Raw genomic sequence first — 115,343 nt, 5'->3', positions numbered from 1 at the left:
AATCCGTTATAAAGTAATTCGCCAGGCCCGTAAAGATGGAGATACATTAATTTTTGTTACCCACGATGTAAAAGATGCACTGTCCCTATCCGATAAAATTGCGGTTATGAGAGAAGGGAAGATTGTACAGATGGATAAACCGCAGACCGTCTATGAGAAACCTGTCGACGAATATGTAGCATATTTATTTGGTAATGTTAATATTTTGTCTCCGGATGACCTATTTAAAGTTTTTCCGGACCTGGGGAATGATCCGCGCTTCTCAGGAAGTCAAAAAACCTGCTTTCGTCCCGGAAGAGTTAGCATTTGTAAGCCGGAGAACAAGATGTGTATGGGGGTAGTCATGGACTGTGCTTATATGGGAGACAACTATGAACTCGAAGTAGAGGTTGAAGGGGTGACGGTGAAGCTAAATTCAAATGAACGCTATAGATCAGGTGACCGGCTTTGCCTCAAAATCCATCCGGATAGTATTCATTTTCTGGAAGTATAACCCCTTCAAATCCAGGGATAAATGCGTCTTTCTCATCAAACATCACTCATATGTATAGTTTTTTGCACTTCTTTCTGGCTTATTATGCATAAAATGCATTTAAGGATATGATTTTTTGTTAATGAGTTTTATGTTTACATGACGTAAACTAAACCTAATTAACCTTGTACCCTTATCAAATAAAATCTCTTGGGGATTTGCCGGGAGAGGAATGGAGACCCCTTAAAGAATTTGAGGACTATTATGCTGTTTCCAGCCTCGGCAGGATTAAATCCCTTGATCGCTATGTCAGGCATAAAAGCGGGAAGCCGTTGCTTGTGCCTTCAAAGGTGCTGAGCCAGACTATTTATAAATATTTTAATAAGTTCACTAAGGACCACACTTACGCCTTGCGTGCTGCTATTTCCAAAGAAAACAAGCGCTACGACGTGCAGGTGAGGAGGATAGTATACCAGGCTTTTGTTGGTGAGCTGGATCCTAAACAGTGTGTTATCAATATCGATCACGATGGCTTTAATAATTGTGTGGAGAACCTGATGATGGTCCCGATGTCTGTTAAGCAGAAACGTGTTACCGATTGTAACCGTACCCTCTCTTACCTTTCCTATGCGGATCGCAGTACATTTAAAAAAATAGGTGGAAACAGAAGAAAAGTTGGAAGATTTAACCGGAAAGGCAATCTGGTGAAGGCTTATGAAAGCCTTGCAGAGGCGGCCAGATCATCCGGTTTTCAATATGATCATATTCTGGATGTGGCAAAAGGAAGAAAGCCACACTATAAGGGAGTAGTGTGGAAGTACATGGATTGAGAAAACTGCTATTGCCGTTTTGGTCTGTAAGAAACTCTTGAAGTAGCTGTAAAATAAAACATCCGAAGTTTCGAAACTTCGGATGTTCAAAATCTTTTAGAAAGGGGCCTCTCTATGCGGCCTTTTTTACTTCAGCCAGACGTACCTCCTTGTTTCTGACCAACTTAATAATTCCCAGCTTGTCAAATAACCTGATCACCTGATAGGTAGGGTCAATTTCATGCCATCTTACGCCAAAGTTGGCCCTGTCACCATGCTTATGGTGGTTGTTATGGTAGCTTTCACCCATCATAAGAAAATCCACAGGCAGGAAATTTTTTGAGGTATCACCTACCTTAAAGTTGGTGTACCCATACTTATGGGCGAACCAATTGATGATAGCACCATGAACAGGAGACATCAGAAACTGAACAGGAAGTAGTAGCCACAGCCACCATACGGTGGCAAACTGCCAATAAATAAACACATACACTGCTCCCCACATAAGGCGCGATACCCATGAGCGGGCGAATTTATCAAAAGCTGTCCATTCCGGTATGTCACGTGTGAAGCGGTCATCAACTTTAATAGTTTTATTGGTGATGCCCGAATAGATGGTTTTGGTCTTCCACATCATTTTAAACAAGCTTTCGTCGTATTTTGGCGAATGCGGATCATTAGGGGTATCTGCGAAGGCATGGTGCATGCGATGCATAATACCATAACCATAGGCACTCAGGTAATTAGAGCCCTGAAATAGCCAGGTAAGAACAAAAAATACTTTTTCCCATGATTTACTCATGGTGAATGATTTATGTGCCGCATACCTGTGCAAAAAGAAGGTCTGAAAGAAAAGTGACAGATACCAGTGTGCTATAAAGAAGATAAGTATGACTTCCATTTGGGATTTTTCTAGTTATTAAGATTTTTAATTGTCAAGGAGCCATTTCACATTCCTGAGTTATCATTCTATCCCTAACCTTACAGATTCTCCCTTTTGATGTTACTGTCATTCGGAGAATTACAGATCAGGTTTGAAATAATGCCCGGATATTTGAAAATACCTCTCTCTTTACATAGACAAGTATGACTAAGGTTTGTGACAAAAAAAGTTACTTTTTTTTGTTAGTTGTTTTCTGCAGCTAAAAAATGAAATGAATTAGGCCGGTGAATTACCTAACTTTAAGTTTATTTCTCTTTTTACCTCTTTGATAAAATCAGATGGCGAGCCGAAATTGCAGGCTTTCTTAAAGTTATCTATAATGGAGTGGTTAGATGTGTCTGTTTTGATTTTTCCAGCTTCTTCCGACAACTTACCTTTTGCCCGGCTAAAAAGCTGTCTGCAATTTTCCTTTTTCTTGTCAAAGATGTGCTGAAGTTCGTCATAGTCAAAATCAAATAACTCTCTTAAGACGAAAATACCCTTTTCCAGCGGCTCCAGTTTTTTTTGAATAATATTAAGCGCTGCCGAAACCTCATTTTCCATGTCGAACCTGAAAAACTCCTTTTCCTTATACCAGTCGATCAATTCGGAAGGGTTAAGATTTTGCAGACACTCATCTTTTTTTCGTTTCAAAGCCTCCAGGTGGTTAATACAATTATTAGTGACTGCTTTGATAAGATAAGCTTTTGTATTTTCGATCTTTTCGGTATTGGCACTTAGCCATTTCAGGAAAGTATCCTGCACAATATCTTCCGCATCGGCGAGCGATCCTACCATTTTTAAGGCAATCTGTTGTAACAGCGGTTGATATAGTGCTATGGCCTGGCTTTGGTTCATTATCAACAAAGGTACAATGTATAACGGTACAAGATACTATACTTAACAGTATTAATTGAGTATTGTTAGCGGTTTATTGCGGGCTTTCTTTTTATACTTCCGGATAATCCCATTTATTGTTGTAAAAATATGCTGCAATAAAGCTGATCCCGGAAGATTATGATTTGATTATCTGTCCGGTTGCAGCCAGGCGCTTTGTGAGAAAATTGAATCTCCAGAACATAACAACGGCTACTATCGATAAGCCGATTAAAAGGCCATACCATACACCCTCAGCACCCATTTCCATTTTGAAGCCAAGGTAATATCCCAAAGGAAGCGCCAGCACCCAATAAGCAATGAAGGTAAGAGCAGTAGGTATTTTTACATCAGCAAGCCCGCGCAATGCACCCAGACTTACTACCTGCACACCATCTGAGATCTGGAAGAAACCTGCAATGATCAGCAGGGTGGAAGCTGTTTGTATTACATCAGCATCGTCAATGTACAACGAAGGAAGAAAGTATCTTCCGGTTATAAATACAGTAGCACAAGCAGCCATAAATACCACCACCATACCGTAGATGGTAAATGCTGCTGCACGCAGCGACGGAATATCTTTTTGCCCCAACTGGTTGCCTACCCGAACCGTAGCAGCAGCAGAGAGCCCGGAAGCCATCATATAGCTGATCGCAGCCAGGTTAATAGCAATTTGGTGGGCAGCAAGGGCTTCCGTACCGATCCAGCCGATCATGATCACAGCAAACCCGAATGCACCTACTTCAAATATAAACTGGAACCCCGCGGGCAGCCCCAGGCTTAGCAACTTTCTTAACATCATTTTGCTGTACCTGCCAATGGCAAACCCCGGACGATAAGGCTTGAAGTTGTGCCCCATATAGATGTAAACAGCGATCCAGATGGCGAGGATGATCCGGGCAATGAATGATGCCCACCCGGCACCATTTAAGCCCATGGGTTCCATGCCGAGTTTTCCATATATGAAAATATAGTTGAGCACAACATTGATCAGGTTTGATCCGATAACAATGATCATAGCCTGCTTGGTATAAGAGAGACCCTCTGCAAACTGCCTGAAAGTCTGAAAAAGCATAAGCGGGATCATAGACAAAGTGACGATGTTGAGGTAAGGTAAAGCCATGTCCACAACATCCTGAGGCTGATTTAGGTAGTAAAGTCCGCGACTCCCAAGCGAAATTATTATAAACAGTATGATACCGGTAATGGTATTGATCAGCAGGGCATGTTTTAATAACTCACCTGATTTTTTCTTGTCGTTGGCACCATCTGCAGCAGCTACCAGAGGGGTTACAGCATAAGACACACCTATACCAAACATCAGTAAAAGATGAAAAATAACATTGGCCAGTGAAGCTCCTGCCAAGGGTAAGGCACCCAACTGCCCTACCATTACACTATCCGCTACATTGACCATCATATGGCCCAGCTGGCTGAGCATAACCGGATATGCCAGGAAGAAATTCTTTTTGAGATGTTCTATGTAGTTTTGTTTCGTCATGGTATTGCCTTTGGCATGGTTGAGCACTTGCTCTTTAAAAAGTACCACCTGCCGTCTCCTAAAATAAGATCAGGTAAAAGATACTACTAACAGGTTTTGGCTGATTGTATAATTACTTTTGAGGCAATACAAATCACCTCCGGGAATTAAAAGGTTTACGAAGGCAAGTGTCTTTTGTTTGGAAAAATCAGTAACCTTTCATTCTGGCAACCTTCAATATACCTGCAACACTCATGCTATCGGTTATTTCCTGGTCCATCACCATGCGTAATACCTCTTTAAACGGAAGTTTTTTCAAGACAAGATCAGATTCGGATTCTTCCAGCTCCCGTTCTCCCGGAGTAAGATCAGTGGCCAGGTAAATCAGGCCTTCCTCATCTGTTACCGAATTTGAAGTATGAAATTTCATGATCATTTCCCAGTTGGCGGCTGCTAAGCCCGTTTCCTCTTTCAGCTCCCTTTGTGCAGCCACTATGGGGTCTTCATGCATAGGCCCCCCACCTTCGGGTATTTCCCATGAGTATTCATCCAAAGTATATCTGTACTGACCCACGATCCAGGTATTGCCTTCGTCATCAAGAGGTATTATACCGATGGCCTTATTCTTGAAATGTACCTTGCCATAGATGCCCCGGCCACCACCGGGATTTATGATCTGATGCTCTTCTACATTGATCCAGGGATTATCATACTTCTCTTCTGTGGACAGCGTCTGCCAGGGATTTTTGATTTCTTCCATGCTGCAAAACTATTAAATCCGAAGGTTGTATTCAGGTAGTGCTTGTTTTAATTTTCATAATGACAACTTTTACTCAGTGAGGTAATTACCGATTGTACTTGAGTAATTAAAAAGGAAAGTTATTTTTGTGTTTATGCTCCTTTCATTTTTTTCAGATAGTAAATTAGAAGCAGGGTGTGATGAAGCGGGACGAGGCTGTCTGGCAGGGCCTGTTGTAGCCGCAGCAGTTATTTTGCCGAGGGATTATAAGCACCCTGAATTAAATGATTCCAAACAGTTGCCTCGAAAAAAGCGCGATGCCATAAGGCTGGAAATAGAAAAGGAAGCTATTTGCTGGGCTGTATCTTTTGTGGATAACCATGAGATCGACAAGGTAAATATTCTCAATGCCTCATACCTGGCCATGAACCGTGCGGTTGATCAGTTAAAAAGTATTCCGGAACTGCTGCTCATAGATGGCAACCGGTATAAAGCTCATAACGAGATTCCGTTTGAATGTATTATCAAAGGAGATGGCAAGTACTACTCAATAGCTGCCGCCTCAATATTGGCCAAAACTTACCGCGACGAGTATATGTGTGAGCTAGCCAAGCAACATCCTGAATATCAATGGCAGAGTAATATGGGGTACCCTACAGTGGCACACCGCGAAGCCATAAAACTTCATGGGATTACTGATTTCCACAGGAGGTCGTTCAGGCAGCTACCGGAGCAACTGGAATTGTTTGAACTTTAATCAGGGAGGATCGATTCTTTTTTATGACTGATATAAGCATATGTGTCTGATATTATTTGCTTACAAAACGCATCCCGGGTATAAGCTCGTGGTTGCAGCTAACCGTGATGAATTTTATAGTCGTCCTACGGAACCCGCCGAGTTTTGGGAAGATAATCCTTCAATATTGGCAGGTAGAGACCTGACTGCCGGAGGTACCTGGATGGGGATAAATAAACGAGGCAAGATAAGTATGCTCACTAATTACCGCGATCTGAAGAATATCAGACAAAATGCTCCTTCGCGGGGGCATTTGGTATCCGATTTTCTGGAAAATGATGAAACCGCCGATAAGTATCTTCACCAGGTCTCTGAGAAAGGCAACTTGTACAATGGTTTTAACCTGGTATGCGGGACCGTCGATGAACTTTATTATTATGGTAATTACAGGGCAGGGGTTCACCCTGTTACAAGTGGATATCATGGATTGAGCAATGCTTTGCTAAATACCCAATGGCCTAAAGTAGACAAAGGACTAAATAAACTGAGGGCGATTCTAAAATCAGAGAGGATTGATCCTGAACAGTTATTTGATGCACTTTATGACGATATCAAAGCTCCTGATCATTTATTACCGGATACAGGCGTGGGCCTCGAAAGGGAAAGCATGCTGTCTCCCATGTTTATCAAAAGCGCGAATTACGGATCTCGGTGCTCGACTGTACTGTTGGTGGATCATGACAATCGTGTGCAATACCTGGAGCGCACTTATAACATTCCGGAGTTTACCTTTACTGACAGGGTTTTTGAGATGAAATTGTAGCAGAGTTCATTTACCAGCCTCTTCTCCGGGTTTGTTCCTGTAGCACGACAAAGGCAGCCTTATCCTGCCCGTCATAAGTTCTCAGGCCGAGTGTCCTTAAAAACTCTATGAATTTATCTTCTGTAAGTCCATATGGCCCTGCCAGTTGTTTGGCCCCGTCTGGCGAAGCATCGTGCAGCCGTACCCAGTTTACCAAAGGTATTTCAGCTGCATAAGTGTCCCAGGCTTTGAAAAACCGGCAAACAAACTGAGCCTGCACCTGTTCGGAGCTGGAGTTGGCACTGGCAGAAGGGTAGCCTACCTCCTGTAGGTATATAGGAGTGTTTTTATAAATTGATACAAGTGTGGCGAGGTCAGTAGCAGGTACTTCAGGGGCTTCTACTTCAAAGGCTGTATTTATGGGATAATATGTTACGCCAAGTACATCGACTACGGCAGCCAGAGCAGTAAAAACACCGGCATCACTTAATGAGCCATGGGTTAAGCCTTCATGAGTTGCCGTAAAACCTATCTTAAGGCCGGGGTAATTTACATCTGCATGATTGTTGAGCTCCGAAAGGAAAGCACCGTAATCACTCCAAAAGTCAGGATGTTCATTGCTTGCATCATAACCGTCAATTTCGTTGCCAAGCTGCAATGAGGTTAACCTTTTGTAATCGATCCTGGTAAACACGAAATCTATTAATGCTTTAAACCTTGCTATAAGATCAGGGTCATTGAACCTTGTGGTTTCCAGGTCTTCAGGTACCGTCTTGCCAGTCAGGTCGATGGGGCGAATGGTCAGAGAAAGCATCAGGTCATTAGCTTCTATAAAGTCATTAAATAGTGCCAGGGCATCTGAGGGGTCTTCGTAAGTCATAGGTTGTGGTTCAAGGGCAGTCCATTGCAGGTGGACAGCGATGAAGTCAATGCCTGCTTTCTGTGCGAGTGCAAGGTTGTTAGAGAAGTCGCTTGAAGGGGTCTCATCGAGCAGGTCCATGCCTATTAAACGATTTCCCTTTGGCGAAGCCATGTCAGTACATGCTGTTACTTGAGTATCTTCGTCGTCATCTGATGAGCAACCAATAACTAAAAAAGAAAATAAAAGGATATAAATTAATTTCTGCATGGCAAGTGTGTAATAATGCGATGTTTAAAATTATAAAGAAACGGTGCATTTATAAATTCAGGTAATTGCATTTTATTATTTCTTTTCTTAATTTTAAGACCAACCGGTCGGTTTTAGTTATGGAGTTAAAAGAAATATCAACGCGGGAAAGAATAATACAGCAATCTGCAGAGCTGTTTAATACCTATGGATATCATGGCTGCTCACTTAGCCATATCATGGAGGCCACAAAACTGAAGAAGGGTGGTATTTATAACCATTTTAGAAATAAAGATGAAATAGCAGTTGAGGCTTTCAACTATAATTATGGCCGTGTACTGAAAAGGTTTAGGGAAAGACTTGATAAGGACAAAAGCTCATTTGACAAGCTCAACTCTGTAATAGATGTATTTGTGTCTTTGATTGAAGATCCGATGGTGAAAGGTGGTGGTTGTCCGATATTTAACACTGCTATGGACTCTACCAACACTCATCCGGAATTAAAGGAAAAAGCCAGAGAGGGAATTAAGGGACTGACTAAATATGTAAAGATCAAACTGGCTGAGGGAATTGATGCCGGAGAATTCAGGCCCGACATCGATATTAACGTAGTGGCCACACTTTTGATCGCAACGTTGGAGGGGGCTATAATCATGTCCAGGGTAAATGATGATTATGCATGCATCGAGCTGGCTTCCGGTTACCTCAAAAATTATATACGAGAAAAAATTCTGATATCAGGTCAGGAACAGGTATTGGCTATGAACCAACACATGCATTGGACGCCTGCACAAGCTACGCTTTGGGGCTTTTTAAAAGAAAAACAACTGGCAGGGCGGGACTTCCGCATCAATTATACTATTGGAGATAACACTCTGGACTTTTATTGTGCAGAAGAGAGACTGGCTGTAAAGCTTATGGATGCCAGACAAATGCATACGGGTGTTGACGGTGATGATTTAATTCATCTCGGGATCAGGTTGTTGAGTTTTACCGAGATTGAGGTTTTTAAGAATACTGAAGTAGTACTTGATGAGATCAGGACTTGTTTTATGCACCCATAATCTTCTTTAAATAAAAAAATTTATCAACAAACAGACCGAACGGTCTTAAAAATATGAAAAAATATACAACCCAATTTGAAGTAAAATGGTCTGATGTAGATCCTAACATGCACATGAGACATACAGTATACCTTGATTATGCAGATCAGACACGGATAAGATTTTTTAATGATAATGGTGTGCCATTTAACAGGCTACAGCAGTTAGGCATCGGCCCGATAATATTTGGTACGCAGTCTGATTTTAGGAGAGAGGTTATCCTGGCTGAAAAAGTAACTTTTGATTGTCATTTGATTGAGCTTTCTCCGGATGGCAGAAAGTGGGTGATCAAGCATTATGTATATAAAGAAGACGGTGCTGTTGCGGCTGAACTGATATATAGAGGTGCATGGTTAGACCTCAAGGCCAGAAAAGTTGTAGCTCCACCAGAGGAGATTGCTGCTGTAATGAGCAAAATGGAACGTACCGAACTGAAGGCGACCATCAACAGTTAAAGCTGGCCAGCCTCATATCACTACTCAACACTAAAATCTCACTACAAAAAAACGCCCCTATGAAAAAGAAAATAAAAACTCCGATTGCTTTAAGAGTCGTTGGCTGGCTATTTCCGAAAGTGGAAAAGATATCACCGTGGCTGGCCAAGAGATGGTTTGTGCGCATATTCTTCACTCCTGTAAGGTACAAGATGCCTTATGGCGAAGTAGAGATGATCCGGAAGGCGAGTACCTACAAGATCAGCTATGAAGGTAAGCAGGTTCAGGTGTATGAGTGGGGGAAAGGAACGCCCGTACTGTTTGTGCACGGCTGGATGGGACGCGGAACTCAGTTCAGGAAATTTGTTGATGAGTTTAATGTAGCTGGTTATCAGGTCGTTGCTTTCGATGCCACTGGCCATGGTAAATCTGATGGTAAAAGGTCGCATCTGATGGAGTTTGCAGGGATAATCAAAGCTTTACATGCCAGGTACGGAAGTTTTAAAATGATTGTAGGGCACTCTTTAGGAGGAGTGGCCTCTATGATGGCCATACATGATGGTATTCCTACCGACAGATTAATTATGATCAGTACACCAACACTTGCCCATAAAATAGTTGATGAGTTTATGAACAGATTAGGCGCATCAGGCAGGTGCAAAGATTATTTTGATGCATATGTGGTCAAAAAATTTGGCAAGCCTTTCGAACAATTTACAGCCACATATATAGCTCAGAAACTGAGGAAGATAGACCTGATGCTCATTTATGACAGGGATGACAGAGAAGTTGACCTGGAAAACCCTGAGGCCCTTTTAGACGTTTATTCTGATGCACGTTTAGTTACTACAAGTGGGCTTGGACATACCAGAATACTGAAAGATGAAGAAGTAGTTAAAACATGCCTACAGTTTCTTGAACAATCAGAACTTGAGCCGGCTACATGAAGAGTTTTCCGATCACCTACAATGAGCCTGTTATTGAGCAGGTACTGGAGCATTATACAGAACACCTGGGAGACGATTTCCAAAAATACAGAAATCATGTCTACAGAGTGTTTCACTATGCACTATACATTGTCAGGAAGTCGGAGCATATGAATTCACGGATAAGAGGGCAGATTGCCTATGCAGCTGCCTTTCATGCTATCGGGATATGGACGGATAAGACGTTTGATTACCTGAAGCCATCTATTTTTGCCATGCAGGAGTACCTTCAAAACTATCCCGATTCCAAAATCATAGCCGGTATGATATTCTGGCATCACAAAAGATCGGCTTATGTTGGCAAACACCAGTTATTAATAGAGAGCTTCCGGCGTGCAGACTGGATTGATGTGACCAAAGGCATCAAAACTTTTGGTGTACCCAGAGACCTGATGGAAGAAGTTACTGACGTTTTTCCATATCATAATTTCCATATGACATTAATGAAGAAGTCATTTCAGCATATTCTCAAACATCCGTTTACTCCCTTTCCTATGTTTAAAAGCTAATGGAGCGAAGGTACGGGGCCTCGTTCCTGCTTCTACGATTTTTTTACCTGTACTTAGGCTTGTACTGACCAAATGTCAGGGTTTGTTGAGTGGCCGGATTAATGTTTTCAGGAATATATACCGGGTAATTCTAAAACAACCTCTCTGTTTATTTCACTTAATCCCCTCATTGACCGTTTAAGTAATAATAATATCTTAAAGAACACCGCCTTGCGTAATTAGCGGTTGATATCATTATTTCCTATTTTTGACAAGACCACCAGTAGCGCAATGACAAAGATTATAGAAACCCACGAAATTTCGAAAATTTATCGAATGGGTAATCAGACGGTAGAGGCATTAAAATCAATCTCCATTGAAATTAACAAGGGAGAGTATGTGGCCTTTATGGGACCTTCCGGCTCAGGAAAATCTACGCTGATGAATATTATAGGCTGTCTGGATACGCCCACCAGCGGCAGTTATATACTTAACAACAACAATGTAAGTGACCTGACGGAAAATGAACTGGCTGAGATACGTAATAAAGAAATCGGATTCGTATTCCAGACATTTAACCTTTTGCCCCGGGCAAGTTCGCTGGAGAATGTGGCATTACCATTGGTCTATGCGGGCTACGGCCGGTACGATCGCGAAGATATGGCTATGGAAGCGCTGAATAATGTGGGGCTTGGTGATCGTGCAGATCATAAGCCTAATGAGCTTTCAGGCGGACAGCGACAACGGGTGGCTATAGCAAGGGCACTGGTAAATAGCCCGAGCATAATTCTGGCCGATGAACCCACGGGTAATCTTGATTCCAAAACATCCTATGATATCATGGATCTGTTCCAGCAGCTTCATGATCGTGGGAATACTATCATAATGGTAACTCATGAAGATGATATCGCTCATTATGCCCATAGGATTATCAGGCTGCGCGACGGTCTGGTGGAAACTGACGAAATCAACCCAAATGTGGTACGTCAGGAAGTGCGACAGTAAGTAATAAAATGGATGAAGGTATATACAAAAACAGGAGATAAAGGTACAACGGCATTATTCGGAGGTGCAAGAGTGTCAAAGTCACACGAAAGGATTGATGCCTATGGTACTATTGACGAACTAAATTCATATATTGGACTAGTAAGAGACCAGGAGGTCAATGAGAAGAGGAAGGACGTTCTTGTAGAAGTACAGGACAGGCTTTTCACTGTCGGTTCTATACTGGCTACAGAGCCCGGAAATACCAAAGTAAAGGTGCCGGAACTACAATATGCAGATATTGAGTCATTGGAAAGAGAGATTGACAAAATGGAAGAAGAACTACCTCCCATGAAGAATTTTGTGCTTCCCGGCGGACATGTTTCGGTTTCTTTTTGCCATGTAGCAAGGTGCGTTTGCCGCAGAGCAGAGCGCCTGGTGGTAGGCCTGAATGATCATGAGCCTGTGCATACTACTGTTATACAGTACCTCAACAGGCTTTCAGACTATCTTTTTGTACTTTCGAGGAAGATGTCAAAAGAACTGAACGCTGAGGAGACACCCTGGAAGCCAAGAATGTAAGCGGATATTGCGTTTTGAACTTGTAAAGATTTTACTACTTTTGCGAAAGCCTAACGAGTGTTAGTTACATAACAATACAATTATGATTGCCACAGAAAATATGGACATTAGAAAGATTGCCCAATCTAAAATCGGCCAGGTTGATTTTCAGAATATCCAGTTTGGAAAAACTTATTCAGATCACCAGTTTATGGCTGACTATGTAGATGGGCAATGGAAAAATTTCAAGGTCGAGCCTTATGAGCCGTTGAAAATCAGTCCCGCCAGCCCCGCGCTGCATTATGGGATTTCCATTTTTGAAGGATTGAAAGCTTATAAACATGATAACGGTGACGTATTTGTCTTTAGGCCTGATAAAAATATTGAAAGACTAAACAAGTCGGCTATCCGGATGTGCATGCCAGAGTTGCCTGAAAATATTTATTTTGATGCGCTGAATACATTATTAGACATTGACAGGGCCTGGGTGCCCGAAGTGGACGGCACCTCACTTTATATCCGTCCGTTTGTGTTTTCAAATGATGATTACATTGGAATCCGTCCTTCGCAAAACTTTAAGTTTATGATCATTACTTGCCCTGTGGGAGCATATTATGCCAAGCCGGTGAAGGTGAAGATTGAAAATCACTTTGTGAGGGCAGTTGAAGGTGGTAGCGGCTTCTGCAAGACAGGCTGTAACTACGGACCGGCCATATACCCGGCAAGGCTTGCCCAGGAAAAGGGTTATGACCAACTGGTGTGGACTGATGGTAAAGAGCATAAATACATTGAAGAGTCAGGCACTATGAATGTAATGTTCGTAATCGATGGCAAACTGATCACTCCTGCATTGGGCGATACCATTCTGGCGGGTATCACCAGGGACAGCGTACTTACACTGGCTCGTGACTGGGGCTATGAAGTGGAAGAAAGAAAAGTAGAAGTAGCTGAAGTGATAGCTGCGGCTAAAGAGGGGAGACTTCAGGAGGCTTTCGGTGCAGGTACGGCCGCTACTATAGCACACATTGAGCTTATTGGCTATGATGGTACAGACTACCAGCTGCCACCTGTTGAAAAGAGGGAGTTCTCAAACAAAGTTTTGAAAGCCCTTGATGATATAAAACTCGGTAAAGCAGAAGATAAATTTAACTGGCTGCATAAGATATAACTGGCTTGAAATTATAGAAAAGGCTGTTCTTTTGGGGCAGCCTTTTCTTATTTAATCCCGTCAGCTCTTAGCTTATTCTGCCTTCTGAAGGTAAACCTGTAGAGGGCGATGGTAAAAATGCCCTAGCTCAGTTATAGAAAAGACGTCCTCATAAGTGATGTACCCTGGTTTATTAATGCGGAGCCTGTATTGATTGTAGGCCCTTGAAAAGGTCACAAGGTTATTTTTTGCATACAGGTCGCGTTCCTTTATAAGTTCATAATGTGGTTCCTGCCAGTCTCGGGCGTATATTTCCAGGTCCGCGTTGGACAGAATGAACCTGTCATAATCGCCTCTGGTCAAAACGGCTATATAACCATGTACTATGTCAATTTCATTTAGCCCGAAAGAGGCATAACCAAAGTCTTTAGGATCACTACTCAAATCGATCGGAATCACCTCAGGTTTTACTTCGGTGATGTCATCTTTTGATACGGTAAATTCTACCGGCAGGGGATCTTCAACAAGGTAAGAAATATTCCTGTCCTCCCGTGGCGTTGCATAGACAAAATTGCGGGCGCTATCCATGATGGCATAGTTCGTAATGGTATAGTTACCTTCCTTTAACAAGAGAGGCTTAGTAATATAATGGGAGCCAAATTTGTGCAATTGTGCCGTATGCCATGCATACACCGCTTTACCGGTTTCATCTTTGATGGTAAGGTAAACGTACCTGATATTCTCTGTTTCTGAGGAGCCTGACCTTCCCACATCTGACCCTGAATTGACTACGGCGAAGCTAAACTGTACTTCCTGTTCCTTTAGCAGGTTTTCCTCTTCCTGGCACGAACTCAATAACATTGACAATAGGCAGTTTATGCCTACAACATAAAAGAATTTTAAATTTTTCATAAAGTTTAGATTATAGTTGAAAGGTTTATTCAGATCAACATGGAGGAGCAGGTGAGTGTTTTGAAAGAATGACATTGGAGCAAAACCCGAGATAATACTCATTTGCAAAAGGCACTGTTATCGCAATTATCAATAGTGCCGTTTAGTTGTGAGCGGCATTTGTGATGCATTAAGGAATGTGTAGATTTACTTTTTAAACTTCAAAAGCTTTTTTAAATGAGCGATGTAATTGATGAGAATTATCTGCCTGAAAGTACCATGCCTGAGGAAAGGTATTTGCAGGCATATTTTGGGAAACAGGCGAATTACTATATTGAGAGGTATAAAGCATATCTGAGTGGCAACAAATTTACCTTTAACATAGCGCCCTTTTTTATAGGTTTTATCTGGTTTTTCTACAGGAAGTTGTGGGTTGAAGGGGCGGTGATTTTTTTCATCATCATCGCTTCAGGCTTTCTAGAAGGGTTGATTTATGAGCGTTTTTCGGTAGGTGAGTCAGCTCAAACAATAGTTTTTTATGTATCATCGTTTGTATTTGGTATGTTATGGGCGTTTGCGGGTAATTACTTCTATTTGAAGAGGGCTGAGAAATCTATTCATGAAATTTTGTCGGCCACCAGCGATGAGGATAAACGTCTGGAATTGCTCGCAACGAAAGGCGGGGTTTCTTTGATACCCTTTATTATTATCCTGGTGCTTATTATTATTGCTTTGTTGATGTAGTTTTCATTTTATGCAATTGAAGCTTAGATGAGTCTCAAGCCATTTTTACTTTTTTTAATTGCATTTGTTTTACCCTCAGTAATTCTTGCTCAGGATAAGTTGCTCATAAGCAGGCCTGGCAGGCCGGTCACCTATGAGTTTCATGAGGGTGAAATGTTACGTTTCCGGCTCAAAGGTGAAAAATATTGGAATAAGGCCTATATTCAAGGTTTATACCCCGATCGCATTCGCTTTCATTATAATACAATTTTACTTGATGAAATCGAATATATAGATGTTCGTGACAGGGCTAAAGGAAGGTTTCTACATACCTTCTCATGGATTGGGACGCGCGGAGGAGCAGGTTTTGCTGTCATAGCCCAAATAAATAAAACGATTGTTCATGATGAACCCGGGCTCGAAGTAAAAGCTGTCAGTATCGGTGCAGCTATTGTAGCCGGAGGTATTCTTCTTTCATTATTGAAAAAACGAAAAGTAAGGCTCGGAAGGAAATACCGGATCAGGATAAGTGAGTTTTAACTTATTGTATATCACTCTTTACTATCGACTTTGTTAAAAGCTTCTAAAGTCGCGATTTTTCATTTAGCTTTGTGCCCTATCATTTATATAAATATTTTGACATGACCACAGACGAGTTGAAAGACTTGAAGGCTCGAGTAGAAGCCTTGAGGAGGTATCTTTGACTACGATAAGAAAGTAGAAGAAGTAAAAGAAGAAGAGCTGGTAACAGCCCAACCAGGTTTCTGGGATGATCCCAACGAAGCTGAAAAAGTACTTAAAGAGATCAGGAGCAAAAAAATGTGGACAGACAGCTTTGCAGAAGTAAAGCAACTGCTCGACGACCTGGACACCCTGAACGAATTTTATGAAGCCGACGAGGTAGCTGAGGAAGAGATGAACAGCGAGTATGAGAAAACCCTGAAAGCTGTAGAAGACCTCGAATTTAAGAAGATGCTGAGTGGTGAAGAAGACCAGCTCGGCGCCATGTTGGAGATTAATCCGGGTGCCGGTGGAACAGAAAGCCAGGACTGGGCTGACATTCTTAACCGGATGTACATCATGTGGGGCGAGTCCCATGGCTATAATGTGAAGCAGGTCAACTACCAGCCCGGGGATACAGCCGGTATAAAATCCGCCACCCTTGAGTTTGATGGCGAGTTTGCTTACGGCAACCTGAAAGCTGAAATAGGCGTACACCGTTTGGTACGAATCTCTCCGTTTGATTCGGGAGGCAGACGCCATACTTCATTTGCTTCTGTGTATGTATATCCCATCGTGGACGATGAGATCGAAATTGAGATCAACCCTGCCGATATTGAGTTTCATACATCAAGGTCTGGCGGTGCCGGTGGACAGAACGTAAACAAGGTGGAAACCAAGGTGCAGATAACGCATAAGCCTACGGGTATAGTTATTGTCTGCCAGGTGGAACGTTCGCAGTTGGCCAACCGGGAGCGAGCCATGAAGATGCTGAAATCGCGCTTGTACCAGATGGAGATAGAAAAGCGAAATGCTGAGCGTGATAAAATTGAAAGTTCAAAGATGAAGATCGATTTCGGTTCTCAGATCAGGAATTATGTACTTCATCCTTACAAGCTGATCAAAGATGCCCGTACAGGTGTGGAAAGAACAGATGTGCAGAACGTACTGGATGGAGACCTTGACGATTACATCAAAGCATTTTTGCTCGGACAGCAGAAGGAAAAGGCCAGGTAATATTCAATATCTTTGAAAGAACGCTCCAAGTTATTTGGGGCGTTTTTTTTATGTATTCACGATAGTGGGCAAACATTTTAAAGTCCCAGATGAAATCTTACTTCAACCAAAAGCAGATAGCGAAATAAGGTTATACTGAACTCCCCTGGATGTTTACTGAGTTCAGTTGCCCACGGAGGCAGTTTAAATAATAAATGATTTAGAAATCAGATTATTACCCTCTAATCCTGATTTTTAGGTTAGTTTTGCGGGCATCATGCAGGCACAAGCAGTTAACTCCCCAAAAGAACGCACCTATACCTTACAGTTCTGGCTTTTATGTGCCAGTTCCTATTTATTTTTTGCCAGTTTTAACATGATCATTCCGGAACTTCCGGATTATCTGACCAGCCTTGGCGGAGAGGATTACAAGGGATTGATCATATCCTTATTTACCCTTACTGCATTAATTTCCAGGCCATTTAGTGGGAAACTCACCGACAGGATAGGAAGGATACCTGTTATGATCATCGGAGCTGCTGTCTGTTTTGTCATCGGCTTTATTTATCCTATGATCACCACGGTTGCCGGCTTTTTTGCTTTGCGCTTTATACATGGGTTTTCTACGGGCTTTAAACCTACAGGCACTGTAGCTTATGTTGCGGATATTGTACCTTATCAGAGACGTGGTGAAGCACTGGGTATCTCAGGGGTATTTGGTACCATAGGTATGGCAAGTGGCCCTGCAATCGGGAGCCAGATTAAGCTATGGTACTCTATGGATGTAATGTTCTATACCTCCTCAGCACTGGCCATACTTTCCATTCTGGTACTCATAGGCATGAAGGAAACGCTGGCCAAGCCTGAGAAATTCAGGTTAGAGCACCTGAAAATAAACCGCAATGAAATTTATGATCCAAGTGTTATAGCCCCGTCCATTGTTATGTTCTTTACAGTATTTTCCTTCGGTATGGTGTTGACCGTTGTACCAGATCTAAGCAAACATCTGGGCATGGAAAACAAAGGAGTGTTTTTCACGGTTTTCACAGTATCATCCCTGTTGGTACGTATTTTGGCGGGCAAGGCATCAGACAGATATGGCCGTGAACGGGTGTTGCTGGTTGCTACCCTACTCTATGCTGCCGGAATGTTTGTAGTCGGTATCGCAGGCAGTGTTTTTATGTTGCTTACCGGTGCAGTACTCTTTGGCCTGGGCACAGGAATGAACTCTCCTACCATATTTGCCTGGACTGCGGACCTTTGTAAAGACGAGAACAGGGGGAAGGCTATGGCCACCGTTTTCATTGCCCTTGAGTTTGGCATTATGATGGGTGCACTGCTTTCGGGATGGATCTATGCCAATAAAGCAGAAAACTTTATGATCACCTTTTGGACCGGTGGCTTTTTTGCAATTATTGCGTTTCTGTTTCTAATGATTAAATTGGTGAGAAAACAGCAAACAACTAATTAAAGTGAGAAAAATTATCCTGATCCTGTTTGTCATAGTTGCTGCGATAAACCTTACTTCCCAAATTATTGAAAATGCCGATCTGGCATTCTATTCCAAGCCATTTTTGATGCCGCTTTTGATGATATATTTTGCGGTATCCAGCACTGAGAAGAGTTCACTACTTAATTTCGGGCTATTGGCCCTGTTATTTTCATGGATAGGAGATGTGGTATTGATGTTCCAGGATCGAGGTGAACTCTATTTTATGATGGGGCTGGGGTCTTTTCTTGTAGCTCATCTGGTCTATATTTATACCTACAAAAAGGCACGGTGGAAAAATGAGGAAAATAGTTTGCTCCCGACCCAAAGGATACGCTATGTATTTATTCTGGTTCTGGCCGGTTGCGGCCTGGTATATGTTTTGTTGCCCAAGCTTGGGGATTTGATGGTTCCTGTTATTATTTATGCCAGTGTGATTGTTGCTATGGCTATTTTTGCGCTTAACCGTTTTGGGTATACCTCTCAGTCTAGCTTCGGTTTTGTATTTTTCGGAGCCGTTCTGTTCATGATGTCAGACTCCATCCTTGCTATTAATAAATTTATGGAGCCGCTGCCCATTGCTGGGTTTTGGATTATGCTTACATATATCCTTGCGCAGTTTACCATAGTAAGGGGATTGTTATTACATAAAAAGAGGGTGCCGACCTTCTAGCACCCTCTCCACACTCTGAGTTATTGACCTGAAAAATTAGATTTTTCTTACTTTACCACTCCCTGATGAATGGCTGTTGATATTTGAAGGGCTTCCTTTGTAATAAACGCTACCACTTCCACTGATCGAAGCGTCAATAGATTTTTCAGCAAACACTTTACAGCTTCCTGAGCCTGATATTTTTATTTTATATGAATCTGACTTCAAATCTTCGGCACCTAAACTACCTGAACCGCTTATTGAGAGATCCACATACCTGGCGGTGCCTTCGAGGGAAATTTCACCCGACCCTGAAATGGAAAGATCCAGGTCGCTTACCGTAGCATTTAAATTGACACTGCCTGAGCCACTTACGCTGATTTCCATATCTCCGGCCTTTATTGTGTTTTTTCCATATATTTTACCGGAGCCGGAGATATTGATTTCTTCAATTTCGGGTATAGTAATATATACTTCCAGATCGCCGTCGTCAGACCAGCTAAACCATCCTGAGCTTTCTTTTTTTATGATCAGACGCCCACCACGCACTTCGGTTTCTATCTTTTCCAGCACTTCTTTTGATCCTTTCAGTTCTACTTTCTGATTAGAGCCTTGTGTCAGGTAGACTTTCCCTGCGGTGCTGAAAGATAATTGATTGAACGATGATAACTCCCGTATTTCAGATTGCTGAGCAAATAATGAAATGCATGAAAATGAGAGCAGAAGAAGTAACGTAGTTTTTGCCTGTGTCATTGCTATTAGATTTTTAGCTAAAGACCCACATTGCAGGGCCGGGTTGCATGAATTAGACTCAAATTTTAAAGCGAGGTTACAAGTACGTGAAAAAATATCTTATTTTGCGCCCCCAAACTTTAGAGTATGCTGGATATTTTACTTTGTGTCTTAATGAATGTGGGCATATTTATTTGCTTCAGGTTATTTTCTACATTTAAGATGGATACCTTTCAGGCTATTGTTTTTAACTATGTGGCGTGTGTTATTACCGGGGCAGTTTTCATGGGAGATAGTTCAGTGCTTGAAAGTATTACTATTGACGAGCCCTGGGTTCTCATTGCTATGGTACTTGGAGGTGTTTTTATAGGCACATTTTATTTGATGGCCATTACTACCCAAAAATTTAGTATGACGGTTTCATCTATCTCGGCAAAAATGTCGCTTATCATACCCGTACTTTTCAGTATTTTATTACTCGATATTCAGTCGAGGCCTTACACCTGGCTAAATTATGCTGGTATGGCGCTTGCACTGGCTGCAATTTTTATGAGCTCGTACAAGGAGAAAAAGATTGAGGCACATAAGTTAAGGGGCTTTGATTTATTTCTGCCGCTTTTGGTATTTATTTTTGGAGGCATTATAGACTCTTCGATTAACTATACCAGTTATTATTTTCTTACTGATCGGGAATCTGCTGTTTTCCCGATGTTTGTATTTGTGTCTGCGGGAGTTATTGGACTTTTCTTATTAATTAGTAATAGAAGGAAATTATCATTAATAAGTGTTGCTGGAGGTGCTGTACTGGGTGTGGTCAATTATTTTTCAATTTACTTTCTTATTACTTCACTTTCAGCATTCAGTAATGACGGGGCTATTGTATATCCCTTAATCAATGTGGGGATTATTGTTTTAGCGGCAGGATTATCAGTAGCGTTTTTTAAAGAAAGATTCTCCAGGCTTAACCAGGTAGGTTTGGTTTTGGCCGTTTTGGCCATTATTTTCATATCATACCAGGAAATATTAGCTCTGATATGAACATTAAAGCAGAAAGCTACCTTACTATTGCGGTACCTTCGGAAGGGCTTTACAAAGAGAAGGGGAGCAAATTTCTTGCGTTCGCCTACCCGGTAGCCTCTGAGGAAGATATAAAGGAGCGTTTGGACGAGCTTCGAAAAAGATATTATGATGCCCGGCATCACTGTTATGCCTATGTACTAGGTGCCGATAGAAACATTTACAGGGCTAATGATGACGGTGAGCCCAATCACTCTGCCGGAGATCCTATATTAGGGCAAATCAACTCTAAAAAACTAACTGATACACTGGTGGTTGTGGTGCGATATTTCGGAGGTACCAAATTAGGAGTAAGCGGATTGATCAATGCCTACAAAGTATCTGCGGAAGAAGCCCTCAATAGTGCACAAATCAAAAAAGTGGATATTACACGTACCATCAGTCTTAGGTACACTTATGATGCGACTAATGAAGTGATGCGCCTCATCAACGATTTTGAAATAAAAATTACTGATCAGGTTTTCGGAGCTGATTGCCAGCTGACAGGAGAAGTTAAAGTGGGCATGAACGATCTGCTTGACGAAAAGATACAATTTCTCATAGATACTGGCCATGAATTGACCATGGAGTACCCTGAAGATTAAGGAGGATGCAAAACAGAATATCCTTATGGTTTAATTCAGGAGTATAGTTTTTGGTCGGTGTTACAGATTAATTCTCATCTCTTTTCAATCTTGTCAGTTCTTCCATTTGAAGCTTCATTTGTACTTGCTGTTCTTTTTCCCTGGTGATATCGTAGGCGAACTTAACAACTTTTACAGGCTGTTGGGCTTTGTTTCTAATGGGACTGTACATCCCCTTTATCCAAATAGTTTTACCATCCCTGGTTAATCTTTTGAATTCACCGTTAAAAGATTTTCCTTCTGAGAGTGTAGCCCAGAATTTAGCATATGCATCGGATTCGCTTTCCTCTTTGTCAACAAATATTCTATGGTGGCGATCGATTATCTCATCTTTATTGTAGCCGACAAGAGCCAGGAAGTTATTGTTGGCCTCCAGAATTTTCCCGGAGAGATCAAATTCAACTGTGGCAATTGTGGAGTTGATCACTCTTAGCTGTTCTGACATTTCACCTGAAATCCTCTGCATCTCTTCCTGCGTAGCCGTTATTTCCTCGAGGGTTTTCTTCATTTTAGCCTGCTGCTCTTTTTCACTGGTTATATCATAGGCGAACTTCACTACTTTTACAGGATTACCTGCATTGTCCAATATTGGGCTGTACATCCCTTTGATCCATACGGCATTACCTTTTTTTGTTACCCTGCTGAATTCACCATCAAAGGAATGACCTGAGGATAGTTCCTTCCAGAATTTTACGTAGGCCTCAGAATTGGCCTCTTCTGCGGCAACGAATATTTTGTGGTGCCGGCCAATGATCTCTTCTTTGCCGTAGCCCATCAAAGCCAGGAAGTTTTCATTAGCATCTCTAATTATTCCCGATAGATCGAACTCTATGGTGGCTATGGTAGCATTGATCACGCGGAGTTGTTCAGACATCTCTGCCGAAACCCGCTGCATCTCTTCCTGTGTAGCCTGCAGTTCTTCCATGTTTTGCCTCATTTCTTCTTCCTGGGCTTTTAGCTCTTCGGCTTGTTGCTGAGTAGATGCTAAAAGAGCCTTGGTGGTCACATTGATCCTTGCATTTGATATGGTGGAGGCAATACTCTCGGCCAGTTTTTCTACAAAATCAATTTCATGTTCTTCAAATATTTTAAATGATGCCAGTTCTGCCACTCCATATGTTTCATCGTTTACCTTCAAAGGTATTATAAGGATGCATTTGGGGAGAGCTTCTCCCAAACCAGATGTTATATTCACATAAGACTCAGGAATGTCCGTCATCAATATTTTCTCCCCTTCCAACCAGCACTGCCCGGTAAGCCCCTGCCCTGGATTTATCCTTTTGCTTATGAATTTTTTTCTGTTGTAGGCATAAGCCGCTTTGAGTTCAAGGTATCGGTCATTGTTCTCTTCCTCAACCACAAACAACCCGCCTTGGTTGGCGTTCAGGTATTTCACCAAGTTACGGATAATAATATCGGAAAGGGTTTGTAAATCATTTTCACTACGAAGTATTTCCCCGAATTTAGCCAATCCGGTATTCATCCAGTTGCGCTTTAGGTCCTCGTCGGCTGTGGACCGTAGCTTTTCCTGCATTTTAAAAAGCTTTTGAAACAGTGCATCATTTTCAGTGCTTAAATGAAGGTCTGCGGTGTAACTACCAGATGAAATGGTTTCGACAAATGTTGTCATTTTATCCACACGCATATTTTCCGCTTCAAGTTTTGAGGCGTATCGCCTTTTGACTTCTTCACTGCGTTTTAGTATGCGGAAGGTGAGTATACTCAATAAAAGAATAATAACAGCTGTAGAAATTATGGTATAGTGAACAGGTTGATCAAGGTATATAATTACCGATATAATTATACCAGAACCGGCAATGAGGATGGGGAGTAGAGGAATTTGTTTGTACATAAAGTTGTTTAAAATTTCATTTTTTAATTTAAACAAATAATTATGCCAAACTATTTTTTACTTAAAAAGTTTAATAAAATCATATTTATTCATTATTCGAGGTTCATTTTGAGATTATTTTCCAAATAAAGGAAATTTTCTCATTAATGCAGTGCGTCAATATTTAAAGTATCCTTTTCTCTCCAGTTCTCGGTACATTTCAATACAAACCCAGGCATCTGTTGCCGCATAGTTAATCTGTTTATCGCTCAGCTTTTCACTTTCCCAATTTGAAATCTGAGCGCTTTTTGAAATCCTGAATCCTAGGACAATTGCAGCCAGTTTTCTGAGCCCGTTGCTTTCTATTCCTATTTCTTTTACCAGCTTATTGAGCTCGACAAAGCCTCCCGGCGTAAACTCTCTCAATTTTCTTAAGTCTTTAATATCGTCACGCAGGGCAACTCCGATCTTTAATAGTTTCTTATTTGACAGAAATGCAATAAGGTCGTTGGTAAGGCCTGTAAGGTTAGTTCTGATCAGGAAAACCTCTTTTGAGGTAGCTATTTGTATCAGAGACACATGGTTATATTCTCCTTTTTTAAACGCAGGTTTTGTTTCAGTGTCAAAGCCAACAACTTTTTCTCTGCTTACTTTGCTCATGACTTCGGTTATCTGATCTTCCTGAGTGATAATATGAACCCTGCCTTCATATCGCTGAAGCTCAAGTTCATTTATTTCTTCACTGGATATCGTGGCCGGATACATGCTTTAAATTCGTTTTTCGGTTTGATCCACCTTACGGATCTTAATATTAGCGTAAGCAAACAGGATGGTCATAAAAGGACTCATGATATTGAAAAAGCAGAAAGGCAAATAAGCTATAGTCGCAACGCCCAGAACGGAGGATTGATAAGCACCGCAGGTATTCCATGGTATGAGTACCGAGGTAACAGTTCCTGAATCTTCCAGCGTTCGGCTCAGGTTTTCGGGTGCCAGGCCCCTGTCCTCATATTCCTGTCTGAACATTCTGCCAGGCACCACTATGGCTATGTACTGGTCAGAAGCTGTAAGGTTAAAAGTAATGCATGTGCCTGCTGTAGAGGCAACAAGTGAACCTGTTGAGTGAGCAAGTTTGATGATAGACTGTGCCAGTCTTTTTAACATGCCATTGCGCTCCATAATGCCACCAAATATCATGGCACAAACGATCAGCCATACTGTGGGAAGCATTCCTTCCATTCCGCTTGATGACAATAAGGTGTCCACCATTTTATCACCAGTTTCTACATTTACCGTTGTGAACATTGATTTCACTACGCCTTCATACGCTGATACAAAGTTGAATTCTTTGGCATCAGTGATGGATTGTACAATATGAGGTTGAAATATAAGAGCAAATATTGCTGCCAGCAACGTACCTATTAACAGCGCTGGTAAGGCTGGTACTTTTTTGATGATCAGAAATATTACAGCCGCCGGCACTACAAAAAGAAACAGGTTGATCTCGAATTTGGAGGATATGGCAGCCTGAACTTTGCTAACTGTACCCAGTGCTGTGTTACCCTCAATGTTGAAACCCCAGATCAGGAAAATGATCAGCGTGATGATTATGGAAGGGCCTGTAGTTAGGGCCATATACCTGATATGAGTAAAAAGGTCAGTTCCGGCCATTGCAGGAGCCAGATTAGTGGTGTCGGATAGCGGAGACATTTTATCACCAAAGTAAGCCCCTGATATTACCGCACCGGCAATAACACCCTGATGGATACCTAATGCCTGGCCAATGCCCATAAGTGCGATACCGATGGTGGCAGAGGTAGACCATGAGCTGCCCGTAGCTAATGAAACCACAGCACTCACTATGCATGCTGCAAAAAGGAAGATCGTAGGATTAAGGATTTCCAGCCCATAGTAGATCATAGCGGGCACCACACCACTGATCAGCCAGGTGCCGGCCAGGGAACCTATCATCAATAAGATCAAAATAGCACCCATGGCGGAACTTATGCTGCTTACTATACCGTCAAGTATTTCGTCCCATGAGTAGTTAAGTTTAAGGGAAAGCACACCGGCGAGAGCAGCAGCGAAGATAAGCGCCATTTGATTTGGACCGTAAGAAGCATCGCCTTCAAACACGTAAACATTCGATGCCAGAAGTATAATAAGGAAGAAAATTGGTATTAAAGAAAGAATTAAAGAAGGCTGCTTGTATGTTTTGTCCATGTGCAAGTTTTAGGTTAAAGCATCGAAGATAGAAAAAGATTTTGATTTAGTGCATTCAGATCATCATTTCCGCAAGTTTTTCGCCCATACGGCTACCAATAGCTACTCCCATTCCTCCAAGCCTTGCACCCAGATAAATGCGGTCGGAGTGCTTTTTCATTATGGGTTGCTTGTTTTGGCCGAAAGCCATAATGCCAGCCCAGAAATAATCTACTTCGTAAGGGGTGTCAGGCAAAATTATCTCATCGAGCTGGCGGAGCAGCTCACTTTTAATGTTCTCATTTATATCAAAACTCGTAGTGGTTTCAGTTTCATAATCCAGGTTACGGCCTCCGCCGAAAATCACCCTGTTGCCATAGTTACGAAAGTAGTAGTAACCTTTTTCGCAATGGAAAACACCCTTAAATTTCAGCCTGTCAACAGGTTTTGTCACCAGTACAATACCACGGCCCGGGTTAATGTCAATATCTTCAAAAAACTTTTTCGTAAAAGCATTGGTACAGATGGCTACCGAACCGGCCTTGAAGTTTACATGGCCGTAGGTTTGATCTGCTACAACAAGATCAACATCTTTGCCATTGTCTTCAATTTTGCTGACACTCGCGCCGGATAAAATCCTGATTTCGAGCTTTTGAGCCATGTTGATCAGGTTCCTCATCATTTTACCTGTATCGATCTGTCCTTCGTACCTGGAGTAAATTATCGATTTGACTACCTGTTGATCAAAACCAAAATCCCTGATAAGGGATTTGTTCTCTTCAAACGGCTTTTTATCAAACACGTCTTTTAGCAGGTCGTTGATGGCTTCTATTTCGTCGATACAGTAAAGTTCTTGCTCACGAATAAGCTCATAGCCACCATAGTTATGGTAATCAAGATTTTCATCGCCAAGGCGCTCCCTGAGTTTTACCAGGCCGAGGTACCGCTCCATGACCAGCTCAAGGGCCTGTTCCTTCCCAAGTACCTTAATATCTTCAAGCAGCTCAGTAATGCTTCCAAAGCAGGCAAAGCCTGCATTTTTGGTGCTTGCCCCAGTAGGCAGGAGGCCACTTTCAAAAACCACAACAGAGGCATCGGGCAGTTTCTCTTTAATAGAAATAGCTGTAGAAAGCCCAACTATGCCACTCCCTACAACGGCGTAATCATAAGCAGTGAAAGTCTGCTTTTCCCAAAAACTTAGCATTCAGGTATTGGTTTAAGCTCGATTTAATGACCCTCAAATATATGTAGTTAGACAATAAATTGAGGTGTTTTTTGATTTTATTAAGTTTGAGATTGGAATTGATGTGTAGTGCCCATTTATAGCTGATTTTATATTTTGATATCCTAATCGTCAACAGGCCGACAATCGGCTCAAACATTTGAAATTGATCTAAAGTATGCCTTTAGTACCTTGGGACAAGTTGAGTTGGAGAGAATTTTTTATAGTTTTCCTTACCGGAATGATAATCACTTTTATAATAAAGATAATATCGGTGCTTTTTAGTTAATCGCAGCAAACAATTCAGTTTAAATAATTAATGGGACTTTAATTATGAACAAAAATAATAAGTGAAATTATTATAAGGGGAAGGGATTTAGGTGTTTTATTCTTCATATAGGAATCATCAGAATGGGCTTGTTGGGTGGGTTTTCATGTTTATTGTTTTATTATTTGTACCAAATTAAGTTTGATTTTCAGCTGTTTGACTTCTATCAATTTGCTATGGGTTATCTTATGTGGTGGCCTTTGGCTATGTTAATTGGCATAGTCAGTGCTTACTTTTTGTGGATTGAGAATGTTGATAGTTAGAAATCATATAATGGCAATTTAAGTGACTGATAAAACAGCAAGATGAAATATTGACTGTGGATAAAAATTAATAAGTCCATTAGCAGGAGGTTTGATTTTCTTTGACATTATATTTAGAAGTAAAATGTTATATTGGCTCCCTTTGATTTTAATGTAAATATCCATGGATACTAAAAAAATAGTAGAGCGGGCTAAAACCTCTAAATTTTACATGTGGCTGCTGAATGTGGGACTAAACAGAATGATTCCGTTCAATAAACCTCATGGCTTTAAAATAGAAGAAATAAAGGATGATTATATAAAAACATCACTGCCTTACAAAAGGCGAAATTTTAATCATATCCGGGGTCTGCATGCATGTGCTCTGGCTACCTTATCAGAGTTTACTACCGGTTTTTTGATGGTATCCAGGCTAGATCCGAAGAAATACCGGATAATATTGAAAACCCTTGAAATGGATTATCACTACCAGGGTAAAATGAAAGCCTACGGCACTTTTAATTTAACTGAAGATTGGCTTAATGGTCAGATTTACAAGCCCTTGGAGACGAGTGAGGCGGTGGTGGTGATCTGCGAAATAAAAATCCATGATGAAGAGGGTAACCATCTTACAACTGGTAAGGTGCACTGGCAGGTGAAATCGTGGAGCAAAGTAAGAACAAAGGCCTGAAGCAATTTTTTATAAAAAATTGTTAAATTGGAAGGTGATCTGTTTACAGTCAGGGATAGGAACTGTAAACGGGCAAACCAGTGAATTGTAAACTGAAACGCTATGCGAAAAATAGACCAACTACTTAGTGAATACGGCGAGAGCCATCAGAATGCAACGAACAAAACCATACATTGGATCTGTGTACCATTGATCTTTTTTAGTATTGTGGCATTGATCTGGTCTATTCCACATGGCCCGCTTGAGCAGTTTCTGGGTAATGCCGGGAATCCGTATGTTAACTGGGCCACGGTAACGCTTGTAGTGGTACTGGCCTATTATATTACACTTTCCATACCTTTGGCAGTAGGTATGATGCTGTTTTCAGTGCTTTGTCTATTTATAGCAAAAAGCCTCGATCAGCTCAGTTTTGCCCCTTTATGGCTTATTGCCATTGTTATTTTTGTGCTGGCCTGGATCGGTCAGTTTTATGGGCATAAGGTCGAGGGAAAGAAGCCTTCCTTCTTTAAGGATGTTCAGTTTCTGATGATTGGCCCTGCCTGGTTAATGCATTTTATTTTTAAAAAAATAGGGATTAGTTATTAAGAAGAGGGAATTGCCGGGTATTATACAATTGCCCGAAACAGCAGCGAAGGGAGGCAAATTAAGTTTTATTGAAGGAGACAACATTCCTTTTTGGGTGAAAAGGGTTTTCTGGATTTATGACGTCAGGGCAGAAACTGAAAGGGGAGGTCATGCCCATATCAATGCCGATCAGGTGTTGATCTGCCTGCAAGGTCATGTTCATATCGACCTTGAGAGTACCCGGGGAGACCGTTACACTTTTGATTTGAATGATCCTTCCAAAGCACTATACTTTCCCCGGCGGCATTGGCTCAAGATGCAATGTGCTCAGGGTACCATATTGATGGTTTTGGCCTCCAACGAGTATAATGAACAAGGCTATATCAAGGATTACAAAAATTTCAAAGCCCTGGATCATGAGGCATGATACACTTGGTCTGAATGTTTATCAGGAGCAAGGTGCTTTTAATCCTCTAAGAGACAATTCGTTTTTTTTTCATACCCACGCTTTTGTGAGTTATAATCAATCTCTGCGTAGTTACTGCTGGACTCTTGAAACTAGTGAAGGGGAGGCGATCGGCAGGATTTGCTTTACCTGGCAAGGGAAAGTAGCTGTTAGCCTTAGCAGGAGTTCATTCGGTAGCTTTGAACTGGGAGAGAATGTTCAGGAAGGGCAGTTGTCATTTTTTGTGGACCAGTTGTTACACCAGCTTGAAACATTGGGCTTTAAGCAGGTTCGGATCGTTTCTTTTCCAGGTGCATACCATGTATCACATTTCAACATTATCAACAAGGTGCTATGCGAGTTTGGTTTTAAAGTTATAGAAAGGCACCCTAACCATTATCTTCCTGTAAGTAATCAGGTATTCACCAGTCTTGTAAACGCAGATGAAAGGAGGTATTTAAACAGAGCCAAAAAACTAGGCTTTAATTTCAGACAGCTTGATATACAGTTTCTACCCCAGGTGTATAAGTTGATTTACTCAAGCCGGCAGAAGAAAGGTTATACAGTGAGTATGCCCTATGAAGACCTTGAGCAAACTATTTTAACATTTCCTGATCGCTATCTTATTTTCGGGCTTTTTCAACAGAGTCAAATGATTGGCTCCTCCGTATGCGTCAAAGTAAATCAGGGTATACTGTACGATTTTTACCATGGAGATGACTTGAATTTTCGAAAACACAGTCCTGTTGTTCCCTTACTTGAAGGTATATACAATTATGCACTGAGAGAAAATTATAAGCTACTGGATCTGGGCACCTCCATAGAAGAGGGGGTTTATGCATTCAAAAAGAATTTGGGGGCCAAGGCATCAGAAAAGATAATTTTTGAACGAAGTATTTAATTGCCCATGAACCTTCAAAAGCTTTTGCTTAAGCAATTTTTCAGTGTAGGCGCATATAAGTACCTCGGGGAATTGATCTTTTTTTTAAGCTCAGTAGTTATCTCACGACTATTGGCTCCAGAGGAGTTTGGAGTCATAGCAATGGCAACAATTTTTTATAGTTTTCTAATGCGATTTACGGATATGGGGGTTACAGAATCGGCAATACGTGAGGCTGGTGATAGATACTTTTACCAACGTCTGCAAAATCTTTTTCTATTAATTGGATTTGTTGTTGCTGTAATTATGGGGGTACTAGCGTATCCAATATCAGTTTTCTTCAATCAAAAAGAATTATTTCCCATAGGACTCACTTATGCGGTTATATTGTTTCTCTATGCTTTTCCAAAAGCAATGATTGCCTATCTGAAAAAAGAGGAAAAACTTGTGTTAGTAGCAAAAGTGGAGTTGGTAGTTGTAGTTTTTCAGGTGGTATGCACTATCATATTTGCTGGAGCAGGATTCTCCTATTGGTCTTTAGTTCTTCCTCATTTGTTCGCGCCTGTGCTTTATTATTCGCTTTATCAGAGATTTGTAAAATTGCCATTAATCGTGTTTTCAGTCTCTGATGTGAAAAATGCTTGGTTTAAGGTTAAAGCATTGGTATATACATTTGGCTTTTTAAACTTCATTCAGTATTGGGAGAAATCTGTAGACAAGTTATGGGTTGGAAAATTGTATGGAGAAACAGGATTGGGGTTGTACAATAGAGCTTATTCGTTAATGATTATGCCCGTTAGTTTGATTGAAGGTCTTGTTAATAATACTTTGCTTCCAATTTTAGCGAATAAAAAATTAAATAAAAAACAGGTTAAAAAAGAAATGATTAATTTCATTAAGCTGGCAAGCTCAATAATTGTACTTCCTATAATATTATTCAGTCTTTTTCCCTTTGAGTTATCCGTGGTTTTATGGGGAAGGGAATGGAGCAGTGTTGGTGCCTATTTGAGTTTATTGAGTATTGCACTTATCGTCATGGTGTTCAACAGGCTAGCTATTAATATATATATCATCCTTAGAAAAGAAAGGTTTTTACTTATTAGTGGAGGAGTTTCGGGCATTCTACTTGTTTCATTGATTACTGTAGGAGCGTTTTATTCTATAGAAACTATGATCTATCTATATCTGGCGAGTACCTTGTTTGTTAGCCTTCCTCTTACATGTTACTTGGGGTTTTTTAAATCCTTCAACTTTTCTATTGTCGAGATTTTAGATGTCATAGCTGTTCATTATTTTTCTGCTATACTACTTTATTTCTTTAGGTTATTTGGATTGAATGATCTAGTTGTATACCCTATTATCCTTCTTTTCATAGTGTCTGTTTATAGAATAGTTTGTTATATCAGAATGGTTGTTAATAATAATGGGTAGAGCAGAAAAGAGAAATATCATTCCTTCTAAGCGGATGTCCGAATTTAAAGAGGGTGGAGCTGTTTATGTGGTGAGGTGTATGATAAATAAATGTCCGTGTGGTAAGCCTCATTTGAACAATTGTGGGAGAGGCTTTTTTTCATTGTTTATTCAGGCAATATATGGGATAAGGTTTGCGGATTGGATACAAATACCATACAATATCAATTTTAGTAATGGAAGATACCTTTACTCTGACTTTAGATCAGATGGAAATGAAAATTTTTGGAATTATTACTTTGATCAACCTCTGAAAGCTTTACGAGAATATGATAGACCAGTTATTAACTTATATAATGAAGTTCATCCCCTGAGAATATGGAGTCGCACATTTTTTAATGATATCTATCAAAGTGTGATCCAAAAGCTAAAATATCAGCCAGAGGTTAAGGCTATTTTAGATGATACAAAAAAGCGCTTTGAAGGATATCATGTGCTGGGGGTACACTTTCGTGGTACCGATCATCCTGGAGAGATTCCTCCGGTAGGCCTGGAAAAATATCTGGCCGAGGTAGACAAAAGGATTAAGCACGTGGATAGACTTTTTCTAGCCACTGATGAACAGTATATTGTTGATCTTTTTAGTGACAAATATGGAGATAAACTGATCGTTAATGAGGTGGTTCGATCATTGAACAGTGAGGCGGTGCATGCTAACCTGCAAATAAGTGATAGATATCAATTAGGGCTGGATGCTTTAGTGGATTGCTATTCTTTATCGCTCTGTACATCGGCTATACTTACTCATTCCAACCTTTCTTATGCGGCGATGTTCTTTAACCCGGGGCTAAAATACAAGCTGATGGAGCGTTGGCAACCCAAGGTTAAACGCTTCAAAACCCTTATCTTATATTATCTTGATAAATGGGGTATTAGAAAATGGTAAAGACGGATCTGATAGAAATATTGCCTAAACCGGAAGCGTCCGTTCGTTGTGTGAACTGTCAATCTCAGACAGTTGATATTCATGGGTATTTATTTGAGGGAATCCATATACTTTTAGACTGCCTTTGCGAGAGCTGTAACACCACCTTTTATCAAACCTTGCCCATCTCTCATGATGCATTGTTTCCGATAGCTTTTTCTAAAAACGGACTCATGAGTAATTACAGTAAGAGGGCAGAGGTATGGCTGGCTAAGCCTTTAATACATGCTGTTACACGAAATATTACCATAAAACCTGTTATTGAAATAAAACAACATAAAAAATACGAAGAAGCTATTCTTCTGAATTGCCTGGATGACTGCTTTGGACATGTGTATGCCAAGCTTTGGAATGCGCAATTTCTCCTGGAGAAGTATCCGGAAAAATCTATAATAGTTCTAATCCCCCAAAAAATGGAATGGCTGATTCCGGAAGGAGTAGCAGAGGTATGGCTGGTTGATGTACGATTTAAGGATATGGAGAAATATATTGCCAACCTGGACGATCTGGTGAAGAAGGAAATAACCAGGTTTTCTCGTTTTTATGCGGCCGTGGCTCCGGTGTTTTTGGATACAGATAAAATAGACGACTATAAATTCCTGAGGATAGAGAAGTTTGATCTGAGGCAATTTAATGACCTGAAGCCCCGGGTAACCTTCGTACTTCGTGAAGACCGCTTTTGGCATGCTAACCGGGCTGAAGAGTTTTTGAACCACGTCCTTATCAAATTCAAATGGCAGCGATATTTTCGTAAGCTGTTGGTTTGGAGGCAGAATAAATTGGTGAAGCAAACAATACAAAGGATTAAGGCATATAATCCTGAGATCAGTGTTGTTATAACTGGGTTGGGTAGTAATGGTACTTTCGGTCGATTGGCAAAAGACCGAAGAACAGAGAGTATTTCATTAGCCGTTGAAAGGGAGTGGTGCGAGATCTATGCGCAGAGCCATGTTGTGGTTGGTGTACATGGGTCTAACATGTTAATCCCCACTTCTCTGGCGGCAGGGTTCATAGAGATACTTCCCGAGTATAAAATACCGCATATGGGTGAAGATACAGTGATGAGGTACTCAGGCAGGTATGCAATGCTTTTGGGCAGACATGTAGATGCTTTCATACGCCCTGCTTTGCTGGCACAGCATGTTTTGCATATGCTTACTTTTGGGGAACTCTACGAAGAGATAGAGAGTAATTCTTAGCTTTTGAAGGTTTGTTTGTACATGTTAGTAATGCCTTCAGTCAATCCAATTTGAGCATGATAACCCAGGGCCTCAATTTTGGAAATGTCCATGACTTTCCGTGGTGTGCCATCTGGCCTTGTATGGTCAAACTTTATTTCACCGTCGTACCCTACAATTTTCTTTATTAATAGTGCCAGCTCATAGATGGATATTTCTTTACCGGTACCTACATTAATAAATCCGCTTTCTGAATAATTGGTCATGAGGAAAACACAGGCCCTTGCCAAGTCATCTACATGCATGAATTCACGCATAGGCTTACCTGTGCCCCATAGCTCGACCGTGCGTGCTCCGGAAAGTTTGGCTTCGTGGAATTTTCGCATTAAAGCGGCCAGTACATGGGAGTTGTTCAAGTCAAAATTATCATTGGGGCCATATAGGTTAGGCGGCATTACTGAAATGAAATCGCGATCATACTGGTCTCTGTAAGCATCACACATTTTTATTCCGGCAATTTTGGCAATAGCATAAGGTTCATTGGTGGGTTCCAATGCACCTGTTAGCAGGTACTCCTCTTTCAGCGGCTGAGGTGCAAGTTTGGGATAGACGCAAGAAGACCCAAGAAAGAGTAGCTTTTTAACACCACTCTCATGGCTTTGATGGATTACGTTGGTCTGAATGGTCAGATTGTCATAGATGAAATCCGCCTTGTAGGTATCATTGACCAATATTCCTCCTACCTTGGCAGCGGTCAGAAAAACATAGGCCGGGCGTTCTGAAGCGAAAAAATCATGCACGTCGCTCTGATTGCGAAGATCTAATTCAGAAGATGACCTTTTGACTATGGAGGTAAAGCCTTCCGACTCCAGCCTTCTCACAATGGCCGATCCCACCATGCCGGTATGTCCGGCCACATATATTTTGTCTTGCTTGTTCAATGTTTATAGGGCGGTGTAGTGGTATTAAGGTCACTTTCCAGCATTTCTTTTATAATATCATTTAATGAATATTCCGGTTGCCACTTTAACTGCTCCCTGGCCTTACTGGCATTTCCCAAAAGCTCGTCAACCTCGGCTGGCCTGAAATACTCCGGATCGATCTTGATGACAACCTGGCCTTTTGTGAACTTATATTCAGGGTTCGTTACATTTTTTACAATACCTGTTTCATCAATGCCCGTACCTGAAAATTCCAGTTCCACACCCACAAGATCAAAAGCTTTAATTACAAACTCCCTGACGGTTGTAGTGATTCCCGTTGCTATCACAAAGTCATCGGGTTTCTCCTGTTGCATGATGAGCCACAGCGCCCTTATATAGTCTTTGGCATGGCCCCAGTCTCGCTTCGCTTCCAGGTTGCCGAGGTAAAGCGTTTCAGGGTGGCCCATAGCCATTTTACTTACGGCTTTTGTTATTTTCCTTGTTACAAAAGTTTCTCCACGATGCGGGGACTCATGATTGAACATAATGCCATTAGCAGCAAAGATATCATAAGCCTCTCTGTAGTTGACAGTTGTCCAATATGCAAAAAGTTTGGCTACTCCATATGGTGACCGAGGGTAGAAGCAAGTGCTCTCATTTTGAGGTACCTCCTGCACTTTCCCATAAAGCTCTGAAGTAGAGGCCTGGCAAAATCGCGTCTTTTTTTGTAATCCTAATAGCTTAATGGCTTCAAGTATCCTTAAGGCCCCAAGACCATTGACATTGGCGGTATATTCAGGTATCTCAAAACTTACCTTTACATGCGACATCGCGCCTAAATTATAGATCTCGTCGGGCTGTATCTTTTGAATTAGGGAAGTAATACTCATAGAGTCAGTCATATCGCCATAATGCAAAATAAGGTTCCTGTTAGGTTCATGTGGATCCTGGTAAAGGTGGTCAATGCGTTCTGTATTCAGCAATGAACTCCGCCTTTTAATACCATGCACCTCATAGCCCTTGTTAAGAAGAAACTCACTAAGGTAGGAGCCATCCTGACCCGTTATACCTGTTATTAAAGCTTTTTTCATTTAGGGATCTTGTATTAACAGGTAAATTTAAAAAATTGGTGTCCCATACTTACTATTTTTGTTCTTTATGCATACACCACTCGTTTCCATCATCTGCTTATGTTATAACCAGCAAAGATTTGTTAAAGAAGCAATTCTTTCTGCTCTCGAGCAAACCTATGAAAACATAGAGTTAATTGTGGTAGATGATGCAAGTGTTGATAATAGCCATCAAATCATCAATCAAATGGTGGAGAAGCATCCGAAAATAAAGTATTTCCCTTTGCCCGAAAATCTTGGGCATTGTGCTGCATTTAATGAGGGGCTTAAAAAGGCCGGTGGTGAATATATTATCGACCTTGCCGCTGATGATATTTTATGCTCGGAAAGGGTAGAGGAGGGGGTTAAGGCGTTTCAAAGAGGAGGTGATACCTGCGGCGTTAATTTCAGTAATGCAGAGCGTGTGGATAAATCCGGAAGGCATATCAGTTTTCACTATCCGATTGATGAACTTGGTCACTCAGTAGTGCCTGTCCCCGAAGGCGATGTCTTTGAGGAGGTGATCAGGCGCTATTTTATATGCTCCCCTACGGTTATGTTCAGGAAGGATATCATAGATGCAATGGGCGGTTACGATGCATCGCTGGCCTATGAAGACTTTGATTTATGGATCAGAACGTCCCGGGACTACAAGTATATCTATACCGATAAAGTGTTGATGAAAAAACGGGTTGTGTCAGGATCAGCAGGGCAGAAACAGTTTAAAATAAGAAGCACTTATCTACACTCAACCTTTAGGGTGTGCGAAAAGATCAGCAAAATGATCCGGAATAATAGTGAAAAGGAAGCGCTGAAAAAACGGATAAAATATGAGATCACCTTGTCTCTCAGGTTAATCAGTTTTGAGGTAGCGCTTAAATACTTCAGGCTGTTAAAATCTCTGAAATAGCCTATCGTCGGTTATCATCACCCTCAAGTATGCTTATGTAACTGATATACCGGCTTTCTGCAATCTCTCCGGTATCTACAGCATCTTTGATAGCACACTTCGGTTCATGGGTATGTGTGCAATTGTGAAACTTGCACTCTGAGCTGAGCTCCCTCATTTCAGGGAAATAGTCAGATAATTCATCAGGACTAATGTCAATAATGCCAAGCTCCTTGATGCCTGGTGTATCAATAATAAAAGTGTTGTCATCCAGCTTAAACATCTCAGCAAAAGTTGTAGTGTGCACACCTTTTTGTGCGAAGTCAGATACAGAACTGGTTTTTTGATCAATGTGAGGGGCTATTTTGTTCAGTATGGTAGATTTTCCCACACCACTATGTCCTGACAAAAGGCTCTTTTTGTTATGCAGTAGCTTTTTGAATTCATCTAGTCCGGTGTTTTTGGTGGCAGATATTTTTAAACACCTGATGCCTATTTTTTCATAGATGCTTATGATTTGCTCCAGCGCATTGTTTTGCTCTTTTTCAAGCAGGTCAATTTTGTTGAACACCAGTACCTGCGGAATACGGAATGACTCTGCAGTAACCAAAAAGCGATCAATAAAACCCAGCGATGTGCGAGGATAGACCAGTGTGGCAATGAGTATGGCCTGGTCAATATTGGAAGCTATGATATGACCCTGACTTTGGAGTTTTACTGATTTTCTGATGATGTAATTCTCCCGGGGCTTGATCTCGTCTATTAGTCCCTGCTCAGGGGCTTCTTCATCTATTGAAAAATTAACGTAATCGCCAACGGCAATAGGGTTAGTGGTTTTGAAACCTTTTAGCCTTAGTTTTCCCCGGGTGCGACAGGTATAGGTCACATTATTTTCTCCGAGTACATCATACCAGGAGCCTGTGGATTTCATCACTAATCCCTTCATGAATGAAGTATCGTTTTGCAGTAGTCAATTATTTTTCTGGTTGCACCAGTATTGTCTTTTACATAGCCAGTGTTGATCTGGCTTCCGATATTGTAGGTTGTTTCATCTGAGAAAGCCCTGAACTGGTTCCTTAATTCATCATATCCTGCCAGTGCAACCGCACCACCCAGATTGGTAAGGTCCAGCGCTTCCCTGAACTTGGTATAGTTTTTATTTCCGAAGAATACTGGTAACCCGAAGGTTGCAGGCTCTAAAATATTATGCAACCCCTGGCCATAAGCTCCACCTACATACGCATAATTGCCGTAGGCATACAAGCTGGACAACATGCCAATATTATCAATGACTAATACATCGAATTCAGAGGGATCTTTAAAGTCCTTAAGCTCCGAATAGCGAACTACTTTTTTAAGTAAATCTCTTTCTATTCGTTCAATAAATCTTTCTTCTATTTCATGAGGAGCTATTATGTACTTAAGATCAGTGTCATTGATAAATGGTATGAGTACATCGAGGTCTTCTGGCCAACAGCTACCAATGACCATTAACTTTCTGTTATTCTTAAAGCTGGCTACTTCGGGAAGCTCTTTTTTGTTCTTGCAGATCGTCATTACACGGTCAAAACGTGTATCGCCACTTACGGAGGCGTTTGTAATACCTATAGATTCAAGAAGTTTTAATGAACTGTTGTCCTGCACAAAAAAATAGGTGAAATTTTTCAGTATACATCTGTTGAAATTACCATACTTTTTGAAAAACAGTTGATTCTCTCTAAAAATGGATGATGTTGATAAAAGAGGGATTTTTCTGCAGCGAAGTTCTTTGGCATAGTAATGCCAGAACTCATATTTAACGAAAAAGGCAATTTGTGGATTTACCAGGTCCAGAAATTTCTTTGCGTGCTTTTTTGAGTCAACCGGCAAATAAAAAATGTAATCTGCACCTGAATAATTCTTTCTTACTTCATATCCTGACGGAGAGAAAAATGTGAGAAATATTTTATAATCAGGGTATTCCGTTTTAAAATCATCAATTAGAGGTCTTCCCTGTTCAAACTCACCAAGTGAGGCACAGTGAAACCAGGCTATAGATTCCTGATTTCCATCTACTGCTTTTTCGATCCTTTGGAACAGATTTTTGCGTCCTTCTACAAAAAGACGCGCTTTTTTGTTGAAAAGAGCCGCAATGCGGATAAAGACATTATAGAAAAATAGAGAAATATTGTAGATGAGTCCGCCCATATATATAATGGTACAAAATTAAAAACCCTCTGCAATACAGAGGGTTTTTTTCTCTATTTATTTTGTAGAGGAATTAATTCTTAGAAAGATACTGGGCTACACCGTCTCTTGTAGCTGACATAGCTTCTTTCCCTTCTTCCCAGTTTGCAGGGCAAACTTCGCCATGCTGCTGTACATGGTGCCATGCATCAACAATTCTTAGCATTTCATCGATGTTTCTTCCCAAAGGAAGGTCATTGATAGTTTCATGTCTTACAACACCATCTTTATCGATGAAGAAAGTTCCTCTGTATGATACAGGAGCCCCTTCGAATACAAGGTCTCCCTCTTCATTGTAGCTCCAGTCTCCGGCAAGTACACCATAGTTGCTTGCTACAGTTTTTGAGCTGTCAGCTACCAATGGGTAAGTTACACCTTCGATACCACCATTATCCTTGGCTGTCATTAACCAGGCCAGGTGTGTCTCTTCTGTATCGCAAGAGCAACCTACTACCTGTACGCCTCTTTTTTCAAACTCAGCCAGTTTAGACTGGAAAGCGTGGATTTCAGTTGGGCACACAAAAGTAAAGTCTTTGGGGTAGAAAAAGAAAATAACTTCTTTTTTGCCAATGTAATCAGCTAATGTGAAAGACTCAACGATTTCTTCTCCGTTTATTACGGCAGGAGCATTAAACACAGGAGCTTTTTTTCCTACTAGTGACATAGTTTTTAGATCAATTTTTATTTATTCTACATTTATTTAATTAAAACATCTTTCTCGGGATCAACCTTGTCTCCATTGATCTGGAGTGTTATATTCTTGATCTTAAGATTACTGACTCTTTTCTTTTTAAAGAAATTGAGAATCATATCATTCAGCTCATCGTCATAATAATCAATGATTTCACTGGTGTTGGTGCAGTAAATATGTCCATGATTATCGAGCTTTGGATCATATCGCATCTGCCCTTCATTCGTAGAAACCTTGGATAATAAGCCATTGTTTACAAATGTTTCTACGGTTTTGTAAACAGTTCCTAGCGATATACTGGGGTTGGCATCTTTAATATTTTCATAAATATGCTCAACTGTGGGATGATTATTCATCTGAAGTACAGCATCAAGTATTACAATACGCTGATGTGTTACCTTCAACCCTGATTCTGAGATCCGGTCTTTAATATGTGAATAATTTGTATTCAAAATAATTCTTAAATAAGAATAATTATTATCTAGGAATAACTTGCCGCAAACTTAGGAAGCGATTCGCTTACCTACAAGTTTTTAACAGACAAATTTGGTTACCACTTGTGGTACAAGGATATCTAAAGAAGACATATCAGGCAGGAATTTAATTTTTAAATATTTATATTAGTATTTCACCACAATTGATGTCTATGATGAAAAAAATTACGACAAAGCTAATGGTCGCAGTGGCCATCTTATTTTTTGGTTTTAATCAGGTGAAGGCACAGGATGACCTGGATAAATTGCTGGAAGCCGGGCTAAGTGATGCCAATCTTTTAATTGAGGGGTATGTTGAGCCGTTCATGAAGGGGTTTGGAACCAGTTTAGGAAGTGGCTGGTATAATACAGCAAAAGCTCATAAATCTGGGGGCTTTGACTTGACAGTAACGGTTAATGCTGCATATGTTCCTGATAAAGACTTGCTTTATGATCTTAATGCACTAAACCTCTCATCTAATTTCTCTTACGATAAGGATCAGGCTCCAACAATTTTTGGTACCAATGATGCGCAGCAATTGCCAACATACACGGTTACTGACCCCAATACCAATGAAAGTGTCTCATTTGATGCGCCTGAAGGGCTTAACCTGAAAGATGAAATAGGAATGCAGGCTGTTCCTGTACCCATGGCGCAATTAGGAATAGGGATTATCAAAAATACCGATATTAAGATCAGGTGGACTCCGGAAATAGAAATAGATGATAATGGTACATTCAAACTTATTGGATTTGGTATTATGCACGATGTTAAACAGCATATTCCTGGTATCAAAAACCTTCCGTTCGACTTGTCGGCATTTGTGGGATATACAAGTGTAAGTACAGATGTAGCTTTTGATGAAGAGGTGAACGCAGGTAGCGGAGGCGTGAGCACCACCAACGGATTGGGCGTATTTGATGTTAATACGCTCACTGTTCAGGGTATTATCTCTAAAAAATTCTCAGTGCTGACGCTGTATGGTGGCTTAGGCTTTAACCGTGTAAGATCTGAGCTTAAGCTGAAAGGAGACTATGTAGTTACTGATGATTTTGGTGTGGTGGATGAAGTATATACAGATCCTATTGACCTTTCCTTTAAAACGGGTGGCCCGCGTTTAACGGCAGGTATGCGTTTAAAACTTGCCATCTTTACACTCCATGCTGATTATACAGTACAGAAATATGATGTTTTAACGGTAGGTTTTGGTTTCAGTGTAAGGTAATACTTATATCAATATATAGAGAGGGCTGTTTTGATTCTAAACAGCCCTTTCTATATTCTTATTTTCCTTTATACTCAGGTTTTCTTTTCTCTATAAAAGCCTGCATGCCTTCACTCTGATCTTCAGAAGCAAAAGTCAGGTAAAAGTTCTTACGTTCAAAGGTCAGCCCTTCATCGAGGTGTGTTTCGAATGACCTGTTTACAGATTCTTTGGCAAGTTGAGCAGCTATAGGGGACATCTGCGCAATTTCCTCTGCCAGTTTTATGGCTTCATGCATATACATTTCAACTGGCACTACTTTATTTACCAGGCCATATTGCATAGCTTCTTCTCCTGAAATGAACCTGCCCGTCAATACCAGCTCCATTGCTTTTGCTTTTCCGATGGCCTTTGTTAATCTCTGGGTGCCACCGGCTCCAGGCATTACACCAATTTTGATTTCAGGTTGTCCGAACTTGGCAGTTTCCGAGGCAATGATCATATCGCAGGTCATAGCAAGCTCACAACCACCACCCAGCGCGAATCCGGATACTGCAGCGATCAATGGTTTTTTTGTTTTCCTTATCTGATCCCAGGTGCTAAACTGATCTATTTTGAGCATATCCACGGCAGATTTCCCTGCCATTTGCTTGATGTCAGCACCGGCAGCAAATGCTTTTTCATTGCCGGTAATAATTATAGTCCTTACGTTGTCGTCGTTGTCCAGTGCTTTTAACGCATCTCTGAGCTCTCCCATTAACTGCAGGTTTAGGGCATTGAGCTCCTTCGGCCTGTTTAGTTCTATGAGGGCAATGTAAGGTTTATAGTCAGGGGTAACTTTTATGAATTCCATTTTATTTGTTAGGCTTTTGTTCAAAGCCGCAATAAAATGAAAAGCCGCCTTTTTTCAAAAGGCGGCTCCAACTAACCATACTAAACAGGTGAGTAAAAAGTGCTATGTTACTGTTATATACTAGTGAGCTTTTGGAAGTAACCTTTCTTTTGTTTCTTTTGTTGAAATTATTATTATCAAATCATTGTATTACAGTTATTATTGATGTAGCTGTAAGTTAATGTAAATTAGTGCAGTCAATAGTTGAGCAACATTAATTTTAAAGTTATGATAAAAGTCCTTTTCGTGTGTCTGGGCAATATTTGCAGATCACCACTTGCTCAGGGGTTGATGGAAATGAAAATTGATGAGTTGGGCCTTAATGATCAGATAAAAGTGGATTCATGTGGTACCAGCCAATATCATATTGGTGAACAGCCTGATGAGCGCACATTGAAAAATGCCTTAAAGAACGGATTAAAGCTGGAGCATCAGGCCAGGCAATTTTCCAGAAAAGACTTTAGGACTTTCGACTATATCGTGACCATGGATAAGGCAAATATGGATTGTGTCAAAAGGCTCGATCAAACCAATGAATTTTCTGATAAGTTTATGTTGATCAGAGATTTTGACCCCGTAGATAAGGGAGCCGATGTGCCTGACCCATACTTCGGAGGAGAAGAGGGGTTTCAGCATGTTTACCTGATCTTGCAGCGCTCTGTAAGCGAGTTTTTAAATCAGATAATTAAAACACATGGGCTAAATGTTTCGATAAGCTAAGGAGCTATCAAAGCCCTGTAATTATTCCTTGAGATTTGCTCCAGCAGTATCCTTTGATCATTTCTGTATTTATTCAATATTTCCTGAGCATAGTTTTTGACCGTAATCAGTTTTAACCCTGTGTTATATCTGATATCAAAATGAGTCTTTAAAGACTCTAGCAGCTTTTCAAGTTTGTTAAATTCATAATCCACGACTATGGAAAAAGAAATAGCCGAATTCTGCATGATATTGATCTTCATATCAATTTCGGAAAGACTTTTAAAGATCATGCTCAGGTTCTCTTCATTAATGAACGTGTAATCTATAACTTTAAAAGATACCAGACACTGCTCATTTTTTATAATGATAGTAGGTGGGAGCGCTTTTATTTTACAATCATGTATGATGGTGCCTGGCTCATCAGGATGATCAAAACTCCTGACGTAAAGCGGAATCCCCTTGTTAGCCAGGGGCTTGATTGTTTTTGGGTGAATGACCGATGCTCCGTAATAGGTCATCTCAGCAGCCTCTTTATATGGCAGCTCGCTGAATAAAACTGCATCTGGAATTATCTTGGGATCAGCGTTAAGAATACCGGGTACGTCCTTCCAAACTGTAACTGACTCTGCATCAAGGCAATAAGCAAAAATTGCGGCTGTAAAATCTGATCCTTCACGTCCCAGCGTAGTAGTGAAGTTGTTTTCTGACCGGCCTATAAAACCCTGGGTGATCAGGATATTTTCAGCTGCCTTCTGGGCTATATCATGTCTTATCAGCTCCTCAGTCAACCTCCAATCTATCCGTCCCTCTCTGAAGCTATTGTCAGTTCTTACATATTCCCGTGCATCCAGCCATTCCGCATTACAGTCTTTTTTATTTAGATAGGCAGCGATAATTCTGGTAGATATAATCTCCCCTTTAGAAACAATCTGGTCATAAAGCTGGTTGTATTCATAGTTTTGAACCAGTTCGTGCCGAAGGTCATTGAAAATTTCAGAAATTTCAGTAAAGATCAGATCATTGGTATCAAAAAGTTCTGAGCATATATTATGATGGTAGTGGTAGATTAGCTCAATCTCTTCCTCGAAATTACGATTATTAAGCTTGGCGGCTATTACGGCTTCCAGTGCGTTGGTGGTTTTACCCATTGCAGAAATTACCACTACCAATTTTTCATTTGAATAGCTACTGATTATGTCACACATGTTTCTAATAGCATCAGCATTTTTTACCGATGCTCCGCCGAACTTAAATACTTTCATTTCGCAAACGATTGAATAATTATTTTATGCTAAATTTGCCCTCAAAATAGCAGTTAAAATTTCACATAATAAAGCCTTTACCAATTTATGGAGGATTCTCGCATAGCCCTGCCCATAGGGACAACCCTGGATAGATACATAAAGAAAAAACAAGATGAGTTTCAATATGCTACCGGTGAATTGTCACAATTGTTGCGTGACATCGCTCTTGCCGGGAAAGTAGTAAACAGGGAAATCAATAAAGCAGGACTGATCAACATTGTAGGCCCGATAGGGGCTCAGAATGTGCAGGGTGAAGATCAGCAAAAACTCGATGTGCTCGCTAATATCAGGTTTATCAGGGCACTTACCAAAGGAGGAGAGGCTTGTGCCATCATTTCTGAAGAAGATGAGGAGATAACAGACCTTAGCAATGATGGTAAATATGTAATAGCGATTGACCCGCTCGATGGTTCATCTAATATCGATGTAAATGTATCCATAGGAACTATATTTTCAATTTATCGACGGGTTACTCCTGTTGGTACGCCAATTACCAAAGAGGACGTAATGCAGAAGGGTAAAGAGCAGGCTGCTGCCGGATATCTGCTTTACGGCTCTTCGACTATGCTGGTATACACTACCGGTCATGGCGTTAATGGCTTTACATATGAACCTTCTCTGGGAGAATATTTCCTCTCTCACCCCAACATGAGTATCCCGGAAGATGGTAAAATATATTCGATCAATGAAGGGTCGTATAATAGCTTTTCGGCGCCTGTAAAGAATTATGTTAACTTTTGTAGAGAAAACAATTATTCAGGAAGGTATATAGGGTCTTTGGTTGCTGATTTTCATAGGAACCTTCTTAAAGGAGGTATTTATATGTACCCTCCCACGGCGGCTTCTCCAAACGGAAAACTTAGACTGTTATATGAGTGTAATGCGCTGGCCTTTATCGTTGAGCAGGCAGGCGGCACTGCATCTACAGGTACACAACGAATTCTTGATTTGCAACCGGAAGAATTGCATCAGCGGGCTCCGCTATTTATCGGGTCAAAAAATATGGTGAATAAGGTGGAGGAGTTTTACAAAGGCTAACTACTATATTTCCTCCTTGTAATAACTTTCTGAAGCTCTCGCTGCACAATTAGCTCAGCCAGTCTTGGAGCAATATCATTAGGATTTTCAACGGTTAGTACCTGCCTGACCTTATTTTCACTGATATCTATCCTGTACAGGGCATTAAGTAAGCGCGTCATATCACGATCAAGCAAATAGTTAATTACCGGGATCAACAACTCTTTTAAGTCATCTATAGAAGCTATTGATCCCGGTAGTGCATCATGATCCAGCGAAAGATCTTTTTTGATTAAACTGACGGTTTGCAGAACGTCGTTTGATGGCATTATTCAGGCTTTTCCTTTTTGCTTGCTTTTGCAGGCTTTTCCTTTTTCTCTTCTTTTTCAGAGGCCTTCTCTTCGAGAAGTTCAGGAGCATTTTGTTTCAGGGCGTTGTACCAGTTAACTACTTTCTTGATATCAGAAACATATACACGCTGAGGATCATAGTCAGGAATAACATGCTTGATGAATGCCTTCAATTCATCAGGCTCGGAAGTGGCAGTGACGCCCAAATCTCCGTCAAACTCTTTATTTATTTGTCTGAATACATCTTCAAGAGGTCTTGATCCCTCCTGATCAGTTGTGTAAATCGAGATATCACTCAGTACAGAAATTCTTTGGGTAGCACTGGCTACCAACTTTTGTTTTTTATCATCTAATGACTCCAGAATTACCCCTGTTCTTGTAGGCTTTACTATTTTGAAAAGCCCACCTTTACCGGCTACAGATGCGATGTCACTATAATCCATATACTAAATACTTTTTTAAATTTTGAACCTCAAAGCTACCTTAATATTTTATTATTTACTAGCAGATATCAGGCCATCTATATAATTCAACACATCCTCTTTTCCAGTGCCTGTCTGTGATGAAGTGGTGAGCATATCAGGTAGCTTTTCCCAGTATTTAAGCAGATGTTTTTTGTACTTTGCTACAGATGACTGTGTCTTGTTCTTTGATTGTTTATCAGCCTTTGTAAATATTATAGCCATAGGCAGGCCTACTTCTCCCAGCCAGTTAATAAACTCTACGTCAATTGGTTGTGGGGCGAGCCTTGAGTCCACCAGTACAAAGATGCAAATAAGAGTTTTTCGCGTGACCAGATAATCGTGGATCATGGCACCCCATTTTTCTTTTTCGGTCTTTGCTACCTTAGCCCAACCGTATCCGGGTAAATCCACCAGGTACCAGTTATCATTAATCAGAAAATGGTTTATTAATTGTGTTTTTCCGGGTTTCCCTGAAACCTTGGCTAACTTTTTATGATTAGTTAGCATGTTAATTAATGATGATTTGCCGACATTCGAGCGGCCAATGAATGCAAATTCTGGAAAATCTGCCTCAGGACACTGGTTATGGTTGCTACTGCTTGTAACAAAGTCTGCTTTGGTGATTTTCATTATATAAGGATATGGTTACGAAAAATAGAAACATTTAGCTATATTTAGTAGCTAATCAGTAACCTTGTATTTTTTTAGTGTTAAAGTAATACTTCAATTCAATTTTAAGTATTATAATTGTTAATTAATAACTGAATAAAGTTTTTACACATTAATACACTGCTATTTTTTTAACTTAAATATTTTTAAATTGAGCAGCAAATATCATCACAAAATGTATAAACGGCTTAGGTTTTTATTTTTTATTGTACTTTTTCTCTGTTTTGCATTAAAAGGTTTTTCGCAGGTAAGCCCGGAAAACAAGAAATTGGCCGAAGACCTCATTTTGACAGCAGAGGAAATTATGGCTGCAACTCAGGCCATGGATCAGGCAAGGGAGATGTATGTACAAGCTGTAGAGGCAGACCCTACCAATATAAAGGCTAACTATATGGCAGGTGATTTTCACTTGCGCACTGTAGGAAAAGACCGTGCAGTAAAATACTTTCTCAAAGTACTTGAGCTAAATCCCGAATATCGTTTCGATATCACATATTGGATTGGAAGAAGCTATCAGTACGGAATGAATTTCGACAAGGCCCTTGCATATTACAATCAATACAAAGCCAAACTTATACAGCATGATGGTTACCGTGGCAGGGACCGCACCGAACTCCCTGAAGTAGAGAGAAGGATATATGAGTGTGAAAATGCCATTGAATTTGTGGCCAATCCTGCGCACTATTCTATTGTGAATGTTGGGAACGCCATTAACTCTGAGTACGAAGAGTATGCTCCTGTACTTAATGAAGATGAAACGACCATGATCTTTACATCAAGAAGAAAAGATGGTAACCTGAACCAAAACGTGGACAGGGATAACAAACCTTTTGAAGATATATTTATTTCTAAAAAGACAGGTGGAAAATGGGGGGCGGCAAAAAACATCGGAGACGTTATTAACACTCCATACCATGGGTCAAGTTTAGCACTTTCTGCTGACGGTAATCAGCTGTTTCTTTACAAGGATGACAATAACGGAGATATCTATGTCTCTGAACGCAAAGAAGATGATACCTGGACTTTCCCTCATCCGCTAAGTGAAAATATTAACTCATCAGGTTTTAAAGAAAACGCAGTTTCCATATCTCCTGATCAAAGCATTTTGTTTTTTGCCAGCGACAGGCCCGGAGGTCAGGGCGGTATTGATATTTACTACAGCATCAAGGATCGCAACGGTGAGTGGACCAGGTCAAAAAATCTTGGGCCTGTAATCAACACTTCATATGACGACGACGGTCCTTTTATTGATTATGATGGAAAAACCTTATATTTCAGTAGCCAGGGCCGCAAGGGCATGGGTGGTTACGACCTCTTCAAGTCTGTATATGACAGTGCTGCCAATGAATGGAGCGAACCGGAAAACCTTGGATATCCTATCAATACGCCAGATGATGATATTTACTTTGTTAGTACCAAAGATGGAAAGCGCGGATATTATGCATCAGTCAGAGAAGACGGGCTTGGGTATACAGATATTTATATGGTTACAATCCTTAAAGATGGAGAGGTAGGAGAGACCATAGCTTCTAAGAAGGTGGATAAAGAAGAAGTAAAGGAGCCTGAAGACAATGGCAGAAAGATTGATAAGGTGAAGCAAGAGGAAACTGAACAGGAAGAAGTAAAACAAGAAGAGGTAAAACAGGAGGAAGTAAAGCAAGAGGTTAAACCTCAACTTCAACCGGTAACGGTAAATGTAACAGTTCTGGACGAAGATAAACAGCCGGTGGACGCCAAGGTGAGTCTTAAAGGTTTGTCGGATAATGTTGTGGCTGGCAAGAGTAATACAGGTACAGGATCTTATCAGTTCAAAATTACCACCCCCGATGCCAAAACATACCGCTTGTCTATTGAAAAAGATGGATATGTATTCCAGAATCTGGATATTGCGGTAAAGCCTACAACTGAACCGCAGATCATAAACAGAACTATCAATCTGCAAAAGCTCAGAATCGGAACCCGTTCTGTTCTGCGCAATATCTACTTTAACTTTGACAAGGCCACTTTCAAAGACGAATCTTACAACGAGCTTAATAAGCTCGAGACCATGATGGCTCAGAATCCGGGTATGGAGATTGAAATCTCGGGACATACTGATAATATTGGTTCAAAAGATTATAATAAAACCTTGTCTCAAAGACGAGCCAATGCTGTTAAGGATTATTTGGTTAAGAAGGGTATCGATGCCAGAAGAGTGACAGCGGTAGGATATGGTGAAGAAAGACCTCTGGCCAGCAATGATGATGAGAAGGAAGGAAGGGAGTTGAACAGAAGGGTAGAATTCAAAGTAATAGGCGGCAAATAATACCGTAATAAATTGTGAAAGTGGGCTGTTTCAAAAAGCCGGTTTGGCCAGAATATTGAAACAGCCCTTTTTAGCCGACAGTCCCGAGGTTTTGAGAGATAAGCGGCAACCCTGTACTACCTTTTGCAAAGCAGAACCTTTATTAGGAATTACTAACCGGATATAGGATATTTGCAACAGTTTTAACAAACCCTTTCCCAAAGGGTTATAATGCAAATAGATAATGGCGGTAGTACCTTACAAAGAGCAACGGTCGGGTAAAAAAGAGCAGGTAGCTGAAATGTTTAACAGTATCAGCAAGAAATATGATTTTCTGAATCATTTTCTTAGTCTGGGCATAGATATTCTTTGGAGAAAGAAAGCCATTAGCCTGCTTAAGGAAGATAATCCCAAACTTATACTTGATATTGCCACCGGCACCGGAGATTTTGCTATTGAAGCCCTTAAGCTGAATCCCGACAAAATAATTGGGGTGGATATCAGTGAAGGGATGCTTAATATGGGCAAGGAAAAGCTCAGAAAGAGGAAACTGGACAATAAAATAGAACTCCAGCTGGGGGATTCTGAAAAGCTATTGTTTGATGACAATAAGTTTGATGCAGTCATCGTTTCTTTTGGTGTAAGGAATTTTGAGGATCTGGAAAAGGGGCTTGCTGATATGTATCGGGTACTTAAACCCGGAGGTAAAACAGTAATACTTGAATTTTCAAGACCAGCGAGATTCCCATTTAAGAACATATATAACTTTTACTTTAAAGCAATTTTGCCTAAAATTGGTAGATTGGTTTCGAAAGACAGGGCCGCTTATACTTATTTACCAGAGTCAGTACAGGCGTTTCCTGATGGTGAAAGATTTTTAGAAATATTAAAAAAAGTAGGTTTTAAAAATACTCAATGCAAGCCCCTAACATTTGGCGTAAGTTCAATATACACTGGAGTAAAGTAATACTATCGGCACTAGTTGTGCTCACTTGCTCTTCTGCGGCGTGGTCGCAGCGCCAGGTGGGTATCAATAACCCAAATTATGACGACAGGTTCATAAGCTATGGTTTCTTAATAGGGCTTCATACCTCTGCATATCAATTAAAATATTCTGATGCTTTTGTAAGCAGGTCGTTAGACTCGTTATACTCTATTTCGCCCCGTTGGTCAGGAGGCTTTTCCCTCGGATTCATTGTGAATATGAGGGTAGCGGATTTTTTAGATGTGAGGGTACTTCCTACAGTGGCGTTTTATGAACACTCATTAGAATATCAGCGATTGGATCTGCCCACAATCAATGAGTTAGTAGAAACCACAGTAGTAGAGCTGCCAATTCTGCTAAAATACAAATCGGAACGCCGGGGTAATGTGAGAATGTATTTTGTCGGAGGCGTCAAGCCCGGACTGGAAGCATCAGGCAAAAACGATGTGGAGTCGGTTGGAGATGATAATCTTAATATCAGAGAATTCAATATGTCGGTAGATGTTGGCTTTGGAGTAGACTTGTATTATCCACTATTTAAGTTTTCTCCTGAAATCCGGTTCTCACGGGGGATCCAAAATATGCTGGGTACAGCCCAAAATGAATTCAGTGCCGGTATAGATCGGTTAAATACAAATACCATAACACTTTATTTTCTCTTTCAATAAATGTCAAAACGTACTGCGCTTATTACAGGAGCTACCTCTGGAATCGGTCTGTCAACGGCCAGAGTGCTGGCTCAAAATGATTTTAATCTGATAATATGTGGAAGAAGAGAGGAGCGCCTAAGAAAATTGGAACAGGAGCTGAGAGGTTATTGTGAAATTACCTCTTTATCATTTGATGTCAGAGATAAGGCCAGTGTAGAGGCTACTCTGGGTGCTCTTCCAATCTCCTGGAAGAATATTGATGTGCTGATCAATAATGCAGGAAATGCGCACGGGCTGTCCCCAATTGATCAGGGGGATATTGACGATTGGGATGCCATGATCGACATTAACGTTAAGGGTTTATTATATGTATCCAAAGCTATTATACCAGGTATGGTTGACCGTAATAGTGGACACATCGTTAATATTGGCTCTATAGCGGGCAAAGAGGTGTATCCGAATGGTAATGTCTATTGCGCATCGAAACATGCTGTAGACGCTATTAACAATGGTATGCGCCTGGATTTAAACCGATACGGTATTAAAGTGACTGCCATCAACCCCGGTCTGGTTGAAACGGAGTTTTCTATGGTACGATTTAAAGGGGATAAGGAAAGGGCTGATAATACCTATAAAGGTATGATACCACTAACACCGGAAGATATTGCAGAAACCATACTATTTGTAATAACAAGGCCGGCTCACGTAAATATTAGTGACCTGATCATTTTTCCAACAGACCAGGCCAGCTCAACTATTGTCAACAGATCATAGGAAAATCTCTTTGAGTGGAGAGTCTGCTATATCATGACCGCCTTTAAATGAGATTACTGAGGGTTTTACCTCCACCATTTTAGATAGTTCTTTCATCTCTTCCATTCTATCCTTGGTTAGAAAAGGATCTTCAGTGCCGTAAACATAGTATATTTTTTTACCAGAGAACTGATGGGAGGCCTTCTCAAAGTTCATGTCGGGTGGAAAAATCCCTGCCCAGAGAATGAGCTTTTCAAAGGATATGTGGCTCATGGCGGCCCATCGGGAGGCAGTGGCTGCTCCCTGCGAAAAGCCCACTATTGATGTTTTAAGGTCTTTCCTGCCTGCCGTGAGTTGCTGGTGTATTGCGGTAAGGTAATTAATGTAATTTTTAATATCGGTTAGCCTTTCCTCTTTCGTCATCCATGTAGCACCTACTCTGCCACTGAACCCCTCCAGGTAGAACCGTGAGAGCCCCTCGGGGGCTACTACGCAGATTTCATCATTATTAAGGGCATTAAATTTGCGTATAAAGTACTGGGCTTGCTGACCGTATCCGTGAATAACATAAATTAGCTGTTTTGTATTAGCAGTAATTTCTGCTGACTGGAAATATCTTGCCTCAAATCCAAAATTGATACTCTCCTGTCTCATATTGGGAAAATAAAAAAGCAGGCCCCTGAAAGGAACCTGCCCTGATAAAATTCTTATTGTAGCTATCTTTTAAAACCAAGCGCACTTCCACCACAGAACTGATTGCTATTATCAAAGGTGTATTGGATATAGTAGATGCCTGTAGTGTTGCAAGGATAGGCAATGGCTGAGATGAACTGACCATTTAATTTGCTACTTGCGACCTGGTTTCTGTTGCTGTCAAATAGAGATACAACGATGCCGTCGGTACTTTCCCCAGTAGCACATACATTGATCATATATTGAGTGCCTTTGGTAAATACGTAAGAGTATTCAACCTTGGTTTTAGAGCCTCCCTGACCGTCGATCTTATAGCTTTTCAGGAAGTTAAAACCCGAAGCTAGTTTAGGGATACAGGCATCTGTGTATTGTTCCGGATTGCACTGGCCCTTTGCAGAGCCACCCGATAACAGGAAAAATAAACCCACAACAAAAACTGAATAAATTGCCTTTTTCATATTACGCATGTTTTCCTCTTAACTAATTACTTTTTTTCTGATGGAGTTAACTACATCCTTTATATTATTGACATTCTCCTGAGTGATTTGTATTTCACTGGAACTATTGTCTTTGATTACCATTACTCCATCTACTATTTCAAATGTCGATTCTTTATAAGTCTTGATTATTTTAATAGACTCGTATTGCTCTTGCAATTTCTGCATGTCCTCCAAAAGTGATGCCATATTTTTATCAACTTCCTGATAGAAGGATAAAAGCAATACTATATTTTCTAAAATGATCTTTTGCTCTCCAATTGTTTCCTGTAATTCTTTATTGGAAGGGTCTTTTGCAGATACCTGACAGGTGATGTGCATAGCTTCTAGCCAACCTCCTGTAAGTAATAGCACACTCAGGTTTGCCCGGTTTTGTTCCTGCAAATAATGATTGATACTATTGAAGTTCTGGGTTGTAATAAGCAGCAGAGAGTCAAGGTTTTTACTGTTGGTCGCCAGGCGCCCAATGGTTTCTATATCAAAGAACTGTCCTATGCTTAGTCCGTCGGCAAGCTCCTTAATCGCTGTCATATAATCTAACCCATCCTGATTTTGCTCATAGATATTGGTATAGCCAAGGTCAGTTCCATAGATTCCTAGGTTTAGAGCTTTGCGATAGTTACTGTTGTATTTTGAAATGTTATCAGGAGAGTTAAGTAAATTCTTGTCGTACTTTGTTCCTGACTCTCGCAGCAACACGGAAATCTCCAAAGGAGATGGGATTTGCTGTATAATGCTGCTGATTACTTCTTCAGATATAGCAGGACCCTCTATTTTTGTGGAATCCAGACTTTCCAGAAATGCTTGTTCATCGGGTTTCTTACTTGAATCACAAGCAGATATTATTAAAATCAGCAATAAACTGAATGATAAGATCCTCATAGGTAAAACATTAAAAAGTGATAACAAAATTATAAATTCCTTTATCTATTACAAACCATAACTTGTTTTTAGGATAAGTTATTCTTCTCCTTTACGTCCAAATTTAATTTTGCCAAAAGCTTCAATGCCTTTCTTCAGCAATTCAAAGTAAAGCGTAAAATAGAGAATTAATGTCATTATCCAAATTACTATCATATTAAAATAATATGTATCGACATAACTTCCTAATAAGTACTTCTTTGGAGCAAAGAAATGTGTTCTGTAATCAAAGAAGTGGGCAGGATTTTCGGGGTCGTTATATATGGGGTTGATCTGCTGGATCAATTCACCTTCATATTCTATTATTCTGTCCTTTTCATTGATATTCATCACAAGGTCTGCCAGGCTTTCATTATAATACTTATTTTTATACTCATTCAGGTTGTAATCGTAGTCTTTATTGTTCTCAAAGAAGTAAACCATATTATCTCTTTTGGCTACTGTTTTATTATACACATCCTGATAATGCGTTTTGAAAGCACTAAAATACTGTTCTAGCTGACTAATTTTTTCTTTGCTAAAATTCTCAATTGTTAAGTCCTTGTTAATATCGATATTTTCCAGACCTTCCCTGAAAGGTTCGTCGGTAAGCTCCTGTCTTATGATAGACAGGTCTTTGGTTACTATTGCTTTCACGGAGTCATTATTATCTTCGAAATGATCAGCAATATAGCCGAGTCTCTTTTTCAGATCTTCAACAATATAAGATGACTTGAAGTCTGCGTCTGCTTCTATTTTTTCCAGTTCATAATATGGGTCTTCATATGGGTTGTTTTTAAACTGCCGTACAGCCAGAGCTTCATAAGCCCAACGCGATGCCATGAAATCTGCTACTACAGGTACCTTACCTTTTGTGCTGATGATATTATTCAGTTTATCAAAGCTGAATAATAGCCCGCTAAGGATCATCTGTGGTATTAGCAGAAGGGGTATTAGCACATATACAGTAACCGCCGAATTGAAGGCACTGGAAATGTTAAGTCCTAGTACATTGGCCATACACGATGTAGTAAATAAGACGAACCAGAACGCGAAGGTCATCTCCCTGATTTCGAGGATCAGGTTGCCAATGAGCACGAAGGTGAAGGTCTGAATAGCCGAAAGAAGGAAAAGAATAAACAATTTGGACATTAAGTAGCTGTTCCAGCTAAGGTTGAGGAACGACTCTCTTTTAAGAATTTTTCTATCTCGGATTATTTCTTCCGCACTCACCGTCAAGCCCATAAATAAAGCTACAATTATGCTCATAAGCATAAAAGCAGGTATGTTTTCATTAAACCTGAAAAGGTATTCATTCCCATAAGGTGAACTCTTGTATCTAATGATAAACGCCAGAATAAGTGCGAGTAGGGGAGCTTCCAGCAGATTAATAAGCAGATATTGCTTATTACTTATCTTACTCAGCAGATCTCTCGTTGTGAATATCACCGTCTGTTTAAATTTATTCGGGATATCCAGGGAATGTGGTGGCTCTTCGGTTACATCTTCGACCTTTTCAATGCTAAAATTTTCTTTGAAGCTATCGTTCCACTGCTGAGGGTTAATTTTCCTTTTATTGGTAAGCTGCCCGTATTCGTCAACTACTTTGGCTTCAATAATATTGAAAATCTGCTCTGGGTTTACATTTCCGCAGGTTTCACACTGCCCTCTCTGGCTGTCAACCTGATTGGTTGCTTTTTTGAAATATGTAACAGCCTCTACAGGATTGCCGTAGAATACAGGGTATCCTCCGGTATCCATCATATACATTTTGTCAAACATTTTATAGATGTCTGATGAAGGCTGATGTATAACTACAAATATGAGCTTTCCCTTAAGGGAAAGTTCTTTTAAAAGATCTATTACATTTTCAGAGTCCCGGGAGGAAAGGCCTGATGTAGGTTCGTCTACAAAGAGTATTGCAGGTTCCCGGATTAGTTCCAAGGCTATATTTAGCCTCTTTCGTTGTCCACCGCTTATGGTTTTATCAAGAACACTACCTACTTTAAGGTCTTTACGTTGATCCAGACCAAGGCTTTCAAGTACATCGAGTACCCTCTTGTTCAATTCTTCCTCGGAATAGGTTGCAAAGCACAGTTTTGCATTGTAATAAAGGTTTTCATATACCGTTAGCTCTTCAATTAGCAGGTCGTCCTGAGAGACATACCCGATTACTCCGTGTATGCGCTCTTCATCTTCATGAATATCAAAACCATTAATTCTTATACTGCCTTTTGTAGGGGTTTCTATGCCTGCCAGCACATTGAGGAGGGTTGTTTTTCCTGCGCCACTGGCCCCCATTATACCTATAAGCTTGCCAGGGCCTTCAGCTATCCGGACGTCTCTCAGGCCGAGTGCTCCATTGGGGAAACGAAATTCCTCAATCTCAGCATTGAATGACAGCTTGGTGGTATTAAACTCTTCATTGAAAAGGGAAATAAGATCGCTATAGTACAGTGCTGCTCCTTGCGGAGTTTTAATTGTACTGCCATGAGAGAACAGGTAGACCCTGTTCTTTAGCATAATGAAACCATTAAGTACGATCTCATCTTTGCCCAGATACTTAGTGAAATACATGTCAACGCTCTTCACTCTTAAGAAGATGAGGTTGCCATGTATTTCTGATTGTAAGTGCTTGGCTTCACCGTCCCCGTCGTTGCTTTCATTACTATTGATGAGCAACAGGTCGTTGAAGTTAAGCTCTTTTATATCTTGCTGAATAACAAAGCTTTCTATCAGCTTGTATTCATCTTTAACAATATTAAATACGGTACTGATCGTGTCAATGATCTCCATCCTTTGAGGGGTGAAGTTCTGGTCAGAACCTACCAACTCAAGAATTTTGATCAGTACAACAACCTTTTGTTTTTGAGTAAGGGTTTTGTTGATCTTTTTGCAAAGGCCGAGAGTTTTTACAGAGTCCCTTACCGATGTAAGCTTACGCTTTTTGGTGGTGTTTTCTTCTCCGGAATCTTCGTCTTTGGAATCCTGGTTATAACCTGAAAATTTATCATAAAGCTCAAGGTATTCCTTAACCGAATCCTGATCTAATTCCTGCTTAAAGAAACTGATAACAAACTGCCTTTCCTTCTCAGTAACGCCACCATCTTGCTTTGTAATAATAGCAAATAATTGTGTCAGTGCTTTAAGTATTTCCTCACTCATAGGTTAGTTCCCTATACTTAATTGTTAGTTTAAAAAATTAGGAACGGGATATTAATAGGTTTTGAATTCGAATGGAATTTCAACCAGTTCTGAAAATTCCTCTCCGGCTTCTTCCATATCCTCGTCATCTTCATGAAAGTACCAAAGAATATTTACACCATCTATATCTTCAAGCGCAGATAGTACATCCAGTATGAGCTTTGAAGAAGCAGTGTTAAAGTATTCCAGTTTAAACATGAAATCTGTACTAGGATTGGGGGCTTTAGAGTACTCGTCAATCCAGTCGAGAACCGGCTGATAAAATTCAGCAGAATCTTCCGGAAGGGATCTCCCTGAGATTTCAAAGATGCCGTTTCCTTTATCCAATATAATTTTTGGGGTATCTTCAGTGCCTTCTAAATTAAGTATTTCCATTTTATGTTAATTTAAAAAAATAGTGATTCAGAATGATTTTAAACTCTAGCTATTGAGGATTTTAGGCAAAAAAACGAATCTCCGTCTTCCATGTCAAGAAACTCATATTCCAGTTTTCTGCCGGACTTTCTGGCCATATCTACAAAACCTAGACCAGCTCCTCCTTTATCGGAGATCTCTGTGTTCTTAATAATATCCTTATATAAAGTTTTCAGGCCTTCCTTATCAAGGCTATTGATCTGATCCAGCTTGCTTTTCAGCCCGTCAACTTTATCTCTTTTGATCGGATTACCGGAAACAATGATATACTCGTTGTCCTGCTTACCTATCATGAACACCGCAGAGTGATTATTCTCAACATCATCAGCATGCTTAACTATATTTTGAAGGCACTCGACCATTACGTTGAATACCTTACGTTTAATGCTGGACTCTTCACCTGATGAATCCATATTTCTTTCAGCCATGGCTAATACTGATTTGGTAATTTCCTGGGTAAATTCACCTTCATAAACCAAGATGAGGTTTTGCTCCAACATGGTTTGGTGTAAATCGAAAATATACTTCATAAGTCGTTATATGTTTATTCTTATTGCCGATTAATTGTTTGTGTCATTTTTCAGTTAAGCCTATGGCCATAATTTTCTCCAAAATAGTACTTTTAATCTATAAGTTCTAAAATTTTATACCGATTAATAGCACATCATCTGTTTGTTTTTCATCTGCTTTCCAACCTTCCCACTCTTTATCAAACTCTTTAAAGGCCTCTTTCATTGGCTTATGATGAATTTTTGTTATTAATTCTCTCAAGCGCTTAGGGCCAAATTTCCTGTTGTTAGGGCCTCCAAACTGGTCGGGGAACCCATCAGAGCAGAAATAAATCGAATCTCCTTTGGAGAGTGTCATTTTATAATTGGTGAAATTAGTCTGATTCTTATAGATACCACCGCCAATGGCAAATTTATTACCTTTAATTTCCTCCATCTCACCTTGCTTCATAACATATAGCGGGCGGTGGGCACCTGCATATTCTACTTTCCTGGAGTCAGTATTTATTTTACAAAGTGCTATGTCCATACCATCTTTAGTCTTCGAGTCATCCTGATCTTGTCGTAAAGTAGTGGTAACACCCTCATCAAGCTGATCCAGAATAATCCCCGGATCTGAGATTTTTCTACTACGAACAATATCATTCAACAAGAAGTAGCCGATCAATGACAATAAAGCTCCCGGAACTCCATGGCCGGTACAGTCAACGGCAGCCATATATATGTCGTTGCCTACCTGTACATACCATGGGAAGTCGCCACTTACTACATCTTTGGGTTTGTATAAAATGAATGAGTCTGGTAACACCCTGTTTATTACAGCAGTATTGGGTAATATGGCATTCTGAATACGCTTAGCGTAATTAATACTGTCAGCGATCTTTTTGTTCTTATTCTGGATTTCCAGTTCGATCATTTTCCGCTCGGTAATGTCATGAGATACTACCAGTACAGACTCCAGATGGTCAGTTTCGTCAAATTCGGGAATGGCATTAACCTGCATCACTCTGTCTCCCATTTCTGATGGGAAATCCATTTCTGTGGCCACTTTTGCGTTAGAAGCATTTACCTGCTCTACAATAGTAAGCCACGATTCAAGGATTTTTTCATTCAGGTCAGTTTCACCTACTTTATGGTTAAGATAATCGACAGGTCTTTTGCCTGTATACTCTTCAATGACCGGGTTGATGTACGAGATGGTTTCATTTTCCAGTCGTGTGATAAGGTCAGGAGAGTTTTCGGAGAGCGCTTGCATTTTACTTCTCATCCTTTGCTCCTGTTCGGCTCTTCTTCTTTCTGTAATGTCCGTTGAGTTAACAATCAGGCCATGTATGGCCGGATTAGACATGAAGTTAGTACCGGTTGATTCCAGCCAGATGTAGTTACCTTCCTTGGTCTGGTATTCGTATTGGATTGTTACCTGATCATCCGGGTTGGCCTTCAGTTCTTTAAACATATTCTGGAAGGCTTCAACCGCATCCGGATGTACTTTATCTACATCCGCAGTACCCATCATTTCCTTTTGTGAGTAACCTAATATCGGTTCCACTGAAGGACTTATATAACGTATTGTTTCGTCTTCTTCGTAGATGGTGATTACCTCAGAAGCATTCTCAAGCAGCAACTGCATACGTTTTTGTGTACGGTTTACTTCTTCGATCTGTTCTTCCAGTTTTACGTTTGATTTTTGCAGCTCTTCCTGGGTTGCCTGCATTTCTTCCGCGTTCTGTCTGAGGATTTCCTGTTTTTCCTGTAGCTCAGAACTCATTGCCTGGGATTCTTCAAGAAGCTTTCTGGTGCGCTCGTTAACTTTGATGTTAAATACTGTTCTTGCCAGTATTAAACTCAGTTCTTCAACAAATTTAACCTTGCCCTGATCAAACTTACCAAAACCGGCAAACTCTAAAACTCCATATACCTTTTCGTCGGTGATCAATGGGACAATCAGTATACATCCGGGCCTCTGATCGCCCAAAATACCTGAAGTAATGGTTACGTAGTCTTTCGGGATTTCAGTCCTTAGTACAGTATCTTTTTCGGCGGCTGCCTGACCTACAAGGCCTTCAGCAAATCTGAAACTTACCTCAAGGTGTTTCTTGCGATTGTAAGCGTAGCTTGACATCATGGTAAGCACCATGTCGTCGGTTTCACTGTCATCATTGATTACATAGAATGCACCTTGAACTGCACCAATTTTATCAATAATGTATTTGATGGTTTCATCGCCAAGCTGCTCCAGGTTATCATGAGCACGAAGTATCTCTCCTATTTCAGCAACTCCGGTAACGATCCAGTTACGTTGTTTATCTCTTTTTTCAGCCTCAATAAGATTGTCACGCATATTAACCAGCGAAATACCCAGAGCATCTTCCTCACTGATGGGCTTATAGTCTGCATCGAAGTTACCTTCTCCGATTTGCTGCGCAAACTGAGCTGTTCCTTTCAGGGTATGTACCAGATAATCAAGGCTAACCGCCATCATACCAATTTCATCGTTTGATTTCTTTTCTATTTTTTCAGGAAGCACTCCATTACCTACCAGCTCCAGGTTCTTTTTAAGATAAAGCAGTGGGTTTATGAGGTATTTTGAAAAAATCAGAGACAACAGCGTGGCTAAAACGACTATTATGAAGCCAATAACAAGAAAATAATAAAGTTGGGTTTCTGATTCTGCAAATATTTCATCAGTGTTGACTTTGGCTACCAACCCCCAGTTAATGTTAGGGATGTAACGCCATGCAGTTACGACTTCATTACCTCTGTGGTCTGTCCTTACTCCATAACCGGAACCTCCCCGTGTGGCTTCCTGTACTGCTTTACCTCGTTCGTCACCATCTCTCATAGCGCCTACGGAGGTAATGGTGTCATTTCGTGAGGTGTGCAAAAAGTTGATCCTGCCTGCGAGTGTATCTATTCGGGCAAGAAGTATTTCACCTGTATTTAAAAGACCTGTGGTATCCTGTATTATTGAGTAAACCTCGCTCATTTCTATTTCTATAAATAGCAGTGACTTGTCACTAGCGTGGTTTACGGGTGCACCGGCATACATATAATGTTTGCCGTTTTCTTTGTTTTTAGAAACATTACTAAAGTATACTCCCTGACCCGACTGGTTCAGCATATGGCCGTCAACATCCTCCAGATTGGAGCCTTTGCCCAATTTTTGGTTGGTAGAGTAGGTTATTACACCATTGAGTTCAGTGATGTAAACGTTCTCATAACCATAACTTTGCTTTACTTCATTTAAAAAGCCGTTGACATCGTAACTTGCCTTAGGCTCTGTTTCAAGTGTCCCGCCCATGTCGAAGCCCCCTGACTCTTCTTCCATACCAAAGCCAAAATCCGCAGGTTCATCTTCAAAACCGAATCCTCCTGAAGTAGTATCTTCTTCAAAGGAAGGCTCAGGAACAGCATTAAAAGAAGGTGAGGCTCCTTCCTTAATGGTCTTGGTTTCTTGCAGAAGTTTTAAATTGGCAACAACATGGTTGAAGTAAGCACCGATTTTGTCCGCACGGTTCTCGGCTATTACACTTAAGCTTCTTTCATATCTTGCTACAATGGTATCTGTAGTGAGCTTGTACGATAATAAGCTTATAGCCGCAACAGCCAAAATGACCACTGTGGCTACAAGTGCCGTTATTTTAGTACTGATCGTTAAATTTTTGAACATAAATTTTAAATATGTTTACGCCTCGTTATTTTCCTTTTTTGGTCGACTTGCCTGGCTGATCTTCTGCTTTGTCAGGGCCGTTGTCTTTAATATCTTCCTTTTCCTTAGTGTCAGTCTTCTTTGTTGCTTTGGTTGTGCCAAACAACTTTTGCGTCAGCTGCCTAAAGGCGGCGCCAACCATTTCTGCATCAGCCTTGCCCAAATCGGTGAAGGAAGCAATTTCTACCACACCATATAATGTATCTCCATTTTTTACCGGCACCACCAGTAAATGGGTTGGTGTGGCACTTCCCAGGCCCGAAACTATTTTTATATAGCCTTCAGGAATATCATCTATAATTAATGTCTTTTCTTCTAATGCGGCCTGTCCTACAAGTCCTTCTCCATACTCAAATTTGATCGTTTCTGATTCACCAAGAATAAGTGCATATGAAGCCTTCATTTCAACCAATCTTTTATTGCCTTCGAGGGTAGTGGTATAAAAGGCCCCAATACCTGCTTCCAAATGTTTACAGATATGTGTCAGAATTGCTTTTGCCAGCTTTGCTTCATCGGATTCTTTGGCAACGATATCTTTTATGGCGCTTATATCGAGAGTGTGGCTGTTTTGTTCGTCGTCATCTTCCTGACCCGACTTAGTATCTGCAGACTTTTTCTTTTCCACATAAATAACCTCAGAGCTTTTTTTGTTAAGGGAGGTTACGAGGGCAGCCATGCCCACAATCATGGTCAGGCCAACTACCACATACAGTTTCACAAAGACTGAGCCTGCGGCTTTGAGATCACCTGCACTTAATACCTGACTAGTATAAACCAGATCATCTGGTAATTGGAATAGCTCATACGCGCTGAAAATCATACATGCTGAATATATAGCAATCAGAACAATGCTTAATTTTCTATATTCGAACTTCATCCTAATCTATTTATATTGTTTATTTAATTCAGTAAAAAACTCTACAATTTCATCCACTTTCAATACATGATCAATTGTAGTGGCATTCAGCGCTGCATTGGGCATAGTGTCTATCATACATTCCTGAGGGTCCTGCACAATAGTAAGGCCACCTCTGTCTTTAATGTATTTCATTCCCAGACCACCATCACGGTTGGCTCCTGACAGTAGAATCCCAATTAATTTATCCCTGTATACATAAGCGGCTGTACTCAATGTCAGGTCTATAGCCGGTCTTGAATTATTGATCATTTCCTCCGTTGAAAGGCTGAAGTAATGGCCTAGCTCAACACACAGATGATAATTGGCAGGGGCCAGATATACTTTACCCTTTTTTATGTTTTCTTTATCATATGGCTCAGTTACTTCCATTATACTTTTAATTGAAAGAGCTTCGACAAAGCCATTTCTCACATGTTTGAGTCTGTGCAAACACATGATTATCGGTAGAGGGAAGTCTGATGGCAAATGTGATAGTATTTTTACTATTCCCTGAAAACTCCCCGCCGATCCGCCTATTACTACGGCTTTATATTTATTATTTAATGTAAAACGGCTCATCCCCATTCAGCTACCTCAATCCTTAATTTTCTTATATACCTTTTCCTCGTTATTAACTACAATGAACTTACTGGCAATATCACACCAGATTAGTGATTCTTTGGAGCCAATTGCCAGGTATCCATATTTGAATAAGCTTTCATGGAATTTCTTCAGGACCTCATTTTGTAATGTCTGATTAAAATAGATCATAACATTGCGGCATAAAACGAGATCAAATTTGTTAAAGACCTCACCTTTAACCAGGTCATGTTTTCTGTAGGATACATTTTCAACCAGAGTTTTGTCCATCACCGCTTTTCCATTGGACTCCTTATAATATTTGCTTAGAGAAGATGTACCCTGGTAGCGTATGTAGTTCTTCTCATTAAGCTCCATATTCTTTAAGTTGTAAATGCCGGCTTTTGCGTTTTCAAGTATGTTGGAGTCCAGATCGGTGGCTATGAGCGAAACATTATCCAGGATGCCCATTTCGCGTAGCATGATAGCCATTGAAAATACTTCTTCCCCGGAAGAGCAACCGGCATGCCAGATCCTGATCTTTTGATGATTCAGCATAATAGCCGGAATGATGTCATCTCTCAACACTCTCCAAAAAGGAGGGTCCCGGAACATTTCCGTTACATTAACTGTAATCTCGTTTAAGAAGTCATCTAAAAATGGGGGCTCATATAACCTCTTTATCAGTTCGTCAACATTGAGATTGTGGAGCTCGAGTATTCGAAGGATCCGCCTCTTAAATGATGACATAGCATAATTGGTAAAATCATAGTTATACTTGGTCTTTACCAATTCTGTTATTCTTTTTAAATCTGCAATGTCGATTTCCTTCATTATCTATATGCCAGCTATTCTATGAAAATGTAAATTGTGTAATTTAATAATTTTCTCCTATAAAACTTAAAAACTATCAGTATCTAAAGCTTTTCTGCGAAAAAAATATTTATATCCATATGATAAAGCTTAGGTTACGGCTCTCGTCGTGATAAATCTCAGCCTTAACATTTATCTTATCAGATTTAGCTTTTAAAGCAAGTTCTTTTTTAGAAATAGTTTTGTCGCTCAAAAGATCGCTATCAACTAACATGCTGATACTTTGGCCTGTAATGGCAGAGTCTTCAATACCCAAAATCTCTTGAGCAGAACGATTTATATGGGTTATCGTTCTTTCAGCATTGAAGATAACAATTTTAACTACATTATCCAGTGTGTCCAAAGTAGCTTCTGATAATCTTAGTTTTTGGTCCAGTTGCTCCTGTGTTATTTCGAGTTCTTCGAGATTTTGACGGAGCTCTTCCTCTACTTCTTTCATCTGTTCCCATTCCTCACGGTCACCCTTTTCTGTTTCTCCTGGTCCGACGGAAAGTATTAGCTCTATTACCTTGTAAAAATCTCCGTTATTGTTCTTTACCGGGGTATAGGTGGTATTAACCAAAACTTCTTCACCGCCCTTTTTTAATTTGGTGTAGTTACCTGAATGGCCTACTCCACTCCGCAGGTCTCTCCACAGATCAGCAGTATTTCCCGCGCTTAACGTGTTAAAGGAAAGATCCTGAATTTCTTCAAGCTGATGATATCCCAACAGTTTAATATAATTGTTGTTCGCTGTGAGTAATGTACCCTCCATATTGTATTCTGCAGAGGAAAGGCTGTTGTTTATTGCTGTAAGCTGCGCTGTCATCTCCACCTCTTTTCTTGACATTTCTTCCTGGGTTGCAGAGAGTTCTTCCATGTTCTGGCGCATTTCCTCCTCTTGAGCCTGCATCTGTTCGGTTAGTGCCTGAGACTCTTCAAGTAAAAATTTGGTTTGCTGATTGTTTTTGACACCCGCTATGGTAGATGCTATACTTTCGGCTAGTTTTTCGACAAATTCAATCTGGTAGTCTTTGAATTCATGAAAGGATGCGAGTTCGATCACTCCATAAATATCTTCATTGACCATTAAAGGAACAAGCAGTATGGCCTTGGGATTGGCACCACCTAAACCTGAGGTTATGGTAATATACTCATCAGGCACTTCCAGCAGGTAAATGGTTTGCCTTTCCAGGTATGTTTGTCCCACCAGGCCTTCGCCGGCTCTGTATGAGCGCTTATCATATTTTTTGGTATCGAAGGCGTATAGAGATATTAGTTCCAGAAATTTATTTTCCTCATCCTGGTCATTCACTATATATATACCTCCCTGATTTGATTTTGTATAGGTTACTAGGTTAGATATAATAATGTCACCCAGGGCATGCACATTATCACTCGTGGAACGTAAGATATCGACAAATTTGGCAAGACCTTCGGTAGACCATTTTCTTTCACGTTCTTCTTCCTCTACACGCTTCATCTGATCACGCATGGTTAGTAATGCACCTTCCAGACCTCTGTTTCTCAAATCTTCACCTTCAGCACCCTTGAATTCAACATCCAGTTTGCCATTTTCAATTGCATTTACAAATGCTGTTGCATTTTGCAGGTTTTCACTGATCTGGTTAACAGACTTTGCAATTTTGCCTATTTCATTATTATGGGTATAGGAAGATCTTTTAGAAAGGTCACCATTACTGACATGAAATGCTACTGCATAAAGGTCTTTAAGCGGAGTATCAACTTTTTTGCGTACCCATACAATTGTACCAGCTACTGCGGCTATATAGAGCAGTAAGAATACCAGCGAGGCATAAGTAAGCCCATTGCTTTTTGAGTCCAGCGCTTGTGTTTTGGCAGATAAAACTCTTCTTGCAGTTTTTGAGAGGCCGGATATGGAGCTTTGTACATAATTATTCGCTCTTTCCAGTCGGGGGTTACGGATATTTAATACCTTCTGGGTAGTTTCGGTAGTTATAGTGTTGAGGGAATCGTATAAAGGTATTTCCTTAGATTCCTGAACCACGGTATCTATCATGAGAGGTTCGTACAACAGTTTATCAATATGATTTTTTGTTTTAAGCCATTCTTTTGAGAGGCCATTGGTAGTGTTGTTCACCACTAAAGAGTCTTCTGTTTCCTCAGGTTCGCCAGCTATAAGTTGTAAAGCCTCTTCAAAGCCCTCTACTGTGGTTTCCAGGTTTTTTCGGGCATCGGTATTTCCATTGGCAAACAGCTGGGCGTTTGATGCTATTTGTTGAGGAAGAAGGTAGAGTTCTTTTGCAGCATCAACCTCTTCGACGGCTTCTGTGATTCTGTTTTGAAAATAGGAGATCACAAAAAAGTTAATTACAGCTAAAATCACGAAGCCTGTAAATATTGTTAGAGCCTGATTACGAAGTGATAAGTTTTGTAAGTCCAAATTCATTCAGAAATATGTTTTGAAGAGAACCAACTAATTTACAATTTCTTTATTAAAATCAATTAAAAAGTAACTACAATGAATTTTTATTAAAACAAAAAGGTAATAATACCTCTGTTGACAGAGTTTTGATCCATTTGTTATCTGCGATCTGCATTATTACTTCTATGGGAGAGTTTTGCTTTACCTCATACTCCAGCATTACCTGCCGGCAGCTACCGCAGGGAGTTACAGGTATATAGTGGTTGCTCCCTTCTTTCTTTGCTGTGACAGCTATTTTTTTTATCGTTTGGTTACTATGTCCGGCCCCGGCGTGAAACAGCGCCACCCTTTCCGCACATAGTCCGGCCGGGTATGATGAATTTTCCTGATTGGAGCCTGATATAATTTCATTGTTTTCGAGTAACAGCGCAGCTCCAACCTGAAATTGTGAATAGGGCGAGTAGGAAGTTTCACAGGCTTTACGGGCACTTTTAATAAGCTTCAGATCCTCTTCATCCAGCTCAGACTCGTCACCATATGTCACGTATTTTAATTCGGTATATTGGTTTGTAAGCATAATAAATTGTCTAGCTATGCAATATAATACCTCGCGCCTAGTAGAAAAATTTTTATGCATAAGAATTGATAATAACCTTATGATTTCATTTACTTTGGACACCTAAATCGGAGTGGGACAGGTGGAAATTTACGCTGGCTTTATATTACTCTTCTAAACATTTTTAGTTTATAGGCAGGTTAAGGCGGGGATTGTATCTGTCAAATGTTAAAATAAAACAAATGAAAAATATTTTAGTGCTTGGTGCGGGCCGGTCGGCTTCGTCACTCATAGATTATTTATTGCTGCATGCGCAAGGCAATGACTGGCATGTCCGCGTAGGGGACTATAGCCTGGAACTTGCCCAGGAAAAATGCCCCGAGAGTAAAAATAGCAGTGCTTTTCAATTCGACATTCTCAACGAGTCTCAACGTGTAGACGAAATAGCCAAGTCAGATATAGTAATATCTATGCTGCCGGCTAAATTTCATCCGGTTGTAGCAGGTATATGTGTAGATAAGGGTATTGATATGATTACCGCATCTTATGTGTCAGATGAGATGAAGGCACTCAGCCAGGCTGCAGAAGAAAAAAATATTATTATTCTGAATGAGTGTGGCCTGGACCCGGGCATCGATCATATGTCTGCCATGAAGGTAATTGATCATATAAGGGACGCGGGACACAAGCTTACCGCCTTTGAGTCATTTACAGGAGGTTTGCTGGCTCCAAGTGCTGATGACGATAATCCCTGGGAGTATAAATTTACCTGGAACCCAAGGAATGTGGTACTTGCCGGACAAGGAATAGTAAAGTTTATCCAGGAAGGGAAATACAAGTACATTCCTTACCATAAGTTGTTTAGAAGAACCGAACAGGTTCACATCCCAGGTTACGGATATTTTGAGGGCTATGCTAATCGGGATTCGTTGAAGTATCTTGATGTTTATGGATTGCGTGGAATAAAAACGATATACCGGGGTACCTTTAGAAAACCGGGTTTTTGCCGAACATGGGATATTTTTGTTCAGCTTGGAGCCACTGACGACACGTACGAAATGGAGGGAGTTGAGGAAATGACTCACAGGCAGTTTATTAATTCCTTCTTATCGTACAATCCCTATGATACGGTAGAATTGAAGTTGGCTCATTACATGAATCTGGAGCTTGATGGACCTGAGATGCACCGCTTAAGGTGGTCTGGTGTATTCGATGATGTGAAAGTAGGGCTTGATAAGGGAACACCTGCCCAAATACTGGAGCATATTTTAAAGAAGAAATGGACGCTTAGCCCTGACGATAAGGATATGATCGTGATGTGGCATAAGTTTGAATATCTTGAAGCTGGTAAGCCACGCGAGATCCATAGTACCCTTGTGGCTACTGGTGATGATATGAAAAACACGGCCATGTCCAAAACCGTAGGACTGCCTGTGGGAATAGCTGCAAAACTAATACTGGAAGGGAAAATAAAATCAAAAGGGGTTAAGATCCCCATTGAAAAGGACGTTTATACACCAATTTTGAAAGAACTATCCGAACAAGGATTTGAGCTTTCAGAAAAACAAGTCAAGTAAACAGCTTTAATCAGTTAGTTAAGTAAGGCTTCTTCAGTAATGTTGAAGCCTTTTTAATATTTTGGAGCCACGGCTAATAAAGCCTGCCGATCCGTATGGCATTTGGTCTTCAATTATGATCTGTAATTCATTTTTCAGATCCGGCTCCCTTTTGCAGAGGTTGGCCAGTACGGTCATAGCAAATACCTTTATCGCAACAGGCTCCTCCCCTGAAGCTAATATGCTAAATCCTATGTCGGCCATCTCCCCGTGGAGGCTGTCCGGTAGTTCTATGTTTTGCAGTATCCTTAGAGAGTTTCTCTTTACAGCGTCATGAATATCATTCCTCAGGTTTAATATCAATTGCTTTAAGTATGGTGATATTAAATCAGGATAGTTATCTGTGCAAATGCTTACAACCTGAGCCGCCCTTTGAGTCACCCGATATTCATTACTCAGAAACAGTACCATAAGCAAACCAAAACGCCTGGCGTCATCAGAAATGTAACGGGCGATTTTATTGGCGTTTGATTTGGAGTGCTCTTTTAATAATTCTTCTCTTATATCCACTACTTTTATTTCTTTGGAGATCATGACAAAGCAAAAAATGAGGGGTGCTACTCTTTTCGCCTCCTTATACTAGTTGAGCGGTTGATCCAGCAATTCACGTTTATGGTCTGCCCTTCTTCGCGATTTTCGGTAAAAATATCGCTCATGGATGGAAACTGAGCCTCTGCGCTACTCATAGCTTCCTGATCTCCTGCTTTCTGATACATGTCGTAAGCCAGCCAGTAAACGGCGCGATCTTTTACCCAGCTTTCTTCCTTTTTACAATCATTGAAACTGCTGTAATACAGGTCGCCGATCAGCTTATATGCTTTTTTGAAATTAGCATCAATCTCCACTGCCTTTTCGGCATACCTCCTGGCTTCTGGTTTGTTGTTGGCCTTGTTTTGCTGAACAGCTATGTCATAATATACCTGTGCTTTCTTTGATTGATCGTTTGTAGCCTCAATAGCACGGTTGAAATACTGCATGGCTTCATCCATTTGTCCTTTTTCGGCTGCTTTAATGGCCAGAAATCTCAGAAGCGCGTAGTCCGGTTTGTCCTTCATGAGTATTTTGGCAGCTTCTTCAAAATAAGGCTCATTGGTACACCCTTGCGATAGCGAGAGTGATATAACTCTGGGTGCCATGTTAGGGTCTTTCTTCATTCGGGGGACAAGGTCATTTTTAATTACATTACAGTCAATGTTGATGATCTCCAGTAAAATTTTTGTGGCTACTGCCCTGATCTTCTCGAAAGTCTCACCTTCACCGGTTTGCTGTTCTTTATAATCTATTGCATCTATTACCCGGTAGTAGCGCTCCAGGATCTCTTCCTTAGTCAGAGGCTTAATCTTATGGTACTTGCGGGTTACATCCATATAAGTAGCGAGGTTATTGGTGCCTACATCTTTTTTATTAAGCTCATAGGTCCGCTCAAAGACATTGAACAAATCCATAGTTTTATTATCCCGGTTACGATAATATTTATAAGCGGCCGAAGCTTTTCTGTCAACAAGGTCCTTTTCGTTATTAAAATATTTTATCCGAAGATCATATAGTAACAAGACCGAATCCTGATAAATCCGGGCTTTTGGGTTATTCTCGTCATCCGCGAAATCCTGATATAGCTTAATGCCGTTAATATATATGCTTTCATGAATCTCGGGCGTGTTTGATAATAACCAGGCAAGGTGTATCCGTGCTTCTTTTGTTTTCTTGAATTTGAAGCTATCGGAGAACATGGCATGTTCATTCTGCGCTTTTTTACTTAATGCTTCATCTTCCGGCAAATTCAGTTGAGCAGTCGTAGCTTCGTTGATACCTGCTATAAGCAGACAAGTCAACACGGTTTGTTTAAGGAGTTTCATCATTAGATAGTTTACAAGACACTATGACATCAAAATAGCATTTTTTTATCAAAAAACTGACATAATTTCTGCTTTTTCTCTATTTCAGAGAATGGCTGGTTATTTGATCAGAGTAGTTTAAATGAAAAATTACCGGATATGAATTTCGATAAATATACAATCAAATCACAGGAAGTGCTTCAGAAGGCGGCTGAAATAGTTACCGGCAACCAGCAACAGGCTATTGAGCCCGGACATCTGATGAAGGCTATCCTGGCGTCAGATGAGAATGTAATTTCTTTTCTGGTTAAAAAGTTAAATGTTAATAGACAACATTTGGATGCGAGGCTTGATGAGCTCATTAACGGGTATCCAAAGGTGAGTGGGCAGCAGCCTTATTTGTCTAACGACTCGGCAGCAGCATTGCAAAGAGCAGAAAAAGAGCTGAAGGAGTTTAAGGATGAGTATATTGCCGTAGAACATATTATTCTTGGCCTACTGGAAGGCAGAGATAAAACAGCAACTTTGCTGAAGGATGTTGGGTTTGACCGAAAGGGACTGGTCGCAGGAATTAAAGAATTGAGAGGAGGGAGCAAAGTGACAGATCAAAACGCTGAATCAAAATACCGCTCGTTGGAGCGATATTCAATTAACCTTAATGATCAGGCCAAAAAGGGCAAAATTGATCCTGTGATCGGTCGTGATGATGAGATACGGAGGGTGCTGCAGATACTTTCGAGGCGAACGAAGAATAACCCGATTCTACTGGGCGAACCAGGTGTAGGTAAAACAGCCATTGTCGAAGGCATGGCTCAGCGGATTGTAGATGGTGATGTGCCGGAAAACCTCAAAGATAAGATACTCATATCCCTTGATATGGGCCTGCTGGTGGCAGGGGCTAAGTATAAGGGTGAATTTGAGGAAAGGTTGAAGGCTGTTATTAAAGAGGTGACGGACTCCGAAGGGCAGATCATACTCTTCATTGACGAGATTCACACACTGATAGGTGCCGGAGGTGGCGAAGGTGCCATGGATGCAGCAAACCTGCTCAAACCTGCGCTGGCACGAGGTGAGTTACATGCCATCGGAGCCACTACACTTAAAGAATACCAAAAGTATGTAGAGAAGGACAAAGCCCTTGAAAGAAGGTTTCAGTCGGTATCCGTTGATGAGCCATCGGCCCAGGATGCAATCTCTATCTTGAGAGGTATTAAAGACAAATATGAGATACACCACGGTGTGCGCATCAAAGACGATGCGGTAATTGCTTCGGTTGAGCTTTCGCAAAGATATATATCAGACAGATTTTTGCCCGACAAAGCTATAGACCTGATGGATGAGGCTGCTTCCAAGCTGAGGCTGGAAATGGACTCACTTCCTGAAGAACTCGATGAACTGAACAGGCGTGTAATGCAACTTGAAATTGAACGGGAGGCCATCAGAAGGGAAAAGGATAAGGAGAAAGAGCGGCAGCTTACCAAGGATATCGCCGACCTTACAGAAAAACGTAATGATCTCAAGGCCAAATGGGAGAATGAAAAGGCTGTAATTCAGGGTATAAGGCATCAGAAAGAGGAGATTGACAGGTTGAAATTTGAGGCTGAACAGGCTGAAAAAAGTGGCGATTTTGGCAAAGTAGCGGAGATCCGTTATGGTAAAATAGTAGAGGCTGAAAAACAGCTTGAAGAGCACCAGAAAAAAATATCGGAAATTCAGGAAGAAAGTTTGATGAAGGAAGAAGTTGATTCCGAGGATATTGCTGAGGTTGTGGCCAGGTGGACCGGAATTCCGGTGTCAAAAATGTTGCAAAGTGAACGAGAAAAACTGTTATCTTTGGAGCAGGAATTAAGAAAACGCATAGCAGGACAAGAGGAAGCCATACGGGCTCTTTCTGATGCTGTGCGCAGGAGTAGGGCAGGACTGCAGGATCCTAAAAGGCCGATTGGCTCGTTCATTTTTCTTGGGACAACAGGCGTTGGTAAGACAGAGCTATCAAAGGCCTTAGCTGAATATCTTTTTAATGATGAAAATGCTATGGTAAGGATAGATATGTCCGAATATCAGGAGAGGCATTCTGTGAGCAGACTGGTAGGAGCGCCTCCGGGATATGTAGGATATGATGAAGGAGGTCAGCTTACCGAAGCAGTGAGAAGAAAACCGTATTCTGTGATTTTACTTGATGAGATAGAGAAGGCTCATCCTGATGTATTCAATATTTTGTTACAGGTTTTGGATGATGGAAGACTAACTGATAATAAGGGTCGTGTAGCGAATTTTAAAAATACGATCATAATAATGACGACAAATATTGGTTCTTCCATAATTCAGGATAATTTTGCAGGCTTAAATGACGATAACCTGGAAGAAGTTATCGACAAAACGAAGGATGAGGTCTTTGAATTGCTGAAAAAATCGGTAAGGCCCGAGTTTCTGAACCGAGTGGATGAAGCAATAATGTTCAGGCCACTCTCAAGGCAGGATGTCCGTAAGATTGTGGATATTCAATTTAAGCAAATTCAGAAGAGGCTTGCAGAGACTGGTATTAAGCTGGAAATATCATCTGATGCATTGGATCACCTTGCAAAGAAGGGCTTTGATCCTCAGTTTGGGGCAAGGCCATTAAAAAGGGTGCTGCAACGAGAGATATTGAATGAATTATCTAAAGAAATATTGGCCGGTAAGATCAATAAAGACGCAATAGTAGGCGTTAGTCTTGGTGAAAGCGGTCAGATTGAATTTATAAATCTCGACGAGGTTGAAGTTTAGGTATGTGAAGTTGGTATTTGGGTTTAGGTTGAACGGTCCCGGGGGTGGTTCCCTGGGACTACCTTTTCTATATTTATTCCCCTTTAAAATACGCCCATTTTATTAAACCAGCGTTTTCCAAAGAGTAGCTAAAATTTTAGATATTTTTCTAACACAAGCCCCCCTCATGGTCAGTTAGCAGGTAATGCAGTTTCAGGCACCGGCTTCCCAGTCCAGCAGCCTGCCTTTGTAAACACCTTCTATGTTTTCACCATTGTCCAGTTTCAGGTGAAACTCAATTACATACTTATCCTTCCACTGCGACACTTTAACAGTGCCACTTGTAGCATATAAAGATTCACCCCTTTTATTATTGATATCATAATTTATAAGTACTTCTGCGCCCGTAAAAGTAAAAGGATCCCTGTCCTTGTCTTCTGATTCCTTGAAATTATAAGTTCCGGAACTAATAGCATCAGGATTATCGCCATGCAGGTCAAAGTATATGTAATTGAGGGCAGGTGTTTGTATAAACTCGGCTTTGGCAGCGGATCCCAGGTGAAGATCATAATCATACGATCTCTTATCAGGGTGTATTCCAAAAGCTTCCAGATATGCGTGGGGAATTTGGAAAGTATTTCCCTTGTAGTCAAACGTATTTGATTCCCTTGTTTTGTTATGAAAAGCTAAGATGCCCGTGAATAATGATACATAGAAAAGAGCTTTTATTGAAGTTTTCATAACCAGAGTATTTTTATACAAATATGGTTACGTATGAGCTCTGGATTGTAAGGGTAAACACCTAATTTGTACTAAGTAAAACTCTTAAATTTTAAAAGCCTGATATGTATCCTTCCTCTACGGCGAAAAATCCCTTCAATTTTTTAATGGCGGTTTTATTGGTCAGCATGATCAGGTAGTCTCCCGTAGCCACTTTAATAGTTTCGGAGGGGTTTTTGTGTAGTTTTCTTTTACCGTCGCCAACCTTGACAATTCCCAGAAGCACCACGTTGAATTCTTTTTTCAAGTCAAAAAATACCTTTTCATAAAAGTGGTCCTTAAACGGATTGTTATCCAGCACCATAAACTGCTTGATATCATAGTCTTCATCAGTTTGAGGGTAAGCGATAATTTCTTCACTATAAACAGCTACATCGGGCTCGAAGATATAGCTTGCCAGTAGTTTTGAGGCAATTTCATGTTTGGAAACGGCGTAGGTCACGCCTGCGCTGTGGAATGTGCTTTTAAGATTGGAATTGTCAAGCGTAACTACAAAGTTTAGATTTTCATAATGCTTTTTCATATTCAGTACATATACCAGCTTCTCGGTATCATCTTTAAGGTTGACAAATACGATAGAGCTTTCTCTTATATTTACCTTATGGAGGAGATCAAAATTATTGTAGTCGGAGAATAGCGTAAAAACTTGTTTGGTCGAGTAATATTCATGGATAATATCAATATTATCCTTCTCTTTAGTTACTATGGCTATGTTTCTATTGGCAGCAACCAGTTGATCAACCACAGCTTTGCCAAAATCAGACCAGCCGATCATGACTACATGGTTAGTGAAACTGGTACCATCAAGTCCAAGCTTTTTATTTTCTTTAACGGTATTCATAATGTTGGTGATTTGTCCGATAAGCACGCCATAGAAGCCGAGACTGAAGATAAGGAATATAGAACCGAAAAGGCGACCCTGATCAGTTACAGGGTGTAAATCTCCGTAGCCCACGGTGGTTAAAGTAACTATTGAGAACCATAGGGCGTCGTCAAAGCTTTTGATGTTGGCCTGAGGGTGAGCGGCCTCTATTTTTATTAAAATACTTAGCAATAGCACATAGATTATAATAAAACTAAATGCTATTGCCAGCAGCTTTATGTAGTTGGGTTTTTTCAACATATCTGGTATTTCATATGTTACCCGCTTCTGAATTTTTAAATTCGCATGCCCAGACGCACCTCGTCGGCGATTTTTTGATTATATTCAAAAGACATTTTCTGGTAATTGATAATGTCTATAATAGTGCCAATGTAGCACAAACCAGCAGTTAAGAAGAACAAGATTCCCATACCTACCTGATTAAGCACAAAGCGCTGTATACCTGCTATGCCCAGTAATCCAATTAACGAAAAAATGAGTATTTCCTGAGGGTTTTTTCTTCTTGCCCGATAGACCCCTATAAAGTTTCTTGCCTGTTCCTCGTCCATTTTCTCAACGATCGCCTGTATATAAATTAACTCTTCTCCCTGAAGCTCAGGCATTAAGTGCATTGCGTTTGCCATTTTTAGTTGTTGTTAAATTTTTGACTTGATTGAATAAAATGATAATGTAATTATCCTGTAAGATAATATTATTATTGCGAATAATCCTAGAGGGTGGCTGGCAAAAGAGGCCTTGAATTGTCCATGAAAAGCCTGGGAAACGGATCTCCCAAGGCCGCACCCCGGGCAAAATTCAAAACCAAGATTACTTAGAGGGCAAAAAGAGAAGTGTGTGTGAGTGCCGGCGGGAAGCAGTGCCAGAGCTATAAGGGCTGTCAGCCATATGAGAGCTTCTATTGATAGCCGAACCCTTATAGCCCTGATCTTTTTCACATTGTTATTTTTTTAACTCCAGTAACGCTATGTTTTCCACATGATGTGTGTGTGGAAACATGTCTACCGGTTGCACGGCTGTCACCTTATATTTCTGATCCAATATAGCAATATCTCTTGCTTGTGTAGCAGGGTTGCAGCTTACATACACAATACGTTCCGGGGCGGCATTGAGGATTACTTTGCAAACATCTTCGTGCATTCCTGCCCTCGGAGGATCAGTGATAATCACGTCTGGCTGACCATGAGTACGAATAAAATCATCATTGAGCAGATCCTTCATATCACCGGCGAAAAAATCGGCATTGCTGATGTTGTTAATTTCAGCATTCACCTTTGCGTCTTCAATGGCAGCTTCAACATACTCTATACCTATAACTTTCTTTGCATTATGTGCTACATAATTGGCAATGGTTCCTGTACCGGTATACAAGTCATAAACCAGCTCGTTTCCGGTTAATCCTGCCAACTCCCAGGTTTTTTTATAAAGTAAGTTTGCCTGATCCGTATTAGTTTGGAAAAATGATTTAGGGCCGATCCTGAATTTCACAACCTTGTCGGGGGCATCAGGAAGAGCCATTTCCTCCATTATGTAAGGCTTACCGTACCAGTTCACTACTTCCAGGTCATGAAAGGTTTCATTGCCTTTGGTATTTATCACATAGTTTAATGAGGTGATCTCCGGGAATGTGTTTTTCAGGTGATCTAGTATCAATTCAAGTTGTTCCCTATTGTCCCCGGCTACCTGGAGGATAACCATAACCTCACCAATGGAAGTATCCCTGATGATCAGGTTTCTGAGAAAGCCCTGTTGCGTGATCAGGTCAAAGAAGGAAATGTCGTGTTCAAGGGCCAGCCCCCTTACTGCGAGTCTGATGTCGTTTGAAGGTTCCGGCTGCAGGTAGCAATGGTCGATATCCAGAATTTTGTCGAATCTTTTGGGAATGTGGAAGCCCAGTGCATTTCTGTCCAGGTCTTCATCGCTGTTAATTTCTTCTTTTGTAAGCCACCTTTTGTTGGAAAAGGTAAATTCAAGCTTATTCCTGTAGTAACGGGTGTTGGCTGAGGGGAGTATCCGGCTCACATTTGAAAAAGGTACCTTGGCTATTCTTTCCAGGCTGTCAATCACCTGCTGGTGCTTGTATGCGAGCTGGGTATCGTAGTTAATGTGTTGCCATTTACACCCACCGCAGGTGCCAAAGTGGGTGCAGAAGGGCTCTTGCCGTTTTGTTGAGTATTTTGAAATATGTAAAGGGATAGCTTCAAGAAAGGACTTCTTTTTTCTTATTATTTTGATGTCAGCAACATCGCCAGGCGCCACACCCGTCACAAAGACCACCTTTCCGTCATAGTGAGTTATACACTTGCCTTCTGCTGCAATACCTTCAATTTCTATGTCTTTTAAAACTTTATTTTTTATCTTCATGTTTTAATTGCCCCAATCAATCAGGTCTTTTTACTATCGTTCCAAACTTACGTGTGTTCGCTATGAGAAAAATTTTACTCGTTTCCATTCTCATATTAATCTGCAAAGTTAGCTCATTTGCTTCTCATATTGTAGGGGGAGAGTTTGAATTAGTCTACCTCAATGGGAATAATTACAGATTAAACCTGATCATTTATTTTGATGAGATCAATGGGGCACCAGGCGCCAAATATACTCCTCTGCCGCTAGCCTGGATATACCGCAAAAGTGACAATGCAGCGATGATGCAGAATATTCAATTGTCACTGTTTTCTGAGGAACCCGTGGAATATACTGTACCATCATGTGCAAACGACGCTATTGTTAAAACCACCAAACTTGTTTTTAGCCGGGTTATTACACTTGATCCCAACAGCTATAATGACCCCGATGGCTATTATATTGTCTGGCAGCGCTGTTGCCGAAATTATAACATCATCAACGTGATAAGTGAAAACCCTGATGCGGGTGGTATAGGGTCAGGCCTTACGTTTTACCTGGAGATACCACCATTAATTAAGGATGGAGAGCGCTTTATTAATAACTCTCCGCAATTATTTCCACCGTTGAGTGATTATGCCTGCGTTGGTCGCGGTTATTATGCGGATTTCAAAGGTGTAGACGCCGATGGGGACTCATTGGTTTATACATTGGCGACCCCGTTGAATACACCATCTGCAGTACCTCATCCCCAACCACCTTCAACCGCCCCTTACCCTCATGTAATATGGGAAGCGTCTTACAACATTAATAATATAGTCCATGGTGATCCTGACCTGACTATAACAGATGATGGTCTGCTCAGGGTAACGCCCACGGAGCAGGGAATATTTGTGTTTGCCGTTAAGTGTGAAGAGTTCAGAAATGGAGAAAAAATAGGGGAGGTAAGGCGCGATTTTCAGATGGTGGTGGTCGAATGCCCACCCGGGGGGAGTGAACCGGATGTGAATATTGAGCTTGAGGATGGTACAACTTACAATGAAGGGGATGTTTTGCATTTCCCTGCTGATGATGAAACCAAATGTGTGAAGTTTTTTATAAAAGATGAGAAGGGCGGAGAAGTAAACGTAAAACTTGATCCCGAAGGGTATGATGAAGAGAATTTCTCTATAGATACACTAAAGTGGTCTCCCAATAGAGATGAGCTTGAAGTAACGGTTTGCTTCACTGATTGCCCTCCTGATAAAGACCTTCCTTTTGAAGTGAATTTTATAGGGTTGGATGGTACCTGTCCGCAGCCTTTGCAGGACACTGTAAAGTTGACAGTAAAAATCACTCCTCCGGATAATGATCTTCCAGTGCTTAGTCATAAGGAGGATAGCGATGGCAGTTATTCGGCAGCAATTCAGCGGTTGGTGACTGTTGATGAGATGGTCGGTGGTATGAAAATAATAGAACTGCTTGGGCAGGATGCTAATAATGATTTGATGGACTTTATGCTTGAGCCTGTTGATTTTGAATTGGTGGATTATGGCATGAGCATCGTTAATAAGTCGAATGGTCCGGGCGTTAGAGAAACCTGGCTGCAGTGGAACTATGATTGTCAACTGATAAGCTTTGACGGGAAAACGTCATTCGAAATAAAAATATATCTTGAGGACCAGGATGACTGCCTGTATGAAGAACCTGTGTTGGTTACCTTATTCCTGAATATTAAGTTGCCTGATAACAGTTTGCCAGATGTATATAGCAACAAACTGGGAAGTAGCAATCAGTATGCGAAAATTACAGCCCAGCTTGATGAGACCGTATCCTTTGATGTGCGCGGGACAGATCTGGATGGGGATTTGGCATTTATAGAGGCTGTTCCTGCGAATTTTTCATTTTCTGATTACAATGTAAATTATAATCGGGTGGAAGGGCAAGGCAAGCCTTCAGCCACTCAGTTGAACTCTACCTTTTCCTGGGCCTTGGAGTGCAAGAGGTTCAATCTTGCTGAGCAGGATTCTTTCAGGATCTATTTCATGATGGAAGATTTTGACAAATGTGAGATTACTAACAGAGATACTCTTACAGTTGATTTTCTGTTGTCTCCTCCACCCAATTCAGATCCGTTGTTGACTGTGGAAAGCACTAACAAAGAATCGATTGTTCAGGATACCATACATATCATCATGGATGAAGAGATCAATTTAAGAATTATCGGGCGTGATTTTGAGGGAGATTCAATAACGCTGTACCTGGTTGATGATCACTCTGAGCAATTGGGTTATAAGTTTGCGGGAAAAAGCGGTATGGGTACTGTTGTTTCTGATTTTACGTGGTCTCCGGAATGCTATGTGCTGGAAGGACGGCCCGAAACGTATGTGCCACTGACTTTTGCCGTTCAGGATAATCACTGTACCCAGCCCAGAGCTAATGAGTACGCTTTGATTGTCCATATTGAAGATATTGAAGATAAGAGCGATCAGTTTATTCCTCCTAATATCTTCACTCCAAATGGCGATGAGCTTAATACCTACTTTGGTATGTACAGGATCAACAAGCAAACCGGTATTGAAGAAAATATCCTTCCTATAGATAACTGCGCAGGTCAATTTGAGAAGGTTGTGGTGTATAACCGCTGGGGCAGGGAGGTTTACTCCAGCAACGACCGTCACTTTAAGTGGTATGGAGAAGGAGTAGCCTCCGGGGTATATTTCTACTATATAGAGTACACTAACCGAGGATACCGGGGTTCACTTACTGTCAGGTTTTAAGCCGGCACATTATAAGAACGAGATCTTTTTTAGCTTGTCTTCTTTAATGAAGACGGTCTGACCATCCCACTCTGTCTGGGTCCAGATGTCTTTTTGCCCTTTTATGGGTAAGCGATGACCCTTGCCGACAATAGCAACTACCTCAGCACCGGCAGACGGGCCGTCCATAATGTAAGTATTACTTTGGGTAATGATTGCCTTATGATAATCCCTGCCAAAGTTTAGGGTGTAGAATAGCAAGGTCAGGGTAAGGATAGCCATGATGCCGGCAACAATTGGTTTTTTGTTATATTTCTTTTTGTGGTATACCATTATAGCCACAAGCATCAGGGCCAGGGCCAGCAGTACCATTACAATGGTATCGAAGAATTTGAAAAAGACAGTTTTGAAGAAATCAAAATCACCATAGCCATAGCCTTGAAGGTCTCGTGCCTTGGCAAGTTCTTCCATTTTGTTCAATGCTTTCCTGTCTGCTGTCTGTAGGTAATACAAATTGATGTAGTAGAGAGCATTGGTATAGTCACCAAGACCTTCCTTGATGAAGGCCATCTTCAGGAGCATGGCCGGTGAAGTGAGGCGCTCTTTTTCCAGCAGGTGCTGATAGATGTCGAAAGACTCTGTATACTTTTTGGCCAGGAAGAGAGAGTCGGCTTGAAGCAGGGCTTCATCCGTCTGGTCTTGCGCCTGAGTGGCACCTGCGAAAGTAAGCAGTAAAAGTGTACAAAGTATTCGGAGCTTCATGGGCTGTGTTCTTAAGTTTCTTGGAAGGCCAAAGATAAATTATGAAAATTTATAAACGAAAAAAGTGCCTAGAAATTACAGGAGAGGCACATTTTGAATTTTAGTTCATATTTTTTTAGTTTTTTTTTAGCGAAGCTTTGCATTTTATCTCCGAGACATTACCTTTGCATCTCCATTACGAAACAGGGCAACAAAAAAGCCCTGATTTAACAAGGGAGGACGTTAAGATTCCGTAGCTCAGCTGGTAGAGCATCTCCCTTTTAAGGAGAGGGTCCTGGGTTCGAATCCCAGCGGGATCACTCTAAAAACCCGGTCTTCTGACCGGGTTTTTTGTTTATATCCAGATACAGTTTATTGCGGGATTTTTTTCTTTTAAAAAAATAATACCTTCCGAAAGTACTCACCATCCAAACGTTCTGTTCTTCAATCCGTATTAACTAAAGTTAGCCATAATTGAGTCGTCTAAAGAAGATCACTTGTCAACCCTTACATCGCCCGATATAAAACCTTTTAAAATGCTCAGGCATTTGTACAAGCCCCTGCAACCCACAGTACAGCACCTGGGGCATATTGGTTACCGGGAGGTGCTGCCTTCAGCGGTTTTACAGTCTTTTATTTATTGTTATTGGGAGTTGGTGTCCTCAAAGGAGCTGGATGCTCCATTTTCTTACCAAATAGTAGCGGATGGATGTATAGATATCTTCTTTGATGCTGCGAATCCTGAAGAAAGCTATGTGATGGGTTATTGCGACTCGCATACCTCATTTGCATTGACTGAAAACTTTCATTATATAGGCATACGTTTTTTTCCGGCTGTTTTCCCGCAACTCTACCGAATAAATGCTATAGAGTTAACCAATAGAGCGGAATTCCTGAATGCCATAAGCCCTTCAACGGCCAGGCTTCTGTCCGGTTTGGAAATGCCGGCTACTTTGGCCGGTATCAGGAATAAGCTGGACAAACATTTTATTCATCTGTTTTCCAGGGCAGGGTTTAAGGCTGATCCCAGGTTTTATCATGCTCTGGACCTGATATTTACAAATCAAGGAAGAGACCGGATAGAATCGGGTTTTGATGTAGGGGTTAGCTCCAGGCAGCTTCGGAGGCTTTTCGGTAATTATATAGGTGGTTCTGTGAAAGCATTTAGTAATGTGGTGAGATTTCAGCAGATTTTACACAGTGCTGCTTTAGGGATAAATCCACTAGAGCAAAGAGCTTTTCTGGACCATTATTATGATCAGGCCCACTTCATTAAAGAGTTTAAGCGTCTTTATGGAATTACACCAGGGCGGGTGCAGGGCTGGTAAGCATTATGTCCGATTTTTACAATAAATCTTTGACTTCCTTTCTCATTTTTGTGTCATAATCAACTTTGATACAACATCATTATGAGAACATTTGCAATATCAATCACCTTAGTGTGCTTTAGTACACTTGTTTTAGCTCAATCAGTCACCCAAAGTAAACAAACTATGAATATGAAATTGAATGCTGGAATAATTACCGAAAAACTAGAGGAAACCAGAAAGTTTTATACAGAAGTACTTGGTTTCGGTGTCACCTTTGAAAATGAGTTTTATCTGTTGATGCACACACCTAACAATCAGGCAGAACTCAGCTTTTTGATGCCAGACCACCCTTCTCAGCAACCACTGTTTCAACCAGCTTTTGGAGGGAAGGGTGTTTACCTTACGATAGAGGTTGAGGATGTGGATGCGGTTTATCGAGAGCTTAAGAAAAAAAACGTAAAGATCATTATCGATATCAGGGATGAAGACTGGGGAGACCGGCATTTTGCCATTCAGGATCCCAATGGTGTAGGTATTGATATTGTGACCTACTCAGGTCAGGGATAGAAGTGGGCGAGGTTTGATTTCGTCTTGTCTTACCTTCACTCTAAATCCGTTTCCTGTGCAGTACTACTCTTTGCACGCAGCCTTTTGTTTGGAATGGAAACTACAGAATTAAACTACGGCTTTGCTAAACTTCTAAAGACTTTGTAAAGCCCGGCTGTTCTGTAGTACAGGCAAGAGGTCATAGGCTCAGGCAGTATGAGTTCAACCTGCAAAAGGTGGTAAGATAACTTTGGACAGAATGCTTTCGTCATCACAAAGTAGGAGAGTTTTGACTCTCTGTAGCTGTGGTTTATTTTCAACCCAACTTAAAAAAAGCATGGAGGGACAGGCAAACTAGGTAACAATGCCTGTCCCTGATTATTGATTCCCACCTTTGCAGGAATTCTAAATCATCTGTAGTGTTCCTCCGTCAGCACGTAAAGTAGCGCCGTTGGTAGCAATTGAAACAGGACTGGAGAGGTAGGCTGCGAGTGTTGCTATTTCTGTCGGTTCTATGAAGCGCTGTATAAGGGAGTGTGGGTTTGTATTCTGCATGATAGCCTGCTTCATATGTGCAACAGGTATTTTCTGAGCCTGAGAGATTTGCTCCACTGCCTTGGCAACACCTTCTGAGTACGTTGGGCCACCGAGTATGGTGTTGACCGTTACGGTGGTGTTTTTCGTGAGTTTGGAGAGACCGTTGCTAATGGATAACATGGCCGTTTTGCTCATTCCGTAGTGGATCATGTTTTCGGGGATATTGATGCCTGACTCGCTGCTGATGAAAATGACTCTTCCCCAACCTCGGGACAACATTTTTGGGAGCAGTGCTCTTGACAGGCGAATGCTGCTCATCACGTTGATTTCAAAGAAGCGGTACCACTCTTCGTCTGTAAGCTCGGTAAAATCCTTAAGATCAAATATTCCGACATTGTTTATCAATATGTCAACTTCCGGGAGTTTAGTAAGAAGGTTATTAACCTCATCGGCTTTAGCGAAATCTGCGGCTATTCCTGAAACCCGGGCATTAGGAAAATCTTTTTGCAGCCTCGCAATTGCCTCATCTAGTTTCACCTGCGTTCTGCCATTTATGATAACGTGCGCACCTTCGGCTAATAATTGACTGGCTATGGCATAACCTATACCCTGGGTGGAACCACTGATAAACGCTGTTTTTGATTTGAGTTGTAAATCCATATTGTGTTGTTGGTGTATTTTTTTGTATTGATCAATACAAAAAATGATAAAAAAAATTAACTGAGTATATCGAGCTGCATGTCGATCTGTTTTCTAAGCAGGTCTTTATCCGGGTACATGCGTCTGGTAACGTTCAGGCCATTCCAAAGTGTGATCAGGTAGCGGCCCAAAACTTCAGGGTTGGTCTGATTTTTTAATTTACCCTGCTCTTGCTCACGGGCGATGGTATCTGTAAACATTTGCTCAACCTCTCTCAATATCTGTACGGCTTCGTGTTCCAGATCATCATCAATAAAGGTCATTTCTACAACGGTATTGACAATGATACAACCCTGCAAATGACTCTTTTCATCAGCCAGGGCAATGCTCCGGAAAAAATCCTTGATCAGACCCAGCGGATCGGCACTCAGGCTAAGCTCTTTTTTAAAATCGTCAAATGCCTCTCGACGTTGTTGGATCGCTTTGCGGAATAGTTCTTTTTTACCTCCCTTATAAGCATTGTAAAAACTCCCATAGCCGATTCCCATGGCCTTGAGCAGGTCATCCATAGAAGTAGCGGTGTATCCTTTTGACCAGAATAGTTGTTGTGCTTTGGCCTCTACCTCCTGATTATTGTATTTGCTTGGGCGACCTCTCATTTTGCAAGATTATATTTATGTATTAATCAATACAAAATTAGATAAGTTGATCAAATAAAAAAATACTTTCCGAATTTTAGTCATGGCTTTTGAGACTCAGGACTCTCCGTTTACTGCGTTCGGGCAAAATCTTTAACCACTGAAATATCAAGTCGGTCATTAAGTCTTTCTGCATAATGCACCTTTTTGATCATCAGTCCTTTGTCAATTAAAAATTCAGCGGGCATGGTTTTTATTGATTCACCCCCGGCCATCATGTGTACAGGTACCTTTGTTTTTATCGCATTATAGGCAGTTTGTACAAATGAGCTTAAGTGGCTTACAGCTGATTTATACCCTGAGCTTTCAAGTCCGTAGGCGTTATACCAAATTTTTTCCGGATCTGAAATGAGAGGAATGGGTGATACTTCCTGATGGAAAGTGCTCCTCAGAAGTACCCTTTCCGGGGATTCGAAGAAGAAAATCATTTCCATCCCCTGAGCTTTTAACTCTTCATAGATCCTGGTCAGTGTATGTACCCTCAGGTTACAAAAAGGGCATCCCGCATGCCTGAAAAAGCCTATAAATACTTTTTTGTCTTGATACTCATTTAGGTCTATTGTACGTTTGAAGATATCAGTAAGCCTGAATACCGGGGCTTTGAGGTTACTTTGAAGCATATGTTAAAAAAGGTTATGCCCAATATACGACAGGATCAGGCGCATAGCTGCACTATTGCCGATTATTTCAAAAATTAACTCTAAAGGTTGAGCCTTTGTCTACCTCGCTGTCTACGCAAATATGTCCCCCCATAGCTTCCACATGCGTTTTGGTTATGTAAAGACCGACACCTTTGGCTTCAGGATTGTCATGAAAGGTTTTGTTTAGCCGGAAAAGCTTACTCCCATGTTTGCTCAGGTCAATGCCAAGTCCATTATCAGTGATTGTTAATGTGATCCCATCAGGAGACGTTTCTGTTTTAACATGGATCTTAGGAGACCGGCAATGCGCTCTGTATTTGATAGCATTGGTGAGCAAATTAAGAAATATGCTTTCGAGATAATTTTTGTTGTAACTAATGACCGGAGCTGTTGAAAAATCGCAGGTTATAATGGCATCACTCTCAGTTATCTGTGCAGTGATAATCTCCAGAGTCTTATTATATACATGCTGAAATTCTATAATTTCTGTTTCCCGGCTGTTCACCTCATCATTTTTCAATGTTTCTATTAAGGTATTCAGCGTGGAGGAAAGGTGTTGGATCACCGTTTTAAATTTTTCAAATATCTGTTTCCTTTCCTCTTTGGATTCCGCCAAATTGTATAGGTGCAACAGTGAAGAAAGGTTGCCCACGGGAGACCGTAGGTTGTGAGAAGTAATATGGGCGAAGTTGGCCAGTTGGGCATTTTGTTCGGTCAGTCTTTCGGTGAGCACTTCCAGGTTAGCTTTAGCTTCAAGAAGCTTTTTCTGATTTTCCACGCGTTCTGTTATATCTGTGGCTATGCCCAGAAAACCTGTAATGACATTGTTATCATTTTTAATAGCTGTTACCACCAACTGAACTTTAATTTTCGATCCGTTTTGTCTAATGTAGGTCCATTCACGGGATTCTGATTGCCCTTGTTTGGCATACTCTACAAAAACATCGAAGCCTGTAACCTTCTTTTGCAGCAATGCGGAAAGTTCTTGTTCTCTTTTAGTTATCTCCTTTTTGTCGTGAAAGATAATCGGAGTTTCTTTTTTTATTATGTCTTCTGCACGATAACCCAACAGATTTTCGGCACCTTTATTGAAATGCATGATTTTTCCGTTGAGATCCGTGCTGATGATGGATACTTCTGTGGTAGCATCCATAATAGTTTTTAAATTGGCAAGAAGTGTTCTTACCTGGTTTTCGGCCACTTTCCGGGAGGTGATATCATAGCTTATACCAAGCAAACCATTAATTTTGCCTGTATTATCGCGGAGTGGAACTTTTGAAAACATAAACCAGGTAGTGGTATTATCATTTTTGACATGGCGACATTCCATATTTTTCAGAGATTCTCCGGTTCTAAACACATATTGATCTTCTTCTATGGACTGGCTGGCTGAGTCAGCGGAAAATAGATCAAAGTCATTTTTACCCAATATATCTTCTTCTTCAAGTCCCAGGTATTCACATTCACTTTTATTGACCAGCGTTTTTCTCGATTGCAGGTCTTTTGTGTAAACATTCAGCGGTATATTATCGATTATGGCTCTTAAAAGTTTCCTTTCTTCATGAATGATCTGCTCATTTTTTTTCTTTTCATTAATGTCCTGAAAAACACCATACAGTCGCTGGCATTTGTTGCGGATGAATTCAGGTTGCCCTATAACCCTTGCCCAGAGATTGTTGCCTCTTTCTGTAACCAGCTCCAGCTCCAGATCATATGAGGTACCATTGCTGATGGCTTCTGATACAGCTTTTTCTATTCTTGCTCTGTTTTCTCCTTTTTTGAAAAATTTAAAAATATAGACATAGTCCATTTTGAAGCTTTCAGACATTTCAAGAATCTCACCGGTCATCCTGTTCCACGCCATATGACCTGTATCAAGGTCAATCTCCCAGGTGCCTATTCGTGCCATTTCACTGGCTTTATCCAGTATGTTCTCTATTCTTCTTTTACCAAACTCCTTTTCCTTGATTTCTGTTATGTCAGATGTATACATAAGCAACCCTCCGATAGTGTTTTTTGAAGTGTACCAGGGGCGCACATCCCAGGTGATCCATTGTACGGAGCCATCGGCTCTTACGAAGCTGGCTTCTTCACAGGTATTTACTGCACCATGAAGGCATTCCCGATGTATTTTTTTCCATTCTTCGCCTATTTCAGGGAAAACGTCGTAGTGAGAAAGCCCGGTTAAGTCGGCGTATTTAATGTCGTAATCGTTTAACCATTGCCGCGATGCGGCAATATATCTCATATTACGATCAAACATGGCAATGGCATGGGGTGCTTCCTCAATGATAATCTTATACCTTTTTTCAAGGTTACGGAGATCTGCTGTCAGCTGCTCTGCAGTTTTGTAATCCCGCTCATTGTTTTGCAGGTCGTCTATAAATAATACTTTTAATACCAGCCAAAAAGCAATGAGCAATGCTATAGCCAAAACATAAATGACAGGTTCCGGAGTCTCTGAGCCGGTTGTGGCGTTTTGGTTATATGAAAGCACAATCAGTATTGCAGTAACTATCAATACAAACAATGCCAGGGTCGGGATGTTATTTTTTCGGGCCATTGCAATATTTTTATAAGCCTGAGTTGGTTATTGCATTCGGCTCTTATTTTTTAGGTTTAGGCGTTAATAGTGTGGTTCTAGCATCTAACAATATACAAATCTTAATCCGATAAGTAAATCCAACACTTCATTTATTTAACTACATTTTTATTACATAAATATTACGTCACTTGGTTATTTAACGCCGACTTGGTTAATATTAAGGTATGAGTCAGAAATTGAGTGCAGTTGCCGAGTTAGCCGTTAAATATGTAAATACTACCCAAAGGCATGTTTTTCTTACGGGTAAGGCCGGAAGCGGCAAGACTACTTTGCTGAGATACCTTGTGGAGAAAACTTATAAGGCCGCGGTGGTGGCTGCTCCTACGGGTATTGCTGCTATCAATGCAGGGGGAGTTACTTTGCACTCACTGCTTCAGCTACCGTTCGGTACATTTATGCCGGAGGAGTTTTCTCCGGGCGGACGGGAGCTAAGCGAAAAGCTGAACACACCCAAATCGGTTATTGCTCAACTTCAGATGGGGAGTACCAAACGTAAACTTTTACGTGAGATTGAGCTTCTGATCATAGATGAGGTGAGTATGCTTAGAGCGGACTTGCTTGATTGTATAGATTTGATCCTGAGGCACATAAGAAAAAGGAGAGAGGTGCCTTTCGGTGGTGTGCAGGTTCTTTTTATCGGCGACCTTAACCAATTGCCCCCTGTTGTCAAGAATTCAGAATGGCCACTTCTTTCAAAATATTATAAAAGCGCTTACTTCTTTGATTCCAGGGTATTGCAAACTTACCCTCCCGTTTATATTGAGTTGGACAAGATCTACAGACAATCCGATCCTGAGTTTCTGGATATACTCAATAGGCTAAGAGATAATAAGCTGCTGATTGATGATGTGAAAATTTTAAATACATATTACAGGAATGATGCAAGTGATCAGGCAGAAGGGTATATCCATATAACCACACACAACAGGAAGGCTGATCTCATCAATGAGCGTGAACTGGAAAAACTGGAAAGCAAGTCTGCTATATATAAGGCTAAAATAACAGGAGATTTTCCCGAAAATATGTACCCGCTGTCAGATAGTATTGAGCTAAAAGGGGGAGCCCAGGTGATGTTTGTTAAAAATGATCCAAGCGGAGAAGGGCAGTACTATAATGGAAAGATTGGGAAGGTAGTATCACTGGAACATAATGGCATCACTGTAGAACTTGATGGTGAACATAATCTCGTGGAGGTAAAAACATACCTATGGGAAAATAAAAGATACAAGCTTCGTGCGGACACAGGCCAGGTGGAGGAAAGTGTCATTGGTACTTATGAGCAATATCCAATCAAGCTGGCCTGGGCTATTACGGTGCATAAAAGCCAGGGACTTACATTTGAAAAAGCCATTCTGGATTTGTCTGAGTCCTTCGCTCCCGGGCAGATGTACGTGGCACTTTCAAGGCTGACTTCGTTGCAAGGGCTGGTGTTATCAGCACCTGTTCCCCATAGTGGCATTGATACCGATACGGCGCTTCGCGGTTTCGTAAGCCGCAAAAAGGCCGTGGATGATCTTCATAAAGAGTTGAAACAGGATCGGGAAAAATTCTTGCTGGATTATACCCAAACGTCTTTTGATTTCACAAATATTCTTACGGAATTAACCAATCACCTGAAAGGCTTTGACAAGGATGAGAGCAGGTCAGCGAAGCAAAAGTATAAGGAATGGACAACAGAGGTATTAGATGAGGTCAGGCGGCTTCAGGAGGTATCTGGAAAGTTTATCAGACAGCTGGCGAGGATCTTTAGTGAAGCCGGGGAAGATTATTTGCAAAGTATTTATGAGCGTGTGCAAAAGGCAAATAATTATTTCCGGCCTTTATTGCAGTCTCTTTCGCAGAAGGTGAAGGAGCATAAGAAAAAGGTGAGCATTCAAAAGCAGGTAAAGGGTTACTCCGGGGAGCTGAAGGAGATCGAGGCGTTGTTTGACAGGAAAGAACTGCAGATCAGGAAAGTAGAATTACTGATTTTTAATGCCCTTGAAAACAAAATACTTACCAAAGAAGACCTTAAGTCATCCGGGTTTTATAAACGCTCACCCGATAAAACGATCAAAGAGCAGAAAGTACCAACAAAGGAGATAACCTACAACCTCTACCAAGAAGGAAAGGGTGTGGAAGAGATAGCTGAGATCAGGGGTCTTACTCAAGGAACTATAGAAGGGCATTTGTGTACTTATGTGATCAGTGGAGAAATAAAAGCTGCCGATCTTATGGATAATGAAAAAATGGAGAATATACTTACCGTAATGAAAACACTGGGTACCACCTCGTCCGGAGAAATCAAAAGTAAGCTGGGTGATGAATATGAGTATAGTGAGATCCGAATAGCACTTGCCCATTATGAGGCTATGGAAAAGGCCGCCTCAGCAGGTAACAATGCCCAGGGTTAGTTTATTGTCATTACTACTTAACCGAGCGGAAATATTGTTCTGCTACGTTCAAATTGTTATTTTCGCATCCGTAATAATTTGTCAGCATTAATACACTTCCTGTAATGTCCTATACACCTGTTTTACTTGACGGAAAGGCTTTGTCTAAAGAGATTGAAGAAAGTCTGAAAAAACGTGTTGCCAATATCATCCGGCAGACCGGCGTAGTACCGGTACTGGCTACTGTACTTGTGGGCAACGACCCCTCTTCAGAAGTGTATGTAAAAATGAAAGGCAATGCCTGCGAAAGGGTAGGGATGAAGTCTTTAAGGATTCATTTGCCCGAAGAGACCACTACTGCGCAGTTATTGGCTACTATTGATCAGCTAAATAATGATAAAGCTGTTTGTGGTATTCTGCTACAGCATCCGGTGCCATCACACATCAATGAGCGTGCATGTTTTGACCGCATCACTGCAGATAAGGATGTAGATGGGGTCACCTGTAATGGTTTTGGCCGGATGGCCATGAATGAGCCGGCATTTGGTAGCGCCACTCCGGCGGGTATAATAAAGCTCATTAAACACTACAACCTGCCAGTAGAAGGAAAACATGCTGTAGTGGTAGGCAGAAGCCCGATACTGGGAAAGCCAGTGGCGATGATGCTGTTGAATGAAAATGCAACGGTAACTATATGCCATTCAAAAACTGAGTGTCTTGCTGAAATTGTAAAACGTGCCGATATCGTTGTAGGCGCTGTGGGCAAACCGGAGTTTATAAAAGCTGACTGGATTAAAGACAATGCCATTGTTATCGATGCAGGTTACCATGCGGGGGGTATTGGTGACATTGAGATCAACGAAGTTAAAGACAGGACATTGGCCTACACACCGGTACCAGGCGGAGTTGGTCCGATGACCATAGCCACATTGATCATGCAAAATGTGGAGTCTGCTGAGATGCAACTGTTGAGGAGAGCCATGTATCAGTCCGATACGGAAAAAGAAACAGAAGAAATTACTGAAGCACCTGCGCTACTTTAATGTAAATTAAGTCGATATTTTGTTGAACGTGCCACATCAGGAGGTCTACCTGTCATGAGAACACGTTAATTCAGCGCCAGGCTCAGCAATCCTTCACTGGCTGTAAGCTCCTTATCTTTTAACGCAGCCGGGTTGATTTTAAAACGCAGTTTATTGCCAATGACCAGGAAACTGATCATAGCCCCCTTTTTGATCAGATCGTTTTCAGTTACAATAAGTATGTTTTGTTGGCGGTAGTTATTGAGCACTTCAGTTAAGGTTCTGGAATGTTTGTTATTGAGGTAGATAAGCTGGTGGCCGTCAGCTTCTGTTACAGAATAGATAAGTTTGACATCGATAGGTTTTCCCTTGATGGTTTTATCAGCAAGTTTCTGGCTGATTACTTTATGCATTTCGGCATCGTCAAAAATGGCAATGGTAAAAGTGTCAAATTGTTGTGGCCAGGAAGTGTACTTGGCAAAATTGTAAATATATATGGCTTGCAGCTCGTTATAGGATGACTCCTGAGCCCTTACGTGATGTTGGGCTAAAAGCAATATTGTGAAGGCCAATACATATTTACAACGTCTGTTCATGCACTATGTCTATTTTAATCCTCTACCTCAGTTGTGTTGGGCAGCTCACATAACTGCCAGTAATGGTTTAGTATGGAAACAGCATTAACAAAACCTTCAAAAGACAATGGTTTAAGAACATATCCTGCCACATTGAGGTTATACGCAGCTATTTTGTCGCTATCTTCATTAGATGTTGTCATTACAAAAACAGTTGTAGGTTTTAACGCAGGGTCTTTTCTAAGTTCAGTCAGGAATTCTATTCCCCCCATGCGGGGCATATTTATATCGAGCAATACGATCCGTGGGGCCGGCACAAAGTTGTCAGGGTCTTTTCCTGATAGCATATGAAGGGCCTCCAAGCCATTTTTTGCCACATAAAGCGGGTTATTGATACTATTTTTTTTAAATGATCTCTTAACGTTCATGATATCAACCTCATCATCCTCAACCAACAATACATTTATTAAATTTCCCATGTGTTCTAATTTGATGTAGTGAACATTAGACCAGATCCTTTTTTAATTTCCCTAGGCCAGGTAAAAATGAATCTCGCTCCTTTATCCTCTTCAGATTCTACTTTAATATGGCCTCCTACTTCTTCAACACTCTTTTTAACGATCGATAAGCCTATTCCTGTCCCTTCTACCTGATCACGAGCTTCCAGGGTTTGAAAAATTGTGAAGATCTTGTCATGATAAGCAGGGCTTATACCCATACCGTTGTCCTCAACGATAAACCGGAAGTAATCACTGTTACCGTTTACACCTATACTAATCAATCCGGCTGCTTTATTGTTATATTTTATGGCGTTCCCGATCAAATTGCTAAAGACCTGCTGTAGCAATATTTTCTTTGTGTAGAAAACGGGCATGCCAGACTGTATGTTAATTTTTATTCGAGCGGGTGGTTGATGCAGGTCAATAATGTCGCTTATCAGTTTTTGGGTGTCAACATTTTCCTGTGAAACATCTTTTCGGCCGATTTTTGAATATTCCAAAAGGCCATTGATTAGGGCCTCCAACCTGAAAACACGGCCTCTTAATGTTTGCAGGTTAGTCTTGACATCCTCGGGAATGTTATTCCCCAGATCTTCTTCTATCCATTCGGATAATTTAAATATTGCACGTAATGGTGCTTTAAGGTCATGCGAAACCACATAAGAAAATTGATTAAGCTCCCGGTTCTGCTTTTTGAGCAAGTTGGAATGACTAATCAGTTCGTTTTGAGATTCTTCCAGAATATCCAACATATGGTTAAAAGCTTCACCTACTTTACCAATCTCATCATTGCTTTTCACACGAACCCGGGTATTTTTCAGACCGCTTGAAATTGAGTCAATGGCGAAGTCCAGTTTACGAATATTTTCCGTGATCAGGCTTCCGATAATTACAGCCAGGACGACACCCGCTGTAAATAGGGCAATACAGAAGTATAGCGTTGTGATCCGCAGCTGGTTGATACTGGTATAGACACCTTCCAGTGAATATCCGATGACCAATGTGCCCAGGTTTTGCCCTAGATAACTGATATGGGATTTTTGATATAAGAGATGATCCTTGTTTTCAATAGGTATGCCATATGGTCCCTGCAGGATGTTTTCAGGTAGGATCTTTTGCCCCGGGTTATATGAAGTGATTTCCATACCTTCCTGGTCTATGGCTGAAATATAGAATACAGCACTGTCATGCCGGGTCCACTCCATAGCCTCTGATACTGCAACCAGGTCCATTTCACCCATACCAATACCTACACCAATTGAAAAAAGGTTGGATATACTTTCAATTTTTGAGTGTGCAGCTTTAATAGCAATCTTTTTCTGCTGGTCAGGGTAATAGGAATAAATAAATATAGAAACAATGGCTATCAAGAGCACTTGTCCCATTATTATTTTTACCCTTATAGGTAAATCGTTTAGTTTGAAAAATCGGGTGGCCATCATGATCTGTTTAAAATAATCGTTTTGGGCTCCTCTTGTTCCTCCGAAGTCCTATCGACAGAAAACGGTGGAATCTGTTTAAAGTCATTTTAATTCAAACTACAAAGTAACGATCCTAACATGTATTTTTGTAGTTTATTTGGCTTTCTAAACTACATAGGAAAGTCTTTTCTCAATATTTTAAATACAGCGTAAAAACCATACGAGAATCTCTTGCAACTTCTCAGGAAAACTCGCACCGGACGTCTCGGGGAATACCCTGAGATTAATTAACTGAACCCAAGAAACGTTCTTTTCCTACTTGTAATATGAACAAAGTTTTATGATGTAAGTTTTCAATAAGTTTATGCGGATGTATCTATTATTTATGTGTCATCAGTCATAGCCTTACGGACTGGTGGTGCCTCAATGGACCGGAATGAATGGTTGGAATATCTTTCCGGTCACTGAGGTCTTTCATGGTGCTTTATTTAACCACGTGATCCAAACAAAAAATCCGGATCAAATTTTATGATAACTTAACGTTGAAGTGTACTGGTAAAGCCAGACGTTAATTGCACAATTCTTATTTATTGACGAGTTGAAGATATTCAAAAAAACATGGAATGTCAATTTTACTGTAATACAGGCTCAAAAATGAACGCTTAGTGCTGCAAAACTATGTAAAGTCTTTTGCATATTTCCAAGTGCTTTATTGATAAATCAAGAGAAGGCGGATATTCTTACATTTTGATTTTTGACATAAATGCCCCCAGGGAGGGTTGCTTCCGGCTATAGCATTGCTGAATGATTGACAAACCCGGATATTCGGATAAAAAAATTACACAAGGTAAAAAAACAGCTATTTGGACTATTTATGAACAAATGGTTTCATGCGCTGGATATGAACTTAACAACCAGCAAGAATATTTGGTTAAAAAATGATGGGTGATTTCAGTATAAGAGGCTGAATAAAAAAGGCCGGAAGGATAATAATATCCATTCCGGCCATGGGAAACTACACTATACACTTATTTTATTTACTTGCCAGCTCAATATCGCTGATGAGATAAGGCTGAATAGCCTTGCGAATAAGTTGTCTGGCATTTTCTGAATTGTATTCTTTACTGCTCAGCTCATCGCCAAGGGAGAATAGTCTTTGAAACAATAGTTTATCTTCTACCTTGGATTTGAAGGACAGCTCTTTCCTTGTGTTGAACAGCTCATCCCATACAGCTCTTACATCAGCCCAATATTGCTCATTCTCTTTCCACCATTTTTTGGCCACCTGGCATTGCTCATCGCTGACCTTTTTATACGTGTTAAGACCTTTTTCCTGGGCAAGGATCACATCCTTATCGCTTTCTCTGATAACCTTGTCGTTGTCCTGCTCGTGAATCCAGCCTTCGGCAGTAAGCTCATGCCTGTTCCTTCTTTTCATCACATTGTAGTCGCTACGTTTGGTGTGCTCTCTTCTTGGCAGGGGCGCATCGGCAGTATTTTCCCAATAGTGTCGCCCGTCTGTATGAATCCATGTAGCAGAGCCCTCATAACGGGGCTCGTCGTCTACCTGGTACACCTTTTGCGTCCATTGTCCTTTTACCTGCTCTTTAGGTAATGTTACAGGCTTCCATGTCTTATCCTTGTAGTAGGTATACAGCTCAGTATTTTCATAGAGCCAGTCCTGCCTCCAGTGTTTGATGATCATAGTATCGCCAACGATTAACAGGTGTTGAAGCACAATTTTGTCATTGCTCTCTTCAGCAGCAGTCACCCACTCCAGGCCTCCTGTTTTGTAGTTGTCATGAAATTCGTAATCCTTTTCAGAGGCAAAAGTTTCCGCAAAGTTGAATGTTACCTCATAGCAGCCACACATTGATTTAATAGCCTCAATATCCTGCTGTTTCTTCTTTTTCTGTGCATAGGTATTTGCTACGATAAATACCATGCTTAGTATTAATAATTTTCTCATGATTATATGGTTAGTTTAATAGGCAAATGATTTTGAAAGTGCTGTATTTTACAGCTCCGCCAGCCCCTGATATTCATTTATGCCTTACTGAACGAGCTCGAAGGTAAATTCAGGGTAACCTCTTTCACCAGTAGTACTTGTAAGTCGGTTAAATTTCAGTTTGAAAACGTTGCCCTCCGCGTCAGTAAGTACAAAGTACCTGTCTGTATATAGCGATGGCGCTGTGCCTGGCCCACCACCGTTGCGCCATGAAGAGCCCACTGCATTAATTGCAGTATCGAAATTTAGTCCACTCACATGACTGGCTGAGAACTCTTCAAATGATGTTTCAGTGTTCATTACCATAGCGACTGATACACTGTTACGGTTAATGATGAGATAATCTTTGAAGCCATAGGGTATTGCCGGGCCACCTGTAGAGTAGCGCACTGAGTAATAGCCATACATGATATCCCATTGTGCCTTTAACGGTTCCACAGTTGCAGCTCCATTATCAAGGTCAATGAAATTGAAATTGTAGTTATCATCCTTTACCACATCCAGAGTATTAAAATCAGTGGAAGAGATATCTGCATATTGCAATATATAGTTATCACCATTTCTCAATACACGAATCTTTTTCCAGTTACGTTGATCCCCATCTCTTTTGATTATATATACTTTATTGTCCGTATCCAGTGAAGAAACCTCGCCTATGGCTGTATTCTCAAGACTGCCGTCAGTAGCATCAATCCAGCTTGCAGCTCCAACGGATGGGTCATACTGAGGTACCGTCATCTCAGCTCCAAAGCCAAGAGTGTCTGCAGAAGTGACTGCCGTAAGGTCATTTTTATCAAGAGCGCGGGCCATAACAGTTGCACTGCTATTGAGGATAACATAGAATTCTCCGGCTTCAGTGTAAAAGCCTAGATCCCAGGTATATTTGTTTACAGTATTTTGAGTAAGCTTGCTGAGGTCCACAAAGGCCTGGTTGGGAAATTCTTCTCCGCCTCCATTCAGCTCTATTGTGCCACTTTTTGCTACAAAGTTTTCTGAAAACGTAACAGATAAGGTGTTATTGTTGCCAATTTGAAGTAAGGCATCATCAGAAGATTGAAGCTCAAAGGTGATGGTAATGTCCTGCTCTATGTTTAATCCCGTGCCTGCTGAAACACTAAAGGTAACGCTTTCGTCGCCAAGGCTGAAAGGTAGCACCAGCGTACCATTGCTCATTACCGGGGTAGTGTAGAAATCAGCTTCTGTACCATAAGTAAGACTGCCACTTTCTGTAAGTGCGAGGGTAAGGTTACCATCGGCACTGGCAGGGCGTGAGAAAGTCAGGCTTATCTCGCTGCTGGCATTGGTAGAACTTATACTGGCCTCAGTATTGGTGAAATTAACAGCTACCGGGGTAGTAGAGTCTTCATCGTCGCTGCACGCAGCAAACAGAAGAGCTATGATACCCAAAAAAAGAAACTTATTTAGTCTGAGTTTTATCATATTCATTTTATTTATCATTTGTTTTTATAGTATAATTTAACTGTAAGAAATACGATCGGCCGTAGGAGACAGGACTTTGCCCGTTGGCAGATGAGTTATGCGCATCAGTCGGATAGTTATTATTTACCGATGTGATATCTAGTGCATTGCGCACACCTGTGGTTGCTGTTAACCCCTTTCCAAAATCTTTGTTAACGGTGAAGTCGAGCCATTGAAAACCATCCATTTTCAGGAGCTCCGGCTTGGTAGTGCCATCGTCTTGTGTTGTAAGCGTATAGTTTTCGCGCTTGCCGGTATATTTATAAAAGCAGGCCAGCGTAATGCCGGGCTTTTCAAAGCTGTAACTAACATTCGCATTTAACTCGGGCGAGTATAGAAACTGAGGTACATCCGTATCGCTTAGCTCATTAAGGCTTTGGTAACGCCCGGTATGGTTATAGCCAAGGTTTACCAGCAGGCTCTTAGTCTTCCATTGACCTTGCCATTGTAGGCCTAGGGTTTTGTACCGCGAAATGTTGGTATAGGTAGTTGGTTGATTTATGCCCGATGGTGTAAAATAGGTTATGCGGTTGTCGATATCATTGAAAAAGGCCGACAGGCTCAGGTTAAAAAAGTTTTTGCCGGAAGTAAGTATATGGTTGATGTCCATATTTAAATTATTCGAGTGTTCGGCTTCCAGGTCTTCATTACCAAGTATGTTATGGTTGGCGTCTATAAACTCATGATACAACTCTCTCAGCGAAGGGGCACGAAAACCCCGGCCATAGCCGAGTCGCAGGGTTGTATTTGAAGAAATACCGTATCTGAGGTTTAAAGAAGGTGTTACCGGTGCCTCATATACACTATTATAGGCATACCTTATACCTGGTCTGATTTTTAGGGATTTACCCACTACCAGTTCCGCGGAAGCAAACAAACCAATATCTTTTAGTGATTTCTCTCCCTCGTTAAGTGTGGTGCCTCCGGCAAATTCGTAGTTCATGTCCATACCCAGTTGAGAGGTTCCCCATTGCCATTTCAATCCGTTGTTCCAGGTATTTCTTGTAAAAAATGTCTTATAGTAAATCTCATCCTGTTCATCCGCCGATGTCATGTCCTCATCGTCAGTGACCAGGTTTTTTATGAATTGATATGTACTACGTTTATAATCGGAATATGAGACCGCACTATTGAAAAGGCCCTTGCCCACTGCAAACTCGGCCTGTAGCTGATGTATCCAGCGATTGGCTTCGTACTCCTCATCTAAGGCAAAAGCGTCTTTTAGAGGATTATTGTCGTTGACAGGCCCTAGATTTTCAAGCAATTCATTTAAATAATCGACTTTATAAAAAATATCAAGATCATCATTGGAGAAACGGGCCAGTGCACCGGTAAAGTACTGGTTCTTGGGGTACCAACTCTTATCTCTTTCAGTACCATCACCTGTCCACCCGCCAAACTTGTTAATGCGGGCATAAAGCTGTGTATACCATGAAGAATTTATATTATAGCCCAGATCAATGGCGGGGGTATGGATTCCCTCGGAAAATAATGAATATTCGCTGCCTACGGTTTCTTCATGCAGTTGCAGGTTTGCTGTTAACTTATGTGGAGCATGCTTTTTTGTTATAATATTGATAACTCCGGCCAGCGCATCGGCTCCATAGTTAACAGACATAGGGCCTTCTACAATTTCAATTTTTTCAATGGTGCTGACGTTGATCTGGTTTATGTCGATCTCATTGGCTGTACCCGATCGGCCTGTAAGCGGGATGCCATCGAGAAGTACTTTTACATTCTGTCCTGATATACCCTGCAGAGACATACCGGAGGTGCCGGTGGCATTATCACGACTGAACCTGATATTCAATTCGTTATTAAGCACATGTTGTAAGTTAGTAGCGCCCTGCTTTTCTATCCGGCCTTTATTGATGGTTCTTACTTTGTATACCGTATTTCTGACGCTTTGGGGCTCGTATTGCCCCGTTACTACCAATTCGTTAAGCTGGACTACCGTTGGCTGCAGGGTTATGGTCTGGTTACTTTCAAGCTGGAGGGTATCAGCAAAGGGCTTATAATTAATGTGATTGATGCTGATAATGTAGGAGGATTTTGTTGTTTCACTGATTGAAACTACCCCTTTGCTATCGCTAATAAGCATGGATGATCTGGCGGGGGCGGAAGTCGTGGAAACCACAATGGTAGCGCCTTCAACAGGCATTGATGACTCACTGTCCAGGACTTTCAGTTTTTGTTGTGCAAAAACTGAAGAAATGTTTAAGCAGTTGATTGTCAGAAATGTGATTAAAGTTATGCGCATTTATTTTATTTAGATTAATTCTAAATAATGCAAAGATAGAGTATGACAAGCTATAAGCACAATACCTAATGCTAGTGAAAATGCTCACCACCCTGCTAGCGAGTGCAATCACTAGTAGTAGCTATTATTTGCCTGCTATGATGCCGTTTTCTATGGCGTATATGATCAACTGTGTTGGTGATTTCAGGTTTAGCTTCTGAAGGATATTCTTGCGATGAGAATTAATAGTATGAATGCTTAGGTTAAGCTTTTCTGCAATTCGATTGCTGCTATTGCCGTCAATAATGAGGTGCATGATCTCAATTTCACGAGGGCTCAAAGGCTCGAGGGCAGGGGAGGGCTGCTCAAGAATAACGTTAAGAATAGAAGAACAAAAAAAGCGTTGTCCGCGCGCCAGGCTTTGTATGGCGTTGACAACTTCGTCACGCTCGCACTCATAAGATATACAACCTTTTATACCCAACTTTATAATGAGATCAATATCCTGCTTGGTGTATTCTCTGGCGAGGATCAGAATAGATTCTTTAGGTACACTCTTTCCGGTTGGCTTATCTGGTTTGTTGAGGTAAGTGGTAAGGTCTACTATTGTAATTTTGGGTGTGGCGCTCACTTCCTGGTTGAAAAGGGAAAATTCCGGGTGCTCCTCAATGAGAGAAACCAATCCTGCCTTACCCAGATAGGGAATATCATTAAGCGCTATGGATACGGTAATCTGCAGTGTTTAGAATTTGTCTAAATAATTATGCAAATATAGAAGACATTTATTTATTTGGAATAATTCTAAACAGTATTAAAGAAAATATTTTATAACTCCCAGGCTTCTCGGCCTGGGAGTTATCGTGTTTTTAATAGCCCGTGCCTCCGCCAATTGTAAGGCCACCTGTGTCGAAAGTGGTGGTTGTACAACCCAGGGCACTACCGCAGCCATCATTCCAGGAGCATATTCTGGAATTTCCGATGGTAGTGGTACCGCAGCCCGCCAAGGTTTGGGGGTCACACTGAATGAGAGCAGATCGGCAACCGTCAATGTATGACGGATTAATAATGATTGCTCCGCCCTTTACGGTTTCAGCTTTTTCATTGAATTCTTCGGTGATGAAGCTTTTTACTTTAAGCTCATCAAGTTTCATCTTCTTCTTTTTCATAATAATTGGTTGGTTTAGGATTAATGGATACAAATAGACTGCCTTCGGGCCAGCCTTTCTACTGAGGTGCAAATAGATAATTTCATTATCAAACAGAAAAAGGCCCTGCCCATAAGGCAGCCGCTTATATCACAAAGCTAGTAATTGAATTAAATAAATAATTACTATAAACAAAGAAAGGGGAAAAATCCCCTGATGCAATTTGTGTTTTGCAAATACATACTTTTTTCCTGGCAGGTTATACAGTTGATGGTCAGCTTTCCCAATGAGGAGCAAACTCAGGGTCAATGAGTCTGAGTCCTTGGTTTAAACCGGATATCCGATTCATTTCTGCTTCTGACAGTTCAAAATCGAAGATATCAAAATTACTTTTCAGGTGCTCGGGATTAGCTGTTTTGGGTATGGCAACAACATTTTTTTGCTGTATTAACCATCTTAAAGTAATCTGGGTCGGCAATTTATCGTGTGTTTCAGCTATTTCTTTTATGGTTTCGCTATCTGATACCTTTCCCCGAGCAATCGGGCAGTAGGCCGTTATCATCAGTTCATTCTCAGTGGCCATTTCCAGGAGCCGGCTTTGTGCCAAAAAGGGGTGATACTCCACTTGGTTACAGAGAATATTAGCATGCTTTAGAGCCTCCGTTAAGAGTGTTGGGGTAAAGTTGCTCACCCCAATAGCTCTGATTTTGCCATCTGCCTTTAGCATTTGCATGGCTTCCAGCGTTTCCTTAACAGGTACCCCTTGTGTAGAGGGCCAGTGTATTAGCAACAGGTTAGTATATTGTGTTTGGAGTTTATCGAGGCTTTGTCTCATCGCTGCAATAACCTCGTTACCTCGTAGCTTTTCCCACGGAAGCTTGGTGGTCAAAAAGATATCATCTCTGGATATGCCTGATTGTGCGATTGCCCTGCCTATATCCTGTTCGTTGCCATAAGCATCTGCAGTATCAATATGTCTGTATCCAATGTTCAGTGCTTGTAAAACTATATTTTTGCATGTATTGCCATTGAGTCTCCAGGTACCAAGCCCGAGGGCAGGGATCTTCAGGTCTCCAAAAGTTTTTATAATCATAACATATATCCGTTTATCCAGCCGGTTTCAAGTTTTATACCACTACCGTAAAAGCACGTACCTGGGTGTTCTCTACATTTTATTTGCGATATATTGGGAACAAATCAAGTAGATTTCTCTACAGACCTATAGAACACAACAGTCTCTCAGTGCGAAGTGGTGTCTGCTTCGGGGTTTTTAGTCCCGGTGTCCAATACATACTTCCACTTCCCGCTTTTATTCTTTTTCCAGATCGTTACATAATGGCCACTCTCCGTGGTGCTTTGATGTTTTAAGGTGTACTTGCCAAAAGTATAGCCCAGGTCTCCGGAATCTGCTATTTCAGCTTTTTCAGGATACCATGTGAGCATCAGGTCGGCAGGTACTTTAGCATATACCTTGGCGATATCAGTTATACCCTTTAGCGGAAGCTGATCATTTTGCATGATAATGGCATTGCTATCCGCATAAGCAATAAATGCAGTACCTACGCCTTCTTGCCGGGCCATATTGGCAAATGCAATGTCTGCATCTGCCAACTGCTGTTTGTCTGTCTCCACACCCTCTGAACAACACACCCATAACAAAGCCATGAATGTGATGAGAACGTGTTTACTGAAGGTTTTCATAATTTTTTTCAATATGTGTGCTGTAGTACCCTATGGGATCGTTGGTGTTGGCAAATTCGTCCCAGACCTCCTGTGGTATAATTGTGTAAACTTCTCGGCTGCCATCTTTGAGGTCCACAATCATATATCCGGTCTTTCCGTCACAGGAGTAAAAGAATGCTGCTTTTGGACTATGATATCGGGAAATTTTTATGGATTGAGTAAACCTGAAAGTAGATTTCTCTATGGCATTTATTGCATTGGTGGGTGAGTCAAATTTTTCAGGCAGCTCATGGCAATTTGTATTGGAAGGTTCCATTTCAAAGTTGTGCTCTACTTGCGCCTGCATGCAGATACTAATGAGCAGTAAGAAAATAGTAATTGCAATGTACTTCATACTACTAATGTAAATATTTGAAAGCTTTTGCCGCCCACCCGCTTAACGTGATTTTATAACCATTTTAACCAATAAAGGTTTATTCTTTTTTGTCAAAAGCTTCTATTGAAATGGTAGATTTTACAATCTCCCTTATCATCAGGTCCAGGTTGTCGGTGGTAGTTTTTAGGTGTTTTAGTAGTTCTTTATTGAATGTGCTGTTCAGGTCTTTAAGATCAAGCATAGACATGATGCCCATGATACTAGCCACCGGGCCACGCATTTTATGGGATTGTTTCCAGGCAATTTCTTCCAGTAGCCGGTTGTGTTTTTCAATGGTAAATTGATGTAACTTTCTTTCAGTAATGTCACGGCCATAACATCCTACACCAAAAACTTCTGATTGCTGATTCTTAATAGGGTTGAAGCTTACTTCGAGGTATTTTGTAGGACTGTCAGGTATTCGGGCTTCATATTCCAGGCTATGAGCCACACCATTCAGGGCTTTTTGGTAGTAACTTATCCATTCAGCTTTAACGGATTCTTCAAGGCCGTCGATTATAATACTTCCACCTACTTTAATGCCACCCGGATTAAATTTTTTCATGATCGTTTTCATTGCATTGTTGGCAGTAAGTACTACCAGCTCCTTGTCAACGGACCATATCAGGTCATCGGTATTATTAATAAGTGCGTCCAGTTTCATTTGTTCGTTAAATATCTCCTCCTTCATTTTTTTTGCCCTGGTAATATCCTGTATATAAACGGAAAGACCTTCTTCAGAAGGATAAACCGAAACGGAAAACCACATGTTCATTTCTCCAAGAAACTCTTCAAATTTGAAGAGTTTCTTGGTTTTCATAGCTTCTTCATACCTGGGGGATATCTTATTGGCAAACTTGCCGGGTAAAACTGTCCATACATTTTTTCCAAGCAGCTGCTCTTTGGGTGTTCCAAATAATTGCTCAAATATCTTGTTGACATATATGAAGTTCCAGTTTTCATCAACAGCAAAAAAACCATCTGTAATGCTGTCCAATATGGTGTTTATACGGTCGGAATAAGCTTTCAATTGCCAGGTCAGTGCTTCGTTTTTTTGCTCATGTTTCATGCTACTGTCAACATCTACAGCTACCACGAGCCTGGTTTTTTTACCTTCAAATGATGTATCGTGTGAATAAATATGTACATAAAACTCTTGCCCCGAAGCTTTTTTATGTACCCATACACCACTGTCTATAACACCCTCTTCCTTTTGTTTACTGCGAACCATTTCCTGTAGTTTAACCAGGTCGCTTTCAGGCCGGATATCTTTTATGGTCATTGCTAGAAATTCTTCCTTGGAATAGCCATAATTGTCTATGGCTGCCTGGTTAACCTGAAGGAATTTATACGTAGCCGGGTCGTAGATCCACATAGGATTCGGATTATCCATAAAGATACCCTGATACTCATTTTTGGTTTTGTCAATTTGCTTAAGCATGGCACTACGCTCGATGGCGTAATAAATGGATTTTTTTAGCAGGGGTATGCTATATTCCCCTTTCACTAAATGATCCTGAGCTCCCATGCTTACCATTTTCAGGCCTGTTACAGGGGTATGGTCTGATATTACGATCATGGGTTTTTCAGGAAATACGCTAAGTATATGCTTGAAGCAAGTCAGCGCATCCGGGGCAGGCAAGTTGGTTATATATATGATCAACTTTAAGCTATACTCTTGCTGTTGACCTGAAGTAACTTGTTCTGAGGTTAAAAAAACGATCTCTGTTTCGCCTGTGGAAGCGAGTTGCTCCCTTAAATTGCTGATCTCCTCTGAACAATCCCCAATAACCATGATATTGTTACCCATATGCATAGTACAAAAAAAATAATGCCACTTTGGCTAAAGCATTAAGAAGATGTTTTAAGCTGATTGTTACAAAATCTGCACTGTTGTAAAGTGGGTAATAATGGCCACAATTACAATAAAGACACGACTCTATGTAAGAAAAAATGACAGATTACTTTTTAATAGACAGATAGTCTTCTGTACTGAATGTAATTAAAATCACCTTTTGAAGATTAAGGTTTCTTTCCAAAAAGGTGTTGATTGCGGTTAAAGCGATTTTACAGGCCCTTTCAAAAGGGAACCCGTATACACCGGTACTGATAGAGGGGAATGCAATAGAAGTAAGGCTATTTTCAACGGCTACCTCGAGGCTACGACGGTAACAACTTACCAGTAGTTCGTCCTCATTGTGAGTGCCACCTTTCCATACAGGGCCCACAGTAGAAATAACAAACCGAGCAGGTAACTCAAATCCTGGGCTTATTTTTGCCTCACCTGTATTACAACCGCCCAGTTTTTTATTAAACTCCAGAAGCTGAGGTCCTGCAGCTTTATGGATAGCGCCATCTACACCTCCGCCTCCAAGCAGTGAGTGATTGGCTGCATTTACTATAGCATCCACCTTAAGCAGGGTAATGTCGCCCTGCTCAAGCCGGATTCTGGAATCTATTTTAGAACCATGACCCTCCATAATTCAGAAATGGCCAGGGAATACCTGCAAGTATTAGTATAAGGCCTATTAAATAAAATATGAGAATAAATTTAAATTTCTTGCCATCTGTCTGGGCACGCTTAGACTTGCTATAGCCAATAGTGATAAGCACTACTGCCACCAGCATGATCAATATATGCTCTACCAGAAAGAACCTCAATACATTGCTCTTCATGGCAGAGGCGGCAAAAACTACTTTTGGGCTAGTGAAGTATAGTATCAGTCCCAGTACGAATTGTAAATGGGTGAAGATTAATGCAAACAGACCATACTTCTTATCCTTGGCTGTGAAAGGTTTGGAGCCGTTGGTTTTTCCAACTGCATTAATTATAGCAAGGATCAAAGCAATAAGTACAAACCATCTGAGGCCCGAATGTGCATGTCGTAGTATTTCCATATGAGTTGTATAAATGAATAAAACCAGCCTAAAGTTAGGCTGGTTTTATTTTCAAGACAATTATTTATAACTATTAGTTTTTCTTGTCCATTACCATTGACTCTGCCATTTTCAGCGCCTCATAGGCATTGATCAGGCCACCGCTAATGGAGAGGTCCCTGAAATCTACAAGGTCTTCCTTGCCCGGTCTGGTCACTTTCAGGTGTTCAAATTTTCTTGATGACTTTGTAATAATGTCCTTTATCTGAAAGGCTGTTAGCTCAGGGTAGTATGACATCAATAGCGCCGCTACACCTGCCGTATTAGGGGCTGCCATGCTTGTTCCGTTAAACGACTCGTAGTTGTTGTTTGGTGTGGTGGAGTAAATTTCCACTCCCGGGGCGAATACGTCAACAGTCTCTTTACCATAATTGGAAAAATTACCTACAAAATCTTCACCTTCTCCCCATGCCGAAGCACCTACTTCAAGCCAGTTTGCGGCTTTGCTTTTCGAGCCTGCATAATTTTTTGTAGGGAAATTTTTTCCATTGTCAATATCTTTTGAACTGTTACCTGCGGCATGTACCAGTAATACGCCCTTGCTCTCAGCATATTTAACCGCCTTGTCCACAGCTTCTTTTTGTGGTGAATATGATTTGCCGAAGCTCATGTTGATAATCTGAGCCCCGTTATCAACGGCATAAATAATGGCATTGGCCACATCTTTGTCTCGTTCATCTCCATCAGGAACTGCACGCACTACCATGATCTTTACATTATCAGCTATTCCCTTTATGCCCAGCTCATTATTTCGGTTTGCAGCTATAATGCCGGCAACATGCGTGCCATGGCTTGGGTCATGCCCTTTTACATTGTTATTGCCATACCCCTTCTCATATGGATCGTTATAGTTGTCGCCTACAATTGCTCTTGGGTCAAACTCAGTATTAAAAGCGAAGTTTACCTGGTTTCCAAAATGTTCGACGGCTCCGTCAAGCTCTTTGGCGATATTATCAAAATCAGCATCTTCTCCTACATTCTGATATATCATACCTATAATATTTCGCGCCGTAAGTATCACAGAATCCTGGGAGTCGATGCCCCTCAGGTCATCCAATGAAAGCTGCTCCACACCAAGATAGGCCTTAAGCAAAACATGGAACCTGACAATGTTGTCTCTGAGATTTGAGTAAAAGTTGTACTGTTGGTGGGCTTCGTCATACGTTTTTTCAAAATCTTCCTTTACTTTGATCCAGTAGTTGTACTCTTCCTTATCCTTTTTTCTGACCTTTTTAGGGTCTATATCACCATATTTCTCTTTAAGGGTTACGTAGATCCGGGTAAGCTCATAAGTATCCTGCTCTACATTTCTGCCATCCTTTCCCCCGATAAAATTCCATCCGTATTTATCATCGATGTACCCGTTATTATCATCATCAATGCCATTGTCGGCAATTTCTTTCTCGTTTACCCAGATCTTACCCTGAAGGTCTTCATGGTCTATGTCAACACCGGAATCGATCACTGCCACTGTTACGGTTTCTGATTTTTTTCCTTTTAAGATGGTATTATAAGCCTTCTCTACGCTTACTCCCTGCACTTTATCCTTGGCCGGATCCAAAATAAACCACTCTTTAGGAGGGAGCTGAGCATTTTCCTGTACCGTTCCCTGCGCCTGAATGCCTGTAAGCGAACTTGCTGTAAGCAAAATTAGCAGGAACCCTCTAACACTTCTTTTCATAAGTTACCTTTGTTGATTAATTGATATAAATAGCACCAAGATACTTGAAACGGATCACTTTAGAGTGCTGATTTCATGACTTGGGCGATCTTTAGAATTATTTTTAATGCAATACTAGATGTTTAACCTTACATCTGTGCTTGCAAACCAAACTTTTGCTGGTTTTGTTTCATAAAAGAAGCGAATTTTACACAAACACTAAATTTAAAAAGAATGATAATCTTTTTTTGTCTGGTGTCTATGGCTTTATTTTTTACAACGTTTTTCTATTTTACCATGAGGTGCCATAAAAGGTTTTCTAAAGAATAATGCCTTTTATTTAACATTAGCGCCATTTTTGTTGTTCTAAATGCTGATGCAGGTAAATAATAGCAGTTTGAATTTACTATTCTGCCATGCATCCCGTAATTTAGAAAAAAACCTCTGCAAAAAATGGTACTGGAAGATTTGCGCCTTAAAGAAAGGTTTGACTCAGTAAGGCGGCGCACGGAAGATATTTGTTCACCTTTAACTCCTGAAGATCATGTAGTACAGCCGATTGTGGATGTAAGTCCACCGAAATGGCACCTTGGGCATACTACCTGGTTTTTCGAAACTTTTATTCTCGCACCTGAAATGAAGGGGTATAAACCCTTTGATAAGAACTATAATTTTCTCTTTAACAGCTATTACGAAAGTGTAGGGGCCAGGGTAATACGTACCAACCGTGGCAATATAACGAGGCCTACCGTTAAAGAAATACTGCGCTACCGCCAATATGTAAATGAGCATATGGGTGAATTCCTTGATAACAACGAAATAAGTAAACCATTGACAGACCTGCTTGAACTGGGTATTCAGCATGAGCAGCAGCACCAGGAATTGTTATGTTATGATATAAAATATATCCTGGGCAACAATCCAATATTCCCTGTTTATTTAAATAATTCCCTCTCCGGTTTTGATAAAGCATCGCCTTCCGGTCCGGATTTTATCGAAGTTGAAAGCGGACTATACGAAATAGGCTATAATAATGAAGGCTTTTGCTTTGACAATGAATTGGGAGTGCATAAAGTTTATTTGCATGACTATGGTATAATGGACAGACTGGTCACTAATGCCGAATATCTGAATTTTGTGCTGGATATGGGGTATGAAGATTTCAGGCACTGGCTCTCTGATGGTTGGGAGTGGGTAAATAACAATAACATTAAGGCACCTGCCTACTGGTATAACATGGATGGTCAATGGTACGAATATTCGCTCAATGGAGGGCTTAAACCACTGGATCTCAATGCTCCTGTTACTCATGTAAGCTTTTTTGAGGCAGATGCTTTTGCCAAATGGCAGGGCTTGCGCCTGCCTACTGAGTTTGAATGGGAAGTGGCGTGCAGGCGACACTCCGGCGTAAATGAATTTAGCAACTTTATGGAAACGGAAAACTTTCAGCCTGTGGCCCGGAGAGGTGGCTATAATCAAATGTATGGTGATGTGTGGGAATGGACTAACAGTGCATACCTTCCGTATCCTTTTTATAAAGCACCAGAGGGTGCAGTAGGGGAATATAATGGTAAATTTATGATCAACCAAATGGTATTGAAAGGAGGGTCATGTGCTACACCTATGGATCATATTCGTGCTACTTACAGGAATTTTTTTCACCCGCATCTCAGATGGATGTTTTCAGGGATTAGACTGGCAAAAAACCAATAATAAACAATTTTTCAATGGACGACCAACTTGTGATTACCCAGTTTGCTCAAGATGTGCTTAGTGGGCTTAGCGCAACACCGAAGACCTTATCTTCCAAATATTTTTATGATGAAAACGGGGACAGGATATTTCAGGAGATCATGAACCTGGAAGAGTACTACCTGACCCGGTGTGAGTATGAGATCCTGGAAACCCATCAGCAGCAAATCCTGGACCTGTTTATCGGAGGAACTTCTAAATTTAACCTTGTGGAGTTTGGTGCCGGAGATGGCTATAAAACCAAGGTATTGCTGGAGTGCTTTTTAAATGCCAAGGTGGATTTTCGTTATCGTCCCATAGATATATCGGGCAATGTTTTGCAAATACTGGAGACTTCACTGGAAGAAGAGTTCCCCTCATTAAAAGTAGAAGGCATTCAAAACGAGTATATGAAGGCATTGCGGGAACTGGAAAATGGAGGGACCCGAAATGTAGTACTGTTTCTGGGCTCAAACATTGGTAACTTCCGGCAGTCTCAGGCGATCTCTTTTTTGAAGGGACTCTATGAAGGCCTGAATGATGGCGACCTGCTGTTCATAGGCTTTGATCTGAAAAAGGACCCGCAGGTTATTCTCAATGCCTATAATGATAAACGGGGCGTTACCAGGGATTTTAATTTCAATTTGCTGACCAGGATCAACAGGGAGCTGAAGGGCAATTTTGATTTGTCGGCATTCAGGCACTTTCCCACCTATGATCCACTTACCGGCACTACTACCAGCTACCTTATAAGTACAAAGTCACAAACGGTCGAAATTATGGATACCACTATTACATTTGATGCCTGGGAGCCAATACATATGGAAATCTCTCAGAAATATGGCATGAAAGATATCGAAAGCCTGGCCTCGCAGGTAGGGTTCGATATAGTCCGCAATTTTTACGATTCGAGACGCTACTTTGTCAATTCTGTATGGAGGAAGTGAAAATATTTTCAATTGACTTCAGCATTATCTCTGTTTATTTGTCTGTTAATCAGTGTTTTGATCTGGTTTTTTTAGCAGCGAAATATTCCTTGAAATTGACCAGTAATAACTATTGGTTATAAAATAAAACCTTATTACTTTTGAGGCCCTTTTGGGCCAATGATCATGTAAGCGCACGTGGCGGAATTGGTAGACGCGCCAGGTTGAGGGCCTGGTGGCCATTGCGGCCGTGGAGGTTCGATTCCTCTCGTGCGCACATAAACAGTCGACTGTTTTATACAGTTAAGTTCTTTTTGAAAGTATATGCCGAAGTGGTGAAACTGGTAGACACGCATGTTTCAGGGACATGTGACTTTACGGTCGTGGGGGTTCGAATCCCTTCTTCGGCACACTTTTCTTTTTAATCCCCTAATTTACACCTGTTTATATTTTTTGTTAAAGGTTTGCCCAAATCCTTGTCATTAGCGGCATTTTAACCGTTTTATACGCATCAAAAATACATCAATGTTAATTTCCATCGATAAAACCTCGTTATTATGCTTTCTAATGCTTTATTTTATATGACTTATTAAACATTAACATGAGCGTAACGATCAAAGACATTGCCCTTGCCTTGGGCATTTCCCCATCTACTGTTTCACGAGCTTTAAACGGACATCCCGATATTAGTGAGGAGACACGTAAATCGGTAAAAGATGTGGCAAAAAAGATGAATTACCATGTCAACCAAATGGCAAGCAGTCTGCGAACAAAAAAGTCATTTTCCATCGGCGTGGTGGTACCCAAAATAGCCAGTCACTTCTTTTCATCCGCACTTAGTGGTATTCAGGAAGTCGCCGTATCCAACAATTACCAGGTTTTGATCTGTCAGACCAACGAGTCTCCAACCCTGGAGAAAAAATACATTTCTTCACTTCTGTCAGCTAAAGTAGACGGTTTACTCATTTCCCTGGCCAAGGGTAGCAAGAATATTAAGCACATTCAAAGGGTAATAGAGCATAATGTACCCCTCGTACTCTTTGACCGTACCAGCGACAGTTTCAATGTACATAAAATTGAGGCCGAAGATTTTAAAGGAGCCCACAGGGCTGTTACGCATCTGATAGACTCCGGTTGTAAAAGAATAGTACACCTTTCAGGGCCTGATACGCTTGCTGCCAGCCTTAACCGCATGCGGGGCTATAAGGAAGCCCTTAAAAATAAAGGGATGGAGGTGGATGATGAACTTATCGTACCGTGCGATTTCGATCCTGAAACAGGAAGGAAGGCCCTCAAAAGGCTCCTTGATAAATATCCTGATATTGACGGAATATTTACGGTAAACGATGAATTGGGGGTAGAGTCTATACTCACGCTCAAAAGCATGGGAATAAAGGTGCCAGATCAGGTTTCTGTTGTAGGTTTCGGCGATTTCCCAATTTGCCGTATCGTAGATCCCCAGCTTAGCTCTGTAAGCCATCATCCGGACAGGATTGGTTTTGAAGCAGCAAAATGTCTGCTCGATCAGATCAAAAATAAACATAAGGAAAGCAGTAGCCGACGTGTTGTACCATCGGAGTTGGTGGTAAGGGCATCATCAGTAAGAAATTGAGCCAATTCTAAAATTTCAAAAGAAAACTGTGTTTTACCAAACTTTGAAAGTTTGCTAATGCTTGCTGTTTAGTGGGGTAGGGTGGAGTAGTAATAGAAGGAGATCAGACGTGCATAGAGTTCAAGCCATCGTTGCGCTAAACGCTTGAATCTAGATTGAAATAATAAAAACAGCATTTCTCCGCATCAGCGTGTGTTGTAATTAACTGAAATGAAGCACAAACAAATTATAGACAAAATAGGTGTCGGACAACTAGCCCAGGCAATAGAAGAAGACCTGATAAGGCTGATCAACTTGACTATGTCCTTAAAAAGAGGAGGAAGCATTAAGGATATACCATCATATGTTTTGCCTCTATTATTAACTCGCTGGGACTGTGTCCTGTTGGCGGAGGATGGAATAGCCATACATTATAAAGAAAAGGTTGTTTTAACGCTTGCAACTTTGCTTCATAAGTATGGATTGTCTGACAAAATAATTACTGATAAAGCTATTAATGCTATAGACCACCTAAATGAGGCGGTTGTTTTAAGCGATGACTTTTATAGAAAATCCCCTCAAATAAAGGACTTGCTACTCACAAAACCGTTGGAGTGGAAAAGAAGGCCAAAAATACCGAAAAACACTACTTTTTTTAGACCGAATGATATAGTGTCTATTAAGTTGGATGATAAATACTACGTTGCCTACATCCATGAATTAACAGGTGTAAATGAAAGTCCAATACTTGAATTTTATGACAGTGTCTTTGAAAATAAACCTGCCATAGAAGATATAACAGCGTTAAAAGCTAAAGGAGAGAAATATAATGACGGGAAAGTCCGTATAGCGCATTTCGCGATTTATGGTATGAAGTATCAGCCTGACTTTGCCAACCAAGTCCATCTGATAAGGGCTGGAAACCTTGAAATGATACCTGATAATAGCCATTTAGAAGAAGCAATTGGCCTTTTTACAGTCAGCGATTTATTTGCGATACAAAAGACGATAGAAAAGATGTTTGAAGAACGGTAGGTGATCCTGCTAGTGCACATTTTTATTTATCTAAACATACTCGATTCCGGTGTGTATTCGCTATCAGAGATTACTAAAGGGTTGTAAGTGATTAAAATTAAAACTAAAAGAATATGGGATTATTTTCAAATTTATTTGGTAAGAAAAACAGTGAAGAAAAAGATAGTACCGTTTTTTTTGCCCAGCAAGACAGGCTAATGGAGGAAGCTTCGCAGGATGCTCAAAAGAATTTTAAGTATTTCTGGAGAGAGTTATATTGGGAATATAGAAGAATAATTCCAGCCCTTGATTTTGCGATGGTGAAAATTCCGTTTGAACAGAAAATGGATGGACAGCCTGAACCAGTAGTTGAGCATATGTGGATTAACAATATCAACTTTGATGGAGAGACAATTATTGGTGAATTGGTAAATCAGCCCAATGACCTAACTAATGTTGCAAAAGGAGATGTTGTACATAAAAAAGTGAGTGAAATAAGCGATTGGATGTTTTCAATTCAAGGGAAAACCTATGGTGGGTTCACTATTCAGGTTATTCGTTCAGGAATGAATGATATGGAAAGGCAAAATCATGATGAAGCGTGGGGCCTGGACTTTGGTGATTACAATGAAGTTTTGTTGGCTTATGAGCAAAAGGAAAGGACAGAAAATCTGGTTGACCATCCGATGAGTAAAAACATGGCAGAGAAGCTTGGGGAATTTTTGGAGGAGAATCCAAATGAATTGACTGCTATAGACGAAAATGGACTTAATCTCCTGCATAAAGAAGCCATTGCCGGAAACAAAATTAGTATTGAAATTTTATTAAGATTGGGTGTAGATAAAACCCTAACATCCGGACATGGAAAAACGGCTCTGGATTATGCGAAATCAATGAATTGGGAGCACTGCACTGAAATATTGAACTAATAAAACCTGTAAAAGATCCAATCTTTAATAGTTATGGGCGTCTACACTAAAGCTACGAGCGACAGAGTGACGCCTATGCTAAAGCTTAGGACTACTCTTTAGTGTAAAGGTCTACGGTATTTTAATGGCATATAGTAGCGAACCGAAAATAATGCAAGAGACAGAACCATACTTTGAGCGTCAATACCAATTGATCAGGGAATCGAGAAGAGTCCTTTTCGATTATTGCAAAACAATATCCAATGAAGATTTTGTAAATCAAAACAGCTCTTTCGGGCGTGGCGGCAGTATTCGAAATCTACTCGTCCATATTGGCAACACTTATGAATATTGGATAATTAAGCATGCTCTGAATAAAGAGGTAAGCTTTACGCAGTATAAAGCCAAAAAAACCATAGACGAAGTGGTAGAATTATTTAGATCCATCGATAGGGAAGTGTTTGATTTCATTAATAGGTACGAATCTTCAAAATTTGCTCTATTTGATTTAAAACTAGATGGAATTACAAAGCGTATCACTGTATTTGAGCTATTTACCCATGTGATAACCCACGAATTTCATCACAAAGGACAAATTTTATCGTTGAGCAGACATTTGGGGTATACCCCGATAGATACTGATATTATTAGATGAGGTGATGACTATAAAAATCTAAAAGCCAGTTAACGGCACCGCTGATAGCGTGAGCTTTAGCTTGCATTTACCTTTACGCAACAACAGGAGGCGCATTTATGATAACGATAGATCAATCCTTCAGGTCTCTTATTTCAATTATCGCATTAGCCTGCAATGGCTACATATTCTTTGAACTAACACTTTTGATATTTGAGACATTGAATGCTGAGGAGAATTTAGGTCTTATACTCTTGCCATTCACTCTATTGATCCATTCAATGATTACTTTCTCGGTGCTTGGATTTTTTAATCTCAATAAACTAAAGCATGGAAACAAATACCTTTATGCGGCATTAACAGTCAGCGTATTAACTGTTGTTTTCACGTGGACAATTATTCCTTTTCTTCCTTTGATTATCGGCGAATTTGTTTTCTGGTTAACCATATATGGGATAATACGATACTTGTGGAATCTAAATGCCATTCCGGTAATAATAAATTTGATTATAATACTTGTAACAGGAATATTTCTTCATGGTCACATGTGAGCCGGTAGGTGGAGGCTAAGATTTGATCCTTGAACTAAAGAGTGCTGCTGGGGAATACCAAACCCCGTTCTGACCCTAAGACTGAGCCTCTACTCTTATTTACCCAATACCCTTTGAGTATTACTACTGTCAACCTCTGAACAGTAAGCTTTACCAAACTTTTAGAAGTTTTAGTAAAGCTGCGTTATCCCTGTAAGCTGCCATTCTAAAAATAGGTTTACCCGCCTGAAAGTAGATGTGCATATGACACTTTGTCTAAAGTGATATTACATAAGAGCAACAATAGGAACGGGAGAACAAAAAAAGCGATCCTGTATAGGATCGCCTGTAAATTATTTTAATTGTGCCAGGACTTATGCCGGATATTCCTCAAATATCTCCTCTACATATTCCTGTACCTCTGCCCTTACGTTATAAGGCTCTATATAATCATCAGCGCGGCCTCTCCAGACTACATTGTTGGTGTTTTGGTCTATCAGGTCAATGACTAGCGTACCTTCCGTGTACTGCACTCTGTCTACATCATACCCAACTACCCTGGTTACAGTGTTGTAATCATAATAGTAGTAGTCGTTGTAGTAAGGATCTATATAAATATTGGGTGCATAATAATCGTAAGTGGCGTACACCGGCTCCCTTACAATATTAGTTTCCTTGTCAAACATGGTATGGACTAACACCAGCAGATCGGGGTCGGTTCTGTCAAGGGTATATCCTTTCAGCTGCATTTCCTGGTTAACTTCTGATACAATGGCCTGATTTAGCTGCTCACCGTTATAGCGATGGTTGTCAATACTGTCTCCATTGGGCAACCATGCATATGTCTGGTATTTGTCAAGATCTACATTTGCTGTTTTTGTAGTAGTTATTGTAGGTCCGCAGGTAGCAAGTAGGAGCAGACAGGCAGGGGCTATAAATAGATTTTGAATTAGCTTTTTCATAATATTTTGAATTTTGTGCTTTGATCAATTTCTCTACCTATACCATCCCTAAAAGGATGCCAGCGCCATAATTTGTTGATATTCAGTTGTTTTTGTATAAAGAGTGTCTAAAGTATTCTACAATGCCATAGAATAAGGCTGAATGCAGTCCGCGAAATCATGTGCCAAAGATCTCAGAGAACTACTTGTCTTTTTTCTTTTTGAAAATGCCACCTATTTTGTCGAAGATATTTTTCTTTTTTTCGTCACTTTCCTGACTGGCTTTATCATCAAAGGTGGTTTTCTTTTCTCCATCTTTTTTGTTGCCGAAGAGCCACTCCATAAATACTTTGTCTTCTTTCTCAATGCCGCAGTCTATACCTCGGGCAACATAATCAGGCAATTCAGGGAAAGGAGCATAGCCTTGCTTTTTGAATTTAGGATCAGATTGCATTTTATGGAAGTATTTTGCGACAATAGGCATTGCCGTGCTGGCTCCTGAACCCAGGCTGGTGCTGCGGAAGCGTATGGCCGGATTGTCAGCACCTACCCAGGCGCCTACCACCATTTCCGGGTTATAGCCTATAAACCAGCCATCGGTATTGGATTGGGTAGTTCCTGTTTTA

The 115,343-nt window shown here is 40.8% G+C and carries 109 protein-coding genes and 3 tRNA genes (2 of these 112 cut by a window edge); 49 read left to right on the top strand and 63 right to left on the bottom strand.

Annotated elements, in window-relative coordinates:
* Together LVD17_RS04200 and LVD17_RS04195 are read left to right on the top strand one after the other, a co-directional pair.
* A protein-coding gene (locus tag LVD17_RS04200) for an ABC transporter ATP-binding protein (RefSeq protein ID WP_233764961.1) crosses the window boundary here: on the top strand, positions 1–493 show its final stretch. 524 nt of this gene lie to the left of the window's left edge; the window shows 493 of its 1,017 coding nt (coding positions 525–1,017); the start codon falls outside the window, past its left edge; the stop codon is at positions 491–493.
* Positions 494–657: 164 nt separating this feature from the next.
* Positions 658–1,302 (top strand): NUMOD4 domain-containing protein, encoded by a 645-nt coding sequence (locus LVD17_RS04195; protein WP_233764960.1) that lies wholly within the window; start codon positions 658–660, stop codon positions 1,300–1,302.
* Positions 1,303–1,414: 112 nt separating this feature from the next.
* Here LVD17_RS04195 and LVD17_RS04190 read toward each other — a convergent pair whose 3' ends face one another.
* From LVD17_RS04190 to LVD17_RS04175, 4 genes are all read right to left on the bottom strand, one after another.
* The gene (locus LVD17_RS04190; RefSeq protein WP_233764959.1) at positions 1,415–2,182 is read right to left on the bottom strand and encodes an acyl-CoA desaturase; all 768 of its coding nucleotides are present in this window, start codon (positions 2,180–2,182) and stop codon (positions 1,415–1,417) included.
* A gap of 258 nt (positions 2,183–2,440) precedes the next feature.
* Complete coding sequence (locus tag LVD17_RS04185) at positions 2,441–3,061, bottom strand: sigma-70 family RNA polymerase sigma factor (protein WP_233764958.1); 621 nt, start codon at positions 3,059–3,061, stop codon at positions 2,441–2,443.
* A 157-nt stretch (positions 3,062–3,218) separates the two neighbouring features.
* The gene (locus LVD17_RS04180; RefSeq protein WP_233767926.1) at positions 3,219–4,580 is read right to left on the bottom strand and encodes an MATE family efflux transporter; all 1,362 of its coding nucleotides are present in this window, start codon (positions 4,578–4,580) and stop codon (positions 3,219–3,221) included.
* A gap of 187 nt (positions 4,581–4,767) precedes the next feature.
* Positions 4,768–5,319, bottom strand: a complete 552-nt coding sequence (locus tag LVD17_RS04175) for an NUDIX domain-containing protein (RefSeq protein WP_233764957.1) — start codon at positions 5,317–5,319, stop codon at positions 4,768–4,770.
* A 133-nt stretch (positions 5,320–5,452) separates the two neighbouring features.
* Here LVD17_RS04175 and rnhB point away from each other — a divergent pair, with 133 nt between their 5' ends.
* Both rnhB and LVD17_RS04165 read left to right on the top strand, forming a co-directional pair.
* Positions 5,453–6,055, top strand: coding sequence for a ribonuclease HII (gene rnhB / locus LVD17_RS04170; RefSeq protein WP_233764956.1), 603 nt, complete (start codon positions 5,453–5,455; stop codon positions 6,053–6,055).
* A 40-nt stretch (positions 6,056–6,095) separates the two neighbouring features.
* Entirely contained in the window at positions 6,096–6,857 is a 762-nt protein-coding gene (locus LVD17_RS04165) for an NRDE family protein (protein WP_233764955.1), read from the top strand.
* 10 nt (positions 6,858–6,867) lie between these two features.
* Here the strand turns inward: LVD17_RS04165 and LVD17_RS04160 are convergent, their stop codons facing one another.
* A complete protein-coding gene (locus tag LVD17_RS04160) occupies positions 6,868–7,965 on the bottom strand; it encodes a hypothetical protein (protein ID WP_233764954.1) in 1,098 nt (365 codons plus the stop codon).
* 119 nt (positions 7,966–8,084) lie between these two features.
* Here LVD17_RS04160 and LVD17_RS04155 point away from each other — a divergent pair, with 119 nt between their 5' ends.
* The 7 genes from LVD17_RS04155 to LVD17_RS04125 all read left to right on the top strand — a co-directional run bounded on the left by LVD17_RS04155 (position 8,085) and on the right by LVD17_RS04125 (position 13,668).
* The gene (locus LVD17_RS04155; protein ID WP_233764953.1) at positions 8,085–9,008 is read left to right on the top strand and encodes a TetR family transcriptional regulator C-terminal domain-containing protein; all 924 of its coding nucleotides are present in this window, start codon (positions 8,085–8,087) and stop codon (positions 9,006–9,008) included.
* 53 nt (positions 9,009–9,061) lie between these two features.
* Entirely contained in the window at positions 9,062–9,502 is a 441-nt protein-coding gene (locus tag LVD17_RS04150; RefSeq protein ID WP_233764952.1) for an acyl-CoA thioesterase, read from the top strand.
* Between the two features lie 59 nt (positions 9,503–9,561).
* Positions 9,562–10,428 (top strand): alpha/beta fold hydrolase, encoded by an 867-nt coding sequence (locus LVD17_RS04145; protein WP_233764951.1) that lies wholly within the window; start codon positions 9,562–9,564, stop codon positions 10,426–10,428.
* Positions 10,425–10,976 (top strand): hypothetical protein, encoded by a 552-nt coding sequence (locus tag LVD17_RS04140; RefSeq protein ID WP_233764950.1) that lies wholly within the window; start codon positions 10,425–10,427, stop codon positions 10,974–10,976. The genes LVD17_RS04145 and LVD17_RS04140 overlap by 4 nt, the downstream gene beginning before the upstream one ends.
* Before the next feature lie 270 nt (positions 10,977–11,246).
* Complete coding sequence (locus tag LVD17_RS04135) at positions 11,247–11,960, top strand: ABC transporter ATP-binding protein (protein ID WP_305039605.1); 714 nt, start codon at positions 11,247–11,249, stop codon at positions 11,958–11,960.
* 12 nt (positions 11,961–11,972) lie between these two features.
* Positions 11,973–12,521, top strand: coding sequence for a cob(I)yrinic acid a,c-diamide adenosyltransferase (locus LVD17_RS04130; RefSeq protein ID WP_233764949.1), 549 nt, complete (start codon positions 11,973–11,975; stop codon positions 12,519–12,521).
* 82 nt (positions 12,522–12,603) lie between these two features.
* Positions 12,604–13,668 carry a branched-chain amino acid aminotransferase gene (locus tag LVD17_RS04125; RefSeq protein ID WP_233764948.1) on the top strand — a complete coding sequence of 355 codons (1,065 nt, stop codon included), beginning with the start codon at positions 12,604–12,606 and terminating at the stop codon, positions 13,666–13,668.
* 72 nt (positions 13,669–13,740) lie between these two features.
* Here LVD17_RS04125 and LVD17_RS04120 read toward each other — a convergent pair whose 3' ends face one another.
* Positions 13,741–14,559 carry a hypothetical protein gene (locus LVD17_RS04120; protein ID WP_233764947.1) on the bottom strand — a complete coding sequence of 273 codons (819 nt, stop codon included), beginning with the start codon at positions 14,557–14,559 and terminating at the stop codon, positions 13,741–13,743.
* Between the two features lie 216 nt (positions 14,560–14,775).
* On the opposite strand from LVD17_RS04120, the gene LVD17_RS04115 reads away from it, so the two are divergent.
* The 5 genes from LVD17_RS04115 to LVD17_RS04095 all read left to right on the top strand — a co-directional run bounded on the left by LVD17_RS04115 (position 14,776) and on the right by LVD17_RS04095 (position 19,139).
* Positions 14,776–15,282, top strand: coding sequence for a DUF2628 domain-containing protein (locus LVD17_RS04115; protein ID WP_233764946.1), 507 nt, complete (start codon positions 14,776–14,778; stop codon positions 15,280–15,282).
* Between the two features lie 27 nt (positions 15,283–15,309).
* Positions 15,310–15,801 carry a hypothetical protein gene (locus tag LVD17_RS04110; protein WP_233764945.1) on the top strand — a complete coding sequence of 164 codons (492 nt, stop codon included), beginning with the start codon at positions 15,310–15,312 and terminating at the stop codon, positions 15,799–15,801.
* A 101-nt stretch (positions 15,802–15,902) separates the two neighbouring features.
* A protein-coding gene (gene prfB / locus LVD17_RS04105; protein ID WP_233764944.1) for a peptide chain release factor 2 occupies positions 15,903–16,998 on the top strand; the annotation gives its coding sequence in 2 pieces (ribosomal slippage) (positions 15,903–15,962 and positions 15,964–16,998; 1,095 coding nt in all).
* Between the two features lie 256 nt (positions 16,999–17,254).
* Positions 17,255–18,448 (top strand): MFS transporter, encoded by a 1,194-nt coding sequence (locus LVD17_RS04100; protein WP_233764942.1) that lies wholly within the window; start codon positions 17,255–17,257, stop codon positions 18,446–18,448.
* Between the two features lies 1 nt (position 18,449).
* Complete coding sequence (locus LVD17_RS04095) at positions 18,450–19,139, top strand: lysoplasmalogenase (RefSeq protein ID WP_233764940.1); 690 nt, start codon at positions 18,450–18,452, stop codon at positions 19,137–19,139.
* A 36-nt stretch (positions 19,140–19,175) separates the two neighbouring features.
* On the opposite strand, the gene LVD17_RS04090 is transcribed toward LVD17_RS04095, so the two are convergent.
* The gene (locus LVD17_RS04090) at positions 19,176–19,871 is read right to left on the bottom strand and encodes a head GIN domain-containing protein (protein ID WP_233764938.1); all 696 of its coding nucleotides are present in this window, start codon (positions 19,869–19,871) and stop codon (positions 19,176–19,178) included.
* Positions 19,872–19,997: 126 nt separating this feature from the next.
* Here LVD17_RS04090 and LVD17_RS04085 point away from each other — a divergent pair, with 126 nt between their 5' ends.
* Positions 19,998–20,888 (top strand): hypothetical protein, encoded by an 891-nt coding sequence (locus LVD17_RS04085; protein ID WP_233764936.1) that lies wholly within the window; start codon positions 19,998–20,000, stop codon positions 20,886–20,888.
* Complete coding sequence (locus LVD17_RS04080) at positions 20,885–21,511, top strand: IMPACT family protein (protein WP_233764934.1); 627 nt, start codon at positions 20,885–20,887, stop codon at positions 21,509–21,511. Before LVD17_RS04085 ends, LVD17_RS04080 begins: the two co-directional genes overlap by 4 nt.
* Positions 21,512–21,578: 67 nt before the next feature.
* Here LVD17_RS04080 and LVD17_RS04075 read toward each other — a convergent pair whose 3' ends face one another.
* The 4 genes from LVD17_RS04075 to LVD17_RS04060 all read right to left on the bottom strand — a co-directional run bounded on the left by LVD17_RS04075 (position 21,579) and on the right by LVD17_RS04060 (position 26,787).
* Entirely contained in the window at positions 21,579–23,402 is a 1,824-nt protein-coding gene (locus LVD17_RS04075) for a PAS domain S-box protein (RefSeq protein ID WP_233764932.1), read from the bottom strand.
* Positions 23,403–23,558: 156 nt separating this feature from the next.
* Positions 23,559–24,146 carry a 3'-5' exonuclease gene (locus tag LVD17_RS04070; RefSeq protein WP_233764930.1) on the bottom strand — a complete coding sequence of 196 codons (588 nt, stop codon included), beginning with the start codon at positions 24,144–24,146 and terminating at the stop codon, positions 23,559–23,561.
* A gap of 3 nt (positions 24,147–24,149) precedes the next feature.
* Positions 24,150–25,604: a Na+/H+ antiporter NhaC gene (gene nhaC, locus LVD17_RS04065; RefSeq protein WP_233764929.1), complete on the bottom strand. Its 1,455-nt coding sequence runs from the start codon at positions 25,602–25,604 to the stop codon at positions 24,150–24,152.
* Positions 25,605–25,659: 55 nt separating this feature from the next.
* Positions 25,660–26,787 carry an NAD(P)/FAD-dependent oxidoreductase gene (locus tag LVD17_RS04060; protein WP_233764928.1) on the bottom strand — a complete coding sequence of 376 codons (1,128 nt, stop codon included), beginning with the start codon at positions 26,785–26,787 and terminating at the stop codon, positions 25,660–25,662.
* Positions 26,788–27,559: 772 nt separating this feature from the next.
* Here LVD17_RS04060 and LVD17_RS04055 point away from each other — a divergent pair.
* From LVD17_RS04055 to LVD17_RS04025, 7 genes are all read left to right on the top strand, one after another.
* Positions 27,560–28,066: a DUF4442 domain-containing protein gene (locus LVD17_RS04055; RefSeq protein ID WP_233764927.1), complete on the top strand. Its 507-nt coding sequence runs from the start codon at positions 27,560–27,562 to the stop codon at positions 28,064–28,066.
* A gap of 102 nt (positions 28,067–28,168) precedes the next feature.
* Positions 28,169–28,651 carry an Mpo1 family 2-hydroxy fatty acid dioxygenase gene (locus LVD17_RS04050; protein ID WP_233764926.1) on the top strand — a complete coding sequence of 161 codons (483 nt, stop codon included), beginning with the start codon at positions 28,169–28,171 and terminating at the stop codon, positions 28,649–28,651.
* Positions 28,652–28,661: 10 nt separating this feature from the next.
* On the top strand, positions 28,662–29,057 hold the full coding sequence (locus tag LVD17_RS04045; protein WP_233764925.1) for a sugar 3,4-ketoisomerase: 396 nt from the start codon (positions 28,662–28,664) through the stop codon (positions 29,055–29,057).
* A complete protein-coding gene (locus tag LVD17_RS04040; RefSeq protein ID WP_233764924.1) occupies positions 29,047–29,976 on the top strand; it encodes a GNAT family N-acetyltransferase in 930 nt (309 codons plus the stop codon). The genes LVD17_RS04045 and LVD17_RS04040 overlap by 11 nt, the downstream gene beginning before the upstream one ends.
* A gap of 6 nt (positions 29,977–29,982) precedes the next feature.
* On the top strand, positions 29,983–31,386 hold the full coding sequence (locus tag LVD17_RS04035; RefSeq protein ID WP_233764923.1) for an oligosaccharide flippase family protein: 1,404 nt from the start codon (positions 29,983–29,985) through the stop codon (positions 31,384–31,386).
* A complete protein-coding gene (locus LVD17_RS04030) occupies positions 31,379–32,311 on the top strand; it encodes an O-fucosyltransferase family protein (RefSeq protein WP_233764922.1) in 933 nt (310 codons plus the stop codon). The genes LVD17_RS04035 and LVD17_RS04030 overlap by 8 nt, the downstream gene beginning before the upstream one ends.
* A 212-nt stretch (positions 32,312–32,523) precedes the next feature.
* Positions 32,524–33,549 carry a YABBY transcription factor gene (locus tag LVD17_RS04025; protein WP_233764920.1) on the top strand — a complete coding sequence of 342 codons (1,026 nt, stop codon included), beginning with the start codon at positions 32,524–32,526 and terminating at the stop codon, positions 33,547–33,549.
* Here the strand turns inward: LVD17_RS04025 and LVD17_RS04020 are convergent.
* The gene (locus LVD17_RS04020; protein ID WP_233764918.1) at positions 33,546–34,469 is read right to left on the bottom strand and encodes a GDP-L-fucose synthase family protein; all 924 of its coding nucleotides are present in this window, start codon (positions 34,467–34,469) and stop codon (positions 33,546–33,548) included. The genes LVD17_RS04025 and LVD17_RS04020 overlap by 4 nt on opposite strands.
* Positions 34,466–35,542 carry a GDP-mannose 4,6-dehydratase gene (gene gmd, locus LVD17_RS04015; protein WP_233764916.1) on the bottom strand — a complete coding sequence of 359 codons (1,077 nt, stop codon included), beginning with the start codon at positions 35,540–35,542 and terminating at the stop codon, positions 34,466–34,468. The genes LVD17_RS04020 and gmd overlap by 4 nt, the downstream gene beginning before the upstream one ends.
* 67 nt (positions 35,543–35,609) lie before the next feature.
* Between gmd and LVD17_RS04010 the strand changes: the two genes are divergently transcribed.
* A complete protein-coding gene (locus LVD17_RS04010; protein WP_233764914.1) occupies positions 35,610–36,470 on the top strand; it encodes a glycosyltransferase family 2 protein in 861 nt (286 codons plus the stop codon).
* Position 36,471: 1 nt separating this feature from the next.
* On the opposite strand, the gene rsgA is transcribed toward LVD17_RS04010, so the two are convergent.
* From rsgA to LVD17_RS03990, 4 genes are all read right to left on the bottom strand, one after another.
* Positions 36,472–37,395 carry a ribosome small subunit-dependent GTPase A gene (gene rsgA / locus LVD17_RS04005; RefSeq protein ID WP_233764912.1) on the bottom strand — a complete coding sequence of 308 codons (924 nt, stop codon included), beginning with the start codon at positions 37,393–37,395 and terminating at the stop codon, positions 36,472–36,474.
* Positions 37,392–38,636 carry a 3-deoxy-D-manno-octulosonic acid transferase gene (locus LVD17_RS04000; RefSeq protein WP_233764910.1) on the bottom strand — a complete coding sequence of 415 codons (1,245 nt, stop codon included), beginning with the start codon at positions 38,634–38,636 and terminating at the stop codon, positions 37,392–37,394. The genes rsgA and LVD17_RS04000 overlap by 4 nt, the downstream gene beginning before the upstream one ends.
* Positions 38,637–38,709: 73 nt before the next feature.
* A complete protein-coding gene (locus LVD17_RS03995; protein ID WP_233764908.1) occupies positions 38,710–39,339 on the bottom strand; it encodes a peroxiredoxin in 630 nt (209 codons plus the stop codon).
* A 32-nt stretch (positions 39,340–39,371) separates the two neighbouring features.
* Positions 39,372–39,818: a Fur family transcriptional regulator gene (locus tag LVD17_RS03990; protein WP_233764906.1), complete on the bottom strand. Its 447-nt coding sequence runs from the start codon at positions 39,816–39,818 to the stop codon at positions 39,372–39,374.
* 194 nt (positions 39,819–40,012) lie between these two features.
* On the opposite strand from LVD17_RS03990, the gene LVD17_RS03985 reads away from it, so the two are divergent.
* A complete protein-coding gene (locus LVD17_RS03985) occupies positions 40,013–41,065 on the top strand; it encodes a DUF6588 family protein (protein ID WP_233764904.1) in 1,053 nt (350 codons plus the stop codon).
* Positions 41,066–41,123: 58 nt separating this feature from the next.
* Here LVD17_RS03985 and LVD17_RS03980 read toward each other — a convergent pair whose 3' ends face one another.
* Entirely contained in the window at positions 41,124–41,897 is a 774-nt protein-coding gene (locus tag LVD17_RS03980) for an enoyl-CoA hydratase-related protein (protein WP_233764902.1), read from the bottom strand.
* 267 nt (positions 41,898–42,164) lie between these two features.
* On the opposite strand from LVD17_RS03980, the gene LVD17_RS03975 reads away from it, so the two are divergent.
* Positions 42,165–42,656: a low molecular weight protein-tyrosine-phosphatase gene (locus LVD17_RS03975; protein ID WP_233764900.1), complete on the top strand. Its 492-nt coding sequence runs from the start codon at positions 42,165–42,167 to the stop codon at positions 42,654–42,656.
* On the opposite strand, the gene LVD17_RS03970 is transcribed toward LVD17_RS03975, so the two are convergent.
* Positions 42,653–43,900, bottom strand: a complete 1,248-nt coding sequence (locus tag LVD17_RS03970) for an aspartate kinase (protein ID WP_233764899.1) — start codon at positions 43,898–43,900, stop codon at positions 42,653–42,655. The genes LVD17_RS03975 and LVD17_RS03970 overlap by 4 nt on opposite strands.
* Before the next feature lie 87 nt (positions 43,901–43,987).
* On the opposite strand from LVD17_RS03970, the gene fbp reads away from it, so the two are divergent.
* Positions 43,988–44,980 (top strand): class 1 fructose-bisphosphatase, encoded by a 993-nt coding sequence (fbp, locus tag LVD17_RS03965; RefSeq protein ID WP_233764898.1) that lies wholly within the window; start codon positions 43,988–43,990, stop codon positions 44,978–44,980.
* Here the strand turns inward: fbp and LVD17_RS03960 are convergent.
* Genes LVD17_RS03960 through yihA form a run of 3 tightly spaced genes read right to left on the bottom strand, consistent with a single transcriptional unit; the run spans position 44,977 to position 46,403 of the window.
* On the bottom strand, positions 44,977–45,288 hold the full coding sequence (locus LVD17_RS03960) for a hypothetical protein (protein ID WP_233764897.1): 312 nt from the start codon (positions 45,286–45,288) through the stop codon (positions 44,977–44,979). The two genes, fbp and LVD17_RS03960, sit on opposite strands and share 4 nt — an antisense overlap.
* The gene (locus LVD17_RS03955) at positions 45,288–45,752 is read right to left on the bottom strand and encodes a DUF5606 family protein (RefSeq protein WP_233764896.1); all 465 of its coding nucleotides are present in this window, start codon (positions 45,750–45,752) and stop codon (positions 45,288–45,290) included. Before LVD17_RS03955 ends, LVD17_RS03960 begins: the two co-directional genes overlap by 1 nt.
* Before the next feature lie 51 nt (positions 45,753–45,803).
* Positions 45,804–46,403 (bottom strand): ribosome biogenesis GTP-binding protein YihA/YsxC, encoded by a 600-nt coding sequence (yihA, locus tag LVD17_RS03950; RefSeq protein ID WP_233764894.1) that lies wholly within the window; start codon positions 46,401–46,403, stop codon positions 45,804–45,806.
* 214 nt (positions 46,404–46,617) lie between these two features.
* Here yihA and LVD17_RS03945 point away from each other — a divergent pair, with 214 nt between their 5' ends.
* The 4 genes from LVD17_RS03945 (at position 46,618) to LVD17_RS03930 (ending at position 51,135) form a co-directional block, all read left to right on the top strand.
* Positions 46,618–48,747: an OmpA family protein gene (locus LVD17_RS03945; protein ID WP_233764893.1), complete on the top strand. Its 2,130-nt coding sequence runs from the start codon at positions 46,618–46,620 to the stop codon at positions 48,745–48,747.
* Positions 48,748–48,970: 223 nt separating this feature from the next.
* Positions 48,971–49,693 (top strand): bifunctional demethylmenaquinone methyltransferase/2-methoxy-6-polyprenyl-1,4-benzoquinol methylase UbiE, encoded by a 723-nt coding sequence (gene ubiE, locus LVD17_RS03940; RefSeq protein ID WP_233764891.1) that lies wholly within the window; start codon positions 48,971–48,973, stop codon positions 49,691–49,693.
* On the top strand, positions 49,642–50,379 hold the full coding sequence (gene porT, locus LVD17_RS03935) for a type IX secretion/gliding motility protein PorT/SprT (RefSeq protein ID WP_233764889.1): 738 nt from the start codon (positions 49,642–49,644) through the stop codon (positions 50,377–50,379). Before ubiE ends, porT begins: the two co-directional genes overlap by 52 nt.
* Entirely contained in the window at positions 50,380–51,135 is a 756-nt protein-coding gene (locus LVD17_RS03930; protein ID WP_233764887.1) for an SDR family NAD(P)-dependent oxidoreductase, read from the top strand.
* Here LVD17_RS03930 and LVD17_RS03925 read toward each other — a convergent pair.
* The 12 genes from LVD17_RS03925 to cdd all read right to left on the bottom strand — a co-directional run bounded on the left by LVD17_RS03925 (position 51,130) and on the right by cdd (position 66,353).
* Complete coding sequence (locus tag LVD17_RS03925; protein WP_233764885.1) at positions 51,130–51,768, bottom strand: alpha/beta hydrolase; 639 nt, start codon at positions 51,766–51,768, stop codon at positions 51,130–51,132. The two genes, LVD17_RS03930 and LVD17_RS03925, sit on opposite strands and share 6 nt — an antisense overlap.
* A gap of 62 nt (positions 51,769–51,830) precedes the next feature.
* On the bottom strand, positions 51,831–52,265 hold the full coding sequence (locus tag LVD17_RS03920; RefSeq protein ID WP_233764883.1) for a hypothetical protein: 435 nt from the start codon (positions 52,263–52,265) through the stop codon (positions 51,831–51,833).
* A gap of 18 nt (positions 52,266–52,283) precedes the next feature.
* Positions 52,284–53,186 carry a hypothetical protein gene (locus tag LVD17_RS03915; RefSeq protein ID WP_233764882.1) on the bottom strand — a complete coding sequence of 301 codons (903 nt, stop codon included), beginning with the start codon at positions 53,184–53,186 and terminating at the stop codon, positions 52,284–52,286.
* A gap of 78 nt (positions 53,187–53,264) precedes the next feature.
* Positions 53,265–56,369 carry an ATP-binding cassette domain-containing protein gene (locus tag LVD17_RS03910; RefSeq protein WP_233764881.1) on the bottom strand — a complete coding sequence of 1,035 codons (3,105 nt, stop codon included), beginning with the start codon at positions 56,367–56,369 and terminating at the stop codon, positions 53,265–53,267.
* 51 nt (positions 56,370–56,420) lie between these two features.
* Positions 56,421–56,783 carry a DUF1987 domain-containing protein gene (locus LVD17_RS03905; protein WP_233764880.1) on the bottom strand — a complete coding sequence of 121 codons (363 nt, stop codon included), beginning with the start codon at positions 56,781–56,783 and terminating at the stop codon, positions 56,421–56,423.
* A 38-nt stretch (positions 56,784–56,821) separates the two neighbouring features.
* Positions 56,822–57,352: a SiaB family protein kinase gene (locus LVD17_RS03900; protein WP_233764879.1), complete on the bottom strand. Its 531-nt coding sequence runs from the start codon at positions 57,350–57,352 to the stop codon at positions 56,822–56,824.
* 106 nt (positions 57,353–57,458) lie between these two features.
* A complete protein-coding gene (locus tag LVD17_RS03895) occupies positions 57,459–61,001 on the bottom strand; it encodes a PAS domain S-box protein (RefSeq protein WP_233764876.1) in 3,543 nt (1,180 codons plus the stop codon).
* A 25-nt stretch (positions 61,002–61,026) separates the two neighbouring features.
* Entirely contained in the window at positions 61,027–61,917 is an 891-nt protein-coding gene (locus LVD17_RS03890; RefSeq protein WP_233764875.1) for a GAF domain-containing protein, read from the bottom strand.
* A 6-nt stretch (positions 61,918–61,923) separates the two neighbouring features.
* Positions 61,924–62,517 carry a chemotaxis protein CheB gene (locus LVD17_RS03885; RefSeq protein ID WP_233764874.1) on the bottom strand — a complete coding sequence of 198 codons (594 nt, stop codon included), beginning with the start codon at positions 62,515–62,517 and terminating at the stop codon, positions 61,924–61,926.
* 15 nt (positions 62,518–62,532) lie between these two features.
* On the bottom strand, positions 62,533–63,351 hold the full coding sequence (locus LVD17_RS03880; protein ID WP_233764873.1) for a CheR family methyltransferase: 819 nt from the start codon (positions 63,349–63,351) through the stop codon (positions 62,533–62,535).
* 109 nt (positions 63,352–63,460) lie between these two features.
* Positions 63,461–65,800, bottom strand: a complete 2,340-nt coding sequence (locus LVD17_RS03875; protein ID WP_233764872.1) for a GAF domain-containing protein — start codon at positions 65,798–65,800, stop codon at positions 63,461–63,463.
* Between the two features lie 67 nt (positions 65,801–65,867).
* Positions 65,868–66,353 (bottom strand): cytidine deaminase, encoded by a 486-nt coding sequence (cdd, locus tag LVD17_RS03870; protein WP_233764871.1) that lies wholly within the window; start codon positions 66,351–66,353, stop codon positions 65,868–65,870.
* 221 nt (positions 66,354–66,574) lie between these two features.
* Here cdd and LVD17_RS03865 point away from each other — a divergent pair, with 221 nt between their 5' ends.
* The gene (locus tag LVD17_RS03865) at positions 66,575–67,909 is read left to right on the top strand and encodes a saccharopine dehydrogenase family protein (RefSeq protein ID WP_233764870.1); all 1,335 of its coding nucleotides are present in this window, start codon (positions 66,575–66,577) and stop codon (positions 67,907–67,909) included.
* 33 nt (positions 67,910–67,942) lie between these two features.
* Here the strand turns inward: LVD17_RS03865 and LVD17_RS03860 are convergent, their stop codons facing one another.
* A complete protein-coding gene (locus LVD17_RS03860) occupies positions 67,943–68,482 on the bottom strand; it encodes a HEAT-like fold family protein (RefSeq protein WP_233764869.1) in 540 nt (179 codons plus the stop codon).
* Positions 68,483–68,505: 23 nt separating this feature from the next.
* On the bottom strand, positions 68,506–69,807 hold the full coding sequence (locus tag LVD17_RS03855) for a tetratricopeptide repeat protein (protein WP_233764868.1): 1,302 nt from the start codon (positions 69,805–69,807) through the stop codon (positions 68,506–68,508).
* A 135-nt stretch (positions 69,808–69,942) separates the two neighbouring features.
* Here LVD17_RS03855 and clpB point away from each other — a divergent pair, with 135 nt between their 5' ends.
* On the top strand, positions 69,943–72,549 hold the full coding sequence (gene clpB / locus LVD17_RS03850) for an ATP-dependent chaperone ClpB (protein WP_233764866.1): 2,607 nt from the start codon (positions 69,943–69,945) through the stop codon (positions 72,547–72,549).
* Positions 72,550–72,741: 192 nt separating this feature from the next.
* On the opposite strand, the gene LVD17_RS03845 is transcribed toward clpB, so the two are convergent.
* The 5 genes from LVD17_RS03845 to rlmD form a co-directional block, all read right to left on the bottom strand.
* Entirely contained in the window at positions 72,742–73,269 is a 528-nt protein-coding gene (locus tag LVD17_RS03845; protein ID WP_233764864.1) for a hypothetical protein, read from the bottom strand.
* A gap of 91 nt (positions 73,270–73,360) precedes the next feature.
* On the bottom strand, positions 73,361–74,431 hold the full coding sequence (locus LVD17_RS03840) for a potassium channel family protein (protein ID WP_233764863.1): 1,071 nt from the start codon (positions 74,429–74,431) through the stop codon (positions 73,361–73,363).
* A gap of 35 nt (positions 74,432–74,466) precedes the next feature.
* Positions 74,467–74,814 carry a TM2 domain-containing protein gene (locus tag LVD17_RS03835; RefSeq protein ID WP_233764862.1) on the bottom strand — a complete coding sequence of 116 codons (348 nt, stop codon included), beginning with the start codon at positions 74,812–74,814 and terminating at the stop codon, positions 74,467–74,469.
* Between the two features lie 12 nt (positions 74,815–74,826).
* Positions 74,827–75,126 (bottom strand): DUF2752 domain-containing protein, encoded by a 300-nt coding sequence (locus tag LVD17_RS03830; protein ID WP_233764861.1) that lies wholly within the window; start codon positions 75,124–75,126, stop codon positions 74,827–74,829.
* Positions 75,127–75,130: 4 nt separating this feature from the next.
* Positions 75,131–76,552: a 23S rRNA (uracil(1939)-C(5))-methyltransferase RlmD gene (rlmD, locus tag LVD17_RS03825; RefSeq protein WP_233764860.1), complete on the bottom strand. Its 1,422-nt coding sequence runs from the start codon at positions 76,550–76,552 to the stop codon at positions 75,131–75,133.
* 62 nt (positions 76,553–76,614) lie between these two features.
* Here rlmD and LVD17_RS03820 point away from each other — a divergent pair, with 62 nt between their 5' ends.
* Positions 76,615–79,290, top strand: coding sequence for a T9SS type B sorting domain-containing protein (locus tag LVD17_RS03820; protein WP_233764859.1), 2,676 nt, complete (start codon positions 76,615–76,617; stop codon positions 79,288–79,290).
* 9 nt (positions 79,291–79,299) lie between these two features.
* Here the strand turns inward: LVD17_RS03820 and LVD17_RS03815 are convergent, their stop codons facing one another.
* A complete protein-coding gene (locus tag LVD17_RS03815; protein ID WP_233764858.1) occupies positions 79,300–80,031 on the bottom strand; it encodes an SH3 domain-containing protein in 732 nt (243 codons plus the stop codon).
* A 226-nt stretch (positions 80,032–80,257) separates the two neighbouring features.
* Between LVD17_RS03815 and LVD17_RS03810 the strand changes: the two genes are divergently transcribed.
* The 3 genes from LVD17_RS03810 to LVD17_RS03800 all read left to right on the top strand — a co-directional run bounded on the left by LVD17_RS03810 (position 80,258) and on the right by LVD17_RS03800 (position 81,887).
* Positions 80,258–80,330 (top strand) — tRNA-Lys (locus LVD17_RS03810).
* A 216-nt stretch (positions 80,331–80,546) separates the two neighbouring features.
* A complete protein-coding gene (locus LVD17_RS03805) occupies positions 80,547–81,338 on the top strand; it encodes a DUF6597 domain-containing transcriptional factor (protein WP_233764856.1) in 792 nt (263 codons plus the stop codon).
* A 171-nt stretch (positions 81,339–81,509) separates the two neighbouring features.
* On the top strand, positions 81,510–81,887 hold the full coding sequence (locus tag LVD17_RS03800; RefSeq protein WP_233764855.1) for a VOC family protein: 378 nt from the start codon (positions 81,510–81,512) through the stop codon (positions 81,885–81,887).
* A 384-nt stretch (positions 81,888–82,271) separates the two neighbouring features.
* Here LVD17_RS03800 and LVD17_RS03795 read toward each other — a convergent pair whose 3' ends face one another.
* The 4 genes from LVD17_RS03795 to LVD17_RS03780 all read right to left on the bottom strand — a co-directional run bounded on the left by LVD17_RS03795 (position 82,272) and on the right by LVD17_RS03780 (position 86,944).
* Positions 82,272–83,063 (bottom strand): SDR family NAD(P)-dependent oxidoreductase, encoded by a 792-nt coding sequence (locus tag LVD17_RS03795; RefSeq protein WP_233764853.1) that lies wholly within the window; start codon positions 83,061–83,063, stop codon positions 82,272–82,274.
* A gap of 56 nt (positions 83,064–83,119) precedes the next feature.
* Entirely contained in the window at positions 83,120–83,701 is a 582-nt protein-coding gene (locus tag LVD17_RS03790; RefSeq protein WP_233764851.1) for a TetR/AcrR family transcriptional regulator, read from the bottom strand.
* A gap of 110 nt (positions 83,702–83,811) precedes the next feature.
* Positions 83,812–84,360, bottom strand: a complete 549-nt coding sequence (locus LVD17_RS03785) for a redoxin domain-containing protein (protein ID WP_233764849.1) — start codon at positions 84,358–84,360, stop codon at positions 83,812–83,814.
* A gap of 67 nt (positions 84,361–84,427) precedes the next feature.
* Positions 84,428–86,944, bottom strand: a complete 2,517-nt coding sequence (locus tag LVD17_RS03780; protein WP_233764848.1) for a PAS domain-containing protein — start codon at positions 86,942–86,944, stop codon at positions 84,428–84,430.
* Between the two features lie 206 nt (positions 86,945–87,150).
* On the opposite strand from LVD17_RS03780, the gene LVD17_RS03775 reads away from it, so the two are divergent.
* Together LVD17_RS03775 and LVD17_RS03770 are read left to right on the top strand one after the other, a co-directional pair.
* Positions 87,151–89,379 (top strand): helix-turn-helix domain-containing protein, encoded by a 2,229-nt coding sequence (locus LVD17_RS03775; protein WP_233764847.1) that lies wholly within the window; start codon positions 87,151–87,153, stop codon positions 89,377–89,379.
* A gap of 104 nt (positions 89,380–89,483) precedes the next feature.
* On the top strand, positions 89,484–90,401 hold the full coding sequence (locus LVD17_RS03770) for a tetrahydrofolate dehydrogenase/cyclohydrolase catalytic domain-containing protein (RefSeq protein WP_305039604.1): 918 nt from the start codon (positions 89,484–89,486) through the stop codon (positions 90,399–90,401).
* 65 nt (positions 90,402–90,466) lie between these two features.
* Here LVD17_RS03770 and LVD17_RS03765 read toward each other — a convergent pair whose 3' ends face one another.
* The 15 genes from LVD17_RS03765 to LVD17_RS03695 form a co-directional block, all read right to left on the bottom strand.
* Positions 90,467–90,976 carry a YfiR family protein gene (locus LVD17_RS03765; RefSeq protein ID WP_233764846.1) on the bottom strand — a complete coding sequence of 170 codons (510 nt, stop codon included), beginning with the start codon at positions 90,974–90,976 and terminating at the stop codon, positions 90,467–90,469.
* A gap of 14 nt (positions 90,977–90,990) precedes the next feature.
* Positions 90,991–91,434, bottom strand: a complete 444-nt coding sequence (locus tag LVD17_RS03760) for a response regulator (protein WP_233764844.1) — start codon at positions 91,432–91,434, stop codon at positions 90,991–90,993.
* Positions 91,435–91,439: 5 nt separating this feature from the next.
* Positions 91,440–92,840 (bottom strand): ATP-binding protein, encoded by a 1,401-nt coding sequence (locus LVD17_RS03755; protein WP_233764842.1) that lies wholly within the window; start codon positions 92,838–92,840, stop codon positions 91,440–91,442.
* Positions 92,841–93,909: 1,069 nt separating this feature from the next.
* On the bottom strand, positions 93,910–94,845 hold the full coding sequence (locus LVD17_RS03750; RefSeq protein ID WP_233764841.1) for a DUF6607 family protein: 936 nt from the start codon (positions 94,843–94,845) through the stop codon (positions 93,910–93,912).
* 84 nt (positions 94,846–94,929) lie between these two features.
* Entirely contained in the window at positions 94,930–96,324 is a 1,395-nt protein-coding gene (locus tag LVD17_RS03745; protein ID WP_233764840.1) for an HmuY family protein, read from the bottom strand.
* Between the two features lie 7 nt (positions 96,325–96,331).
* Entirely contained in the window at positions 96,332–98,623 is a 2,292-nt protein-coding gene (locus LVD17_RS03740; RefSeq protein ID WP_233764839.1) for a TonB-dependent receptor, read from the bottom strand.
* Positions 98,624–98,747: 124 nt separating this feature from the next.
* On the bottom strand, positions 98,748–99,284 hold the full coding sequence (locus tag LVD17_RS03735; protein WP_233764838.1) for a response regulator transcription factor: 537 nt from the start codon (positions 99,282–99,284) through the stop codon (positions 98,748–98,750).
* A 184-nt stretch (positions 99,285–99,468) separates the two neighbouring features.
* On the bottom strand, positions 99,469–99,768 hold the full coding sequence (locus LVD17_RS03730) for a pinensin family lanthipeptide (RefSeq protein ID WP_233764837.1): 300 nt from the start codon (positions 99,766–99,768) through the stop codon (positions 99,469–99,471).
* Positions 99,769–100,021: 253 nt separating this feature from the next.
* A complete protein-coding gene (locus LVD17_RS03725; RefSeq protein ID WP_233764836.1) occupies positions 100,022–100,840 on the bottom strand; it encodes an aldo/keto reductase in 819 nt (272 codons plus the stop codon).
* Positions 100,841–100,986: 146 nt separating this feature from the next.
* On the bottom strand, positions 100,987–101,448 hold the full coding sequence (locus tag LVD17_RS03720) for a YybH family protein (RefSeq protein WP_233764835.1): 462 nt from the start codon (positions 101,446–101,448) through the stop codon (positions 100,987–100,989).
* A complete protein-coding gene (locus LVD17_RS03715) occupies positions 101,432–101,824 on the bottom strand; it encodes a KTSC domain-containing protein (protein ID WP_233764834.1) in 393 nt (130 codons plus the stop codon). The genes LVD17_RS03720 and LVD17_RS03715 overlap by 17 nt, the downstream gene beginning before the upstream one ends.
* A 79-nt stretch (positions 101,825–101,903) precedes the next feature.
* Positions 101,904–103,655, bottom strand: a complete 1,752-nt coding sequence (locus LVD17_RS03710; RefSeq protein WP_233764833.1) for a PAS domain-containing response regulator — start codon at positions 103,653–103,655, stop codon at positions 101,904–101,906.
* A gap of 151 nt (positions 103,656–103,806) precedes the next feature.
* Positions 103,807–104,325 carry an O-acetyl-ADP-ribose deacetylase gene (locus tag LVD17_RS03705; RefSeq protein ID WP_233764832.1) on the bottom strand — a complete coding sequence of 173 codons (519 nt, stop codon included), beginning with the start codon at positions 104,323–104,325 and terminating at the stop codon, positions 103,807–103,809.
* Positions 104,306–104,743 carry a cytochrome B gene (locus LVD17_RS03700; RefSeq protein WP_233764831.1) on the bottom strand — a complete coding sequence of 146 codons (438 nt, stop codon included), beginning with the start codon at positions 104,741–104,743 and terminating at the stop codon, positions 104,306–104,308. Before LVD17_RS03700 ends, LVD17_RS03705 begins: the two co-directional genes overlap by 20 nt.
* A 73-nt stretch (positions 104,744–104,816) precedes the next feature.
* Complete coding sequence (locus LVD17_RS03695) at positions 104,817–106,463, bottom strand: S8 family peptidase (RefSeq protein ID WP_233764829.1); 1,647 nt, start codon at positions 106,461–106,463, stop codon at positions 104,817–104,819.
* Positions 106,464–106,895: 432 nt separating this feature from the next.
* Here LVD17_RS03695 and egtB point away from each other — a divergent pair, with 432 nt between their 5' ends.
* The 8 genes from egtB (at position 106,896) to LVD17_RS03655 (ending at position 113,267) form a co-directional block, all read left to right on the top strand.
* Entirely contained in the window at positions 106,896–108,155 is a 1,260-nt protein-coding gene (gene egtB, locus LVD17_RS03690) for an ergothioneine biosynthesis protein EgtB (RefSeq protein ID WP_233764827.1), read from the top strand.
* 14 nt (positions 108,156–108,169) lie between these two features.
* Positions 108,170–109,120 (top strand): L-histidine N(alpha)-methyltransferase, encoded by a 951-nt coding sequence (gene egtD / locus LVD17_RS03685; RefSeq protein ID WP_233764825.1) that lies wholly within the window; start codon positions 108,170–108,172, stop codon positions 109,118–109,120.
* Between the two features lie 171 nt (positions 109,121–109,291).
* Positions 109,292–109,376 (top strand) — tRNA-Leu (locus LVD17_RS03680).
* 49 nt (positions 109,377–109,425) lie between these two features.
* Positions 109,426–109,509, top strand: a tRNA-Leu gene (locus tag LVD17_RS03675).
* A 191-nt stretch (positions 109,510–109,700) separates the two neighbouring features.
* On the top strand, positions 109,701–110,711 hold the full coding sequence (locus tag LVD17_RS03670; RefSeq protein ID WP_233764823.1) for a LacI family DNA-binding transcriptional regulator: 1,011 nt from the start codon (positions 109,701–109,703) through the stop codon (positions 110,709–110,711).
* A gap of 210 nt (positions 110,712–110,921) precedes the next feature.
* A complete protein-coding gene (locus LVD17_RS03665) occupies positions 110,922–111,725 on the top strand; it encodes a hypothetical protein (protein WP_233764822.1) in 804 nt (267 codons plus the stop codon).
* Between the two features lie 113 nt (positions 111,726–111,838).
* Positions 111,839–112,633 (top strand): DUF2314 domain-containing protein, encoded by a 795-nt coding sequence (locus LVD17_RS03660; protein WP_233764821.1) that lies wholly within the window; start codon positions 111,839–111,841, stop codon positions 112,631–112,633.
* Between the two features lie 151 nt (positions 112,634–112,784).
* Positions 112,785–113,267: a DinB family protein gene (locus LVD17_RS03655; protein ID WP_233764820.1), complete on the top strand. Its 483-nt coding sequence runs from the start codon at positions 112,785–112,787 to the stop codon at positions 113,265–113,267.
* 883 nt (positions 113,268–114,150) lie between these two features.
* Here the strand turns inward: LVD17_RS03655 and LVD17_RS03650 are convergent.
* Positions 114,151–114,738 (bottom strand): DUF4136 domain-containing protein, encoded by a 588-nt coding sequence (locus tag LVD17_RS03650; protein ID WP_233764819.1) that lies wholly within the window; start codon positions 114,736–114,738, stop codon positions 114,151–114,153.
* 181 nt (positions 114,739–114,919) lie between these two features.
* Positions 114,920–115,343, bottom strand: the 3' end of a protein-coding gene (locus LVD17_RS03645) for a penicillin-binding protein 1A (RefSeq protein ID WP_233764818.1). Its footprint extends 1,943 nt past the window's final position; the window shows 424 of its 2,367 coding nt (coding positions 1,944–2,367); the start codon falls outside the window, past its right edge — the gene reads right to left on this strand; the stop codon is at positions 114,920–114,922.

This window comes from Fulvivirga ulvae, assembly GCF_021389975.1.
In the GTDB taxonomy this organism is placed as follows: Bacteria; Bacteroidota; Bacteroidia; order Cytophagales; family Cyclobacteriaceae; genus Fulvivirga; species Fulvivirga ulvae.
Note: the sequence above shows the minus strand (reverse complement) of the source record. Positions and strands in the feature narration are given on the sequence as shown.

Excerpts from the sequence above, each read along its gene's own strand:
- LVD17_RS04190 (WP_233764959.1), bottom strand. The coding sequence starts at position 2,182 with ATGGAAGTCATACTTATCTTCTTTATAGCACACTGGTATCTGTCACTT.
- LVD17_RS04185 (WP_233764958.1), bottom strand. The coding sequence starts at position 3,061 with ATGAACCAAAGCCAGGCCATAGCACTATATCAACCGCTGTTACAACAG.
- LVD17_RS04180 (WP_233767926.1), bottom strand. The coding sequence starts at position 4,580 with ATGACGAAACAAAACTACATAGAACATCTCAAAAAGAATTTCTTCCTG.
- LVD17_RS04175 (WP_233764957.1), bottom strand. The coding sequence starts at position 5,319 with ATGGAAGAAATCAAAAATCCCTGGCAGACGCTGTCCACAGAAGAGAAG.
- rnhB (WP_233764956.1), top strand. The coding sequence starts at position 5,453 with ATGCTCCTTTCATTTTTTTCAGATAGTAAATTAGAAGCAGGGTGTGAT.
- LVD17_RS04165 (WP_233764955.1), top strand. The coding sequence starts at position 6,096 with ATGTGTCTGATATTATTTGCTTACAAAACGCATCCCGGGTATAAGCTC.
- LVD17_RS04160 (WP_233764954.1), bottom strand. The coding sequence starts at position 7,965 with ATGCAGAAATTAATTTATATCCTTTTATTTTCTTTTTTAGTTATTGGT.
- LVD17_RS04155 (WP_233764953.1), top strand. The coding sequence starts at position 8,085 with ATGGAGTTAAAAGAAATATCAACGCGGGAAAGAATAATACAGCAATCT.
- LVD17_RS04150 (WP_233764952.1), top strand. The coding sequence starts at position 9,062 with ATGAAAAAATATACAACCCAATTTGAAGTAAAATGGTCTGATGTAGAT.
- LVD17_RS04145 (WP_233764951.1), top strand. The coding sequence starts at position 9,562 with ATGAAAAAGAAAATAAAAACTCCGATTGCTTTAAGAGTCGTTGGCTGG.
- LVD17_RS04140 (WP_233764950.1), top strand. The coding sequence starts at position 10,425 with ATGAAGAGTTTTCCGATCACCTACAATGAGCCTGTTATTGAGCAGGTA.
- LVD17_RS04135 (WP_305039605.1), top strand. The coding sequence starts at position 11,247 with ATGACAAAGATTATAGAAACCCACGAAATTTCGAAAATTTATCGAATG.
- LVD17_RS04130 (WP_233764949.1), top strand. The coding sequence starts at position 11,973 with ATGAAGGTATATACAAAAACAGGAGATAAAGGTACAACGGCATTATTC.
- LVD17_RS04125 (WP_233764948.1), top strand. The coding sequence starts at position 12,604 with ATGATTGCCACAGAAAATATGGACATTAGAAAGATTGCCCAATCTAAA.
- LVD17_RS04120 (WP_233764947.1), bottom strand. The coding sequence starts at position 14,559 with ATGAAAAATTTAAAATTCTTTTATGTTGTAGGCATAAACTGCCTATTG.
- LVD17_RS04115 (WP_233764946.1), top strand. The coding sequence starts at position 14,776 with ATGAGCGATGTAATTGATGAGAATTATCTGCCTGAAAGTACCATGCCT.
- LVD17_RS04110 (WP_233764945.1), top strand. The coding sequence starts at position 15,310 with ATGAGTCTCAAGCCATTTTTACTTTTTTTAATTGCATTTGTTTTACCC.
- LVD17_RS04100 (WP_233764942.1), top strand. The coding sequence starts at position 17,255 with ATGCAGGCACAAGCAGTTAACTCCCCAAAAGAACGCACCTATACCTTA.
- LVD17_RS04090 (WP_233764938.1), bottom strand. The coding sequence starts at position 19,871 with ATGACACAGGCAAAAACTACGTTACTTCTTCTGCTCTCATTTTCATGC.
- LVD17_RS04085 (WP_233764936.1), top strand. The coding sequence starts at position 19,998 with ATGCTGGATATTTTACTTTGTGTCTTAATGAATGTGGGCATATTTATT.
- LVD17_RS04080 (WP_233764934.1), top strand. The coding sequence starts at position 20,885 with ATGAACATTAAAGCAGAAAGCTACCTTACTATTGCGGTACCTTCGGAA.
- LVD17_RS04075 (WP_233764932.1), bottom strand. The coding sequence starts at position 23,402 with ATGTACAAACAAATTCCTCTACTCCCCATCCTCATTGCCGGTTCTGGT.
- LVD17_RS04070 (WP_233764930.1), bottom strand. The coding sequence starts at position 24,146 with ATGTATCCGGCCACGATATCCAGTGAAGAAATAAATGAACTTGAGCTT.
- nhaC (WP_233764929.1), bottom strand. The coding sequence starts at position 25,604 with ATGGACAAAACATACAAGCAGCCTTCTTTAATTCTTTCTTTAATACCA.
- LVD17_RS04060 (WP_233764928.1), bottom strand. The coding sequence starts at position 26,787 with ATGCTAAGTTTTTGGGAAAAGCAGACTTTCACTGCTTATGATTACGCC.
- LVD17_RS04055 (WP_233764927.1), top strand. The coding sequence starts at position 27,560 with ATGGATACTAAAAAAATAGTAGAGCGGGCTAAAACCTCTAAATTTTAC.
- LVD17_RS04050 (WP_233764926.1), top strand. The coding sequence starts at position 28,169 with ATGCGAAAAATAGACCAACTACTTAGTGAATACGGCGAGAGCCATCAG.
- LVD17_RS04040 (WP_233764924.1), top strand. The coding sequence starts at position 29,047 with ATGAGGCATGATACACTTGGTCTGAATGTTTATCAGGAGCAAGGTGCT.
- LVD17_RS04035 (WP_233764923.1), top strand. The coding sequence starts at position 29,983 with ATGAACCTTCAAAAGCTTTTGCTTAAGCAATTTTTCAGTGTAGGCGCA.
- LVD17_RS04030 (WP_233764922.1), top strand. The coding sequence starts at position 31,379 with ATGGGTAGAGCAGAAAAGAGAAATATCATTCCTTCTAAGCGGATGTCC.
- LVD17_RS04025 (WP_233764920.1), top strand. The coding sequence starts at position 32,524 with ATGAGTAATTACAGTAAGAGGGCAGAGGTATGGCTGGCTAAGCCTTTA.
- gmd (WP_233764916.1), bottom strand. The coding sequence starts at position 35,542 with ATGAAAAAAGCTTTAATAACAGGTATAACGGGTCAGGATGGCTCCTAC.
- LVD17_RS04010 (WP_233764914.1), top strand. The coding sequence starts at position 35,610 with ATGCATACACCACTCGTTTCCATCATCTGCTTATGTTATAACCAGCAA.
- rsgA (WP_233764912.1), bottom strand. The coding sequence starts at position 37,395 with ATGAAGGGATTAGTGATGAAATCCACAGGCTCCTGGTATGATGTACTC.
- LVD17_RS04000 (WP_233764910.1), bottom strand. The coding sequence starts at position 38,636 with ATGGGCGGACTCATCTACAATATTTCTCTATTTTTCTATAATGTCTTT.
- LVD17_RS03995 (WP_233764908.1), bottom strand. The coding sequence starts at position 39,339 with ATGTCACTAGTAGGAAAAAAAGCTCCTGTGTTTAATGCTCCTGCCGTA.
- LVD17_RS03985 (WP_233764904.1), top strand. The coding sequence starts at position 40,013 with ATGATGAAAAAAATTACGACAAAGCTAATGGTCGCAGTGGCCATCTTA.
- LVD17_RS03980 (WP_233764902.1), bottom strand. The coding sequence starts at position 41,897 with ATGGAATTCATAAAAGTTACCCCTGACTATAAACCTTACATTGCCCTC.
- LVD17_RS03975 (WP_233764900.1), top strand. The coding sequence starts at position 42,165 with ATGATAAAAGTCCTTTTCGTGTGTCTGGGCAATATTTGCAGATCACCA.
- LVD17_RS03970 (WP_233764899.1), bottom strand. The coding sequence starts at position 43,900 with ATGAAAGTATTTAAGTTCGGCGGAGCATCGGTAAAAAATGCTGATGCT.
- fbp (WP_233764898.1), top strand. The coding sequence starts at position 43,988 with ATGGAGGATTCTCGCATAGCCCTGCCCATAGGGACAACCCTGGATAGA.
- LVD17_RS03960 (WP_233764897.1), bottom strand. The coding sequence starts at position 45,288 with ATGCCATCAAACGACGTTCTGCAAACCGTCAGTTTAATCAAAAAAGAT.
- LVD17_RS03955 (WP_233764896.1), bottom strand. The coding sequence starts at position 45,752 with ATGGATTATAGTGACATCGCATCTGTAGCCGGTAAAGGTGGGCTTTTC.
- yihA (WP_233764894.1), bottom strand. The coding sequence starts at position 46,403 with ATGAAAATCACCAAAGCAGACTTTGTTACAAGCAGTAGCAACCATAAC.
- LVD17_RS03945 (WP_233764893.1), top strand. The coding sequence starts at position 46,618 with ATGTATAAACGGCTTAGGTTTTTATTTTTTATTGTACTTTTTCTCTGT.
- ubiE (WP_233764891.1), top strand. The coding sequence starts at position 48,971 with ATGGCGGTAGTACCTTACAAAGAGCAACGGTCGGGTAAAAAAGAGCAG.
- porT (WP_233764889.1), top strand. The coding sequence starts at position 49,642 with ATGCAAGCCCCTAACATTTGGCGTAAGTTCAATATACACTGGAGTAAA.
- LVD17_RS03930 (WP_233764887.1), top strand. The coding sequence starts at position 50,380 with ATGTCAAAACGTACTGCGCTTATTACAGGAGCTACCTCTGGAATCGGT.
- LVD17_RS03925 (WP_233764885.1), bottom strand. The coding sequence starts at position 51,768 with ATGAGACAGGAGAGTATCAATTTTGGATTTGAGGCAAGATATTTCCAG.
- LVD17_RS03920 (WP_233764883.1), bottom strand. The coding sequence starts at position 52,265 with ATGAAAAAGGCAATTTATTCAGTTTTTGTTGTGGGTTTATTTTTCCTG.
- LVD17_RS03915 (WP_233764882.1), bottom strand. The coding sequence starts at position 53,186 with ATGAGGATCTTATCATTCAGTTTATTGCTGATTTTAATAATATCTGCT.
- LVD17_RS03910 (WP_233764881.1), bottom strand. The coding sequence starts at position 56,369 with ATGAGTGAGGAAATACTTAAAGCACTGACACAATTATTTGCTATTATT.
- LVD17_RS03905 (WP_233764880.1), bottom strand. The coding sequence starts at position 56,783 with ATGGAAATACTTAATTTAGAAGGCACTGAAGATACCCCAAAAATTATA.
- LVD17_RS03900 (WP_233764879.1), bottom strand. The coding sequence starts at position 57,352 with ATGAAGTATATTTTCGATTTACACCAAACCATGTTGGAGCAAAACCTC.
- LVD17_RS03895 (WP_233764876.1), bottom strand. The coding sequence starts at position 61,001 with ATGTTCAAAAATTTAACGATCAGTACTAAAATAACGGCACTTGTAGCC.
- LVD17_RS03890 (WP_233764875.1), bottom strand. The coding sequence starts at position 61,917 with ATGAAGTTCGAATATAGAAAATTAAGCATTGTTCTGATTGCTATATAT.
- LVD17_RS03885 (WP_233764874.1), bottom strand. The coding sequence starts at position 62,517 with ATGAGCCGTTTTACATTAAATAATAAATATAAAGCCGTAGTAATAGGC.
- LVD17_RS03880 (WP_233764873.1), bottom strand. The coding sequence starts at position 63,351 with ATGAAGGAAATCGACATTGCAGATTTAAAAAGAATAACAGAATTGGTA.
- LVD17_RS03875 (WP_233764872.1), bottom strand. The coding sequence starts at position 65,800 with ATGAATTTGGACTTACAAAACTTATCACTTCGTAATCAGGCTCTAACA.
- cdd (WP_233764871.1), bottom strand. The coding sequence starts at position 66,353 with ATGCTTACAAACCAATATACCGAATTAAAATACGTGACATATGGTGAC.
- LVD17_RS03865 (WP_233764870.1), top strand. The coding sequence starts at position 66,575 with ATGAAAAATATTTTAGTGCTTGGTGCGGGCCGGTCGGCTTCGTCACTC.
- LVD17_RS03860 (WP_233764869.1), bottom strand. The coding sequence starts at position 68,482 with ATGATCTCCAAAGAAATAAAAGTAGTGGATATAAGAGAAGAATTATTA.
- LVD17_RS03855 (WP_233764868.1), bottom strand. The coding sequence starts at position 69,807 with ATGATGAAACTCCTTAAACAAACCGTGTTGACTTGTCTGCTTATAGCA.
- clpB (WP_233764866.1), top strand. The coding sequence starts at position 69,943 with ATGAATTTCGATAAATATACAATCAAATCACAGGAAGTGCTTCAGAAG.
- LVD17_RS03845 (WP_233764864.1), bottom strand. The coding sequence starts at position 73,269 with ATGAAAACTTCAATAAAAGCTCTTTTCTATGTATCATTATTCACGGGC.
- LVD17_RS03840 (WP_233764863.1), bottom strand. The coding sequence starts at position 74,431 with ATGTTGAAAAAACCCAACTACATAAAGCTGCTGGCAATAGCATTTAGT.
- LVD17_RS03835 (WP_233764862.1), bottom strand. The coding sequence starts at position 74,814 with ATGGCAAACGCAATGCACTTAATGCCTGAGCTTCAGGGAGAAGAGTTA.
- rlmD (WP_233764860.1), bottom strand. The coding sequence starts at position 76,552 with ATGAAGATAAAAAATAAAGTTTTAAAAGACATAGAAATTGAAGGTATT.
- LVD17_RS03820 (WP_233764859.1), top strand. The coding sequence starts at position 76,615 with ATGAGAAAAATTTTACTCGTTTCCATTCTCATATTAATCTGCAAAGTT.
- LVD17_RS03815 (WP_233764858.1), bottom strand. The coding sequence starts at position 80,031 with ATGAAGCTCCGAATACTTTGTACACTTTTACTGCTTACTTTCGCAGGT.
- LVD17_RS03805 (WP_233764856.1), top strand. The coding sequence starts at position 80,547 with ATGCTCAGGCATTTGTACAAGCCCCTGCAACCCACAGTACAGCACCTG.
- LVD17_RS03800 (WP_233764855.1), top strand. The coding sequence starts at position 81,510 with ATGAAATTGAATGCTGGAATAATTACCGAAAAACTAGAGGAAACCAGA.
- LVD17_RS03795 (WP_233764853.1), bottom strand. The coding sequence starts at position 83,063 with ATGGATTTACAACTCAAATCAAAAACAGCGTTTATCAGTGGTTCCACC.
- LVD17_RS03790 (WP_233764851.1), bottom strand. The coding sequence starts at position 83,701 with ATGAGAGGTCGCCCAAGCAAATACAATAATCAGGAGGTAGAGGCCAAA.
- LVD17_RS03785 (WP_233764849.1), bottom strand. The coding sequence starts at position 84,360 with ATGCTTCAAAGTAACCTCAAAGCCCCGGTATTCAGGCTTACTGATATC.
- LVD17_RS03780 (WP_233764848.1), bottom strand. The coding sequence starts at position 86,944 with ATGGCCCGAAAAAATAACATCCCGACCCTGGCATTGTTTGTATTGATA.
- LVD17_RS03775 (WP_233764847.1), top strand. The coding sequence starts at position 87,151 with ATGAGTCAGAAATTGAGTGCAGTTGCCGAGTTAGCCGTTAAATATGTA.
- LVD17_RS03770 (WP_305039604.1), top strand. The coding sequence starts at position 89,484 with ATGTCCTATACACCTGTTTTACTTGACGGAAAGGCTTTGTCTAAAGAG.
- LVD17_RS03765 (WP_233764846.1), bottom strand. The coding sequence starts at position 90,976 with ATGAACAGACGTTGTAAATATGTATTGGCCTTCACAATATTGCTTTTA.
- LVD17_RS03760 (WP_233764844.1), bottom strand. The coding sequence starts at position 91,434 with ATGGGAAATTTAATAAATGTATTGTTGGTTGAGGATGATGAGGTTGAT.
- LVD17_RS03755 (WP_233764842.1), bottom strand. The coding sequence starts at position 92,840 with ATGGGACAAGTGCTCTTGATAGCCATTGTTTCTATATTTATTTATTCC.
- LVD17_RS03750 (WP_233764841.1), bottom strand. The coding sequence starts at position 94,845 with ATGAGAAAATTATTAATACTAAGCATGGTATTTATCGTAGCAAATACC.
- LVD17_RS03745 (WP_233764840.1), bottom strand. The coding sequence starts at position 96,324 with ATGATAAAACTCAGACTAAATAAGTTTCTTTTTTTGGGTATCATAGCT.
- LVD17_RS03740 (WP_233764839.1), bottom strand. The coding sequence starts at position 98,623 with ATGCGCATAACTTTAATCACATTTCTGACAATCAACTGCTTAAACATT.
- LVD17_RS03730 (WP_233764837.1), bottom strand. The coding sequence starts at position 99,768 with ATGAAAAAGAAGAAGATGAAACTTGATGAGCTTAAAGTAAAAAGCTTC.
- LVD17_RS03725 (WP_233764836.1), bottom strand. The coding sequence starts at position 100,840 with ATGATTATAAAAACTTTTGGAGACCTGAAGATCCCTGCCCTCGGGCTT.
- LVD17_RS03720 (WP_233764835.1), bottom strand. The coding sequence starts at position 101,448 with ATGAAAACCTTCAGTAAACACGTTCTCATCACATTCATGGCTTTGTTA.
- LVD17_RS03715 (WP_233764834.1), bottom strand. The coding sequence starts at position 101,824 with ATGAAGTACATTGCAATTACTATTTTCTTACTGCTCATTAGTATCTGC.
- LVD17_RS03710 (WP_233764833.1), bottom strand. The coding sequence starts at position 103,655 with ATGGGTAACAATATCATGGTTATTGGGGATTGTTCAGAGGAGATCAGC.
- LVD17_RS03705 (WP_233764832.1), bottom strand. The coding sequence starts at position 104,325 with ATGGAGGGTCATGGTTCTAAAATAGATTCCAGAATCCGGCTTGAGCAG.
- LVD17_RS03700 (WP_233764831.1), bottom strand. The coding sequence starts at position 104,743 with ATGGAAATACTACGACATGCACATTCGGGCCTCAGATGGTTTGTACTT.
- LVD17_RS03695 (WP_233764829.1), bottom strand. The coding sequence starts at position 106,463 with ATGAAAAGAAGTGTTAGAGGGTTCCTGCTAATTTTGCTTACAGCAAGT.
- egtB (WP_233764827.1), top strand. The coding sequence starts at position 106,896 with ATGGTACTGGAAGATTTGCGCCTTAAAGAAAGGTTTGACTCAGTAAGG.
- egtD (WP_233764825.1), top strand. The coding sequence starts at position 108,170 with ATGGACGACCAACTTGTGATTACCCAGTTTGCTCAAGATGTGCTTAGT.
- LVD17_RS03670 (WP_233764823.1), top strand. The coding sequence starts at position 109,701 with ATGAGCGTAACGATCAAAGACATTGCCCTTGCCTTGGGCATTTCCCCA.
- LVD17_RS03665 (WP_233764822.1), top strand. The coding sequence starts at position 110,922 with ATGAAGCACAAACAAATTATAGACAAAATAGGTGTCGGACAACTAGCC.
- LVD17_RS03660 (WP_233764821.1), top strand. The coding sequence starts at position 111,839 with ATGGGATTATTTTCAAATTTATTTGGTAAGAAAAACAGTGAAGAAAAA.
- LVD17_RS03655 (WP_233764820.1), top strand. The coding sequence starts at position 112,785 with ATGCAAGAGACAGAACCATACTTTGAGCGTCAATACCAATTGATCAGG.
- LVD17_RS03650 (WP_233764819.1), bottom strand. The coding sequence starts at position 114,738 with ATGAAAAAGCTAATTCAAAATCTATTTATAGCCCCTGCCTGTCTGCTC.